Genomic DNA, 113,572 nt, shown 5'->3' with positions numbered 1-113,572 from the left:
AGGGTCCGGGTGCACCTGCTGGAGGGCACCGAGGTCGGCGGCGAGGTCTCCGGGAGCGGCAAGGGCATCGACTTCAGCGTGGGCGGTGTCACCGGGTACGAGAAGGGACAGACCTACGAGTTCCACGACATGGCGAAGGCCCAGGAGTGGCTCGACTGGTACCAGCAGTACCGGACCATCGACGCGAACGTCCAGGGTCTGATGCAGACCAGCACCATCTGTCCCCGACCCGGGCAGTGCCCACCGAACCCGTACCACGTGCAGCAGGCGCAGAAGCTCATGGAGCGCAAGAAGGAGCTGCAGGAGACCGAGCCGGAGCACCACGACCTCGCGACGTCGTCGGTGCGGTCGTCCAAGGTGAAGGTCTCCGGCGGTGTCAGCTTCCCGATCTCGAAGTCCAAGGGCAAGGGCTCGGGAGGCATCACGCCCGGCATCTCCGGTGACTACACCGGCGAGGTCCAGGTCGAGCAGCGCGACTGGGCCGACGGCAGCTTCACGGCGTCGTACAAGTCCACCGACCTCGGCGGCTTCCTCATCGGGGTGAAGGCCGGCGGCAAGGCGACGAAGGACAAGAAGGGCGGCAAGGACGGCGAGCAGGAGGACCGCGGCGGGGCGAAGGGCGGCGACGCCCTCGGGGCCGAGTGGGCGGGCAGCTCCTCGACGTCGGTCACCTGGGGGCCGGACGGGAAGCTCGGCAAGCTCATCGTCACCCTCGACGACCAGGCCCTCGACAGCATCAACCGCGCCGGCATCGACCTGTCCGTCGCCCTGCCCTACGGGTTCGGGCTCAGCGGCGCCTACGAGACGAAGAGCAAGGAGGGCAAGGCCACCGTCACCGAGATGATCCTCGACTTCGACCAGCACCCCGAGCTGCGTGACGAGCTGGGCCCCCGGATCGACGAGATGTTCCCCCGCGACAAGGACGGGAACCTCAAGAAGGGCGACGTCGACGTCGAGTTCGACGACGAGGTCGAGCAGACCGACGGCGGCGACCCCGTGCAGGACGTGCTCGACGAGAAGGCGAACGTGCGGGACCTGGAGTACGACGTGGCCGAGACCGAGGAGACCGGTTCCGTCGGGGTCGACTTCGTGGGCATCGACCTGTTCAAGGCCTCGTGGAGCCACGTCGAGTCCCAGAAGGACCTCACGGGGTCGTCGTTCGAGATCACCGACGTCACGGGCACGCGGCAGACGGTCAGCCCGGCCCCCAAGTGCAAGGCACTGCCGTTCACCCAGCCCGACGACTACTACACCGGCGAGTTCTCCGACCCGCCCGTCGCCCGGATCTGAGCGCTCCCGCCCCGGTCCTCGGGGCGGGAACGCCAGTGGATGGCACCGATCGACAGCATCCGCAGCTGCGTGGTCGTCATCCGGGCGACCTCGCGGTCGAAGGCGGCGGTCCGTGGACCCTGCAGGAGCCGTTCGGCCGCCGCGACCATCGCCGTGACGATGAGGTCCGCCGAGGTGCGCAGGTCGTCGTTAGACCAGTGCACGGCACCCGGCAACCTGGCGAAGTCGGTGGCGATCTCGGCCTCGAACAGGTCGAGCTCGTGCCGGATGGCGGCGCGCACCCCGGGCACGCCCCCCACCCGTTCACGGCTGATGAAGCCGAAGTGCGCAGGGTCGGACCGGACACGCTCGACGAGGACGTCGACGGACTGGCCGATCACGCCCCCGACCGACGGCGCCGCGCTGCGGACGTCGCGGATCATGCGCCGCAACGACGAGAACGACTCGTCGACGAGGGCCAGGCCGAGGTCCTCGGCCGAGACGAAGTGCCGGTAGAACGCCGTGGGGGCGATGCCCACCTCGCGGGCCACGTGCCGCAACGACAGGGCCGACAACGAGCTCTGCTCGGTGAGCACGAGGGCCGCGTCGAGGATGGCGCGACGGGTGCGCTCCTTGCGCTCGGTGCGCGTGGGCAGGGCGTCGGACTGGTCCTCCATGCAGCCGAGCGTACCTGTGTCGGTGGACACGTGACCACCGTTGCCCCCGCCTGACCTGCGCAAACACGCGACGTGCCTGCCGTCACAGGAGCAACACGTTGACATTCGGAGTGTCACATACCGACAGTTGGTGGACAGGTGTCCACTAAAGCACCTCGCCCCGACCCCGAACTGCGAAGGACCGACCATGACGGCGACCGCCACGACCGGCCTCCCTCCGCTCGCCCAGCGCGTGCTCGGCTCGCGCCTGCTCGCGTCCCTGACGTCTCCGCACGGCGTCGACCACTACCTGCGCCAGGTCAACCCCATGTGGGCCGCGACCGACGTGCGCGCCCAGGTCGTGGACGTGAAGCGCGAGACGGACGGCGAGCACCCGGTCGCCACGCTCACGCTCGAGCCGACGAGCACGTGGCGCGGTCACCGCTCCGGCCAGTACGTGCAGGTCGGACTCGAGATCGACGGCCGCCGCACCACCCGCTGCTTCTCCATCTCCTCGGCCGCGTCGCTCCCCGGCGAGCAGTTCACGATCACCGTGCGGGCCCACGAGGAGGGCGTCGTCTCCAAGCACCTCGTGCGCGAGGCCCAGCCCGGCCTGATCCTCCACCTCAGCCAGGCCGAGGGCGACTTCACGATGCACGAGAGCGCCGCGACGCCGACCAACAACCACCTCGTGATGATCTCGGGCGGCTCCGGCATCACGCCGGTCATGTCGCACGTGCGGACGCTCCTGCGCGACGGGTACGACCACCACGCGCAGCGCAAGGTCACGTTCGTGCACTACGCCCGCTCCCCCGAGGACCAGATCTTCGCCGAGGAGCTCGCCGAGATCGCCGCCGCCGACAACGGCGTCACCGTGCACCTGCGCTACGGGCCCCACCTGTTCGACCCCGAGGAGCTGCGGCTCATGGTCGGCGACTTCACCGACCTCGACACGTGGGTCTGCGGCCCGGCCGGGCTGGTCGAGCTCGTCCAGGAGGCCTACGGCGACTCGCCGCGCCTGCGGCTGGAGTTCTTCAAGCCGCCGGCGTTCGCCCGCGAGGAGGACGCCGAGGGCACCGTGGCGTTCAACGTCGCCGGCTCCACCGCCGCGAACGACGGCTCGAGCCTGCTCGAGCAGGCGGAGGCCGCCGGCCTGACGCCGGAGTTCGGCTGCCGCATGGGCATCTGCTTCTCGTGCGTCTCTCGCAAGACCGAGGGCACCGTCCGCAACATCCTCACCGGCGAGACGTCGTCGCTGCCCGACGAGGACGTCCGCATCTGCGTGTCCGCGCCCGTCGGCAGCTGCGCCGTCGACCTCTGACCTCACGACCCGCCTCCACGACCTCGTCGAAAGGAACCGCCATGACCACGATCCCGTTCGTCCCCCGTCTGAAGAAGTCCAGCACCCGCGCCTCCGCCCCCAAGGTCCCGAACCTCACCCCCGAGCAGCTCGAGGACTTCGGCAACGAGATGGACGCCCTGCGCCAGCGCATCCTCGCCGACCTCGGCGAGGAGGACGCGACCTACATCCGCAACGTCGTCAAGCGCCAGCAGCAGCTGGAGGTCGCCGGTCGCGCCCTGTTCTACGTGCCCCCGGCCTGGCCGCTCGCCGTCGCCGCGCTGAGCCTCTCCAAGATCCTCGAGAACATGGAGATCGGCCACAACGTCATGCACGGCCAGTACGACTGGATGGGCGACCCGAACCTCAGCTCGCGCATCTACGACTGGGACAACGTGTGCCCCGGCGAGCAGTGGAAGTACAGCCACAACTACATCCACCACACGTTCACCAACATCCTCGGCAAGGACCGTGACATCGGCTACGGCATCCTGCGCATGGACGAGGACCAGCCGTGGCACCCGTACTACCTCGGCAACCCGGTCTACGCCGTGCTGCTCATGCTGTTCTTCGAGTGGGGCGTGGCGATGCACGACCTCGAGGTCGAGAACATCGTGAAGGGCAAGCGCACGTTCGAGGAGAACGCGCCCCTGCACGCCGGCATCATGAAGAAGGTCAAGAGGCAGGCCCTGAAGGACTACCTGGTCTTCCCCGCGCTCACCGGTCCGCTGTTCCCGCTGACCTTCGCCGGCAACGTCACCGCCAACCTCATCCGCAACGTGTGGGCCTTCAACATCATCTTCTGCGGTCACTTCCCGGCCGGCGTCGCCACCTTCACCGAGGAGGAGTGCGAGGACGAGTCGCGCGGGCACTGGTACTACCGTCAGCTGCTCGGCTCGGCCAACATCAGCGGCGGCGACCTGCTCCACATGCTGTCGGGCAACCTGTCGCACCAGATCGAGCACCACCTCTTCCCCGACATCCCGGCGCGCCGCTACCGCGCCATCTCGGTCGAGGTCCAGGAGATCTGCGAGCGCTACGGCATCGAGTACAACACCGGGCCGCTGCACAAGCAGCTGTTCAGCGTCGCGAAGAAGATCTGCCACTTCGCCCTGCCGGACCGCAAGCCGAAGGCGACCGAGCCCGAGCGTGTGGACGTGCCCGCGGCCGCCTGACCGTTCCCCGACACGACGCCGTCGCCCCACGTGGGCGGCGGCGTCGTCGGGTCGGCCCGCCCGTCCCCACCGCGGTCTACCCTGCGGGCATGGCACACAAGATCGCGTCGATGCCGTTCGCGTCGGTGTACCCGCACTACGTGACGAAGGTGGAGAAGAAGGGCCGCACCGTGGCCGAGCTACACGAGGTCGTCACGTGGCTCACCGGGTTCGACGACGACGCGATCGATCGGCACCTCGAGGCCGGGACGACCTTCGAGGACTTCTTCGCGGCAGCGTCGCTGCACCCGAACGCCTCGCTGATCACGGGCTCGATCTGCGGTGTGAAGATTGCCGAGATCGAGGACCCGCTCATGCTGCGGGTGCGCTACCTCGACAAGCTCGTGGACGAGCTGGCGAAGGGCCGCCCGATGGAGAAGGTGCTGCGCACACCCTGACCTGCCGCCGTCCCTCAGCCGGCTCGGGCGATGCGGATGTGCCTGCCGGTGCGGTGGGTGCGGAGGGTCCGGCCGATCTCGTGGGTGGTGGGGTCGATGGTGAAGTAGCCCTGGTGCACGAGGGCATGGCACTTGGGGCAGAGTCCGATGAGGTTGGCCAGGTCGGTGGTGCCGCCGTGGGACCAGTACTCGACGTGATGCACGTGCACGATGGGTCCCCAGCATCCGAGCCCGCCGCAGCGTCCGCCTTGGCGGGCCACGACGGCCTTGCGTTGGGCGGGGGTGGCGAGCCGTGCGGTGCGGCCGACATCGAGCACGGAGTGCTTGCCGGCGGTCAGGATCGGGGTGAGCGCGCTGTCGCAGAGCATCTGCTGGAGCTGGGCCGGTCCGATGGTCCCGAACCCGGCGAGGTCAGCGGTGGTGGTGTCGACGTCGTCGGCCAGGTCAGCCAGGTCGAGCGTCATGGAGACGTGGGGGCGGACGCCCTTGTCCTGGGGCAGCCCTGTCTCGAGGACCGACGTGAGGAGCTGGTCGAGTGCGGTGACGCGGCGTTCGTTGACGGGTCGGTCGTCCTCGGCGCAGGAGGGTGCGGAGAGCGACTGCAGGACGGTCTTGAGCTTGGTGCCGGTGTCGAACGGCAGGAACCCGGTGACATGAAATCCCTCGCCGACGGCGGAGATCTTGATGTCGTGCTTGGCCATGCCCTTGATCCAGGCCTCGTCGAGGTCGTCGGGGTGGGCAGCGTCGCGGAGCTTCTTGACCGCCTGGCGCATCTTCTTGGGCTCGGCCTTCGCCGCGAGGTCCAGCATCCAGTCCATCGAGACCTCCACGACGGCAGGGTCGATGTGGCGGGCGGCGTAGGTGAACGCGTCAACGTGGTCCAGCGAGACGGCCCCCGCAGTGGCGAGGTCGGCGAGCTCGGGCATGTCGTTCAGCGTCCGCGCGGAGCGAGTGAGCTGGGATGCGTCCTTGGTGTCGAGGTGCAGCTGGTCGCGCAGCCAGTTCTTCACGCTCGAGCAGCCCTCGGCCTCGTGGTCGCCGTGCTCGGCCATCTCGGCGACCAGCTCGACCTTCGCCGCATCGATCGCGTTCTGCACCACCTGCAGAAGCCGCAGCGCACCGGTGGTCGTGGGGTACTCACGCAACGCACGCGCAGCGATGGTGAGCTGCTCGGCGACGTGCTGCGTGATCATGAGGTCATAGTAACGAACACATGAGCGATACCACAGGGTCGAAAGTCCCGAAAACTACTGCAGTTCCAGGATTCTTCGTTTCTGTGTGATCCCGCCACCGCGTGCCGATCGCCGAACCGTCGCTACCGCCGCTACCGCAGGGCGGCCGCCAGGTCCGACTCCGGCACGGTCGGGAGCATGAGTCGAGATCCCGACCCCTTGCCGATCGTGACGGTGTTGAGGGCGGGGACCGACGGGAGCGACAGCGCCGACTGCCCCACGAGGGAGACCTGGATGCGGTGCCCTGCCTTGAAGCGGTTGGCGATCGGCCACAGCTCCACGTGGTAGTCGCGAGCGACGCCGGGGAGCGCGAGCCTCGGGTTGCTGTAGTCGCCGTAGGGCTGCACCAGGTTCCCGTCGGAGTAGAGCGACTTCTCCTCGACGACGCCCGGGAACGCCGAGTTGAGCCGTCCGACGGTCATGGGGTGGGTCGTGCCGTCGGGCCAGACGTCGGAGACCACGGCCCAGATCGGCGTGGAGACGCCGGTGGTGGAGAGTCGGACGTCGAGCGTGCCCGGACCGATGGCGGTCACCGACTGCTTCAGCGGGGCCGACGTGTAGGTGAGCCCGGTCAGGTTCGTCAGCTTCATGTCGGTCAGGAACGGGATCCACGTGGTGAGCTGGTTGAGCGGTGAGCCCAGCGTGGAGATGGTGTGCGGATCGACCTGCGTCGGGAGCGACGTGAAGGCGGCGTACGACTGCCGACTCGTCGTCGCGTCCGGCTCGATCGTCAGGCTGCCGTCCTTCGGCGAGGCGCTCGTCCCGGCCCGCTTCGCGGACAGGGACAGTGGCGTCCACGACGTTCCGGGCAGCGGCCACGACGACCCGTCGTAGCGCAGGAACTGTCCGTCCAGGAACTGCTCACGACCGCCGTCGGCCACGAGCATCTGCACCGCCGGCTCGTCCTCCACGCCGTTCTGGACGCCGAGCACCCAGCGGTCGAGCCACTTGTCGATCTGCGCGGCACCGTGGTCGGTCCCGCGTGGGGCGCCGTCATGGGCACCGACCACGAGCAGCTGCGCCGGTGTGCCCTGCGCCTGCAGCTGCTGGAACGCCTGGTAGTCGCCGCGCGGCTCGACGTCGAAGACGCCGTCGATGAGGAGCGTGGGCACCTCGTTCGCGTCGCCGCGGAACCCGCGCTCCTTCCAGTAGGTGTTCAGCGTGGGGTTGAGCAGTCCCGCACTGAGCCCGGAGCCGAGCAGCCCGAGCACGGTCTCGGTGCCGGACAGCGGGTCGCGGGAGAGACGCTGGTCGGCCTGCACGAGCGCGAGGCCGCCGATGGCCGAGAGCACGGCGAGCCCTGGGACCGAGTTGGGGACGCCGCCGGGGACCAGCAGGTCGCGGTACAGCTCGAACGTGCCCGACCGCATGACGGCGGCCTTCACGCACGGCAGCTCCTGGTGCTGGGAGTTGAAGTAGGTGATCGCGCTGGCCGAGAACCCGACCACGGCGAGACGGCCGTCGCTCCAGGGCTGGGAGCACGCCCACGCGAGGGTGTCGCGCACGTCGCGCTGCGTCTTCGGCCCGAGGACGTCGAACTCACCATCACTGTCACCCGTGCCGCGGATCTGGACGGTGAGGAAGTTGTACTCCTCCCCCACGGTGAAGCTGGCCCCGCGCTCGCCGTAGGGCGTGAACTCGACGACGGTCGGTCGCGCCTGCAGGGGCGCCGCGCCGCTGACCGCCGCTGCGAGCGAGGCCCCGGTGCTCGTGCTCACGCGCACCTTCGTGGTCTCGCGCTCCCCGTCCGCGGCGTGCGCTGGTGAGCCGAGCGCTCCCAGCACGAGCACGGTGGAGGCGGCGACGAGCAGCGACCGGGAACGAGTGACCATGGAGACCTCCGGATAACTGGTGCGTCCGTACCAGTAAGGGACTAGTACGTGTGTACCACTTCTCCGTGGTCCTGCCAAGACCTTCGCTCAGACCAGGTCCCCTGCCGCGCGACGTCGCACGGTGGCCAGGACCTCGGCCTTCGCACGGAACACGATGCCGTGGACCCGACCGTCCGCGATCGTGAAGTCGAAGGCGACCTTCGCCTCGCCGCGATGGATCCATGCAGCGCCGGGACGGTCTCCGACGAAGACCGGGAAGGCGGCGTGCGCCCCACCCCGGAAGAAGCCCGCGACGTCGCCGGCACCGTCGAGCCGACTGGGCGTCCCCAGGGCCACGGCCGCGGCGTCGCCCTCCACGACCACGCCCGGGGCGAGCAGCTCGAGCAGCCGCTCGAGGTCTCCCTCCTTCGCCGCCGCCATGAACGCGTCGACCACCTCCCAGGAGGCGAGCCGATCCTCCGGCACGGGCGCGCTCACCTTCGCCCGTGCTCGCGAGGCGAGCTTGCGCGCCGCGGCCGGGGTCGTGCCGAGCATGGCGGCGATCGTCGCGAAGTCGAAGGCGAAGCTGTCGTGCAGCACGAACGAGACCCGTTCGGCCGGGGTGAGCCGGTCGAGCACCACCTGCAGCGCGACCCCGACGGTGTCGGCGAGCACCACCTCGTCGACCGGGTCGGCCACCGTGCCACCCGGGCCGACGTCCTCGACGGGGATCGGCGTGCGTGCTCGGAGCCGGTCGAGGCAGAGTCGTGACGTGACGGTGGTCAGCCAGCCCGGCAGGTTGTCGATCGACTCCTCCGTGCCGTGCAGACGCAGCCACGCGTGCTGGACCACGTCCTGCGCGGCGTCGTGGTCGGAGAGGATGCGCGCGGCGAGCCGCTGCAGCCGCGGGCGTTCGGCCTCGAAGGCAGCGGTGAGGATGTCGTCGGAGGGCACGTCGTCACACTTTCGTCGTCCGGATCGTCACCACCATGACGCACGCCGGACCGCGCGTGTGACACGACGAGCCACTTCCCGGGCGGGAGGTGCTGCGAAAGGATGGACCCATGAAGAGCATGACGTGCCAGGACCTCGGCGGACCGTGCGACCTCGTGCACTCCGGTGAGACCGCCGACGAGGTGATCGTCGCTCAGGATGCGCACCTGAAGGAGCGCGAGAAGGCGGGGGACGTCGCCCACCAGCCCGCCCGTGACGACATGAAGGGCCGCTGGCGCCGGCCCCGCAAGTCGCTCGGGTGGTACAACGACGTGAAGAAGCGGTACGCCGAGCTGCCCGACGACCCGGCCTGAACCGACCCGCTCGTCAGGTGCGGGCGGCCACGACCTCGCGACCGCGGGTGGACTCCGCGAAGCGAGCGACCATCGTCCGCAGCTCCTCGGCTCCGACGTTCGCCCCGAACGGCTCGGTGCCCGGCTCCAGCCGGACTCCGTCGGCCAGTCCGCCGATGACGACGGGGTCGAAGCCCAGGTCGTCGACCAGTGCGGCCACGCGGGAGACGGCGTCGGCGGCGTCCCCGGCGACCGCGATGGCGCGACGTCCGGGCAAACCTGCGGGCAGGGCACCGTCCTCGAGGTCGTGGTAGCCCATGTGGTTGAACGCCTTGACGACGTCGGCCTCGGGGAGGAACGCCTGAACGATCTCGCTCGTGGAGGTGCGCGGGTCGGTCAGGTCGTCGCGCACGCCGTCGACCTCCCACCAGTAGTTCATGGCGTCGACCACGACCTTGCCGTCGAGCGCGGCCACCGGGATGGACCGGTACTTGCCGAGCGGCAGGGCGAGGACGACGAGGTCGGCCCTGGCCACGGCGTCGGCGGCGGTCGTGGCCACGGCGCCGGGCGCGAGCACGTCCACCGTCAGTTCGATGTCCTCCGCCGGACCCGATCCCGCGACGAGGACGTCGTGACCGGCCGAGACGGCGAGCCTCGCCAGGACCGTGCCGACCTTGCCGGCGCCCAGGATGCCGACGGTGGTCACGCCTGCGCTCCTGTCGGGACCGCGGCGTCGGCGGCGAGCAGCTCGCGGACACGCGGGATGACCTCGGTGCCGTAGAGCTCGACCGAGCGCAGCCGATCGGCCGCCGGCGTGGAGCCGGTCGTGTAGATCATGTCGAAGCGACCGACGCCGAGCGTCCTGATCGCGGCGGCCATCTTGGTCGCGACCGTCTCCGGCGAGCCCAGGTAGAGGGAGCCGTGCTCGATCTCGCGCTCGTAGTCGCGCGGTGTGACCGGCGGCCAGCCGCGGTCGCGGCCGATGCGGTCGCGCGACGCCTTGAAGTGCGGCCAGGCGATCTTCGCGGCGGCCGCGTCCGTGTCGGCCACGAAGCCCGGCGAGTGCATCCCGACCGGGTGCGCCGTGGTTCCGAACTTCTCGGCAGCCCGGCGGTACAGGTCCAGGTAGGGGGCGAAGCGGTCGGCCGGTCCGTCGATGATCGCGATCATGAGCGGCAGGCCGTACTTCGCGGTGCGAACCACGGACTGCGGCGACCCACCGACCCCGACCCAGGTGTCAAGACGTCCGGAGTCGGTCTTGGGGTAGACGTCGGCGTCCGCGAGGGCGGCGCGCGTGCTGCCGCTCCAGGTGACGGGCTCCTCCTTGAGCAGCTCGGCGAAGAGCTCGATCTTCTCCTCGAAGAGCGTGTCGTAGTCGGCGAGGTCGTAGCCGAACAGCGGGAACGACTCGGTGAACGACCCGCGACCCAGGATCACCTGGGCGCGGCCGTTCGACAGTGCGTCGAGGGTGGCGAACCGCTGGAACACCCGAACCGGGTCGTCCGACGACAGCACCGTGACGCCCGAGGCGAGCTTGATGCGCTCCGTCCGGGTGGCGATGCCGGCCAGCACGGTCTCCGGGCTGGAGATCGCGAAGTCGGACCGGTGGTGCTCACCGAGGGCGATCACGTCGACGCCCACCTGGTCGGCCAGCACCGCCTCGTCGACCACCTGACGGATCGCGTCGGCGTGCGAGAGCAGCTCACCGTCCGCACCCTGGGGGATGTCGCCGAAGGTGTCGAGCCCGAAGACGACGTCCTGGGTCGCCCCGGTGCTCGAGGAGGTGCTCGACGCCGTGCTCGCGTCGTGGGAATGGGTCGTCATGGCGGCCGCCTTCCGGTTCGAGGCCAATGTAGTTCAACGTTCATCTACTTCAAGGTCCGGCCCTCCCCCACTATTCCCGGTCGCATCGTGCGAACGCCTGCGGCCCGACCGCGACCCGTCGTACCGTGCTCGTCCATGCCGAGCGATGGGAGTGGCTCATGGCATCAGGTGACATCGTCGCGGGCAGGCACCGTGCGTCGACCAGCAGCGACACCGACAAGCGCATGCGCCTGCGCTACGCAGGGACCTGCAGACTGTGCGACGCACACCTGCCGGCGCACGAACCAGCGATCTACGAACGGTCCAGCAGGACCGTGCGCTGCATCGACTGCTCGGCGTCCGGACCGGCGCAGCCGCCGGCCGTGGCGGCGGCTGCGGCCCCACCGGCTGCTCAGGACGTCGGACCGTCCGACGTCGCACCCGGATCGGCCGGTGCGTCCGCACGCCGTGAGCACGAACGCCGCCGGTCCAACGACGAGAAGCGACTGCGCGAGCGGTGGGGCCGGCTCGGTGGCCTGGCGGTCGCACTGTCGAGCGAGCCCCAGAGCACCGCGGCCTGGTCCAAGGGAGCCATGGGCGAGGAGCGGGTGGGCAGGATGCTCGACGACCTCGTCGACCGCGGCGTGCTCGCGCTCCACGATCGCCAGGTCCCCGGGTCCCGCGCGAACATCGACCACCTCGCCGTCACCGCAGCGGGGGTCTGGGTGATCGACGCGAAGCGCTACACCGGGCGACCCCGGCTCACCGTGGAAGGGGGCGTGATCCGTCCTCGCGTCGAGAAGCTGTACATGGGGAGCCGCCACTGCACCCGTCTGGTCGACAGCGTGCTGAAGCAGGCCGGCCTCGTCCGAGGTGTCGTCGGCGACCAGGTTCCCGTCCACGCAGCCCTGTGCTTCGTCGACGCCGACTGGCCCCTGATCGGGGGCGACTTCGTCACGCGCGACGTACGGGTGGCGTGGCCGAGGCGGCTCTCCACGGCGCTGACGAGCGACGCCGGTGCCCCGATCGACCAGCACGACGTGCGGCGCCGGCTCGCGGAGGTCCTCCTCCCGGCCTGACCTCCAGGACTCAGGCGTCAGCGGGCCGTCGAGCGACCAGGGCGGCCGTCACGACGACGATCACTGCGGCCGCGACCAACGCGGCCACGAGCACTCCCGTGGTGCCGTCGGCGTTGCCGGTGACGGCGATCCCGACCATGGCCCAGGTACCGGCCGCGGCGTAGGCCACGATGCCACCGGTCCGCACGAGCACGGCGAGCAGCACCACGGCGGCGACGGCCAGCACGACCAGCTGCCAGGGCAGCTCGTCCGCCTCGACGAGCCCGGCGTCGACCATCGCCGTCGAGACGTTGAGGAAGAACGCGGCGGTGACCCAGCCGGCGTAGAGACCGACGGCCGCACGCGTGAGCACGGAGAACCACCCCGGCTCGAACGTCGAGCGCGCCGTGGTGAGCACGGCATCGATCGCGGCCACGAACATCACGAGCAGCGCACCGGCGGTCGCCAGGCTGCTGTCGAGTCCCGCCAGCACGATCCACACCGCTCCGCCGAGGTACAGCACCGTGAGATCGACCTGCAGACGTCGTGGAACCGCGTGCGCACCTCTCACCAGCACGGCGACGGACTGTGCGATCGCGAGGGTGTAGATCACGCCCCAGATCGAGAACGCCCAGCCGACCGGGGTGATCAGCAGCTCCGGGCCCGACCCGGCTCCGGGCGAGCTGCCCGGTCCGTTGATCGTGACCACGGGTGCCACCACCTCGAGGATCGCCGCCGCCAGGACCGTGAACGCCAGCCAGCGCTCCCCGCCGTGAGTCGTCACCGACCTCGTGTCATTCGTCGTCACCATGTCTCGACAGTACGGACGAATCGAGGGTTCAGCGCGTCGTGCGCACGCTCAGGACCGACCTACCGATACCGGTCCGGACGGGCTTGGAACGCTGGCATCGGCGTGGATCGGCCCGTCCATCTGGCCGAGTCGTCGACCGCTGCCGCCCCGACGCACGGCCACCAGCTCCGCTGCGATGCTGAGCGCCGTCTCCTCAGGCGTCTGGGCACCGAGGTCGAGTCCGAGGGGCGAGCGCAGTCGCGCCAGCTCCGTCTCCGTGACGCCTTCTTCGCGCAGCCGCCCCATCCGCTCGTGGTGCGTGCGTCGCGAGCCCATCGCCCCCACGTACCCGACGCGGGGCAGGCGCAGTGCCTGCTGCAGGACGGGCACGTCGAACCGCGCGTCATGAGTCAGCACGCAGACCGCCGTCCGCGCATCGACGCGACCCGCCGCCGCCTCTTGCTCGAGGTAGCGGTGGGGCCAGTCCACGACCACCCGGTGTGCCTGCGGGAAGCGCTCGGCCGTGGTGAAGACGGGGCGCGCGTCACACACCGTGACGTCGTAGCCCAGGAAGCGGCCGGCGCCCGCGAGGGCACCGGCGAAGTCGACGGCGCCGAAGATCAGCAGCCGGGGCGCGGGAGCCCACACCTGCACGAACGCTCGGACACCAGTCCCGAGCAACGAGCCGTCCGCACCGCAGTGCACCTGGCCGGTGGTCCCGGCGGACAGCATGGCCCGGGCCCGGCCCGTGAGCGTCCGCTCGAGGTCGGGAGCCAGCGTGGTCCCGTCGGGGACCGCGTCGGGGAGCACCGTGATCCGCGTGCCCACGGCTTCGGGATCCGGATGCTCCAGCACGGTCACCGAGGCCGAGGCGGCCCCGATGGCGGCACGCTCCGCGAGCGTCTCCAGGTCGGCGGCCGCGTCGAGCCGCTGCACGAACACCTCGATCCGCCCGCCGCACGTAAGCCCGACGTCGAACACCTCGTCGGCGGCGAAGCCGAAGGTGCGCAGGCTGGGCGCACCGGTGGCCAGGGTGTTCTCGGCGAGGTCGAACACGGCGGCCTCCACGCAGCCGCTGGAGACCGACCCGGCGACCTCCCCGTCAGCCGAGACCACCATGGCAGCACCGGGGAGTCGGGGAGCCGACCCCGACGTGCCCACGACCGTGGCGAGGGCCACGGGTGACTCGTGCGCCCAGCGAGCCGCGCTCGCGAGGACGTCGTCCGCGACGGCCACGGCTACCGCATCAACTTCTCGCCGGCGCGCACGGCCTCGCGGATGCGCGTGTACGTGCCGCAGCGGCAGACGTTGCGGATCGCGTCGAGGTCGTCGTCGGTGACGGCGCGGCCCTCGCGCTTCACCTTCTCGACCAGGGCGACGGCCGCCATGATCTGACCGGGCTGGCAGTAGCCGCACTGCGCGACGTCCCGCTCGATCCACGCCTGCTGCATCGGGTGCAGGTCGTCACCGGGCGTCGTGTCGGCGAGTCCCTCGATCGTGGTCACCTCGTCCGAGGCCGAGAGCTTGTCGACCGGCACGGCGCAGGGGTTGAACGCCTTGCCGTTGAGGTGCGAGGTGCAGGCCTTGCAGACGTTGATCCCGCAGCCGTACTTCGGTCCCGTGACACCGAGGACGTCGCGCAGCACCCAGAGCAGGCGCACGCCCTTCTCGACCTCGACGGTGACCTTCTCGCCGTTGAGCTGAAAGCTGTAGCTGGGCATGAAGGGCTCCTCAGGAGACGAAGTCGAGGCCGTTGGTCGGCGACGCGGGGACGGGTGGGACGAAGGACTTGGGCTCGAAGTGGAGCGGGTCGCGGAAGTTGATCGGGAACTCGGTGGGCATCTTCCCGGTGGCCCGGGCGTAGGCGCACGCCACCGCAGCCGCGGACGCTGCGACGCCGGCCTCCCCGATGCCGCCGGGCTCCGTGCTGTCGGACTCCATCACCTCGCACACGAACTCGAGCGGGGTGTTCCACTGGCGGGTGTAGGCCGAGTTGTCCCAGCTGGCCTCCAGGAAGTGTCCGTCGACGAGGTGGTTGCCGTAGGTGAGGACCTGCGACATGCCGTCGCTGAAGCCACCCATCATCTGGGCCTCGATGCCGAGCGGGTTGATGGCCAAGCCGCAGTCGACCACGATCGTCGCCTTGGTGACCCGGGGTCCGGTGACCGCGTCGCGCACCTTCCGGTTCACCGTCCCCGGCCGGCAGTCGAGCTCGACCACCACGGCGGTCGCGCCCTTGTACTCCTTGTGGATCGCGACACCCTGGGCCGTTCCGGCCGGCATCGACTTGCCCCACTCCCCCAGCTCGGCGGCACGGTCGAGCACCCGTCGGACGACGCCGCTCTTGGTGTACTGACGTCGGAACGCGACCGGGTCCTTCTTCAGCCGGTTCGCCAGCTGGTCGACGATCAGCTCGTTCGCCACCCGCACGTCGGGCGAGTAGATGTTGCGCACGGAGCTGGTGTTGAACCGGGTGAAGTCGTAGTTGGTCTCGTTCAGCAGCTGCGTGGTGACGCCGAAGTTGTACGGGATCTCCTGCGTGAGCAGGAAGATCGTCTCCGAGAACCCCAGGTTCGCCAGGCCGGTCGGCAGGGCCGCGACCTCCGCGGTGAGGCGTTCACCGAGGCCGTGGGTGAAGTCGCAGGTGACCGACGTGTGGCGCTGCTCGAAGGTGGCGATGCTCTCGCCCAGCACCGTCGCCCGGACGCGCGACGTCGACATCGGGTGCACCCGACCCTGCCGCGGCTCGTCCGCGCGGTGCCACATGAGCTTGACCGGCACGCCGAAGGCCTTGGAGATCTCCGCGGCCTCGATGGCACCGTCGCTGAACAGCTTGCGGCCGAACGAGCCACCGCCGGTGACGACGTTGACCTTCACCTTGCCCTGCGGCAGACCGAGGACCTTGGCGATCTTGGACTGAGCGTCGATGGGCGACTTGAGGCCGCTCCAGATCTCGGCGGAGTCCTTGCGGACGTCGGCGATCGCGCAGTTCGGCTCGAGCGCGGACCCGCTGCGGAAGTGGAACGTGAAGCTGCCCTCGACCGTCGTCGCCCCGAGGGCCGGCACGGCAAGCGGCAGCTCGGCCGCCTTGAGCTCGGCCAGGATGTCGTCGGCCTTCTTGCCCGGCACCGTGCCCTCGCTCCACTCGACGTCGAGGGCGCGGACGGCGTCGATGCACTGGCCGAAGGTCCTGGCGCGCACGGCCACACCCGTCGGCACCACGCCCACGTGGGTGACGCCGGGCATGGCCTTCACCTCCGCGGCGTTGCGCACGCTCTTGGGCTTGCCGTTCAGGTCGGGTGCCCGGCACACCATGGCGGGCAGGGCGTCGGGGACGTCGAGGTCCATAGCGAACTTCTTGCGCCCGGTGACGGCGTCGACGGCGTCGATGCGGCGCTGCGGCGTGCCGACGACGGACCGCTTGGGGGCGTCGTCGAGGTCGACCTCCACCTCCTTGGTGGTCGGCGAGGCGGCCTTCGCCGCGGCCTGGCCGTACGTGACCGACGAGCCGAGCGAGTCGAAGATCGCGCCACCCTTGGTGGTGAGGCTGCTGACCTGGGCACCGAGCAGGATCGCGGCGGCGTCGAGCAGGGACTTGCGGGCCACCGCCGCGGCCACCCGGATGGGCGTGTAGGTCGAGATCGTGGTGTTCGAGCCGCCGGTGAGCTGGTTGAAAAGCAGCTCGGGTCGGGCGGGGGCGAGGGTGACGTTGACCCGCTCGAGCGGCAGGTCGAGCTCCTCGGCGATGATCATGGCCGTCGAGGTGGTGATGCCCTGGCCGACCTCCATGCGCGGCAGCGCGAAGGTGGCGTCGCCCTTCTCGTCGATCTCGATGGCGATGAGGTTCGACGTCGGGAGCGCACAGTGCGTCAGGAAGTCGTTGAGGTCGTAGATCTCGGGGATCTGCGGCACTGACGGCAACGGCAGGGCGGCTGCCGGCGACGCGCCGAGGCCGAGGTCGGCGGCGACCACCAGTCCGGCGCTGCCGACGACGTAGCCGAGGAAACGTCGACGGGTGGTCCGACCGGGCGGCGCCGGTCGTGCCGCTGCATCCGGTTCCTGAGCGTGCGGTTCCGGGGACTGCGGCGTGCGGTCGTGGGCGGACGGGGACAGCTCGTGCGGGACGGTCACGGGGTTCACACTTTCGTCGGGGCTCTGGGGGGCTTTGAACGAAGGCGGGGGAAGCATCACCGTGACACAGGTCACCGCACCGCGCAGATCAACCTGCGGCCGGATCTCACGAATCGGACCGATCGGACCGGTTCTACGCGTCGAGGCCCGGAGCCGTGTCGACGTCACGACCACCGGCGAGGTCGCCGCACTCCACCTCCGCGGCACCCTGGGACCGCAGGTAATCGCGCGCGCCCGCGTCGCCGCCCGCGGACGCGACGATCCCGGCCCAGTGGTCTCGACCGACGAGCACCGGGTGGCCCGGACGGGACGAGTAGCTCGCCCGCGCGAGGGCCCCTGTCCAGACCCCCGTCGCCGCGAGCCGCCTGACCACGTCGGGTCCGACGTCGGGCAGGTCGACCAGGTGGATCAGGGCCGCCGTCGCCGTCGAGTCCTCCAACGCCCGCAGCCCTGCACACAGCGAGGCGGACATGCCCTCGTCCCAGCGCCGGGCGACGACGACGTCGGCGTCGTCGGGCACCAGAGCTCGCGCCTCCTCGGCCGCGGCCCCGAGGACCACGGTGACCTTGCCGCATCCGCCGTCGCGAAGCACCCTGACCGCACGCTCGACCCACGGCACGCCGTCGTCCCCGCGGACGAGGGCCTTCGGACGTCCCATCCGGCTGCCGGCGCCGGCCGCGAGCACGAGACCGTGAGGTCCGTCCGGCTCGACGTGGTCCACGCGCTCCTCCTGCTGCGTGCGAGCGTGCCCGGTCGTGGCCGCCCTGGTGCGGGCCGACGGTACGGGCGCGCACGGCGATCGGCAAGAGCAACGAGCGGACGCGAGTTCCCGTTCTGCGGTGTCATGTCTCTCACGCCGTCGCACTCGTGCGTGGCGAGCATCCGTCGGTCACGCTGGCGTCATGATCACGTCGCGGCTGCCACGGTCGGTGTCGGCCTGGCGGCCACTCCTCGCCCCCATGGTGGTGCTGCTGGCCTGGGACGTGGGTGTGACCGTCGCGTTCTCGGCGAGGTGGATCGAGTTCCGCGGCATCACGATCCAGTACACGCTCTACGGCACCGCCATCGCGCTGTTCCTGGGCTTCATGGTCAACGCCTCGTACGCGCGCTGGTGGGAGGCGCGGACCCTGTGGGGCAGCATCGTCAACCACTCGCGCAACCTCGCGCGGGAGGCGACCACCCTTCTCGACCCCGCGGGCCGCGACGCCCGTCCCGAGCTGATCGACGAGGTCGTCCGCGCGCAGATCGCCTACGTGCACTCGCTGCGCACCTCCCTGCGGCAGCAGGACGCCCCGCCCGAGATCGACGCCTACCTCGCCCCCGACGTCGCGGCGCGGGTGAAGAGCGCCAGCAGCTCACCCACGGCCACGCTCTCGTACATCGGTCGCCTCGTGGCCGAGGCTCACCGTCGCGGCATGGTCGACGACGTCGCCAGGGTGCAGGTCGAGTCGACCCTGAGCACCCTCACCGACGCCCAGGGCGGCCTCGAGCGGATCAAGAAGACCCCGCTTCCCGTCCAGTACAGGCTCCTGCCGGCCTTCTTCGCGCGCACCTTCTGCGTCATCCTCCCGTTCGCGATCTACAAGGACCTGCAGTGGTGGACCCCGATCGGGTCCGGGCTCGTCGGCATGATGTTCCTGCTCGCGGTGCAGGTGGGACGCGACCTCGCCGACCCCTTCGTCGACCGCGTCCACGACGTGCCGATGACCGCCATCTGCCGTGGCATCGAGATCGACCTGCTCGAGATGATCGGTGAGGACGCGCCCGCCGCCGTCACGCCGGTCGGGCAGGTCCTGTGGTGAGCTGATCGGCACGACGCCGCAGGGATGCGAGCCGGGACGCCGAGTCGTCGGCTGCAACCGCACCTGACCCCGTCGATCGCGCGCCGCCCTGCGGTCAGGTGCTCCGGTCGGCGCGATGCGCGCTGCGAGCTCGCAGCAGCCCGACGAGGTCGCGCCGCGTGCGCCTCCCCTCGGGGATCGCCCGTGTCATCCAGACGTGGAACATGCTGGTCGTCTCGTGGACGCGGACCCGCACGTCGGCCGTCCGCGCGCGGTCGGCCAGTCGCTCGACCGCGGGCCGCAGGATGTCGCGGTCACCGATCAGCACGTCCACCGGCGGGAGGCCGTCCAGCGCGACGTGCTGCGGACTCACCACCGGGTCGGACGGCTCTCGTGGCGCGGCCCACCACCGGCCGGCGGCGCGCAGACCCGACTCGGCCAGCATCGGGTCCGACGCCTCCAGGCCCTGCACCTCGTGCTCGTCCAGCGTCGCGTCGAGCCAGGGCGAGAGGCACACCACGCCCGCCACCGCAGGGCCACCTTCGTCCGCCAGGAGCCGGGCGACCACCAGGGCCATGGCACCCCCGGCCGAGTCCCCCATCAGCACGAGCGGCAGGTCCGCGGTCCCGACCTGGCGGGCGATCGAGCACAGGCGGGGCACCACCTCGTCCACCGTCGCGTCGGGTGCGAGGGGGTAGCAGGGAACCACCACCTCGGCCGGTGCCCGGACAAGGGCTCGGACGAGGCGCCAGTAGTCGGCCGTCAACGGGTGCACGTACCCGCCGCCGTGCAGGTAGAGGACGCGGACCCGCGGCGTCTCCCGTCGGGGCGCCGCCGTCCACACGGTCATGCCGCGCAGGTCGGCGCGGCGCACGCGCCGACCCAGTCGGGTGAGCCTCGTCGGGGGGACGTCGCCCTCGCGCTGGCGACGACGTGCCGTACGAAGGGTCCGCTCAGCGCCTTCGAACGCCTCCTTGTCCCGCCGCCACCACATGCCACGCACGTAGAGCCGCGAGAAGGGATGCAGGGGTCGGTCGTCGACGTCCCACGTGATCATGGCTGCTCAGTCTTGCGCGCCGGGTCGGGACCCGCCAGTCCGCCCGGTGACGCCTCGGAGACGGGCCGAACCTCTGGCCGTGCCGTCGGGTCCTGCAGACTGCGGGCATGACCTCCGAGGACGACGCTGCCCCCGGTCCCGACCGCGACCCGGACGTCGGCCAGGACCCCGACCAGGACGAGGAGTCCGACAACAACATCGCGATCGGGCTCGCCCTCGGCGCGCCGCTGGGCGTCGCCATCGCTCTCGTCACCGACAACTGGGGCCTGCTCGGCATCGGCATCGCCCTGGGCCTGCTGTTCGGCGTCGCGATGGGTCGCTCGGGCGACGACGACGAGGACGAGGGCTCCGCGGACCGGTAGACTGACGGCCGAGCATCGCCTCAGTGGGCGTCGATGAACTCCCGCAGCACGCGCGCGAAGCGGTCCGGGTCCTCCAGGTGCGGGAAGTGGCCCGCTCCCTCGAACATCTCGACCCGGCAGTCCGGCAGCTGCGCCTCCACGCTCCGTGCGTGCGACGCGGGAATCATCCGGTCCTTCGACCCCCACACGACCATCGTCGGCACGGGCAGCGCGCCGTCGAGGTGGTCGTGGGCGCTGATGCTCTGCCCCCCGATGTCGATGACGGCGCGCGTGGTGGACAGGAACGCGCGTCGGCTCTCCGCGTCCTGCAGCGAGCTGAACCCGCGCCAGACGGCGCTGACGTCGGCGCCGGGCTTCCACCCGACCTTCGACGCTCCCCGGCCCAGCGCCTCGACCCGGGACAGCACCGGCGCGGACGCGACCACGCTCAGCACCTGCGCGGCGCCCGGCAGGGTCGCGGAGCGCAGCAGCACGTTCACCTCACGCCCCAGTCCGCCACTGGAGACCAGGACGAGACGCTCGACCCGCTCGGGGAAGAGGTAGAAGAACTGCATGGCGATTCCGCCGCCGAGCGAGTGACCCACGAGCGTGACCCGGTCGATGTCGAGATGGTCGAGCAGGTCGCGCAACGCCGCAGCGTGCGCGCTGATCGAGTAGTCGCCGAACGGCTTCGCCGAGTCGCCGTGGCCGAACAGGTCGGGGAGCACCACACGGTGGTCGTCGTCCATGCGGTCGACCAGGTGCTCCCACTGTCGCTGCGATCCCAGGATCCCGTGGATGAACAGGACCACCGGGCCGGAGCCGGTGTCGACGTAGGAGAGGTCGTGGCCGTGCAGCCGGACGGTCTGCGGCTTCATGCGAGCCATGGGTCCTCCACGATCGGGTCGTCGGACGGGACGACCCCACGGTAGGCGCACCCCGACCCCGGTGCGCACCGAACCTCGGGCACGGTGCCCGACTCGTACTTTCGGTCAGGTCAGGACTGGCCGTCGAACCGATACGCGCAGGGCGGGGGACGGCGAGTGTTGACGCCATGATCACCGTTGAGTCCCTGACCCGGAGGTACGCCGGCTTCACCGCCGTCGACGACGTCTCCTTCACCGCCCGGCCCGGCCGCGTGACCGGCTTCCTCGGTCCGAACGGCGCGGGCAAGTCCACGACCATGCGCGTCATGGTCGGTCTCACCGCCCCCACGTCCGGCTCCGCCACCATCCACGGGGTCCGGTTCGCCGACCTGCCCAACCCCGGCCTGGAGGTGGGCGTCCTCCTCGACGCCTCCGCCCAGCACGCCGGCCGCACCGGTCGCGACATCCTCACGATCGCCGCAGCGACCATGGGCCTGCCCCGCACCCGCGTCGACGAGATGCTCGACCTGGTGAGCCTGACCTCCGTCGAGGCCGAGCGCCGGGTGCGCCACTACTCGCTCGGCATGCGCCAGCGGCTCGGCATCGCCACGGCCCTGCTCGGCGACCCCTCGGTGCTGATCCTCGACGAGCCCGCCAACGGGCTCGACCCCGCCGGGATCCGCTGGATGCGCGACCTGCTGACGGACTTCGCCGGTCGCGGCGGCACCGTGCTGCTGTCCTCGCACCTGCTCCACGAGATCGAGGTCGTCGCCGACGACCTCGTCGTGATCGGCCACGGCAGGATCGTCGCTGCCGGCCCCAAGGAGGAGCTGCTGGCCGCGGCCGGGACGCTCGTGCGGTCGCCGTCGCCACGCGATCTCGTCCGCGCGCTCGAGCAGGCCGGGATCCCCAGCAGCCTCGCCGGTGACGGCTCGGTGCGCACCGATGCCGACGCCGCCCGCGTCGGGGCCGTGGCCGCGGCCGCCGGCGTCGCCCTCACCGAGCTCCGGTCCGCCGAGGGCGCCGGGCTCGAGGACATGTTCCTCTCACTCACGGCCGACACCCAGCGCGAAGGAGCTGCAGCATGACCGCCACGATCGTCCCCCCGGCCGCCACCCCGGCCCGCCGGAGCGCCCGACCCATCCCCGCACACCGACTCGTCACGGTCGAGCTGCGCAAGATGTTCACGACGCGCTCGGGATTCTGGTTGCTCGTCAGCATCGGCGTCCTGTCGGTGGTCTCGGCCGGGTCGGTCGTCGTCGTGGCGCCGGACAGCGACGTCACCTACGAGAGCTTCACTCGGGCGAGTGGATTCCCGATGTCGGTGATCCTGCCGATGATCGCGATCCTGGCCGTCACGAGCGAGTGGAGCCAGCGCAGCGGGCTCACCACGTTCACGCTGGTGCCGCACCGCGGTCGCGTGATCGGCGCCAAGGCGGTCGCGACCCTCCTGGTGGGCGTCGGTTCCGTGGCCATCGCCTTCGCGGTGGGAGCACTCGCCAACGTGGGCGGCTCGGCCCTCGCCGGGGTCGACACCGCGTGGAACGTCTCGTGGGTCATGGCCTCCCAGATGCTGCTCTTCAACCTGATCGGCATGGCCGTCGGCTTCACCCTGGGTGTCGTGCTGCGCAGCTCCGCTGCCGCGATCGTGGGCTACTTCGTGGTCTCGTTCGTCCTGCCGGGCGTCCTGCTGCTCCTCGCCCAGGTGCGGCCGTGGTTCGCGGACCTGCAGCCGTGGGTCGACTGGAACGACACGCAGGTGGCGCTCCTGGAGGGCGCCATGGACACCGGCGAGGAGTGGGCCATGCTCGCCTCGACCACGACGATCTGGATCATCCTCCCGCTCCTGGTCGGACTGCTCACCTTGCGCCGCTCCGAGGTCAAGTAGGCCCTGGCCCGAACGCGTGAGAACGCCCCCGCCGGAACCGGCGGGGGCGTTCGCCGTGCCCGGCCCTCGTGGCCGAGGGCGGCGGTGCGCTAGTCCCGGACCCGGCCGGTCTCGTACGCCCACATCGCGACCTCCACCCGGTTCCGGGCACCGAGCTTGGCCATGAGGCTGCCGATGTGGGTCTTCACCGTGCTGAGGCTGATGTGCAGCTCGCCCGCGATCTCAGCGTTGGTGCGACCTCGCGCGATGGTGAGCAGCACCTGCTCCTCACGTTCGGTGAGCGGGTCGATGGGCTGGGCGGGAGGGACGGCCCGACCGGTGCCCGCGAACGTCGACAGCAGCCGGCGGGTGATGCTGGGCGAGATTAGGGAGTCACCGCGGGTGGCTGCACGGATCGCCTCGCCGAGCAGCTCGGGGCCGGCGTCCTTCAGCAGGAAGCCGGTGGCGCCGGCCGCCAGCGCCCCGTGCACGTACTCGTCGAGGTCGAAGGTGGTGATCACGACGACGGCGACCGGGTGCTGGACGCCCGGCCCGGCCAGCAGACGGGTCGCCTCGACGCCGTCGAGGACGGGCATCCGGATGTCCATCAAGCACACGTCGGGACGGAGCTCGCGCGCCAGTCGCACCGCCTCCTGGCCGTCGCGCGCCTCCCCCACGACCTCGATGCCCTCCAGCGTGCCGAGGATGAGGCACAGTCCGGTCCGCACGAGGTCCTGGTCGTCGGCGACCAGCACCCTGATGCTCATGCCGACCCCTGCCGCGGCAGCGTGGCGCTGACGGCCCACCCGCGATCAGGGCAGGGGCCCGCCTCGCACGTGCCGCCCAGGAGCAGGGCGCGCTCCTTCATCCCGGTGAGCCCGAAACCCGTCTCGGGACCGAGGTCGGCCGCGACCGGGTCGCCGTCGTCGCGGACGACGAGACTGACCGCCGACCGGTCGCCGGCGACGCGCACGTCGACGACGGTGGCGTTCCGGGCATGCCGGAGGGCGTTGGTGACCGCCTCCTGCGCGATGCGGAAGACGGCGGCGTCGATGGCCGCCGGCAGGGCCGCGACGTCACCGGACACCCCGACCTCGACCCTCGGTCCCGCGGGCGAGGCCCCGGAGAGCCGGTGGAGGTCGGCGACGCCGGGCTGCGGGGCGTAGTCGACCGGAGCCTCGTTGCGCAGCACGCGGACCATCGTCCGCATCTCCGCGAGCGTGCGCGAGGCCTCCGCCTCGATGACCTCCAACGCCTCGAGCGGCGCCGACGGGCTGGTCGCCGCGAGAGCACGCCCTGCCTGGGCCTGGACGGCGATGGCCGAGACGTGGTGGGCCACCGTGTCGTGCAGCTCGCGCGCCAGCAGGACGCGCTCCTGCGACTTCACCTGCTCCACCCTTCGCTCCCGCGCGCCGTGCTGGGTGCGGACGGCCCATCCCAGGGCGAAGGAGGCGACGAGGACACCGATCCCGCCGACCGCGTCGGCCATCCCCGTCCAGCTGGTCAGGACCGCCGTCGTGGCCGCGACCAGGATGACCGCCAGCCCCGCGACCGCCTCCCGCCCCGAGCCCCACCGGAAGAGCGAGTAGGGCAGCAGCAGGACGTAGAGCATCGTGTAGACGTCGAGCGTCGGTGCGTCGGTGACGAACAGCCCGACCTGGAGCACCGCGACCACCCCGAAGACCGTCCCGACCACGGCCAGCGGGTGAGTACGACGCCACAGCAGCAGCGGGGCCAGTCCGAGCGTCACCACCATCGACAGCACGGGCAGCGTCAGGTCCTCGCGCAGCAGGCCCTCCAGCACCCCGAAGAACACGATGGAGCCCAGCAGCGCCCAGTCGCGCCACACCCGCGCCGGGGGCGCCGACGGTCGGGACTCGGCCAGGACGGACTGCAGTCGGTGGTTCACAGCCTCAGCGTAGGGATCCGGGGGCGGCAGCGGACCGTCCGAAAGGTTGAGCCGACGTCATCAGGTCTGCGGGATCGGTCCGCTCGTGCTGGGATGGGGAAGGAGTCCCTCAGCAGACCTCGACGACCGGAGATCACGTGTCACCTCGTCCCCGTTCCTCCCGCTCCCACCGCTCCCGCCTCGCGGTGGGCATCGGCGCGATCGCGCTGGCTGCCACGCCCGCGCTCGCCGCTCCCGCTGCGGTGGCCGGCGAGCCGGGCTCGCCCGCGGGCCAGCACGGTGCCCGCCAGACGTTCCCCGACCGCATCGAGCTGCCTGACAACTTCCAGCCCGAGGGCATCACGATCGGTCCCCGAAACCAGGCCTACCTGGGCTCGCGCCTGGACGGCGACATCCTGCGCGCCGACCTGCGCACGGGCCGCACCACGACGATCAGCCAGGGCCCCGGCACCGCGTCGGTCGGCCTGAAGATCGACCAGCGCGGCCGCCTCTTCGTGGCCGGCGGTCCTTCCGGCACCCTGCGGGTGGTCGACTCGCGCTCCGGCGCGCTGCTGCGCACCTACCAGCTGGCCACGGGCGAGTCGTTCGTCAACGACGTGCTGATCTCGGGCGACACGGTGTGGGTGACCGACTCACGCCGCGCGACCCTGTTCCGCCTCGACCTCGGCCGAGGTGGCGCGCTACCCGCTGCAGCCACCCCGCTGCCCCTGACCGGCGACTGGGTCCAGGCGCCGTCCGGCACCAACGCGGCCAACGGCATCAGCGACACCCCTGACGGCTCGGCCCTGCTCGTGGTCAACAGCTCCGACGGCGGCCTCTACCGGGTCGACCCGCGCACCGGTGCGACGACGAGGGTCGACCTCGGCGGCGCGAAACTGACCAACGGCGACGGCCTGCTGCGCGAGGGACGCACCCTCTACGCGGTGCAGAACCGGCTGAACCAGGTCGCCGTGGTGCAGCTGTCACGCGATGGTCGCTCCGGCACCCTCCGGAGCACCATCACGAACGATGACTTCGACGTCCCGACCACCGTCGCACGCGCGGGCCGCTCGCTCTACCTGCCGAACGCGCGGTTCAGCACCCCGCCGACCCCCACCACGGAGTACTGGATCACGCGGGTCGACGCTCCCCGAGGTCGCTGACCGGCAGCACGCGACCGGGTGAGCCAGGGAGCCCTTCGGAGGAGCGGCTCCAACTCCTGGCCAGCTGGGGTACCGACACGTCTGCTCCTTCGCCGACGCGGACGTGAGGTGGCAGGTCGACGACGAGACCGGTCACACGAGAGCCCGCGGACCACGGGGCGATGCTGCTCGACGCTGTCCACGGCCCGGCTCCGACGCCCCTCACCGGCGCGGGTCCAGATCATGACGAAGGCCCCCTCACCGTCTCCGGTGAAGGGGCCTTCTCGTGGTAGCGGGGAGAGAGCGCAGAAGCGCCCTCCCGCCACGAAGCGAGAGCCTTCTCAGCGTGGGTGGGGACGATGGGATGACAGGTGTCACCCCCGTGGATCCTGCACGCTACCGCGACCGCGAAGGCCCGTGTGCAAGTCACCCGAACGTCGGCTGACGACCGAGACGCCGGCACGACCGAGCGCCCGCCAGAGAGGCGGTGACAGAAGCTTTGGGCACGTGTCGCCGAGGCGTCGCTGAGACCGCGGGCCGGTCGTGCCCTCGGTGAATCAACGTCGATGCCCTCACCCAGGGTGAGGGCATCGAGATCGGGGGTCTGGCTCAGAGGGCTGCGTAGAGCGCATCCTCGAAGTCCCCGTACATCTTCCACGCGTCGTCGTGCCCGATGAACGGCAGCGAGTTCGTGTAGATCGAGGCGGCGATGCCGGTGGTGCGGTCGATGAAGAAGTGGGTGTTGAACAGCCCCGCCCAGGCGCCGGTGCCGGCTCGGCGACGTCCGGGGACGTCCTCGGTGTTGAGCAGCAGACCGAAACCCCACTTGTGCCCCGGACCCGCGTACATCGTGTCCGTGATGGCCGGGTCGGCGGTCGGGATCTCGGCCGGGAAGTCGAGGTCGCCGATCTGGTTGGTGAACGCGGCGTCGACCGTCTCCTGCTGCAGGATGCGCTCGCCGTCGAGCTCGCCGCCGCGCAGCAGGGCTCGCTCGAAGCGGATGTAGTCGCGCGGCGTGGAGTACAGGCCGTGTCCGCCGGCGTACCACTCGGGCTGCTGGTTCAGGATCTCACCGGCCGAGACCCATCCGCCGTCCTCGCCGCGCACGTGGACGGTGACGGCGTTGGCGTAGCGCGCCTCGTCGAGGATGAAGGCGGTGTCGGTCATGCCGAGGGGGTCGGTGATGTTCTCGCGGATGACGGCATCGAGCTTCTTTCCGGCGACGGACTCGACGACACGACCGAGCCAGTCGGTGTTGATGCCGTAGACGTACTCGGTGCCGGGGTCGGCGACGAGCGGGGCCCTGAACGCCTCCATCGTGCCGGGCACGACGTTGGGGACACCGGTCGCGGCCTCGTACTTGACGAGCTGGTCGTTCCAGAACCAGTAGCCCAGGCCCGACGTGTGGGTCACGAGCTGGTGCACGGTCGCCTTGCTGGCGGGTTCGCGCAGGATCGGCTCGTCGCCGTCGAAGCCGTCGAGGACCTTCACGTCGGCGAAGTCAGGGCAGTACTGCTCGACCGGAGCTTCGAGGTCGAGCTCACCGCGCTCCACCTGCTGCAAGGCCGCGGTCGTCGCGACCATCTTGGTCATCGACATGATGCGGAACTGCGTCGCCGTCGTCACCGGGTCGTCGGACTCGCCGACGATTCGGGCGCCCGCTCCGCCCTCGTAGAAGATGCCGTCGGCGTCCGCAGCGATGGCCGCCACGTGCGGCACGGCACCTCCTTGCACGGCGTTCTGGAGCACCCGGTCGATGCCGCTGCCGTCGATGGTTCTGCTCATGATGACCTCTGAAGGTTCGGGTCCACGATGGTTTCGTGAACGGTGTCCCACGTCACACTCGCTGGTGAGCGGCGCGGCAGGAACCGACGGCGCGACGCAGATCGGCACCCTGGGCCCGCCACGTGGCGGGCCGAACCCCCATCGCCCGCCGAATCATGGTCAGCGGCGTCGCCCCGGGGTAGCCTCCGTGCATCACCACCTGGAAGGAGACGTGATGCCGACCTCTGGCCCGGCACGACCGGCCTTCGATCCCGAGCTGAGGGCGGGGCTCTCGGTGGTGGGCGGCATGTTCCCCCCGACGATTACCCCGGACCTGATCGACTTCATGCGCACGTCCTACGCGTCCCCGCCGCTGGAGGACCTTCTGCACGACCGCGGCATCGAGCGCCGAGACCACACGTTCCGCGGCCACGAGGGAAGCCCGCTGGAGCTCTCGGTCCTGCGACACCGTGACGCGACCGGCCGAGTGCCCGTCGTGCTATACGCGCATTCGGGGGGCCTGATGTTCGGCGACCGCTTCAGCGGCATCGACCTTGTGCTGGACTGGGTCGACGAGTTGGGCGCAGCGCTCGTGACCGTGGAGTACCGCCTCGCGCCGGAATTCCCGGACCCCTACAGCCGGGAGGACATGTACGGCGCTCTGTCTTGGCTCGCTGACAACGCTGAGCGGCTCCGGATGCGCACCGACCGCATCATGGTGGCCGGCGCGAGTGCCGGTGGCGGCCTGGCTGCGGGTCTGGCCCTGGCCGCTCGCGACCGCAGCGGACCCAGCCTCTGCGGGCAGGTGCTCGACTACCCGATGCTGGATGACCGGTGCACCACGGCATCGACCTCACAGTTCGACGGGGTCGGCGTGTGGGACCGGATCAGCAACATCACCGGCTGGGAAGCCCTGCTCGGAGACGCCCGTGGATCCAGCTCGGTCTCTGCCTACGCCGCCCCGTCCCGCGCCACGAACCTCGCCGACCTCCCGCCGGCCTTCATCGACGTGGGCGCAGCAGAGATCTTCCGCGACGAGGCCATTGACTACGCCAACGGCATCTGGCGCGCGGGAGGCGACGCCGAGCTGCACGTCTGGTCCGGCGCCTTCCACGCCTGCGACATCTTCGCCCCCCACACGACCGTGGGTCGGAGCATGATCGCGGCCCGCAACTCCTGGGTGGAGAAGATCCTTGCCGACTGACGACACCAATTCACCGGAGGTGAGCTAGATGCAGGAGCTCCTCGGCCGCATCGCACGGCTCGATCCCAGCGCGAGCCTCGGCCTGCGCGTTATCGCCTGCTTCGACGAGCTCGTCGTGGGCAACGTCAACACCCGCGCCCTGCTGGCCTCCGCCGCGTCCCTCGCGGCCTGCCCGGCAGGCTTCCGCCAGCGCTCCCCCGCCCGGACCATCCGCATCACCCCCGACGGACACCACGTGCCCCCGGAGACGCCCACCCCTACGCCTCGCCCCGAGATGATCGCCACACCGGCTGGCGACCTCCAGGTCTGGCTCGAGCGGGAGGGCCCGGCGCAGCCCAACGACGCCATCATCCTGGAACGTTTGGCCCTGGCCGTGCGCATCCGTCACGGGCACGGGCGCCGAGAGTTCGACAACCGCAGACACTTCGGGCTTCTGGTCGACGAGACGGTGGCAGAGGACCAGCGCCTCGTCTCTGCGACGGCACTCGGGCTGGATGTCGACCGCGTCTACCGCGTCGCCGCGGCTCCCCTGTTCGCCGTCTGGGAGTCCCATCCCTCCGGACCCGAGGACGTCGTCCCGACGCGCTTCGGGCCCATCCATGCCGTGGTCGTCCCGGCCGATACCGACCACCCGGAGGCCAGTCCTTGTGGAGTCGGGATCGCCACCCGACCCGTCGACCTGCACCGCTCGTTCCGCACCGCCCTCGTGGCCCTTCGGCTGTGCGAGCCCCCGACCACCCCCCTGGTCCGCGCAGACGACCTCGGCGGGCTCGTGGGCCTGCTCGCCGACACGAGTGAAACCACGACCAGCCCCGACGTCGAGCGGCTGGCCGGCATCATGACCCACCCTTGGGGCCTCTCCACGGTCAAGGCCGTCATCAGCACTGCCACCGTCCGCCAGGCCGCACGCGTAGCCGGCGTCCACCACAGCACCATGCAGGACCGCATCGACACCATGGAGCAGACGCTCGGCTTCGACCCGCTCGACGGGTTCGGGCGCACGCGGCTGGGCACCGCACACCTCATGTGGCGCCTGCGCACCTCTCACGTGCTCGAGCTGCCGCCTCCGAAGCTGACCACAGCTCCATGACCACGGATGGCTCCGCAGCCCCTCGCCGAGGAGGACGGGCCGGGCGGTGCTGACCCGAGGACGAAGGAGGGGCTCGTGCTGCCATGCCTGGCGAACACCGCCCCCTAGTGTCGTCGATCGTCAGGGCCGTGCCTCAGGAGCCGCTCACCCGGCGGGAGAACGGTTGCACATGACAAAGGCCCCCTCACCGTCTCCGGTGAGGGGGCCTTCTCGTGGTAGCGGGGAGAGAGCGCGAAAGCGTCTTTCCGCCGCAGACCGAAGTGCTTCCGAGCGTGGTAGAGGACGATGGGATGACAGTTGTCACTCCGTGAATCCTGCACACTACAGCGGCCGTCCCCGGACCGCGCACTTCCGAGTTCACCCCTCCGTCGCTCACTGGCGGGCCCGGGTCGCGCCCAGGGGGCGAGAACCGATGCTTGGCGGGGATCGCCGCTGGAGACAGACCGCGTGGCCTACCAACCCAGTTGGAGCAGCCGGACCGACGTGGACGGATCGACTACCTGTCCCGGCCGGCGAAGGCGCACCCCGGGGACAGGCCCGCTCGGCGCAGGATCATCGCCGCGGGGCAGAACCCGGTCAGGCTCGCCTGCAGCAGGTTGAGCCCGACGAAGGCTGGGAGGGCGAGCCAGCACGCCGACGCCGTGAGCGCAAGGACCGTTCCGGTCAGGACGAGTATGCCGGCCATGGCCATGACCGCCTGGTCGATGTTCACGTCGTCTCCTTCGGTTGCGTGAGGGGGTGGTTGGGGCCGGCCCGGTCCAGGGGGTGTCGCGGGCCGGCCCGGCCTGGGGGTCAGCCGTGGGCGAACGTGATGTTCGGCAGCACGCGGCGCAACCAGCCGGGGACGTGCCAGGCGGCGTGACCGGTGAGCCGCAGCAGCACCGGCAGCAGGACGAGGCGGACGAGGAAGGCGTCCAGGAGCACGGCGACGCCGAGGACGATGCCCATCTCCTTGGGGGGCAGGGGCCCCGACAGGGCGAAGGTGAAGAAGACCGCGACCATGACTGCGCCGGCGGCGAAGATCACCCGGCCGGAGTGGGCCAGGGAGCCGACCATGGCCTCCTTGGGGTCACCGGTGCGCTCGTAGTGCTCCTTGGCTGAGGCGAGCAGGAAGACGGTGTAGTCCATGGCGATGGCGAAGATCATCGCGAAGAAGAACACCGGCGCCCAGGCGTCGAGGAAGCCTTGGCTCTCGAAGCCGAGCAGGCTCGCGCCGTAGCCCTCTTGGAAGACCAGTCGGGCGACGCCGAACGCCGCCGCGGTGGACAGCAGACTCACCAGCGTGCCGAGCAGCGCGATCAGCGGCGCCTGCAGGGCGATGAGCAGGAGCAGGAAGCCCAGCACGAGGATGACGCCGAGGACCAGCGGTGTGGAGGCGTCGAGCTGGTCCTTGAGGTCGAGGTTCTCTACTGCTGCGCCGCCCACGAAGGCGGAGTCGGGCAGATCGGCGCGCAGCCGGTCGACGGTCTCGGCGAGGGCCGGGTCGGAGGGGTCGACGGTGGGGACCGCCTGCACCATCGCGAGGTCGGTGTCGTCCTGGGCGGGCTGGGCGGGCATGGCCGCGGCGATGCCCGCGTCCTCGGTCAGCACGGTTGTGGCCTGCTCGGCGTCGGCCCGGTCGACGACGATCTGGAGCGTGCCGGGGGCGCCGTCGCCGAAGGACTCCTGCACGCGGTCGTAGCCGACACGGGCAGAGGCTTCCTCGGGCAGCACCTTGATCGAGGGCATGGCGGTGTTGAGCCCGAGCACGGGGGCGGCGAGGGCGACCAGGAGCACCACCGATGCACCGCCCCACAGGACGGGCCGACGCCAGAGACGCTCGCCCCAGGCGGCGAAGCGGGCGGAGCGGTGCTCCCCGGCGCGCACCCAAGGCAGCGACAGCTTGTTGATGCGGTGGTCAAGGGAGTACAGGACCAGCGGCAGCAGTGTGAGGGTCGCGGCCAGCACGAAGGCGACGGACAGCATGATGCCGCCGGCCATGGAGCGGAACGAGGGAGAGGGAACGAGCATCACGGCCGAGAGGGAGATGAGCACCGTGATCCCGGACAGCAGGACGGCCTTGCCCGCGGTGTCCATCGTCTCGGCGACCGCCCGACGGGGCGAGTGTCCTGATCCCCAGCGGGCCGCGCGGTAGCGGGCGACGATCAGCAGCGCGTAGTCGATGCCCAGGGCGAGGGAGAACATCATCGCGAAGTTCATCGCCCAGATGGAGACCGGGACCAGCTCGTTGATCAGCACCAGCGATCCCGCGGAGGCGATGAGGCCTGCCAGGGTCAGCATCAGGGGCAGCCCGGCAGCCACGAGGGCGCCGAAGGCCAGGACCAGGATGGTCAGCGTCACCGGGAGGGAGATCATCTCCGAGGTGAGCATGGCCTCGAGGTTGGCCTCGTTGAAGTCGGACCACAGCAGCGACGACCCCGTGGGGTTGACCTGGATCCCGTTGCCCGAGAGCGCTTGGAGCGGGTCCTTGAGGTCGGTCGCGGCGCGCACCATCTCGTTCGTGTCGGCACCGGCACCCGCCAGCACGATGGCGGTGCTGCCGTCCTGGGACAGCGTCGCGCCCGGCATCGGGTCGACGATGTTCGCGATTCGGGGGTCGTCGGCCAGCTGGGCCTTGACCTGTGCCAGGACCTCGGCGCCGCGGCCCTCGGTCACCGACCCGTTCTCGTCGTGCACCACGACCTGGATGGCGGAGGAGGCGTTGCCGCCGAAGTGCTCGACCGCGAGCTCGCGCGCGGCGACGGAGTCCGAGCCGTCGGCCTGCCAGCCGGCGCCGGAGAGGTTGTGCTCAACCTTGGGCGCGAACACGCCGAGGCCGACGACGACCAGCAGCCAGACGACCATGACCAACCGGCCGTGGTGGGTGACCCATGTGCCGAGCCGACCGAGCGGACCGACGGCGTCGCCGGTCTTCTCGGGGGGCGTGCTGCTGCGCCGGTGGCTGGTGATGGTCATGGCTGCTCCAGGCTCGATAAGCGGATTCTTTGAACCCCCCGGGGGGATACAACTCGGAACCGTAACACATCCCCCCCGGGGGTTGTAGGATAATGGTGGGCGCCTGCCCGACCGAGCCCGAGGAGAACCCATGACCGACTTCACCATGAAGGTGACCAGCCGCCACGACTACGACGACACCGTGACGCTGGTGCGCGACCAGCTGGCCGAGGCCGGCTTCGGCGTGCTCACCGAGATCGACATCAAGGCCACGCTCAAGACCAAGCTGGACGTCGACGTGGAACCGCAGATCATCCTCGGTGCCTGCCGACCGCAGCTCGCTCATGCGGCGATGGAGGCCGACCCCTCGATCGCGGCCATGCTGCCCTGCAACGTCGTGGTGCGACGCGACGGTGACGTCACCGTCGTGGAGGCCTTCGACCCACAGGCCATGATCACGATGGCCAGCGACGCCCCCGACGCGCTCCGCGACGTGGCGACCGACGCTCGCGCCCGCCTCGCCGGCGCCCTCCAGGCCGTGGAGAAGGCCTGATGCCCACCCCCGACGCCATGGGCCTGGAGCCGGCGGAGATCAAGGCCATCATCACCCGCATGAAGCGGGCCCACGGCCACCTCGGCAGCGTCATCCGCATGATGGAGGAGGGATCGGACTGCGAGTCGGTCCTGACCCAGCTGGCCGCCGTGAACAAGGCCCTCTCCCGCGCCGGCTACGCCATCGTCGCCACGGGCATGCAGCACTGCCTGACCGAGGGAGACGGACCGGACGGCGTCGACGCCAAGAAGATGGAGAAGCTCTTCCTCGCCCTCGCCTGACGATCGCAGCCGCTCGTTGGTCCCCCCGGCAATGACGGCATGTCACGCCCACCTGACGGAGAACGGTTGCGCATGACGAAGGCCCCCTCACCGTCTCCGGTGAGGGGGCCTTCTCGTGGTAGCGGGGAGTCCGCAAGCATGCGGCTCCCCCACGCACCGAAGGACTCTCAGGCGTGCATAGATGGTGTGGGATGACAGGTGTCACCCTGTGCACTGCACCGTAGCTCGGGTCGCCGACACAGTCATCGGCGAGGAGGGTTCACTGCAACCCTTCTCGACGGGCAGGTGCTGGGCGGCGATCCGGCCGGCACGGCACGTCACGGCCAAGGGTTTGGTGTGCAGCCTTGGAGACCGAGGGTCTGCTGGAGCATGACCGGCGCGGGTCGACCTGGCGCAGGGCAGACCTCGTGCCCGAACCCGAGACTGTGTCCGACTTCGTGGTTGATGACGTAGTCCCGGTAGTCCTCTATGTCCTCGTAGTAGGGGACGCCCTTGGTCCACCGGCGGGCGTTGATGACGACGTCAGCACCGTTGCGACACGAGACCTCCCCGCGCGTCTGGAGCGGCGCACAGAGCCGGTCCGTCATCTTGGGGCTGGCCAGCACCACCCGCAGCGGTGCGGTCGCTGTGCGCTGAAAGGTGTACGCGCCACCGTTGGTCCAGCCCCGCCCATCGGCGAGGGTCGATTCCACCGCGCGGGCGAAGTCCTCGACCTCGATGCCGAGCCCTCCCTCGACCTCGACGCGGTATTCCACCAAACGCCCTGCGGTCCCGGCCCGTTCACTGTCACCTCTCGCGGTGGTGAACGTCCCTGATCCGCTCGCAGGAACGTCGTTCGGTGTCGTGGCGGTGCCTTTCGGGCGCACCGGGCGAAGGTCGTAGGAACGTGTGCCGTCCACGCTCACCGGCTCTGTGGGGGCGGCGCCGACCGAGCGACCAGGAGCATCCCCTTGCGACTTCAACGTGCCGGCCGCAGCCGCGAACACTGTGACCGCCACGGCGGTAGCCGCGACCCAGCGACGACCGCGCGCCCGTGGTGGGGACCGGTGACGGCCGCCGTTCGTCACAGCAGCTTCTTCCACGACGCGCCCTGGTCGCTGCTGGTGTAGATTCCGGTCGATGTTGCCGCATGCCAACGCGGGCCGCCGGTCTCGAGGGCCGCCGGGACGCCGTCGAGCTGACCCCGCCCCGACCACGACCTCGCATCGCCTGAGACCCACACCTGACCGTCAGGTCCGAGGGCAGCGAGGCCCTGCCTGGCGCGGTCGACGAAGGCGAGCCCGGGTGTGCCCTCCAGTCGTTCGATGCCCTCGTCGTCGACGAGGCTCAGGACGCCATCGGTGCCGGCCACGAGGACCGTGTCGGCATCCAGCAGGGCCGTGTCGATGGCCTCGACCTCGGCGAGCGTGTCGAAGGAGCGGCCCGCGTCCCTGGAGATCAGGACCCGGCTATTGGTCGAGTCGTAGGCGCCGATGGTGTCGTCCTCGACGTCGAGGCTGTGCAGGTCCGACTCACCGACGAGGCTGACCGGTTCCCAGCTGAGGCCGTAGTCGTCGCTGCGGACGAGACCCATGGGGTCAGGCAGGTCGCCAGAGACAGGGTGACCGCTGGCCAAGAACGTGTCCGGTCCGACGACGGCGAATCCCATCAGGTCGTGCTCGAGGTGCCCGACACGTTGAGCCTCTCCGTCGTCCACGACGAACAGGCCGTTGTGCGTGGCGACGTACAGCCGTCCGTCCTGGGGGTTGAGGCCGAGACCGTGGACATGGCCGAACGCTGACACGCCAGTGGGCTCGGCTTGGGGGTCGGCGCAGGCGCCGAGCAGCAGGATCATCAGGGCAGCGAGGATGGTGCTACGCCTGGCAGGGGTGAAGGTGCGCATGATGGCAGCCGGTTGCCCAAACCGGCCGCCGGGAAGACGACCGGTTTGGGCGTGCTCGGCTCAGGAGCCGAGCAGCTCGCGCATCGTGGAGATCTCCTCGGTCTGGGCGACCTCGATCTCTTCGGCCAGCTCGACAGCGTCGGCGCTCTTGCCGTCCTTCTGCTCAGCCCTAGCCATCTCGACCGCGCCTTCGTGGTGCTCGACCATCATGGTCAGGAACATCTCGTCGAACGTCGCGTCCTGCGCGTCCTCGAGCTCTGCCATGTCGTCGGCGGACATCATTCCGGGCATCGAGTCCATTCCTGAGTGGTCCATGCCGGACATCGATCCCATGTCCTCGGGGACGTCCTCTCCCCAGGACTCCAGCCACCCGGTCATGGTCTCGATCTCCGGGCCCTGGGCAGCCGAGATCTCCTCTGCGAGCTTGAGAACGTCGGCGTTCTCGGTCCTCGAGGCAGCCATCTCGGCCATCTCGGTCGCCTGACGGTGGTGCGGGATCATCTCCTGGGCGAAGGTGACGTCGGCCTTGTTGAAGTCCGCCGACGGGTCGGCGTCCCCGGTGTTCGAGCAGGCGGCCAAGGCGGCCGCGGCAGCGACGAGGGTCGCTGCAAGCATGCGTGTACGCATCGTTGTTCTCCTGTGGGTGCAATGAGGTGGTTGTGTGCGCTCGCCCCGAGAGGTCCGGGGCTCGGCCGCTCCTCAGCAGCGCAGAACGGTGGTGCGTTCCAGTGGGGTCAGGTGCTCGAGGCGGTCTCTGATGTGACCGGTGCTGAAGCGAGTCGGACGGGCGCGAAGCCACAGCACCCGCCAGGAGCGGTCGTGGCGCCACCGCAGCAGGCCGGCGACGGTCAGGAGCAACGCGAGGCATGCCGCGAGCAGCCCACCACAGTGCTGCGCCATGGACGAGTGCTCATCGCCCTCGCCGTGGGTCGACGTGCCCGACGTCGCCAGGTGGTCGGCGGGCTCTGTGCCGTGGCCCGCCGACGCCACAGCCACAGACGGTGCGGACGGGGTGGTCGAAGCGGCGGTGGAGAGCAGTTGGTGCATCGCGATGATGCCGACGACGAGGGCAGGCGCCAGCAACACCAGCAGGACGCGAAAGCGTGCTGGCGACGACCACAGTCCCCGGACGGCACCCATGAGTCCTGATGGTAGCGAGCGGGCCCCACAGAGTGCGTTAGCGCCGGGCTCCGCACAGATCAAGACCTCGACATGGGAACGGAAGAGCGCCGCCCTGGAGTCCTGCTGTTTGCCCGTTCGGTCTTCGCAGAGTGCGGCGAGAGCGACAATGCGGCGCAATGGGGAACTCCTGACGTGGGCCGGCTCGTTGATCCGGCGGGACGAGGAAGTACTACGAACGGTAGTTGAACAGGTGTCCCGAAGCGTTGGACGAGGCAGGTGACGTGAGATGAGCGGTGCATCGCGGCGCCCTCTCGTGCTCGCTCTCCTCGCCTCGCTCGTCTTCCTGCTCGGGGTCGCCGCGGTGCAGCTGAACTCAGACGACAGCGCCAGCTCAGGTGCAAAGGACGAAGCGTTCGTCGTGGCGGCAGCGTCCGTCCATGACCTGGACCCCGCCGGCGATCCGACGACTCCGGACAGCTCGCTGGGGCACTGCGGGGCTCTCGCCATCTGCCTCGCCTTCCTGCTCGTGCTCGGCTTCACGCTGGCTCGCACTCGCTCGTCGTGGCGCCGACTACCTCGCATGCGCCACACGTTCGATGCCAGCATCGCCTACCTACGCACGGCGTGGTCCGCGCCGCTGCTGGTTCATCCCACGGGCCTGCTGACCTGCTGATCGGGGCCCGTTGCCGCGCCCGAAGTCCGATCTAGCACGAAGGCACCCATGAGAACCGCCCTCTTCCTGGCGAGCGCCGCCGCACTGTCAGCGTGCAGCGGCACCGCGCCGTACAGCAGCACCTACAACTCCGCCGACTACGACTACGCCGCCGAGGCGGCGTCCCACCTACGGGGAACCATCGCGTTCGCCGACCGGGCAACAGCCGCCGAGAAGGACCCGGCCGTGCGGCGAGCAGCAGCGGCTTGGGCGCGACGAGCGCACATCGAGATCCGCGCGATCGACGGTCTCATCGGCGCCGTCCGGGACCCACTCTCACCTGCCCAGTCCGCAGAGCACCGCCGCGAGCATCCGCTGGCGGCGTTCCCGACAGCGACCGACGACGCACGAGGCGAGAAGGTGCTGGAGCGCCTCATCAGCGCCAACGAGGCAGCGATCGAGCAGGCCGAGGCCTACCAGAAGCGCGGCCGCCAGCCCTCGCTGAAGTCGATCTCGAGCTGGCTCGTCGAGGACCGGACGGCAGAGTCCGCCGCGCTGCGGAACCTCTTGGAGGACCGATGAACATCGTCCGCGCAAGCCTGGCCGCAGTGCTCATCGCAGCACTCACGGCTTGCGGCGTGGTCGGCGGCACGACCAAGACCGGGGACGACTCCGCGAATCCGGTCGGCATCACCCGCCTGGCACCCGAAGACCGCGTCCCGGGCCCGGAGATCGCCGGAGCGGACCTCGAGGGCCAGCCCGTCTCGACCGCGCAGTGGCACGGCCAAGTCGCCGTCATCAACGTCTGGGGATCATGGTGTCCACCCTGTCGTGCCGAGACACCCGTCCTGAACCGCCTCGCCAACGAGCTCGAGGGCGACGTCCCGTTCCTCGGCGTCGCCGTGCGCGAGAGCGCGACCACCTCCCTGGCATTCGCCAGGAAGCAGGACGTGCCCTACCCGAGTATCAGCGACTCGTCCGGGTCGCTGCTGGCGCGGTTCGCTGAACCGTTGCCGGCAGCCGCGGTGCCCACCACCTACGTCCTGGACCGTCAGGGCCGCGTAGCGGTCAGAGTCCTGGACCGCGTCACCTACCCGACGCTGAAGGGACTCATCGAGGACGTGTCGGCAGAGGCGGCCCCCTGATGGAGACCGTCGCCAGTGGCCCCCTGCTCATCGCCTCGCTCATCGCGGTCGCAGCAGGACTCGTGTCGTTCTTCTCGCCCTGCCTGGTCCCGCTGCTGCCCGGCTACCTGTCGTACGTGAGCGGGTTGAGTGCAGCCGACCTCTCAGGGCACCGGGCTCGGGTCACCACCGGAGCCGCCCTGTTCGTCCTGGGGTTCAGCGCCGTCTTCATCTCCTACGGCGCCGTCTTCGGTGCCATCGGCTTCCGCCTGCTCGAGCACCAGCGGGTCATCAACGTCGTCCTAGGCATCGTCACCATCGTGCTGGGTCTCGGCTTCATCGGTCTGACCCGGTTCGGGCAGCAGGAGGTGGGGCGGACGGTCATCAACCGTGTCGGCCTGGGCGCGGCGCCCGCCATCGGGGCGATGTTCGGCGTCGGCTGGACCCCGTGCATCGGCCCGACCCTGGCGACCGTGCTGTCAATGTCGACGACGACGGCAGACGCAGGCCGGGGCGCGTTCCTCACGGCCATGTACTGCATCGGTCTGGGCGTCCCGTTCGTCCTGGCTGCGGTCGCCTACCGGCGGATGCTCGGCGCCATCGGCTGGGTCCGGCGCCACCATCGGGCCCTTCAGGTGACCGGCGGCGTGATGATGATCGCCGTGGGCGTCCTGCTGCTGACGGGGGCTTGGCTCGATCTCATCAGCGCGCTGCAGCGGTGGTCACTGTCCTACGTCGCGCCCTTGTGACGCAGAACCTTCGGGCTGCTGTACGCGGTCGAGGGGTACTGCCGCTCGCGACCGAGCGCGTTGCGCGTTCTCGCCCGCACAGGTGACGATGCGCCGGCCGCACCGTCACCTGGAGGGGCGCCCCTAAGGACCCTTGAGAGATACCCCAGGGGGGTATACGATCAAGGTAGTACAGACCTCCCTTCCATCCAGTCCTGAGAATCCGACCCAGGCAAGAGGCATCATGAGCGCGCCGCACAGCGAACACGACAACCCGCAGACTGACTCCCACCACGACCACGGCGGCCCAGAACAGCCGGTCTCCCATGGCGGACACCACGGGCACGCTGGGCACGGCAACCACGGGGGTCATGGAGGGCACGGTGACCATGCCGCGCAGTTCCGGTCTCTCTTCTGGGTGATGCTCGCGCTGGCCGTGCCGGTCGTCGTGTTCTCGGAGATGTTCGCGAGCATCATCGGCTACGAGCTGCCGGACGTCCCGGGCCTCTCCTGGGTCTCCCCCGCACTGGGGACGGTCATGTACGTCTGGGGCGGGCGTCCATTCCTGACCGGCGCCGTCGGCGAGATCCGGGCAAGGGCGCCCGGGATGATGCTGCTCATCGCGCTGGCCATCACGGTCGCGTTCGTTGCTTCCTGGGGCGCGAGCCTGGGTCTGCTCCACCACGAGCTGGACTTCTGGTGGGAGCTCGCGCTGCTGGTCGTCATCATGCTCCTGGGGCACTGGATCGAGATGCGCTCCCTGGCCCAGACGAGCTCGGCGCTGGACTCCTTGGCTGCGCTGCTGCCCGACGAGGCCGAACGGGTCGAGGGCGACCAGGTCGTGACGGTGGCACCGGCCGACCTGCGCGTCGGCGACATCGTCGTCGTCCGACCCGGCGGCAGCGTCCCGGCCGATGGCCGGATCGTCGACGGCCGCGCGGAGATGGACGAGTCGATGGTCACCGGGGAGTCACGCACCGTCGCGCGCACCGTCGACGAGGTCGTCACCGCCGGCACCGTGGCGACCGACTCCGGCATCCGGATCGAGGTCACCGCCACCGGCGACGACACCGCACTGGCCGGCATCCAACGCCTCGTCGCAGCGGCCCAGAGCTCGAGCTCCAAGGCCCAGCGCCTCGCCGACACCGCCGCCGGGTGGTTGTTCTGGTTCGCACTCGCGTCGGCGGCCGTCACGGCTCTGGTGTGGGCTGTGGTCGGGACGCCTGAGCAGGGGGTGATGCGGACCATCACCGTGCTGGTCATCGCCTGTCCGCACGCGCTCGGACTGGCCATCCCGCTGGTGGTGTCCATCGCGACCGAGCGGGCAGCGCGAGGCGGCGTCCTCGTCAAGGACCGCCTGGCCCTGGAGAGCATGCGGACGGTCGACACTGTCCTGTTCGACAAGACCGGGACCCTCACCAAGGGCGAGCCCACTGTCACGGCCGTGGCACCGGCTGCCGGCTTCCTCGAGGACGAGGTCCTGGGCCTGGCGGCAGCGGCCGAGGCTGACAGCGAGCACCCGTTGGCCCAAGCCATCGTCCGAGCTGCAACCGAGCGCCACCTCGACGTTCCCGCCGCCACGGGGTTCGCGTCCTCCCCCGCCGTGGGGGTCACCGCGACGGTCGAGGGTCGCCAGGTACGCGTCGGCGGTCCTCGCCTCCTGGCCGAGCTGGGGCTGGGCGAGGTCGAGACTGCTGGGGCGTGGCGAGCCGACGGGCGCATCATCCTGCACGTCGTCGTCGACGAGGTCCTCGCTGGCGGTCTGGCCTTGGCGGACGAGATCCGCCCGGAGTCCCAGGCGGCCATCGCCGCGCTGGCCGCTCGGGGCGTCGAGGTGGCCATGCTCACCGGGGACGCCGAGGCGGTGTCCGCGAGCGTCGCGGCCGAGCTCGGGATCGAGCGGTACTTCGCCGAGGTGCGGCCCGAGGACAAGGCCGAGAAGGTCGAGGAGCTGCAGCGCGAGGGCCGGAAGGTCGCGATGATCGGAGACGGCGTCAACGACGCGCCCGCACTCGCGCAGGCCGATGTCGGCATCGCCATCGGGGCCGGCACGGACGTCGCCATCGCCTCGGCAGGCGTCATCCTGGCCAGCGACGACCCTCGCTCGGTCGTCTCGGTGATCGACCTGTCGAACGCCGCGTACCGCAAGATGAAGCAGAACCTGTGGTGGGCGGGCGGGTACAACCTGATCTCGGTCCCCCTCGCCGCCGGCATCCTCGCCCCCGTCGGCTTTGTCCTGCCGATGTCGGTCGGGGCCGTGCTCATGTCGTTGTCGACGGTCGTCGTGGCGCTGAACGCCCAGCTGCTGCGACGTCTGGACCTGCGCCCCGAGACAGCCAGCGGGGGCACGGTCGACGCGCCGAGTCCCGCGAAGGCCTCCCAGCACTGACGCCGGATCGTCGACGTGGACGCCTGTCCTCAGATGTGGGGGTCCTCGCCGCTGATGACGTGGTCGGCGGAGAGGCGCTGATGATTGCCACCCGCGACTCGACGGGGGCACTGCCGGTGGAAGCGGCGCATGCACCTGCGGCGCTCGGGCTGGAGGGCGAGTCCTTGAAGCCGACGTGACCACGATCGAGCCGCTCTGCCTCCAGAGACGTCCCGCCAGGAGCCCAGCTGACCTACACAGCGGTGCCGCAGTGCCGGGACCGGTCACATGCGAGAGGCAGGGTGCGCCACCGACCAGCAGCCGGTCTTGCACCAATTGCAGGAAGAGCAGGGCTGCGCCCGTGACGCCCTTCACCAGCCGTGCATCTCAACGCTGAGGAGCAGGGACGCCTGACGAAACACGTCTTCAGGCCCGGGTCGCGTGCCAGGCGATCGCGAAGGCTCGCCGTCTGACCGACCGCAGCGAAGGAGGTCGCCGGCGAGGTGATCGCAGCTCGCACCACCGACCCGCCTACGACGAGCTTGGGACGGGATGACCTGGCACGAGCAGGCGCGGTCGGGGGCGTCCGAGCCCAGCCACCGCGCGCCTTCACCCACGGGGGCGCCCATCCCGGCGGGCGCCTGAACCCAACCCCCTATCCGTCTACCTGATGGACGAACCATTCGTACGGGGCCGGCCGGTGCCGGAGTGCGCCCAACGTCTGTACCGCGATGACGGCAGTGTTCAGTGCGCGCTGTACTATTCAGTACATGCTGACCATTGCCAACCGTCTTGACGTGATGAACAGGTTGGGCCGAGCGATGGCTGACCCCACGCGCTCACGCCTACTCATGGCTCTGCTGGAGAGCCCCGCCTACCCCGGCGACCTCGCCCGCGATCTAGACCTGACGCGGCCGAACGTGTCGAACCACCTAGCGTGCCTGCGCGACTGCGGGATCGTCGTAGCCGAACCCGAAGGCCGACACACGCGCTACGCCGTCGCTGACCCGCACCTCACTCAGGCTCTCACTGCGCTCATCGACGTCACCCTCGCGGTTGACGAGAGCGCACCCTGCATCGACCAGGAATGCGTCCTGCCCGATTGCGGCGACCAAGGAGCTAGAGCCTGATGCTCACCTCCTCTGCGCAGGCCATCGGCCTGTTCATCGCCACCAACATCGACGACATCATCGTGCTGTCACTGTTCTTCGCCCGAGGAGCGGGACAGCCCGGAACCACGTTGCGCATCCTGGCCGGGCAGTACCTGGGGTTCGCCGGCATCCTTGCCGCGGCAGTGCTTGTGTCGCTCGGTGCCGGAGCCTTCCTGCCCGAGACCGCGATCCCCTACTTCGGCCTCATCCCGCTCATCCTCGGCCTCTGGGCCGCATGGCAGGCGTGGCGCGATGATGATGATGATGACGACGACGCGAAGGTCGCCGGCAAGGCCATCGCAGTGTGGACCGTCGCCGCCGTCACCTTCGCCAACGGCGGCGACAACATCGGCGTCTACGTCCCCGTCTTCTTGAACGTGGGGCCCGCCGCGACAGCCGCCTACTGCGTCGTCTTCCTCGTCCTCGTTGCCGCCTTGGTGCTCGCAGCCAGGTTCGTTGCCACCCGACCCGGGATCGACGAAGTGCTTGAACGCTGGGAGCACATCCTGTTCCCGGCCGTCCTGATCGGCCTGGGTTTGGTCATCCTCTACAGCGGCGGAGCGTTCGGACTCTGACCCTCCGCCTGGACAGCGGTCGAGCACATGCTGGCGCAGGGCCAAGCCGCCGTCACCCGGAACAGGCAAACGCCCTGACCCGAACCGATGTGCCTACGCAGGGCGAGTCGAGCAGGGCCTCGGGTGCCGATTGGTCGAGTGGCGCAGCGCACGCTCGAGTAGCGCTCGCCGACACGCAGCCCGACCCCTCACTGCGTCGGGCTCAACCCACCGCGGGCAGGCCGGAGCCACAGTTCGGTGACGCACACGCGGAGACGCCCCTCAGTCAGCGGACTAGGGGCGCCTCCGCGCCGTGAGCGCGGCGTGAACCCTCACCGACAGCCGAGCAGGCGGTCTCCCAAGGGCCTTCGCGGCAAGGTCAGCCGTCAACGACTCGCGCCTTGATGCGTTCCCTGGTGTAGGTGAGTGAGATCGACGTCCCGTCGCGATGCCAGAAGCCCGCCGGTCTCGGTTCGCCACCCCCGGGCGGGTCCGTGATCGGAAAACGCAACCCAACCTGGTGTCCGCCTTGATCCGGCCGTAGGGCGTCCTGGTCGGCCAAGCCGGGATGGGCCGCAACGGACAGCCCTCGAGGCACGGAACGTCCCTCGAAGTGGCGGCAGGCAGCTACGTGGAACAGGGCACCGTGGACGAACGCCATCATCGCCGACTCCGCCAGGAGATGCCGGTAGTCCAGCTGCAGCTGAGTCACCTCGAGCCCTTGAGGCCCGCGCCCGGGGACTCTAGGTCGGGACATGAACTCCAGCACGGGGCGCTCGAAGATGTTGAAGGACACATCCGGTCCGAATGCCGAGAGTGGGATGTTGCCGTCAGCGTCCGGACCAACCGACGAGAACTCCACCCTCAAGTCCGCGCGACCACGGACCGCGAGCCCGTGCTTGACCTTGTTGTGGGCCGTGTTGAGGTCGAGGTCGGCCGGGGCGAGCAGGACAGCCGCCCGCTCGAGCCATGCGGCGCATAGCCGCACGAAGTGCACAAGATGTGCCCGGTCTGCCTCGCTCTCCGCGGTCGCGCTGGGAGGGAGGACCAGGCGCCCGAACCCGAACTCCCCGAGGTCCGACGCAGCCTGGCTCACCGCACCGAGGAGCTCATGGACGCGGATGTTCCTGTCATCGGTCATGCGCGACCACAAGCTCGCTGTAGGGGCACCGGACCCGCGAGATCGTTCGGTGGCGGTGACGAAGAGTCTGAGAACCGCCTCGGCCACGTGGTGACGCAGCGCGAAGGCGTCCACAGCAACCTGCGCCGAGGTGATCATGTCTGTGGGGCGAGCGGACCTGTGCTCATCTCGCATGACTGCACCGATGACCGGGAAGAGGTCGGGGCGACCAATCTCTGCGGTGACGCCGTCCTCATCGGCACCATCTGCGTCGCCAAGGAGGTCTGTCTCAGGAGCACCCTCGATGAGGGTGTCACCGGCACCGGTGCCGGCCCACGCGTGCAACATGCCGATGCGCGACACGAAGTACCCGAACGGATCGGATGTCAGGAACGTGTCGTCCAGATCTCGGATCTGCTCAGGGGATTCGAGGGGACCCTCTGGCGGTGGGTACATGTGGTCCTCTCGACGTCACGGCTGCGCTGCCCCAACGCTAGACGGTGGATCGGACGCAGGCACCGAGCTGGAGCTCTACCTGCTTCGGCCCAGTACCAGTGGACCTCTGAGGCGGCGACCACCTCGGTGCGCCTTCTTGGCGACAGACACCGACGGCGTTCACGACGGGCCGGGTTCGACGACTCTCAAGGTTGCATCCGGGTTGGAAAAGCCTCCACCCACTTCAGCGGGTGCGAACTTCTCCATCGGTGACCATTGCGCGAAGAGTCGCCCCCCGCACGGTGCCTGGCATCACCCCGCCAGGAGGCACCCGTGATCCAGTACACCGACCGCAAGGTCCACCGTCCGCTCGCCGACAAGCTCGGCGACCGCACCCCTAGGAGTGCCGACATCGCGCGGTTCTCGCTGCTCGCCAGCGCAGGAGGGATCGCTGCCCAGCGCGCAGCCCACTTCAGCACCTACGGCTCAGATCCGGACATCGCGAAGATCAGCCAGATTCCTGAGGAGGCGTGGGACCACACGCGGCCGGCCGTCGGCGCCCAGCACGGGATCGCGTGGAGGTGATGGTGACGTCCTCGAGCCGGATGCGACCTGACTCGACCAGGTCCCCGAGCCGGTAGGTGACCTGCTTGGTCTGCGGGTCGTCCTGACGCAGGAGTCCGCGGTCCCTCTCGTCGCGCAGGAGTGTCTTCTCTGTGGTGCGGGCAAGGACCGCCGCGTGCTTGCGGGTGATCCGCTGGTCCGGGTCGTAGCTCATCGTGCTGCCTTCTCGAGGACGGCCGTAGGTCGCCGTGTTCGAGAAGGACTGGTGCGCCGAACGCGCGCCGCTGCCAATCGCGCACACCCTGTCACCACAGTGTCTTCGAGATCTCCCGTTGCGCAGTGGGTGACCTGGGGGTGACGAGGTGACAGGCGTCATGACAGTCGGGACCCCCGGGAGCTGGTCGCGAGGGGTCAAGAACGTCGACAGAAACACCGAAGGCCTTCCAGTTCTCGCCTGGAAGGCCTTCGGTGAAGATCGCGATCGCAATCTTGTCTGGTAGCGGGGACAGGATTTGAACCTGTGACCTCTGGGTTATGAGCCCAGCGAGCTACCGAACTGCTCCACCCCGCGTCGCACTCACTACTTTACGGCACGGTGAACGCCGATCCAAATCGGGGGGTGCGGTCTCAGGTCGCCGGTCTCATGAACGCCTCGTACCGTGGGTGCGGAAGGAGGCGACGTGATCGCAGATCGTTACGAGCTCGACCGGGAGATCGGTCGGGGCGGTGCCACGAGCGTGTGGGTCGCGCACGACACCGTGCTCGGTCGCACCGTCGCGCTCAAGCGGCTCGGCCACGCGCCCGGGTCCTCCGAGATCGACGCCGCCCGCGCCGAGCGCGAGGCGCACCTCGCCGCGCGCGTGCACCACCCCAACATCGTGGCCGTCTACGACATCGCTGACGACGACGAGCACACCTGGCTCGTCATGGAGTACGTCGACGGACCCACCCTCGCCGACCTGTGCGACGGCATGCCACTGAAGGCCGACCGCGCAGCCCGCCTCCTCGCCCAGGTGGCCGGGGCCCTGGCCGCCGCGCACGACGCCGGCATGATCCACCGCGACGTCAAGCCCTCCAACGTCTTCGTCGCCGACGGCGACGTGGCCAAGCTGGGCGACTTCGGCATCGCGCGCCGCGAGATCGACGAGGCGCTCACCCGCACCGGCCTGATCACCGGCTCCCCCGCCTTCCTCTCCCCCGAGATCGCCCGCGGTCGCACCGCCACCACCGCGAGCGACGTCTGGGCGTTCGGGATCACCGCGTTCCACGCCGCCACCGGCTCCCCGCCGTTCGACGTCGCCGACGACGACCCGATCACCGCCGTGCAGAAGATCCTCGACTCGGCCACGCCGATCCTGCCGGCCGACCATCCGCTGGCACCGGTCGTCGCAGCCACCATGCAGCAGGAGCCCGACGAGCGGGCCTCGATGCGCGAGGTGGCCGGCCTGCTGCACGACATCGTCCACCCCGGCGCACCGCGCCGGTCGGCGCTGGCCGACCTTTTGATCGACCACGTCTCCCGCGACGACTTCGCCGACGACCAGCCGCCACGCCCCGCGCCCGCGAGCGTCGCGCCGGTTCGGTTCACGGATGCCACGGAGCTCACCGCGCCGCCCGAGTCGACCGTCCGGCGCGACCCCCACGCCACCCGGGTCACGCCGCTCCCGCCGCCCGAGCAGCCGAGCCGGGGCTCGCACGCCGCTCCCCCGCCGATGTGGCGCGACCGCCGCTTCGCCCTCGCGGCAGCAGCCGCCGTCGCGGTCCTGGCCTCGGCGGTCACCGGCGTGGCCCTCACCTCCGGCGGTGACGACGGCTCCAGCACCGTCGCCTCGGCCGATGGAGGCGAGGGCTCCGGCGGGGAGTCGACGTCGCTGGCCGAGCGGCTCGAGAAGTTCGCCAACACCTACGTCACGACCGCCGCCGGCGACCCGCGCAAGGGCTTCGAGCTCCTCACCACCGAGTACCAGCAGGCCAGCGGTGGGCTCTCCGGCTACGAGAGCTTCTGGAGCAAGGTCGAGGACGTGCGCGTCGAGCGCGTCTCGCCCGATCCCGAGGCCATGCGCGTCACCTACATCTACTCCTACCTCTACGAGGGCAGCCGGCGCACCGAGACCGTGACGCTCCAGCTCACCAAGGACGGCTCCAGCTACCTCATCGACGGCGCCGAGTCGATCTGAGGCCGGCCGGGCGCCCTCAGGACTCGAGCGTCTCGCGCGCCAGGACCGAGTTGGGCCGGAACGACACCGGCTCCCCCCGCCGCGCAGGCCTCACCAGGTCGAATCCCGCCGTGGTCACGAGCACCCAGCGTCGCGGACGCTCCGCGCGGCCGAGTCGCTGACGGACCTCGCCCGCCACCTCCCGGGCACACGCCTCGTGGCAGGGAGGGAACGCGAACTCGCCGTCGAGCGCCTCGTCGGACGAGCCGACGAACGCGATCGGTCGAGCCAGCGTCGACCCGCACACCCCACAGACGCGGCTCAGGGCGCACCTGATGGCCCGCTTCTTGATCACCCGGTCGTGCGAGCCGACCCCCTCGTCGTCGACGCAGGCGAACGGCAGTGCCGCGCCGTCGACCACGGGGCCTCTCACGACGACGGTCGGACCGCTCACTGGGCAGCGGCGGTGCTCGTCCACCGCCCCAGCTCGTGGCGACGGCCCGGACGCTCGTCGTCGCGGCGACGGCCACGCGGGACCGGAGGCGGCGTGGCGTCGTCCTTCGTGCGGCGGTTCGGCAGCGACAGCTTCATGATCGTGCGCAGCGTCTGCCCGTACTGCTTGTACAGCGGCCCGGTCGTGTACGGGATGCCGTAGCGCTTGCAGATGTCCTTGACCTTGACCGAGATCTCGGCGTACCGGTTGCTGGGCAGGTCGGGGAACAGGTGGTGCTCGATCTGGTAGCCCAGCTGCCCGCTCATGACGTGCAGGAGCTTGCCGCCCTGGAAGTTCGCCGAGCCGAGCATCTGGCGCAGGTACCACTCCGCGCGCGTCTCGTCCTCGAGCTCCTCCTCCGTGAAGTGCACGGCACCGTCGGGGAAGTGCCCGCAGAAGATGATCATGTACGCCCACACGTTGCGGATGATGTTGGACGTGAAGTTGGCCGTGAGGGTGCTCATGAACGCCGGGCCGGTCAGAGCCGGGTACACGACGTAGTCCTTGAGCGCCTGCTTGCCGACCTTGTCGCCGATCTGCTTGAGCTGGCGCTTGAGCAGCTTCGGGTCCTTCTCGCCCTTGCGGATCGCCTCGATGTCCAGGTCGTGCAGGGCCACGCCCCACTCGAAGAACATCGCCAGGAGCGCGTTGTAGATCGGCTGCCCCAGGTTGTAGGGCGTCCACTTCTGGTCGCGGCTCATGCGCAGGATCCCGTAGCCCACGTCGTTGTCGTGGCCGAGCACGTTCGTGAACTGGTGGTGGATGTAGTTGTGCGAGTGCTTCCACTGCTCCGCGGGCTGCGTGGTGTCCCACTCCCAGCTGCTGGAGTGCACCTCCGGGTCGTTCATCCAGTCCCACTGGCCGTGCATCGTGTTGTGGCCGATCTCCATGTTCTCCAGGATCTTGGCCGACGACAGCAGTGCCGTGCCGAGCAGCCAGGCCGGCGGGAACATGCTGGCGAACAGGGTGATGCGCCCGGCCGCGGCGAGGCGACGCTGCAGCGTGATGATGCGCATGACGTAGTCGCGGTCGGCCTGACCGCGATCGGCCTCGACCTGGGCGCGGATCTCGTCGAGCTCGCGCCCGATCGCCTCCACCTCCTCGTCGGTCAGGTGGGTGTACTCGCGGACGTCGGCGTAGGCCATGTCTCTCTCCTCAGATCTTGAGCGTGCAGTCGGTGGCGGCGACGCTGATGCAGGTCTGCACGTACTCGCCCTCGGTGTGCTCGTCGCCGCTGCGCAGGTCCTTCACGCGACCGGACAGCAGCGGGACGTCGCAGGTGTGGCAGATGCCCATGCGGCAGCCGAACAGCATGTTGACGCCGGCCTTCTCACCCGCCTCGAGCAACGTGGTGGCCCCGTCGGCCTCGATGCTCTTGCCGGTGTCGCCGAAGGTGATCGTGCCGCCCTCGGCGTCGGTCTCGGTGGCGCCGAGCGTGAAGCGCTCGACGTGCAGCTCGTCCTCGCGGCCGAGCTTCTCGTAGTGCTCCACGAGCGCGTCCAGCATGGGCTGCGGACCGCAGGCCCAGGTCTCGCGGTCGGTCCAGTCGTGGCACACGTCGTCGAGCTGGTCGGGGGTCAGGAAGCCGTCGGTGTCGGTGAACCGCTCGTAGAACGTGAACGACTCCCGCTTCTGGGCCAGCTCGCGCAGCTCGTCGAGGAACATCATGTCGTCCTCGTCGACCGCGGAGTAGGCGAGGAAGACGTCGGGCATGGAGTCGCGGCGGTCGAGGGTGCGCAGGATCGACATCACCGGGGTGATGCCGCTGCCACCCACCACGAACAGCACGCGCTCCGGCGGCGGGTCCGGGAGGACGAAGTCCCCCTGCGGCGACTCGAGCCGCACGATGGTGCCCGGCTCGAGCCCGCTCACGAGGTGCTCGGACAAGAAGCCCTCGGGCATCGCCTTGACCGTGATGGCCACCGTGCCCTCGGAGCGGACCGGGGCCGACGACAGCGAGTACGAGCGCCAGTGGAAGCGGCCGTCGATCTCGACGCCGATGCCGATGTACTGGCCGGGGTGGAAGTCGAAGGACCAGCCCCACCCGGGCTTGATGACCAGGGTCGCCGATCGCTCGGTCACCTGCTCCACCCGCTCCACCCGGCCGCGGAGCTGGCGTGCGGACCACAACGGGTTGATGAGCTTGAGGTAGTCGTCGGGGTGCAGGGGCGTCGTGAGCGCCTTGCCGACGCTGCGCACCCGCCGCAGCACCGGCGACTTCTCGATCAGTGAGTCAGCCACGTCGAACCTGCCTCCCCCGCACCTCGCGGACGCCTGTCGATCGACGCACTGTGGTGTGCGTCACGGCGAGCGTACGTCCGTTGTCGGCGCCGTGCGAGGCGACGGCGCGGACTCGTCCACGGACTGAGAACGGCAGTTACCACGTGCACGATGAGAATGTGCACGTTCGAGTTGCGCGTCAGCGTCCGACGACCAGAATCGAAGGAGTCAGAGCGTACGTTTCCGACAGCAACGGAGGCACTCCCATGGCCACGCTCGAGTCCAACGGCATCCAGATCCAGTACACCGACAGTGGAGGTGACGGACGGGCCGTGGTGCTCATCCACGGCTGGCCGCTCAGTGGAGCGTCGTGGTCGGAGCAGGTACCCGTCCTGACCGCCTCCGGCTACCGCGTCATCACCTACGACCGTCGTGGGTTCGGCGCCAGCGACGAGCCCGAGACCGGCTACGACTACGACACCTTCGCCGAGGACCTGGCCGGGCTGCTGGAGCAGCTCGAGGTCACGGACGCCACGCTCGTCGGCTTCTCGATGGGCGGTGGCGAGGTCGCCCGCTACCTCGGCGCCCGCGGCTCGGAGCGCATCCGTTCGGCCGTCTTCGCCGGGGCCGTCCCGCCGTTCCTGCTCAAGACCGACGACAACCCCGACGGGGGCCTCGCCCAGGAGGACGTCGACGGCATGAAGCAGGGCGTCGAGTCAGGCCGCGAGGCGTTCCTCGACGGGTTCACGACCGACTTCTTCAGCGCGAACGGTGAGCTCAAGGTCACCGAGGAGCAGCGCCAGGAGGCGATCGCCCTCGTCGAGCCCGCCAGCACCACGGCGATGCTCGGCTGCATCGACGCCTTCGGCACCACCGACTTCCGGGCCGACCTGGAGAAGATCGACGTCCCGGTCCTGGTGGTCCACGGCGATGCCGACGGCATCGTTCCCTTCGAGGTCTCCGGCAAGCGCACCGGCGAGACGGTCAAGGACGCCACCGTCCACGTCGTGGCCGACGGCCCGCACGGGTTCAACGTCAGCCACGCCGACGAGCTCAACCGCGTGCTCCTGGAGTTCCTCCAGCGCTGAGACCCGCAGGACCCCGCACCCGAAGCCCCTCCCGCCCACGCGGGAGGGGCTTCGTGCCGCCTGCGGACCATGGTGACGATCCGGTGAAGTGGCGTTGCGAGCGCCGAGTGCCTCTGGCGCACCCGGCCGTCCGGGGTGAGACTGGGCAGGCACGTCACGCCCCACGGGCGGACGTGCCTCGTCCCACGGGGGGACGCCGGGCCTCGGCCCGGATGTAGAGAGGACGCACCACCTTGCGCACACGTCGCACACCTCTGCTCCGAGCAGGAGCAGCATCCACCATCGCCCTCGCCCTCGCCGTCACCTCGGCGAGCACGGCGGGCGCCGCCACCGACGATCCACGGGCCAAGCTCGACAAGGCTCCCGAGCGGACCGTCCAGACCGACGAGGTGAAGGACGCTCCCGCGTCCGACAAGCTCGGCCAGGCCGACCGCGAGCTCCTCGCCGATGCCCGCAGCGACGGCGCGAAGCGCGTGACCGTCATGATCGCCACCGAGCGCAAGGCCACGGAGGCCGTGGTCGACTCGCTGGAGTCCGCCGGCGCCTGGGTCGGCCGGGTCGACGACAAGCTCGGCTACGTCCGGGCCAGCGTCCCCACCTCCCGCGTCGAGAAGGTCGCCGCGCTCTCCAAGGTCGACGCCGTCGACCTCGACGAGACCATCCCGATCGACGACCCGCAGCCCGGCAAGACCTCCACCGCCGGCTCCGCGCCGTCGAAGGCGCCCGACAAGGGCACCCCCGACGCCAACCCCTACATGCCCACCCGCGAGACCGGCACCGTCGACTTCAAGAAGAAGAACCCGAGGTACGACGGCCGCGGCGTCACGATCGGCATCATCGACTCCGGCGTGGACCTCGACCACCCGGCCCTGCAGAAGACGACCACCGGCGACCGCAAGATCGTCGACTGGGTCACCGGCACCGACCCGGTGCTCGACAGCGACGGCACCTGGCGCCCCATGGTCACCGAGGTCAGCGCCGCTCCGACGTTCTCCTACGCGTCGGCCACCTGGACCGCGCCGCGCTCCGGCGACTTCCGCGTCAGCCGGTTCAGCGAGAGCATCACCGCCGGCAGCGAGCCGGGCGGCGACGTGAACCGTGACGGCGACACGACCGACCAGTTCGGCGTGCTCTACGACACCGCGACCAACGACATCTGGGTCGACGCGAACCAGGACCGCACCTTCAGCAACGCCGAGAAGATGCGCCCCTACGAGGAGGCGTTCCAGGTCGGTCACTTCGGCACGGACACGAAGGGCACCGACGTCGTCGAGTCCATGCCGTTCGTCGTCGAGTTCCGCGAGGACGTGAGCCTCGCGCCGTACGGCCTGCCCGGCACGGCCGACTTCGTCAACATCGGCATCGTCGAGGACGCCCACGGCAGCCACGTGGCCGGCATCGCCGCCGCGAACTCGATGTTCGGCGGCGACATGGACGGTCAGGCCCCCGGCGCGAAGATCGTGTCGTCCCGTGCCTGCACGTGGGGTGGCGGCTGCACGTCCGCAGCCCTGCTCGACGGCATGGTCGACCTCGTCACCAACCGCGGCGTCGACGTCGTCAACATGTCCATCGGCGGCCTGCCGGCGCTGAACGACGCCAACAACGCCCGCGCGACCGTCTACGACCGACTCATCGACGACTACGGCGTGCAGCTGTTCATCTCGGCCGGCAACAGCGGCCCGGGCCTCAACACGATCGGTGACCCGTCGGTCGCCGGCAAGGTCGTGAGCGTCGCCTCCTCGATCTCCAAGGAGACCTGGAAGTCCAACTACGGCTCGGTCGTCTCGGCGCCGCTGGCCCTGCACCCGTTCTCGTCGCGGGGACCGACGGAGTCCGGCGGCTTCAAGCCGAACATCTCCGCACCCGGCTCGGCGATCTCGACGGTGCCGCAGTGGCTCAAGCAGCCCGACCTCGCCGAGGCCGGCTACACGCTGCCCGTCGGGTACGCGATGTTCAACGGCACCTCGATGGCGTCGCCCCAGGCCGCCGGCGCCGCAGCCGTGCTCCTGTCGGGGACCTTCGCCAAGGAGATCCCCGTGACCCCGAAGCGTCTGCGCGACGCCCTGTACAGCGCGGCCAAGCCCTTCAAGGGTGAGTCCGTCGCCGGTCAGGGCACCGGCCAGCTCGACGTCGCGGGTGCCTGGAAGCTGCTGCAGAAGAAGGCGACCACGGCCGACTACACGACCGACGCACCGGTCTGCACGCCGCTGTCGGACTTCCTGGCCGAGCCGGGACGTGGCACGGGCGTCTACAACCGCTGCGCCGCGGGTGAAGGCGGACAGGTGCTGAAGAAGGCCAAGGCCTACAACGTGAAGGTCACCCGCACGTCGGGCACGGCGAAGTCGGTCAAGCACCGGGTGAGGATCGTCGGCAACGACGGCACCTTCAGGGCGCCCAGGACGATCTCGCTCGCCAAGGGCAAGGCCGCCACGCTCAAGGTCACGGCCACCACGAAGAAGCAGGGTGCCCACGCGGCCATCGTCGAGATCGACGACCCGGCCACCCCGGTGGTCGACCACCGCGTGATGGTCACGGTCGTCCAGTCGTCGGCCCTGGCCAAGCCTGCGTTCTCCCAGGAGAGCCGCGGCACGGTCGAGCGGAACCGTTCCACGTCGTACTTCGTGACGGTCCCCGAGGGCTCGAAGGCCCTGCAGGTGAACCTGTCGGGCATCGCGACCCGCAGCCAGACGCGGTTCATCGCGATCAACCCGTACGGCGTGCCGGTCGACTCGACGGCGTCCACCGCCTGCTACACCAACTTCAGCGACGCCAAGGCCTGCAAGCCGACGTCGCGGAGCTACGCCGACCCGCTGCCGGGCGTGTGGGAGATCGAGGTGGAGTCGCGCCGCACGTCGCCGCTGCTCGAGAACCCGTTCACCCTCACGGCCGCGGCGCAGGGCATCACGGTCGAGCCGGCCACCCAGGACGTCGCTCCGGCGGCCGACGGTGGCCCGATCGACCTGGCCTGGACGCTGAAGAACGAGTTCGGCGCCGTGGCGGTCACCCCGCGCGGCGGCGACCTGGGCAGCGCCCTCTCGGAGCGCAAGAGCATCGACGACGGTGACCAGCAGTCGTACGAGGTCGAGGTGCCCGAGGGTGCCTCGAGCCTGACGGCGACCATCGGCAGCACGTCCGACGCCGGTGCCGACCTCGACCTGACGGTCCTCGGACCCGACGGCTCGCAGGCCGGTCAGTCCGCCGACGGCGACTCCGAGGAGTCGGTGACCCTCGAGGCGCCCGACGCCGGCACCTACACCGTCGTGGTCGACGGCTACGCGGTGCCGACCGGCACCACGGAGTACGACTACCTCGACGTGTTCTACTCCGGCGGCCTCGGCACGCTCGACGTCGACGGTGGCGAGCTCCAGCTGGCTCGCGGTGCCACCGCGGAGGTGACGGGGTCGCTGACCGCGACCGCGGAGCCCACGGACGGGCGTGTGCTGTTCGGCGAGATGCAGGTCGTCTCGTCCGAGGGCGCGGTGCTCGGCAGCGGGTCGGTGCGGGTCACCGGCTCGGAGCCCGAGCCGACTCCGTCACCGACGCCGTCGGCCACCGGCTCGACCGCTCCGGCGGCACCGGCGACGGCGCAGCCGCTGAAGCCCAGCCCGGGCACGGCCGAGCAGGAGTAGCGCTCAGCCCCGCTCGACCTCGACGACGACGAGCACCGGTCCCTGCTGGCAGGTGGTGGTCGCGTCGGGGTCGGGCCGGCCCTTCACGGTGACGCGGTCGCCGGTCTCCAGGCCGGCGACCGCACCCGTGAGCACCCAGGTCCGTCCGGGAGCGGCCAGCGTGAGGCACCGGTCCTCGGTGGACCGCTCGACGACGCCGGTGACGCGCTGGGTTCCGCCCGGCGGCTTCGCCGTGAGCGTCGGGTCCTCGGGGATCGGCGTCTCCACGGGAACCGTCTCCTCGGGGACCGGGTCGTCGGGGTCGGGGTCGGAATCGGACAGGGAGCACGCCGCCGGCACGAGGACGATCCCGAGCACGCCGAACGCCAGCCCGGCGCGCGCGAGCCGCCCGTCGATCGTCACGGTCTCGCTCTCGGCACCAGCGCGAAGACTCGGGCCGGGAAGCCCGAGCCGCCCTGCGGCTTGGGCCACGTCGCCACGACGAGCGCACCGGCCGGCGGCACCTGGTCGAGGTGCGCCATGAGCTCGATCTGCCAGCGGTCCTGCTGCAGCAGGTACAGCTCGAGCCCGTAGTCACCGGCCGACGTGGAGCTGCCCGGGTCGGTGTCGGTGGTCTCGTGGCCGATGGCGGCCACCCCCACTCGCTCGACCAGGTGCTCGAGCACCTCGCGCGACCATCCCGGGTAGTGCGCCACGCCGTCCTCGTCGCGGTTGGCCATCGCGTCGTCGTCGGGCCACCGCCGGTGCCAGTCGGTCCGCAGGGCCACGAACGAGCCCTCCGGGACCGGGCCGTGCGCGGCCTCCCAGGCCTCGACGTCCTCGAGCGTCACGACGGTGTCGGGGTCGTCCACGACCCGCTCGGAGACGTCGATGACGACGAGCGGCAGGATCATCTGATCGACGCCGATGAGGTCCAGCGTCCGCGCACCGTCGACGAAGTGCGAGGGCGGGTCCACGTGGGTGCCCCACTGCCCCACCAGCTCGTAGCGGTGCACGGCGAACCCGTCCCGCTCGACCTCGAAGACCTGGCTCCGCTGCTCGTCGGGGAAGACCGGGAAGTGCGGCTGGCCAGGATGGAAGGCGTGCGTCAGGTCGACGGACGCGCACTCCTCGCGCAGCCGGGCGTGCAGGTCCCACCACGGATAGCGACTCATCGGTCCAGCCTCGCACGACGGGTCCGTCGGTGCCAGGCGCGAGTGCGGTCGGCTCGGGCTGCCGTCGCCCGCACCGATGCACACCCCAGGCGCGGGACGACCCCGGGTCCCGCACGGCGGGCCCGGGGTCGTCTCGTCGTCACTCCTGGTTGCCGAGCGCGTCCTGCGCGTCCTGCACCGCAGCGTTCATCTGGTCGATGCGGCGCTGGTACTCGGCGAGGTCGCCCTCCTCGAGCGCCGTCTGGGCGGCCGAGTAGGCGGCCGAGGCGTCCTCGAGGTACTCCTGCGTGGTCTTGCCCTCGGTGGCCGGGGCGTCGCCGCCACCGCCGCCGGCGCCACCGCCGGCCTCCTCCTCGTCCGGGTCGGGCACCGAGCCCGCCTCGAGACCGAGGGCCACCCTGAGCGCCTCGTCGAGATTCTGGCCGAAGCCGACCTCCTCGCCGAAGGACGCCGCCACGAACTGCAGCACCGGGTAGGTGCCCTCGCTCGCCTGGCGCCGGATGTAGACCGGCTGGACGTAGAGCATCGCGTCGCCGACCGGCAGCGTGAGCAGGTTGCCGTTCAGGACCGTCGCGTCGGACTGGCGGAACTGCAGCAGCGCCTGCGTCACACCACGGTCGGAGCTGAACTGGTTGGCGATCTGGCTCGGGCCCGGCACCTGCGTCTCGGACGGCAGCTGCAGGATCTGCATCGTGCCGTAGTCGTCGCTGGTCGCCTCGGAGTTGACCGACATGAACGCCGCCAGGTTCTGCCTGCTGTTGGGCAGGTAGACGCTCGTCAGCGAGAACGCGGGGTCCTCCGTGCCGGGGCGGGTCGTGGTGAGGAAGTACGGCGGCTGCTGCGCGCGCGTCTGGCCCGACGGCGTGGCCGGGTCCTCCGGCACGCGCCAGCGCTCGCCGTCCTCGTAGAAGGTCTGCGCGTCGGTCACGTGGTAGCGCTCGAGCACGTTGCGCTGGACCTTGAACAGGTCCACCGGGTAGCGCAGGTGCTCCAGCAGGCCCTCGCTGATCTCGGCCTTCGGCTCGACGACACCGGGGAAGACCTTCATCCAGGTCTTGAGCACCGGGTCCTGCGCGTCCCACTGGTACAGCTTCACCGAGCCGTCGTAGGCGTCGACGACGGCCTTCACGGAGTTGCGCATGTAGTTCACGTTGTCCGTCGGCAGCGCCGCCTGCGCCGACCCCTGCGTGAGGGTGTCGTCGGTGGCCGTCCGCAGCGAGCGCCGCTCGCTGTAGGGGTAGCTGTTGCTCGTCGTGTAGGCGTCGACGATCCACACCACGCGGCCGTCGACGACGGCCGGGTAGGTGTCGCCGTCGACCGTCAGCCACGGCGCGACCTTCTCGACCCGGTCACGCGGGTGACGGTCGTAGAGGATCTTGGAGTTCTCGTTGACGCGGTTCGACAGCACGATGTTCGGCTCGGCGAACTTGAACGCGTACAGCGCCTTGCGGAACAGGTTGCCGACCGGCACGCCACCCTCGCCGTCGTACGTGTTCTGCGTGGCGTTCTCGGCTCCGTCGTCGTCGCCGGCCCCACCGCCGCGCGGGATGTCGACCTCGATCGGGTCGGCACCGTCAGGTCGTCCGACGATGGAGTACGACGGCGAGTTCTCGCCGAAGTAGATGCGCGGCGGCACCTCGGTCTCGATCTCGCCGACCGGCGGGATGTCCTTCTGCACCCACACGGGCTCGCCCTGTGCGCCACGCTGGTTGCCGCGCGCGGCGATGATGCCGTAGCCGTGGGTGTAGACCGTGTGGTCGTTGGCCCAGTTGCGCTGGGAGTCCTGCAGACCGTTCAGGAACAGCTCGCGGGCCGCGATGATGACGTCCTGCGGCGTCTCGTCGTCACCGAGCTTGTAGCGGTCGACGTCGAGCGTCTCGGGGACGGTGTAGTAGCCGCGCACCTGCTGCAGCTGCTCGAACGCCGGCGAGATGAGCGTCGGGTCGAGCAGTCGCGTGCTCACCCGCGACTCGGCCGAGGCGTTCAGCTCCTGCGGGGTGAGCGTCGTGGTGGCCGTGTAGTCCTCGGTCTCCACGTCGGCGATGTCGTAGGCCTCGCGGGTCGCCTCGATGTTGCGGGCGATGTACGGGCCCTCCTTGTCCGGCTCGGACGGGCGGACCTGGAAGGACTGCATGACGTAGGGCCACACGCCGCCGATGAGCACCGACGTGAGCAGCAGCAGACCGAGACCGACGCCCGGCAGCACCCAGGACTTGACGAAGGCCGCGGCGAAGAACAGCAGCGCGCACACGATCGCGACGCCGATGAGGATGTTGGCGGCCGGGATCCGCGCGTTCGCGTCGGTGAAGCCGATGCCGCTGAACAACCCGGAGTCGCCGACCGCGAGGTTGTAGCGGCCGAGCCAGTAGCCGAACGCGCGCAGCAGCACGCCGAAGCCGACGAGCACCGCCACGTGGACCTGCGCGGCGCGGCTGAACTTCGGGCCACGACCGGCGAACCGGATCCCGCCGAAGACGTAGTGCACGAACACCGTGACGAGCACGGCCACGACCACGAGCGCGAACAGGAAGGAGGACAGGAAGTTGAACCACGGCAGGTCGAAGACGAAGAAGCCGATGTCCTTGCCGAAGTGCGCGTCCTTCTCGCCGAAGGCCGTCCCGTGGCGCCACATCTGGAACGTCTCCCACCGCGACGAGGCCACCGACCCGGCGAACACGGTGAGCACGAGGGCCAGCACCACGAGAGCCGCGCGCTTCACCGGGTTGAGGGTCTGCTGGTACCGGAAGGCCGGGTCGTCACGGCGCATCGGGACCGAGTCCGGGCGAAGCCGGTACGCCAGCCAGGCGTTGGCCGCGACGACGAGCCCGAAGAACAGGCCGAACACCGCGAAGAGGCCGACGCGGTTGAGGATGATCGTGGTGAACACCCGCGAGTAGTCGACGGACGCGAACCAGAGCCGGTCGGTCCAGACCGTGGTGAAGATCGAGCCGAGGAAGAGCAGCGCGGCCAGGGTGACCAGGGTCGGCACCAGGACCTTGCGGCGTCGGTCCACGCCGCCGGGCGTCGGCTCGGGTCTCGGGCGGGGTGTTCCGAAGATGTCGCTCACGGGGCTCCAGGTCTGGGGTCCGGGGGTGGGGAAGGCGGTTCGGGGGTGGGCTCAGAGCCTACGTCAGGCACTCGCATCCAGGGTCCGGCGCAGTGCGTGCACCAGGCCCGGCACGAGGTCGGGCCCCTCGAGCAGCGGGGCGTCGTCGGGGGTGCGAGCACGCACGGCGCTGTGCCCACCTCCCTCACGGTCGACGGCCGCCACCAGCCGGACGTCCTTGCGCTCGGGATGCTGCGCCACCGCCTCGACCAGGGCGTCGGGGTCGTCGGGCAGGTCGGCCTCGGCCTCCGGCGGCAGCATGATCCGTTCGACGACGACGGCACAGCCGTCGACGGCGTCGGGCCACTCGATGCCCTCGAGCACGTCCTCGAGGGGACGACCGTCCTGCGGGAGCTCCTGCTCGATGGTCGTGAAGCCGTCGGGCGCGTCGCGCAGTGACACGGCGAGCTGCTCGGCCAGACCCGGCTCGGCCTCGACGAGGGCCGCCGTGCGCACGAGGGCGTACATGCGCGCCGGCTGGTCCCAGCCGTCGACGGCCACGTGGGCCTCGACCTCGAGGGCCACGAGCCGCAGCGGGGTCGAGGGCAGGGGCTCGCCGGTCGACGCCGGCGGTGGGGTCATCGACATGAGGCCACCTTCGCATCGGGATCCTCGGCGAGGGCCTCCAGGTCGGCGACGGCCTCCTTGAACGACGAGACCGAGACCAGGCGCAGGCCGTGGTCGGAACCGCGGGTCGCCTCCTCGCAGTTGCTCCTCGGCACCAGGAAGATCGTGGCGCCGGCCGCGGCCGCTCCGGCGATCTTCTGCTGCACTCCCCCGATCGGCCCGACCGTGCCGTCCGGGCTGAGGGTCCCGGTCCCGGCGATCGTGCGCCCGCCGGTGAGGGAGCCGGGGGTGAGCTGGTCGTAGATGGCGAGCGCGAACATCGTGCCCGCGCTCGGGCCGCCCACCTCGTCGCCGACGTTGTTCGAGACGTCGATCGGGAAGTCGTAGCGCGTGCCGAGGCTGACGCCGATGCGCGGGATCGCGGGATCCTTCGGGTCGGGGCGCGTGGCGAGGTCGACGGTCCGCTCCTTGCCGTCCCTGACCACGTCCAGACGCACCGTCTCGCCGGGCTCGACCCGACCGACGGCCTCGACGACGGCCGTGGACGTCGGCGTCGCGCGGCCGTCGACGGCCGTGATCTCGTCCTCGCTCTCGAGGACACCGGCGGCCGCGCCGTCGTCGGCGACGTCGACGACCGCAGGCTCCTCGCCCACGGTGTAGCCGGCGGCGCGCAGGGCGACCACGAGCGAGCTGTCCTTCGAGCTCGTCAGCTGGGCCTGGCCCTCGCTGCGGGAGGCCTCGTCCGACTCGCCGTCGGGGTAGACCACGTCGCGCGGGACGACCGCGATGTCGGGCTTGACGTACGCGCTGACGACGTCGCCGAGCGTGAGCCGGCTGTCGGCGCGGGTGACCGAGACGGTGGTGAAGTCGAGGGACCCGTCGACGGGATAGGTCTTGACGCCCTTGCCGAACGTGAACATCTTCTCCCCGCCGATCTCGCCGAACGTGTCGAAGGCGGGACCGGGACGCAGCGTCACGTAGGGGGCCGGCAGCAGGAAGGCCACGCAGGTGAGCGCCACCAGGCTGACGCCGGCGACCAGCATCGTCGCGTAGCGACGGCCGAGGCGGTGCGCGGCATCCTGCTCGGGGTCGGCGCCGGGCGCCGCGTCGTCGGGTCTCACGTCCTCGGCCACGGCCCCACCCTAGGGTTCAGCGGCAAGCGCAGCAGATCGAGACGGGCCGCGACGATCAACAGGCCCCGACCCACGTGGCGTCGCCCGCGCCGAAGGTCTGGTGCTTCCACACCGGGACCTCGGCCTTGAGCTCGTCGATGAGTCGGCGCCCGGCGGCGAAGGCCTCTGCCCGGTGCGCGGCCGAGACCGCCACCACGACGGCCAGGTCCCCGATGGCGAGGTCGCCCACCCGGTGCACGGCGGCCACCGCGACGACGTCCTCCTCGTGCGCGACGCGCTCCGCCACCTCGCGCAGCTGCTGCACGGCGCTCGGGTGCGCGGAGTACTGAAGGGCTGCCACGTCGCGACCGTCGTCGTGGTCGCGGACCGTGCCCACGAACAGCGCCACCCCGCCCGCGGCGGGGTCGCGCACCGCCTCGAACACCTCGTCGAGGCTCAGGGCGGTGTCGCGGACGTCGACGAGGCGGACCGAGCTCATGGGCCCACGGTAGTGCGGTCCGCCCGAGCACGCCGACGGCCCCGGACCTCGAGACCACACCGCCGCGCGAGACGTCGAGGACGTGGGCCCTCTCGATACCCTGGCGTCATGGCCGACCATCCTGACGACCGCGACGACGCCGACGAGGACCCGCGGGACCCCCAACCCGACAGCACGCCCGACGGGGCGTCCGGGCAGCCCCGCTTCGGCCCGGAGCCCACCGGCCCCAGCTCTCCTGATCCCGGTCCTGCCGGCCAGAACCCCTTCGCCGGGACCCCGCTCGAGCAGATCTTCGGTGCCCTCGGCGGGTCGATGGGCGGTGCTCCGGGTGCGGGCGGCCCGGCGGCCGGCTTCGGCGGCCAGACCCCCGACCTGAGCGCGCTCTTCGGCCAGATGCAGCAGATGTTCAGCGGGGCGGGATCGGACGGGTCCGTCGACTTCGGCACCGCCCGCGACGTGGCACGCAAGGCCGTGGCCGCCGCCGGCCCCGACCCGGCCCCGCACGGGGGCCAGGTGGGCGCCGTCGCCGACGCGGTGCGCCTGGCCGAGTCCTGGCTCGACCGCGTCACCGACGTCCCCGCGGCCGCCACCTCGTCCGCCGCCTGGAGCCGCGCGGAGTGGATCGAGGCCACCGGCACGTCGTGGCGTCGTCTCGTCGAGCCGATCGCCGACAACGTCGTCGGCGCGATCGGCCAGGCCATCCCCGAGGAGGCCCGCGCGATGGCCGGACCCCTCATCGGCATCCTCAACCAGGCCGGCAGCGCCATGTTCGCCCAGCAGATCGGCCAGGGGCTCGCCGGACTCGCCACCGAGGTCCTGTCGTCCACCGACATCGGTCTGCCGATGGGCCCCCGCGGCGTGGCGGCCGTGCTGCCGCACAACGTGGCGGCCTTCGGCGAGGGCCTGGAGCACTCCCCGGCCGACGTGCTGCTCCACGTCACCCTCCGTGAGTGCGCGCACCACCGTCTGTTCGCCCACGCACCGTGGCTCGAGCAGGCCCTGGTCGGCGCGATCGACGAGTTCGGCAGCGGCACCCGGATCGACGTCGAGGCCATCGAGGCTCAGGTGCGCGAGATCGATCCCACCCGGCCCGAGGCGATCGCCGAGGCCATGCAGGGTGGGCTCTTCGAGCCCAAGCGCACACCCGGCCAGCAGCACGCCGTCGATCGGCTCGAGACCTTGCTGGCCTTCGTCGAGGGCTGGGTCGACGAGGTCGTCGCGCAGGCCGCCGCCGACATGCCGTCGGCCCCGGCCCTCGCCGAGGCCGTCCGACGTCGTCGCGCCACCGGCGGGCCGGCCGAGCAGACCTTCGCCTCCCTGGTGGGGCTCGAGCTCCGCCCCCGGCGACTGCGCGACGCGGCCAACCTGTGGGCCGCCGTCCGCGACCGTCAGGGACCGGCGGCTCGCGACGCGGCCTGGACCCACCCCGACCTCATGCCCACGGCGGCCGACCTCGACGACCCGCTGGGCTTCGCCAGCGGCGAGACGGCCGACGACGGCTTCGACGCGGCGCTCGACGAGCTGCTGTCGCAGGAGCCCGACTCCTCGCCCGACGACGAGCGGTGAGCCTGCACACCAGTGCCGTCCGCACCCTCGAGGCGTGGACGGCGCCCGACGGCGACCAGGAGGCGCTCCGCCTGCGGTACCTGGAGCACCTGGCGACAGCACCCGACGGCATGCTGCGCTCGTGCCGCCCCGACCACCTGACCGTGAGCGCCCTGGTGATCACGGCCGACGCCGAGCGCGTGCTGCTCGTGCGGCACGCCAAGGCCGGGTTGTGGCTGCAGACCGGCGGTCACTGCGAGCCGGAGGACGTCGACGTCGTCGGTGCAGGCGCTCGTGAGGCACTCGAGGAGACCGGCATCGAGGGGCTGCGGCTGGATCCCGTCCCGCTCAGGCTGTCGCGCCACGCCGTGCCGTTCTGCTCCCCCGGCGGACACCACCTCGACGTGCAGCTGCTCGCCGTGGCGCCGGCCGGGGCCGAGCCCGTGGTGGCCGAGGGCGAGGACCCGGTGCGCTGGTTCGGCGTGGACGAGGCCGTGGAGCCGACCGACGCCGACACGCTCGCCCTCATCGCTGCTGCCAGGACACGCCTTCGAGGAACCCCTCGGCCTTGACCGCGTGGGGGTAGCCCTCGAGGAGCGCCCAGAACCGCCGTGAGTGGTTGGCCTCCACGAGGTGGGCGAGCTCGTGCAGGACCACGTGGTCGACGACGTAGTCGGGCATGTCCCGAACCCGGTGGGAGATGCGGATGGCCCCGGTGGACGCGGTGCACGAGCCCCAGCGCGTGCTCTGGTTCGTGACCCACCGCACCGACGTGGGTCGGGCACGGCCGTCCAGGTACCGCTCGGAGAGCTCGAGCGCCCGCGCCATGAGGGCGGCGTCGCTGCGCGGTGACCGCTCGGCTCGGGCGTCGAGGCGTGCAACGAGACGGGCCACCTCCTCGCGCTCCTGCTCGGGGGTCAGGTGCGCCGGCACGAGCACGATCGTCCGGTCGCCGTCGCGATACGCCTGGATCGTCCGCCGACGTCGCGCACTGCGCCTGATCTCCACCTCGCCCACGTCGAGCACGGTAGGGCACGACCCCACGGGCGAGGATCTTTCCGTCCACAGGACCCCGGCCGGAGGCGTCGGAGTCCGTGCAGGTCAGAGGAGTGCACCGGCGCCTCGTCACCGCCCCGTGCACCGTCCGACGGCGGTCTGTCCACCGGCCGTCCACACCCCTGTCCGGCGATCCCCACACGTTCCCCACAACGTTGTCCACAGGAGTGGACAACCAGTTCCGCAGATCGGTTGACGCCGACTCCCCCGACCCCTACGTTGTCCCTCAGCCGGGCTCCCGAACACGGTCCGCAGGGGAAGGCAGACCCCCTCGGGAGCCCGGCTGCTCCATGTCCGCCTCCGCCCCCGGCGAGCCCGGTTCGAAACCCGCCCCGGCGCCACCGTCCGGGCCCGCCGGAGACTCGCCCCGGCTGCGACCCGAGGCTCCCGAACCGGGTGGCCGCTAGAGTGCGTGTGACGAGCACCACACCCACGGGAGGCAGCCATGTCGGAGACCTGGAGCGGCGAGTTCTACTGCGTCAAGTGCAAGGACAAGCGCGAGGCCACGGGCGACGTCGTCGTCAGCGAGAAGGGCACCCGGATGGCGAAGGGCACCTGTCCGGAGTGCGGCACCAAGCTCAACCGCATCCTCGGCAAGGCCTGAGCCGACCCCGCACCGGCTCGGCCGCGTCCGCTGTGGACGTCGGCCTCGTCAGGTCCGGGCACGCTCGGCAGGCTGGGGCCATGCAGCTGCGGCCCGTCCTGCCTCCCGGTGGCGACGTCGTCCGTCGGGACGCCCGCACCCTCGTGGTCGGTGGGCGGCCGGGTGTCCTGGTTCCCGACCGACCCGGACTCGTGCGGCTGCTGCGCCTGCTCGACGGGCGCGGGCTCGACGCGCTCGCCCGCCTGGCGGCGGAACGGGTGCCCGAGCTCGTCGACGACGTGACGGCCGTGGTCCACGAGCTCGTGGCGCGAGGAGCACTCGACCCGCACCCGCCCACTGCTCCCCCGGCACTCACGCTGCGCGTGCAGGCCTGGGGCGGCAGCCAGAGGGCGACGGCTCTCGTCCGGACCGCCCTCGACGACCTCGGACTGCGCCCCGACCCGTCCGACGAGTCGGCGCTCCTCGTGCTGGTGGCGGCGGGCGAGCCGCCGCGCAGCTGGGTGGCGCGCGCCGTCGAGACCGGCGTGCCGGTCCTCCCGCTCGTGCTCGGTGACGACTGGGGGCGCCTGGGTCCGCTCACGCTCGCCGGTCGCACACCGTGCCTCGGCTGCCACGACGCGGCGCGTGCCGCGTGGGACCCGGCGTGGCGTGCCACGCTCCCCCAGCTCGGCCGGCCTCTCGTCCCGGCCCCACCACCCCGTCCGGCCACGAGCCTGGTGCTCCGGGCCGCCGCACTCGCGGCCGAGCAGACTCTCGCGTGGGCCGAGCGCCGCCGGCCCGAGACGGTGGGAGCGGTGCTGCACCTCGGTGGCAGGCGGCTCGAGCACGAAGCCGTCCTCGTCCACGAGGGCTGCACGAGCCTCCTGCACCGGGCCGAGTGAGGACGATCGACCTATCCTGAGGTCGTGACCCATGACGAGGACGAGGTCGAGCCCACCGACGGTGGTTCGAGCCGACGCTCGCGCTCGTCGCTGCCCGTCGGCGCCTTCACGCGTGGGGCCAGGCTCGCGGCCCTCCCCGTGGGCTTCGCAGGGCGGACGGCCCTCGGCGTCGGACGTCGCATCGGTGGTGCTCCCGCCGACGCCGTGGTCACCGAGGTGCAGCGCCGCACCGCCGAGCAGGTCTTCACCGTGCTCGGTCAGCTCAAGGGCGGGGCCATGAAGGTCGGCCAGGCCATGAGCATCTTCGAGGCCGCCCTGCCCGAGGAGATCGCCGCGCCCTACCGCGAGACCCTCACCAAGCTCCAGGACGCCGCGCCGCCGATGCCCGCGGGCGTCGTGCACCGCCAGCTCGCTGCCGAGATGGGCGAGGACTGGCGGGAGCGGCTCGTGGAGATCGGCGACCAGCCGGCCGCGGCCGCGTCCATCGGCCAGGTGCACCGCGGGCGCTGGCACGACGGCCGCGAGGTCGCCGTCAAGATCCAGTACCCCGGTGCGGCGAAGGCCCTGCGGTCGGACCTGCGCCAGCTCTCGAGGATCTCGCGACTCCTCGGCGTCCTCGCACCGGGCATCGACGTCAAGGCCCTCCTCGCGGAGCTGGAGGAGCGGGTGGTCGAGGAGCTCGACTACCGACTCGAGGCCACGGCGCAGCAGCGCTTCCACGAGGAGTACCGCGACGACCCGGACCTCATGGTCCCGGCCGTCGTCGACGGCACCGAGCGCGTGCTCGTGAGCGAGTGGATGGAGAGCACGAGCTCGCTCGCCGAGCTGATCCGCTCCGGCAGCCAGGCCGACCGCGACCTCTACGGTTCGCGGTACGTGCGGTTCCTGCTCGCGAGCCCCGATCGCGTGGGCATGCTGCACGCCGATCCACACCCCGGCAACTTCCGGATCCTGCCCGACGGGCGCCTGGGGATCGTCGACTTCGGTGCGGTCGCCCACCTTCCCGACGGGCTCCCCCGCGCCCTGGGACCGCTGCTCACGGCCGCCGTCTCCGGTGATGCCGAGGCCGTGACCGACGGTCTGCGCGGCGAGGGATTCCTGCGGCCCGGCACGAAGATCGACCCCGAGGTGATGGCCGCCTACGTCGCGCCGTTCGTCGAGCCCGCCGTGGCCGAGGAGTTCACCTTCTCCCGGGCCTGGCTGCGCGACCAGGCCACCCGGGTGGGTCTCGGCGGCGAGGGCATGTCGACGTCGCTGAAGATCAACCTGCCGCCGGAGTACCTGCTGATCCACCGGGTGTGGATCGGCGGCGTCGGCGTGCTCTGCCAGCTCGGTGCCACCGCCCCGTTCCGCTCGATCCTGGAGGAGTCCGTCCCGGGGTTCGTCCCCTCCTCGTGGGCACCGCCCGAGTGACCGGGCCCGGTCGACCCGGCTCGACCGCACCGCCCTGAGGGATCCGTCCGACCCCTCAGCCTCCGACGACCAGCGTGACGGCCAGCACGAGCATCAGGCAGGCGATGGCGCCGTCGAGGATCCGCCAGGCCCTCGCGTCCCGCAGCCATCGGCCGAGGTGGCGCGCCCCGTACCCGAGGCCACCGAACCAGAGCACGCTCGCCGCCATCGCGCCGACCGCGAACCAGAGGCGGCTCCCCCCGTGCGAGGCGGCCACCGAGCCGAGGAGCACCACCGTGTCGAGGTAGACGTGCGGGTTCAGCCACGTCAGCGCGAGGGCGGTCGCCGCCACGCGGGTGGCGGAGGAGCGGACCTTCAGCACCCCGGTGGCCCGGTCGGCGTCCGAGGACGCCGCCTCCGCGCCGACCTCGAGCGCCTCGCCGCTCGAGGACAGGGCCCGCCGTGCCGCGAGGACCGCGTACCCCGCCAGGAAGGCCGCGCCACCCCACCGCGCTGCGTCGACGAACCACGGCACGGCGTCGACCACGCGACCGAGGCCGGTCACGCCGACGCCGATGAGCACGAGGTCGGAGACCGCGCACACGGCCACCACGAGGCCAACGTGCTCGCGGCGAAGTCCCTGGCGCAGCACGAACGCGTTCTGTGCGCCGATGGCCACGATGAGCGCGAGCCCGGTGCCGAGTCCCGCGAGAAGGCTGGTCATGACGTCCACGCTAGGGAGGATCGATCCTCAGGTACAGCGAAGAATCCTGCAGTGTCATTAGACTTGCTTCATGTGGACCGACCCTGTAGCCGCCCGGACCGTGGCGGCGGTCGTCGACGCCGGGACCTTCGACGCCGCGGCACGTCAGCTGCACGTGACCCCGTCGGCGGTGAGCCAGCGGGTCAAGGCGCTCGAGCAGGCGCTCGGGCAGAGGCTGCTCGTCCGTAGCACTCCCGTCAGGGCGACCGATGCCGGCGAGGCCGTCCTGCGGTACGCACGCCGTGTCGCCCTGCTGGACCAGGACGTCGCCACCGAGCTCGGTCTCACCGGGCCACGTCGACCGCACCTGGCGGTGGCCGTCAACGCCGACTCGTTGGCCACCTGGTTCCTCGACGCCCTGGCCGCGTTCACCGCCTCGCACGACGTGGAGGTCGAGCTGCACCGCGAGGACCAGAGCCGGACCGCCGGCATGCTCGAGGACGGCACGGTCGTCGCGGCGATCACCGCGCAGAGCGACCCCGTTCCCGGATGCCGCGTCGAACCGCTCGGTGCGATCGAGTACCGCGCCATGGCCGCGCCGTCGTGGGTCCGACGCTGGGCGCCGGACGGCGTCGACGCCGTGGCCCTCCGGCAGGCCCCGCGCGTCGACTACGACCGCACCGACACGCTCCAGCGGGACTGGCTCGCCACGCGCGACGTCGATGCCGACGCCACGCCGCGCCACCTGGTCCCCTCGTCGCACGACTTCACCCGCGCGGTCGCGCTCGGCCTCGGCTGGGGCCTGGTGCCGCGACAGCACTCCCGGGAGCACCCGCACCTGGTGGACCTGGGCGGTCCGACGATGCGCACCGTCCTGTGGTGGCAGCGGTGGCGCACTTCCTCGGCACTGCTCGACGGGCTCACCGACGCCGTGGTGGGGACCGCCCGCTCGACCCTCGCGCGCGGCTAGTCCGACGCGCTGAGCACCGCCAGCACACCCTCGCCGTAGCGCTCGCGCTTGGTCTGGCCGATGCCGGGGATGCCCACGAGTCCGCGCTCGTCGCGCGGGCGCAGCTCCACCAGCGCGAGCAGCGTGGCGTCGGTGAACACGACGTAGGCGGGCACCTTGGCCTCGGCCGCCTGCTCGCTCCGCCACTGCTTGAGCCGGTCGAACAGGGCGCGGTCGGCCGGGTCGAGCGCCTCGAGCTCGGTGTTGGTGCGCTTCTTGGGGCGCGGGCCCACCGTGCCGCCACGGGACGGGTGGTCCGGTGGCAGCAGAGGATCGAGGAAGCGGGTGGGCTTGCGGCCCTGGCGTCCGCCGGGCTTGCGGGCCCGCGACCAGGAGATCGTCAGGTGGCGGCGTGCGCGGGTGACGCCGACGTAGAACAGGCGGCGCTCCTCGGCCACCCCCTCGGGCGTGTCGGCGTGGACGATCGGGAGCATGCCCTCGTGCATGCCGACGCAGAACACCGCATCCCACTCCAGGCCCTTGGCGGCGTGGAGGGTGGCCAGCGTGACGCCCTCGGCCGTGGGTGCGTGCGACGCCTGGGCACGCCGTTCGAGGTCGGTCAGGAGGTCGGCCAACGTGGCGTCGCCGCGGGCCTCGGCGAGGTCGTCGGCCATGGTGACGAGCGCGTGCAGCGACTCCCACCGGTCGCGGGTGGCGCCGCTGCCCGACGGCGCCGTCTCGGTGTGGCCCATGCTCGCCAGCACCGCGCGCACCTCGTGGCCGAGACGTCCGTGGTCCGGCGACCCGGTATCGGCGGTGGCGTCGGTGCCGTCGTCGCCGGCTCGCGCCGCACCGCGCAGAAGCGTGACCGCCTGGCGGACCTCGGCACGCTGGAAGTACCCCTCGACCCCGCGCAGGGTGACGGGGATGTCGCGCTCGCCGAAGGCCTCCTCGAACGCCTCGGACTGCGCGTTGATGCGGAACAGCACCGCCATCTCGCGGTACGGCACGCCCGAGCGGTGCAGACGCACGATCTCGTCGGCCACCGACGCGGCCTCGCTCGGCTCGTCGTTGTGGCCGAGGTAGCGCACCGGCTCCGCAGGCGCGGCCTGCGACTGCAGCGGTCGGCCGTGCGCCTCGCCCGCGGCCCCCTGGAACACCGCGTTCGCGACGGCCACCACCTGCGGCGTGGAGCGGTAGTTGCGCACCAGCTGGATCCGCTCGGCGTCGGGGTAGCGCTGCGCGAAGTCCCCGAGGATGCGCGGCGAGGCGCCGGCGAACGTGTAGATCGTCTGCCGCGGGTCACCCACGACGCACACGTCGTCGCGGCCGCCGAGCCACAGGTCGAGCAGCGTGGACTGCAGCGGGTTGACGTCCTGGTACTCGTCGACCACGAACCAGCGGTACTGCCGTCGGACCTGGGCGGCGATGCGCTCGTCGTCGGCGAGGATCGCCGCGGTGATGAGCAGGATGTCCTCGAAGTCGATGCGCCCACGCTCGCGCTTGACGTCCTCGTAGGCGCTCATGACGGCCGCGACGCGGGTGGGGTCGAGGTCGGCGACCTCGCGACCCCGGCGCCGTGCGACGTCGGGGTAGTCGGTGCCACGGACGTTGCTGACCTTGGCCCACTCCACCTCGGCGGCGAGGTCGCGGATGACGGCGTTGTCGGGGCGCCGGATGCCTTCGCGGTTGGCGGCCTCGGCGACCAGACCGAACTTGGAGGCGACGATCTCGGGGAGCTCGGTGCCGTAGACCTGCGGCCAGAAGTAGCGCGCCTGGCGCAGCGCGGCCGAGTGGAAGGTGCGCGCCTGCACCCCCGGCGCCTGCAGCTGCGCGAGGCGACCCCGCATCTCGCCGGCGGCGCGGGTCGTGAAGGTCAGGGCCAGCACCTCGGTGGGCACGTACAGGCCCGTGGCCACGCCGTAGGCGATGCGGTGGGTGATGGCCCGGGTCTTGCCCGTGCCGGCACCGGCCACGATGCAGACCGGCCCCCGCAGCGCGGTGGCGGCGGCCCGCTGCTCGGGGTCGAGGTTCTCCAGGAGGTCCTCGGGGGTGGGCAACGCACGCTCCTGCGGGTGGGTCGGTTCGGTGAGGTCGAGCTGGTCACGTCGAGCTGGTCTCTTCAGGGAGCCGGCGACCGCGCCCGCCACACTGGGGAGGTGGAATGTCGCGGGGCGCGAGATCGTTGACTCGACAGGACCACCCTAGACGTCACAGGAGACAACGATGACCGGCGACTTCACCCTCTACTCGACCCCGTGGTGCGGCTACTGCCACCGCCTCAAGTCGCAGCTGCAGCGCGAGGGCATCACCAACTTCGCCGAGGTCGACATCGAGGCCCAGCCCGAGGCCGCAGCGGTGGTCGAGAAGGCCAACAACGGCAACCAGACCGTGCCCACGCTGGTCTTCGCCGACGGCACCGCCCTGACCAACCCCTCCGTCGCCCAGGTCAAGGCCCAGCTCGGCGTCTGAACCGTCAGAGGTAGGTCTCGCACCGAACGAGGCCGTCAGAGGTAGGTCTCGCACCCTTCGCGCGGCAGAAGAGGTGCGACACCTACCTCTCGTCGACTCGTGCGACCGCCCGTCAGAACCAGCCCGCCGGGATGGGTTCGCCGAACCATGACTCGATGAGCCAGCTCGAGATCGAGACGCCGCTCGGAGGCAGCAGCAGCGTGCCGGCCTCACCCTGGGCGCGCAGCTCCTCGCGCGTGACCCACTGCGCCGCGCCGAGCTCCACACCGTCGACCTCGATGTCCGTGGTGACGGCCTTGGCGAAGAACCCGAGCATCAGGCTCGCGGGGAACGGCCACGGCTGGCTCCCGCCGTAGGCGACCTCGCCGACGACCACGCCGGCCTCCTCGTGGACCTCGCGCCGCACGGCGTCCTCGAGGCTCTCCCCCGGCTCCACGAAGCCCGCCAGCGTGGACCATCGACCCTCGGGCCACGTCGCCTGGTGGCCGAGCAGGGCCCGGTCCCGGTCGTCGGTCACCAGCATGATCACGGCGGGATCCGTGCGCGGGAAGTGGTTCGTCCCGCACTGGGTGCAGTGCCGCAGGTGGCCCGCGGCCTGGACCTGCGTGACCCCACCGCAGCGAGGGCAGAAGGGCGTGGCCGCCAGCCACCGGGCCATGCCCACCGCGTGCACGGCCACCGACAGCTCGTCGGCGCCCAGCAGCGGCGCCAGCACCCGGACGCTGACCGGCACCAGGTCGGCGGGGACCCGGTCGACCACGACGGCTGCGCGGCGGACGCCGTCCTGCTCACCCAGGAAGATCCACGTGCCGTCGGGCGCCTCGTCACGCGGGAGCCACCGCAGTGCGGGCCCGTCGACGGTGGCCACGTGCTCGCCGCCGAGCACCAGGACCTCGACGTCGGGGCCGTCCCACGCGTCGTGGGCACGCAGGTGGCCGGCACGGTCGTGGCGGGCGCGGTCGAAGGCGAACGGTGCGGGATCACTCACCCCGACAGCCTAGGTGGGGTCGGCTCGGCGGCTCACGCGCCAGGCGCGAGGAGCCTCTCGAGCGCAGCGCGGTCGAGCAGCTCCTCGGGCGCGAACCGCACGACCTCACCGAGTCGCACGTAGTAGAACGCCCCGGACACGCGCGCCGGATCGACGTCGTGCAGCTCGGCCCACGCCAACCGGTAGAGGCTGAGCTGGAGCGGGTCGGCGTCGGCCCGCCGGTTGGTCTTCCAGTCCACGACCTCGAAGCCGGGTCCCTCAGGGGTCGACGTCGAGAACACCGCGTCGATCCGCCCCACCACCTGCTGACCGCCGAGCAGCAACGAGAAGGGCGCCTCGACCGTGTGCGGCGTGCGCTGGCCGAACGGTCCGGCCTCGAACAGCGCGATGACCTCGTCGAGCTCGGCGTCGTCGCTGATCTCGACGTCGCCCTGTCCGGGCAGGTCGGCGGGGTCGAGCAGCGGCTGCTGGCCGTAGTGGGCCTCGATCCACGCGTGGAACCGGGTGCCGAAGCGTGCGGCGGCCGACGGACGGCGAGGCATGGGCCGTGCGAGCGAGCGCGCGAACGCCGACTCGTCGTCGGCCAGGGCCAGCACGGCGGTGGCCGAGAGCGTGGGCGGCAGTGGCACCGGCCGCTCCGCCGAGGCGGCCGCGTCGGCCTCGGCCAGGAGCAGGTCGATCTCCTGGGACAGCTCGGCCACCCGATCGCCCGGGACGGGAAGCTCTGCCGTCGGCTCGGTGGACGAGGCCAGCACCACCTCCACCTCGCGGGCCAGCGCGCGACGGCCGTCGACCGGTGGCGGTTCCACCGGCCAGGCGATGCCGTCGGACAGCACGAGGTGGGGGTTGGTCTCGTCGTCGGGGGGCGGATCGGCCCAGACCAGCGGCTCGACCCCGAGGCCGGCCAGGTGGTCGCGGGTGCGCACCAGGAAGTCCGACGGTCCGCGCGGCTTCTTCTGCGTGCGCCCCCACCAGTGACCGCTCACGACGACCCGCTGCTTGGCGCGCGTGTACGCCACGTAGCCGAGCCGGAGCTCCTCCCCGAGGGAGTCGGCCTTGCGTCGCGCATCGAACTCCTTGCCCGCGGCCGGGGTCCACTCCGCCAGCGGAGCGAGCGAGCCTGCGTCGCCGCGCAGCGGGTACGGCAGGACCGAGCCGTTGGTCAGCCAGCTGGACCGACCCCGTCCCGAGGGGAACACCCCGTCGCTCACGAGCGGCACGAACACCGCGCCCCACTCCAGGCCCTTCGCCCGGTGGATCGTGAGCAGCTTGACGGAGTCGGACTCCGAGGGGGTCGTGACGTCCATGCCCTCGTTGAACTCGTTCTCTGCCTGGAGGTAGGCCACGAGTCCGGTCAGCGAGGCGTAGCGGTCGCTCGCGGCGTAGTCGGCCACCGCGTCGAGGAAGGTGGCCAGGTTGTCGGAGGCACCCTCGACCTCTCCCGCCTCGAGCTCGATGTCGAGGTCGAGGGCACGCACGGCGCGGCGCGCCAGGTCGAGCAGCGGCTCCCCCACGTGGGACCTGACCCGGTGGACCACGCGCGCGAGGTCGACGAACCGGTGGCGCGCACGCGGGTCGTACGGCAGGTCGCCCGGGTCGTCGAGGGCCTCGGCCAGCGCCACCACCTCGGTGGGGTCGGTGCCCTCGACCGCCCGGGCGAGCTCCTGCGCGAGGGTGCTGTCGTCGTCGCGACCCAGGGTGCGCCCGCTCAGCGAGGCGGCGCGGCGGCCGAGCAGGGCGAGGTCGCGCGGACCGATGTTCCAGCGCGGCCCGGTGAGCAGGCGCAGGAGGGCGGGGTTGGCGGTGACGTCGTCGACGACCTCCAGCAGCGACAGCACGTCGAGCACCTCGGGCTGGGCCAGCAGGCCGGAGAGGCCCACGATCTCGAACGGGACGTGTGCGTCGCGCAACGCCTTGACGATCTCGCCGTTCTCGCGGCCGACGCGGACCAGCACCGCGATGTCGCTCCAGGCCCGGCCACCCTCGTGCTCGGCGACGATCTCGGTGACCATGGCGGCGATCTCGTCGTCGACGGTGCGGTGCAGCGCGACGTCGACCCGACCGGTCGTCGTCGCGGCCGACGTGAGCGGCTGGACGACCGACGACGTGGCGTAGAAGGGGGCGGCGAGGTGGTTCGCCGCGTCGATCACCTCCGGCGGGCAGCGTCGGGTCTCGACGAGGGAGAACTGCCGTCCTCGCGACCCGTCGGCCGCCGGGAAGTCGTCCAGGAACTCCTCGAGGTTGCCGGCCGCAGCACCCCGCCAGCCGTAGATGCCCTGCGCGGGATCGCCCACGGCGGTGACGGGCAGGCCCGCGAAGAGCGCCGTGAGCAGGTCGCGCTGCGCGACCGAGGTGTCCTGGTACTCGTCGAGCAGCACGACGTCGTAGCGCTCGCGCAGCGCCTGGCCCACCTCGGGCAGCGCGGCCAGCTGCGCGCCCCAGGCCATCTGGTCGGAGAAGTCCATGACCCCGTCGTCGGCCTTGGCGGCTCGGTACGCCTCGACCAGGAGGCTCAGCTCGGTGCGCTTCTGCGCCGCCACGGCCGCGTCGCGGAGCAGGGCCGGCTTGCCGACGGCCTCGTACTCGGCGATGACGGCCGCGTCGTGGTCGCGCAGCTCGGCCGGATCCACGAGGTGCTCCGAGAGCTGGGCGTCGAGGGACATGACGTCCTGGACGAGCGTGGGCAGGTGCGTGCTCACCCTCTGGAGCGGTCGGTCGTAGGTGCTGACCACGCGTGCCGCCCGTTGGAAGCGCGAGGCGTCGGTGACGACCCGCAGGTCGGGCTCGACACCCAGGCGGAGGCCGTGCTCGGCGATGAGTGAGCCGGCGAAGGCGTGGTAGGTCGACGCGGTGGCGTCGGCCCAGGGCTGCTGCGGGTCGTGCGGCAGGTGCTCCAGGTCGGCCCGGATGCGCTGCCCCAGCTCTGCGGCCGCCTTGTTGGTGAAGGTGAGCCCGAGGATCCGCTCGGGCGCGATGCCGACGTGACCCACGAGCCACAGCACGCGCGCCGCCATGACGGTGGTCTTGCCCGACCCGGCGCCGGCGATGATCGCGCCCGGACGGTCGAGCCCGGCGGTGATGGCGTCGGCCTGGGGCTGCGAGAACGGGATGCCGGTGAGCTCGCGCAGGTGGTCGATGTCGCGGACGAGCATGGTCACGACGACTCCCCCTCCTCGGCGGCAGCGTGCCGGTGCTCGCGGACCAGGATCGACGCGCCGGCGTCGTGGGCGGGACAGACCCGGGTGAACTGGCAGTACCCGCAGCCACCGGTGGCCTCGGTGGCGGCGACTTCCTCGTGGACGAGCGTGTGGACACTGCGACGCAGCTGCTCCACGGCGAAGAACGGGGCGTCAGCGGGTGGGGGAACCTGCTGCTGGACCTTGGTGGCGCCCCGGCTCTCCTGGCGCAGCTGGACCAGCTCGGCCCCGGCGGGTGGCGCGTCGCCGGCCAGGTCGCGGGTGGCGCCGTGCTGGACGACCAGCTGGTACAGGCCCAGCTGGGGGTGCTCGGCGAGCTCGTCGCGCGACGGCGAGCCCTTGCCGGTCTTGAGGTCGACGACGTGGACCCCGTCGGCGGACCTCTCGACGCGGTCCATCGAGCCCTTGAGCGCCACGGCGCGCCCCTCGACCTCGATCTCGACCTCGAACGGATGCTCCGCCGCCAGCACGTCGCGCGGGTTGTCGCGGTGCCACTGGACGAAGCGGCCTAGCGCCTGCACCGCCTCGCCGCGTTCACGGTCGCTGATCCACGGCGGGAGGTCGAGCTGGGCCCAGACGTCGTCGAGGTGGGTGGCGAGCTCGTCGGCGTCGGGCTCGCGGCCCGAACGCACGACGTCGGCGGCGATGGCGTGCACGATGGAGCCGAAGCCCTGCGCACTCGTGGTGGCCTGCGCGCCGTGGGCCTCGTGGTCGAGGAACCACCGCAACGGGCACTGCATGAGGGCCGAGACCTGGCTGCCCGAGAGCCGCAGGGGTTGGTCGTCGGGACGCCACGGCGCATCGGACTCGGTGCGCTCGGCCAGGCCCCACCAGGCGGACGGGTGCGCCGAGCGACCGGCCGGGTGGGTGGACAGCCGGGCCAGCTGCTCGGCCACGCGTCGACGCTCTTCGGGGTCACGGGTGTGCTCGCCGATGCGGCGCAGCTCGGCCACGGCCGACCGCAGCGACAGTGCTCGGCGCGGCCGGTGCTCGGCCGGCGGAAGGGTCCGCGGGGCCGGGCGAGCGCTCGGGTCGTCGGCTGCCGACAGGTGCGCGTGCAGCTCGCCGACGAAGCGCGAGGGCTGGTCGCCCTCGTCGGAGCCGCTGGCGACCGCCGTGACAACGAGGTGCTCGCGCGCGCGACTGCACGCCACGTAGAACAGGCGGCGCTCCTCGGCCACCGCCTCACGCACCGACGGGTACGGTCCGAGGCCATCGCGGGTCAGGCGGTCGGGCTGCAGCAGGCTGCTGCGCAACCGGGTGTCGGGCCACTCGCCGTCCTGCACCCCGGCGACGACCACGAGGTCCCACTCCAGGCCTTTGGAACGGTGCGCGGTCATGAGCTGGACCCCCGACACGAGGTCGGTCGCCCCGGTGAGCGTCCCGGCGGGGATCTGCTGGGCCTCGAGGGCGCGCACGACCTCGCGGACACCGCGGTGCGCCTGGCGCTCCTCGGCACGGGCCGCCTCGGCGAACAGGGCGCACAGCGCGTCGAGGTCGTGGTGCGCACGCGCCGCACCGTCGCCACCGCCCTCGGCCTCGGCGCGCAGGCGGGCCGGCCACGACGTGCCGTCCCACAGCTCCCACAGCACCTCCTCGGCGGAGGCGCCGCCGCGCACGAGGGCGACGGCAGAGGCCAGCAGCCGGGCCACGCGACGGGCGGCGTCGACGGCCGACGCCGCCGGGCCCTCGACCACCAGCGTGTCGAGCAGGTGGGGGTCGGCCAGCGCCTCGGCGAGCAGCACCCGCGACGCACGGGGCGAGCCGTTGCGGGCGGTGTCGTCGGTGCGCAGCACCCGACCGAGCCGACGCAGCGCGGCAGCGTCGAGACCGCCGAGAGGTCCGGTGAGCAGCGCCGTGGCGGCCTCGGGGTCGAGGGCGTCGTGGTCGATGAGGGCCTGGGCGGCGTGCAGGCCGGCCAGCAGGGCACGGACCGCCGGCTCCACGGCCAGCGGGAGCTCGTCGCCCGCCACGTCGACGGGGACGCCTGCGGCGCTGAGCGCCCGGTGCAGCCGGTCGAGGTGGGGGGCCGACCGCACCAGGACGGCCATGCGCTCCCACGGCACCGGCGGCTCGGCCGCCAGGTGGGCCTCGCGCAGCAGCAGCGCCACGTGCTCGGCCTCGGCCGTGGCCGACGTGAAGGTGCGCACCTGCACCTCACCCGTGCGCGACGGGTCGGTGGCCGGCGACCGCAGGGCCTCGAAGCGGTCGGCGTCGAGCGCTCCGAACACCCCACGGTTCTCGACGACCGACCTGACGGCGTCGGCGATCGCCGCGCCGTAGCGGTTGGTGCGAGCCAAGGTGAGCGCCGGGGCCGGCCCGCGGACGGTGGCGAACCGCTCCCCGAAGTCGAGCGTGCCGCGCACGTCGGCCCCACGGAAGCCGTAGATGGACTGGTACGGGTCGCCGACCACCACGAGGTCGCGACCGTCTCCGGCCAGGCGCCGGAGCAGCTCGACCTGCAGGGGGTCGGTGTCCTGGAACTCGTCGACCACCACGAGCCGGAGCCGACGCCGCCACCGGTCGCGGCACTCCGGGTCGCCCAGCAGGCGGACCGCGTGGTGCACGAGGTCGGTGTGGTCGATGGTGCCCTCGAGAGCGGCCACACCCGTGACCTCGTCGAAGAACAGCGACGCCGCCACCCAGTCGGGTCGGCCCGCCGCACTGCCGATGTCGTGCAGGTCGACCGCGTCGAGTCCCTGGGCCCGCGCCGCGGCGAACAGGCGCTGGAGCTCGGTGCTCATGCCGCGCGTGCGCAGCGCCTGGCGCAGCGGGACCGGCCAGCTCTCGGGGTCGGTGCCGTCGAGCAGCTCGGCCAGCCGGGCGTCGTGCTCGGGCGCGCTGAGCAGGGTGACCGGCCGACGGAACTCCTCGAGGTCCTGCTCGGCCCGCACGAGGGCGTAGCAGAACGCGTGGAAGGTCATGGCCGAGGTGGCGGAGGTGGTGCGGGCCAGCCGGCGCCCGATGCGGGCTCGGATCTCCTGCGCGGCGGCGCGGCTGAACGTGAGGACGAGCACCTCGTCGGCGCGGACCGCCCCGGACTCCACGCGCTGGGCCACGAGCTCGACCAGTGTCGTGGTCTTGCCGCTGCCGGGGCCGGCGAGCACCTGGAGCGGCCCACCGGTCGTGGCGACGTGGTCGAGCACGGCCTGCTGGCTGGGGTCGAGCACCACGGCGGGACCTGCCGATGCCGGACCCCCGGGGCGCTGCAGGCGGTACTCGGTCGTGGTCACACCACCATCTGAGCAGAGACCACCGACACGCTCAGACCGTGCCCTCCGGATCGACGTCGGTCCAGAGCGCCTCGGCCATGTGCACCCGGCCGTTGCGCACGGGCGTCCCCTCGTCGGCCCAGTGCGCCTGCGCCTCGATCATGAGCGGCGGCACCATGGTGCCGTCGGCGCGCGGGACCCGCCACCAGCAGACGGCGTGGCCGTGCGCCGACATGATCCGTCCGACGTAGCGCGGCCCGTAGCCGCCCGCGAGCAGCTCCGCGACGCGCCCGTACGGCAGCACCCGGCCGGGCGGGATCCGCTCCACCAGGCTCAGCACGCGTTCGACGTAGGCCTCGTCCATGGGTCGATCATCGCCGACGTCCGGCCACCGTCGGCCTGGGGCTGCGTCGGTGCGGCTGCGTCGGTGCGGCTGCTTCGGTGCGGCTGGGGCTCGACGTGCGGCTGTGTCGGTGCGGCTGTGTCGGTGCGGCTGGGCCCCGACCTGCGGCTGCGTCGCTCGAGGTGGGCCTTCGGTTGCTGCTGCGTCGCTCCGGGTGGGTCTGGACGTGTGGCTGCGTCGCTGTGGCTGCGAGTCGACCTGCGCTCCGAAAGGGCCTCGACCGGCGGGAGCGTTCGGGGTCGGGTGGGCTCTCGGAGCGTGGCTCGGGTGACGCAAGATTCTGCGTTCGTGCGTCAGGGGCCGAAGGATGCTGCGTTTGCTACGGGATCCCGTAGCAAACGCAGCATCGTTCGGGCTTCTGCGCGCGAAGGCAGAATCTTGCGTGGATCCCGCGCAGATGGAGAATCGTGGCCGCGCCCCGCAGATCCAGCCGAGCCCAGTCCCCCGCTCCGGTCGAGGCCCTTTCGGAGACCGACCCGACGTGGAGCCACAGCGACGCAGCAGCGAGCGAGAACCCAGCCGCGTCCCGCGGACCCACCCGAGCCCAGACCCCCGCCCGGTCAGGCCCTCTCGGAGCCGCCCCGACTCGGAACCACAGCGACGCAGCAGCGAGCGAGAACCCAGCCCCGCCCCGCGGACCCACCCGAGCCCAGTCCCACCGCGCCGGCCGCAGCCCTCTCGGAGACCGACTCCACTCGGAGCCGTGGAAGCGCAGCACCGACGCCACGCGAAGCCCCAGCAGCGCAGCACCGACGCCACGCGAAGCCCCAGCAGCGCAGCACCGGACCCACTCGAAGCCGCCCGCACCTACCCGACGCCGGCGTCGAGCCCCCCGACGCGACGAAGCCGCGAGGCGAGCACCCGAAGGCGCCCACCCCGCGGCTTCGCCACGGGTCCAGCAGATCAGTACGTCGGCTGGCTCGGGTCGATCTGGTTGACCCAGGCCACGACGCCGCCGCCGACGTGCACGGCGTCCTTGTAGCCGGCGCCCTTCAGCACGGCGAGCGCCTCGGCCGACCGCACGCCCGACTTGCAGTGGAGCACGACCTGCTTGTCGTCGGGCAGCTCGGAGAACGCCTTGCCGTTGAGGAAGTCGCCCTTCGGGATGAGGACCGAGCCCGGGATGTGGTTGATGTCGCGCTCGACCGGCTCGCGCACGTCGACGAGCACGAAGTCGCGGCCACCGTCGGCACGCTCCTTCAGCCAGCCGTCGAGCGTGCCCACGGAGATCGTCGAGTCCGCTGCCGCATCGGCCGCCTCGTCACTGATCGCACCGCAGAACGCCTCGTAGTCGCTGAGCAGCTCGGTGGGCAGCACGCCGTTCGGGTCGCGCTGGACCTTGAGCGTCGTGTACCGCATCTCGAGCGCGTCGTAGACCATGAGACGACCGATGAGCGGGTCGCCGATGCCGGTGATCAGCTTGATGGCCTCGGTGACCATGATCGAACCGATCGACGCGCACAGGACTCCGAGCACTCCGCCCTCGGCGCACGACGGGACCATGCCCGGCGGCGGCGGCTCGGGGTAGAGGTCGCGGTACTGCGGACCCTCCTGGGCCCAGAACACCGACACCTGGCCCTCGAAGCGGTAGATCGAGCCCCACACGTAGGGCTTGCCGAGGATGACCGCGGCGTCGTTGACCAGGTAGCGCGTGGCGAAGTTGTCGGTGCCGTCGACGATCAGGTCGTACTGGGCGAAGATGTCGAGCACGTTGTCGGTGTCGAGCCGCTCCTGGTGCACGACGGTCTTCACGTACGGGTTGACCTCCGCCACCGACTCCGCGGCACTCACGGCCTTGGGCCGGTCGATGTCGGACTGGCCGTGGATCACCTGACGCTGCAGGTTCGACTCGTCGACCACGTCGTCGTCGATGATGCCGAGCGTGCCGACGCCGGCAGCGGCCAGGTAGAGCAGGGCAGGGCTGCCGAGGCCGCCGGCGCCGATGACCAGCACCTTGGCGTTCTTGAGCCGCTTCTGCCCGTCCATCCCGACGTCGGGGATGATCAGGTGCCGGCTGTAGCGGCGGACCTCGTCGATGGTGAGTTCGTCGGCGGGTTCCACGATGGGGGCGACCACGGCTGCTCCTCGCAGGGACGGTGATGGGGGTACTCCCGGCTCAACGCCGGGCGTGTCCTCCATTGTTCCCCCGCCGACGTCGACCGCAGGGTGCCGTCCGCCCCCTGGGACGCGCCGTCGTCGCGGCGACGCGCGGAGCGCCCCGACGGGCCCGCGTGGCACGGGGCACTAGGCTGACCGGGTGAGCGAGACCCCCACCCTGCGTCCGCGCGCCGGCCGACTGCCGCGACGCGCCCGACGCGCCCAGCTCCTGGAGGTCGCCCTCGAGGTCTTCGTCGAGCAGGGGTACCACGCCGCGTCGATGGACGAGATCGCCGAGCGTGCCGGAGTGTCCAAGCCGGTCGTGTACCAGCACTTCCCCGGCAAGCTCGACCTCTACCTGGCCCTGCTCGAGAGCTCGTGCGACGAGGTCGTCGACGAGGTCAAGCAGGCGCTCGCCTCCACGCAGGACAACCGTCGTCGCGTCGAGGCCACGATGGAGCTCTGGTACCAGTACGTCGCCGACCAGGGTGCCGCGTTCCGGCTCGTGTTCGAGTCCGACCTCACCAACGACCCCGACGTCCGCGAGCAGGTCGACCGGGTCGTGCGCGAGTCGGCAGTCGCGATCGCCGAGGTCATCCGCGAGGACACCGGCCTGCCGCAGGAGGCCGCGTACCTGCTGGCCGTCAGCCTCGTGGGCATGGGCCACGTCGGCGCCCGCAACTGGCTCTCGGAGTCGTCGGCGCTGTCGCAGGAGGACGCCGTGCGGCTCGTCGCCGGGCTCGCCTGGCGCGGCATCGGCGGCTTCCCCCGCGAGACCAACGACCCCGCCTGACGAGGCACGGCCCGACCGGGCCACAGCTCGTCCGGCACCACCCGCACCACACCAGACATCACGAGAGGACCGACCATGGAGGTCAAGATCGGCGTGCAGAACGCCGCCCGCGAGCTGTCCGTCGAGACCGACGAGGCACCCGAGTCGGTGCTCGCCAAGCTCGACACCGCCCTGAAGGACGAGACGGTCTTCAGCCTCACCGACGAGAAGGACCGCACCGTCGCGGTCCCCGCCGACAAGGTCGCCTACCTGTACTTCACCGCCGACACCGGCCGCAAGGTCGGCTTCGGTGCGGTCACGCAGGAGACCACCTGACGGACCGGGGGCGCGCATGAGCTTCGAAGGCTTCCCCGTCGCGGCGCTCGACTTCTACGACGACCTCGAGGTCGACAACACGAAGGCGTTCTGGGAGGAGCACCGCCACGTCTACGACGCGGCGGTCAAGCAGCCGATGGTCGCGCTCATGGCCCAGCTGGCCGACGAGTTCGTCCCTGACGGCGAGAGCGCGAAGATCTTCCGCCCGTTCCGCGACGTGCGGTTCTCGAACGACAAGACTCCCTACAAGACGCACCAGGGTGCGTTCGTGCCCGTGGCCCCCGCCACGGGCTACTACGTGCAGGTGGGTGCACCGGGCGTGCGCACCGGCGTCGGGTTCTACCACGCCACGCCCGCCCGGCTCGCCTCGTTCCGCGAGGCCGTCGACCACGAGACCTTCGGGACCGGGCTCCAGCACATCGTCGCGCGACTGGAGGGCCGGGGCTGGACGGTCGGCGGCGACGCCGTCAAGACCGCGCCGCGCGGCTGGTCGGCCGACCACCCGCGCATCGACCTGCTGCGCCACCGCACGCTCACGCTCGGGCGCGACCACGGCTTCGAGCCGTACGTGCACACCGCCGAGCTGCTCGAGCGCGTGCGCGAGGACTGGCGCACCGGACGGACGTTCCTGGACTGGGTGCTCACCCACGTCCGCGGCTGAGCAGGTGTCCGCTCAGGCGGCCAGGCCGAGGCGCGCCATGCGTCCCCCGCGCTCGGCCCATCCCCTGCCCCGAACGAGCGCGGACCAGCTCAGGCGGCCAGGCCGAGGCGCGCCATGCGTTCGGTGTGCGCCTCGGTGATCCGGGTGAACATGCGCGAGATCGCGGTGAGGTCCAGCCCGGGCGTCTCGATGCCGCCGACGAGCACGGCACTCAGCGCGTCGCGCTCGGCGACGAGCGTCTGGGCCTGGCGCAGGGCCTCCCCCATGAGCCGACGTCCCCAGAGCGCGAGGCGGCCGCCGACCCGGGGGTCGGCCTCGATCGCGGCGCGCACCTGGTCGACGACGAACTCCGAGTGGCCGGTGCCGCTGAGGGTGTCGACCACGATCTCGCGGGTCACCGGGTCGAGGTAGGCGGCGATCTCGCGGTAGAAGTCGGCTGCGAGCCCGTCGCCGACGTAGGCCTTCACGAGGCCCTCGACGAAGTCGGCCGGACGCGTCTTGCGGTGGAAGTCACCGAAGGTGGCCTCGAAGGGCTCCATGGCGGCGAACGGGTCCTCGCCCATCTCGACGAGGCGGTCGCGCAGGACCTCGAAGTGGTCGAACTCCGCCGCGGCCATCGTGGCCACCTCGACCTTGCTGCTCAGGTCGGGCGCCATCTGGGCGTCGGCGACGAGTCGCTCGCACGCGCTCAGCTCGCCGAAGGCCAGCACGCCGAGCAGCTCCACGACGCCGCGGCGGTACTCCGGATCGTCCAGGGCCGAGGGCGCGGGGGCCTCCGGAGGGGGGCCCGAGCGGCCTGACTTCGCGTTCTTCGCCATGCGCCGCAGCGTAGCGCGCTGGGGACCCGCCGCCGCCTGTGTGCCGCCGCAGGGGCCGAGACGGGTAGACTGGCCGTGCCCTTGGGGCCGTATCTCCGTCGTGAGGTCTCGGACGCACCGTCGTCGCCGACACACGACACGTATCGAGATCCCTCTCTGTTCCCTCACGAAGACGAGTACCTGTGACCACGTTCACCGATCTGGGCGTCATGCCCGAGATCGCCGACGCGCTCGACGCGGTCGGCATCAGCAGCCCGTTCCCCATCCAGGAGATGACCCTCTCCGTGGCCCTCATGGGCACCGACCTCATCGGTCAGGCCCGTACCGGCACCGGCAAGACGTTGGCGTTCGCCATCCCGGTCATCCAGCGCACCGTCGCGCCGCACGACGCCGACTACGACCAGCTGGCCGCCCCCGGCAAGCCCCAGGCCCTGGTCGTGGCCCCGACGCGAGAGCTCGCGCTCCAGGTCGCCAACGACTTCAAGACGGCCTCGGACAAGCGCGGTACCCGCAACATCACCATCTACGGTGGCGTCCCCTACGAGGGCCAGCTCGACGCGCTCGAGAAGGGCGTCGACATCGTCGTCGGCACGCCCGGCCGCATCCTCGACCTCGCCAACCGTGGCGCGCTCGACCTCTCGCACGTCAAGTCGCTCGTGCTCGACGAGGCCGACGAGATGCTCGACCTCGGCTTCCTGCCCGACGTCGAGTCGATCCTGGCCAAGACCCCCGAGACCCGCCAGACGATGCTGTTCTCGGCGACCATGCCGGGCGCCATCGTGTCGCTGGCGCGCAAGCACATGCGCCACCCGATGAACATCCGGGCGGAGTCGCCGGAGGAGAACGACACGGTCCCGGCCACGGCGCAGTTCGTCTGGCAGGCGCACGAGCTCGACAAGGCCGAGGTCATCGCCCGCATCCTGCAGGCCGACGACGTCCAGCGAGTCATCATCTTCACGCGCACCAAGCGCACCGCCCAGCGCGTGGCGGACGACCTGATCGACCGCGGCTTCCCCGCCTCGCCGCTGCACGGCGACATGGCGCAAGGCGCGCGCGAGAAGGCGCTGCAGGGCTTCCGCGACCACAAGGTCGACGTGCTCGTGGCCACCGACGTCGCCGCGCGCGGCATCGACGTGGCCAACATCAGCCACGTCATCAACTACAACTGCCCCGAGGACCACAAGACGTACGTGCACCGCATCGGGCGCACGGGTCGCGCCGGCGCCTCGGGCATCGCCGTCACCTTCGTCGACTGGGCCGACCTGTCGCGCTGGAAGCTGATCAACGCCGAGCTGGACCTGCCGTTCGCCGAGCCCCAGGAGACGTACTCCACGTCGGACCACCTGTTCCACGACCTGGGCATCGACCGGTCGGTCAAGGGCCGGCTCAAGCCGCCGTCGCCCAAGGAGCCCCGCAAGGACGGCGACCGTGGTCGCGGCGGCCAGGGCGGTCGCGGCCAGGGTGGACGCAGCCAGGGCGGGGACCGCAACCGCGGCTCGGACCGCCGCCGCTCCGACGATCGCCAGCAGAACGGTTCCGGCCAGAACCGTCCGGCCCAGGATCGACCGGTGCAGAACGCCCCGGCCTCCGGCGACACCGGCCAGGGTGGCGAGGGCAAGGAGGGCGGCGCGAGCCGCAACCGTCGCCGTCGTCGCACCCGCAGCGGCCAGCGCGTCGAGGGTCAGGGCTCCGGCGCCCAGGGCGGCACCGAGGCGACGGCCTCCGCGCCGCGCTCGTCCGACTGACGCACGACCCGACGCGAAGGGGCCCCACGCACGGCGTGGGGCCCCTTCGGCGTTCTCGAGCGGTCAGAGCAGGCTCTTGGCCACCTCGCGGTAGGCCTCGGCTCCCTTGTGGTTCGTGTGCACGCTGAGGATCGACCGCCCGATGGCCGGGGCCTCGGCGAACCGGATCGACTTCGGGATCGGCGGGCTCAGCACGGGCAGCTCGAACTGCTCCTCGATGGAGGCGAGCACGGCACGGGCGTGGTTGGTGCGGCCGTCGAACATCGTGGGCAGCACGCCGGCGACCTCGAGCTCGGAGTTGATGAACTGCTTGACGTCGTGGACGGTGTCGAGCAGCTGCAGCACGCCGCGGTGCGAGAGGGTCTCGGCCTGCAGCGGGATGACGACCTTCTGCGACGCCGACAGCGCGCCCACCGTGAGCACGCCGAGGGTGGGCGGGCAGTCGATGACGACGAGGTCGTAGTCGTCGGCGACCTTGTCGAGCGCCACCCGCAGCCGCTGCTCGCGGCCGGTCCGGCTCACCAGGGCCTCCTCGGCCTGCGTCACCGTGACGTTGCTGGGAAGCAGGTGCATGCCGTCCTCGGTGACCACGATGGCGTCGGCCGGCTTGGCCTTGCCCAGGAGCACCTCGCCGACGGTCACGTCGAGGTCCTCGGGGTCGATGCCGAGGGAGAACGTGAGTCCGCCCTGCGGGTCGAGGTCGACGAGGAGGACTCGTTTGCCGAGCTCGGCGAACGCCGCGCCCAGCGATGCCACGGTGGTCGTCTTGCCGACGCCACCCTTCTGGTTCACCACGGAGATCGTCGTCGTCACGGGGTCATCATGCCACCCGTCGGGGCCCTGCGACCCCAGCGTCCTGACCCGTGGTCACGTGGCATGCTGACGGTATGACCCGAGCCCTCGTCACCGGTGCCACCGCAGGCATCGGCCTCGCCTTCACCCGTGCCCTCGCCGCTCGCGGCCACGACGTCGTGCTGCTCGCCCGCGACGGCGACCGGCTCGAGCAGGTGGCCGCCGAGGTCCGCACGAAGCACGGGGTCCGGGCCGACGTCGTCGTGGCCGACCTGACCACGCCCGAGGGCCTCTCCGCGGCCGAGGACGCGCTCGCCAGCAGCACCTCGCCCGTGGACCTGCTGGTCAACAACGCCGGTGCCTCGCTGCCCGGCTGGTTCGGCACCACCGACATCGCCGACGAGGACCGTCAGCTCGACCTGCTCGTGCGCGCCCCCATGCACCTCATGGACGTGGCCATCAAGGCCATGGCCGGGCGGGGCCGGGGCAGGATCGTCAACGTCTCGAGCGTGGCCGCGTTCACGCCACGCGGCACCTACTCGGCCCACAAGGTCTGGCTGGTCAACCTGTCGCGCTGGGCCGACTGGCAGTACGCCGACGCCGGGGTCCGCGTCATGGCCCTGTGCCCGGGCTTCGTGCGCACCGAGTTCCACCAGCGGGCGAACATGGACGTCTCGGGCGTCCCGCGGTGGATGTGGCTCAACGCCGACAAGCTCGTGAAGGCGGCGCTGTCGGACCTCGACAAGGGCAAGTCGCTGTCGGTCCCGAGCCTGCGCTACAAGGTGCTCGCCACGATCTCGCGGTACGCCCCCACCTCGATCGTCGCCCGGATCGCCAAGCGCGGTCGATGAGCACGCCCCGCACGCTGGAGCTCCCGCCGGGGGTCGAGGCGTCCGTCGTCCGCACCGCACGCGGGGAGGTCGCCGTGCACCGGGTCCGAGCCGACGGCGGCGGCGCGCGGGGCCACGTGCTGATGGTCCCGGGGTGGACCGGCAGCAAGGAGGACTTCACGCCGATGCTGCCGCTGCTGGCCGACGCCGGGTTCGACGCGACGGCGTACGACCAGCGAGGTCAGTACGAGACCGTGGCCGACGAGGCGGACGACTTCAGCCTCGCGGGCCTGGCCACCGACGCAGCGGCGCTCGCCGCCGAGGTCTCGTCCGGCCCGTCGCACCTGCTGGGCCACTCCTTCGGCGGCCTGGTGGCGCAGACCGCCGCGGTGGACCACGTGGGCGCCTGGACGAGCCTGAGCCTGCTGTGCACCGGACCCGCCGCGCTGGGATCGACGCCCGGACGTCCCCTCGAGCGTCTCGTGGCCGAGCTGGACGGCCCGGCCACGATGGCCGAGGTGTTCCGTGCGCTGAAGGGCCCCGCGCTGGGCGTGAACCCGCCGGCCGTCGAGGCGTTCCTCCTCGACCGCTTCGAGCGGAACTCCCGAACCGGTCTGCGGGCATTCACCCAGCACCTGGTCGACGCCCCGGACCGCGTCGCCGACGTGGCCGCCACCGGTCTGCCGGTGTGGGTGGGTCGTGGTGCGGGCGACGACGCGTGGCCGCATGCTGTGCAGGACGACATGGCAGCCCGGCTCGGCACCACCGTCCACGTGGTGGCCGGTGCCGACCACTCCCCCGCCGTCGAGAACCCCGTCGGCCTGGCGGCCGCGTGGCTGCCCTTCCTGGAGGAGACGTCATGACCGACGAGCCCGTCACGCGTGGATTCGTGGGACGCCGGCGCCCCGCGCAGTCCGACCGCCTCCCTCCCGGGCAGTACGACACCGGGCGGCTGTGGCCGGTGCTCTCGGCCGAGCCGACCCCCGCCGTCGACCGGGACCGCTGGGAGCTCACGGTCGACGGAGCCGTGCTGGAGTCGCACACGTGGGACTGGGCCGCACTACGGGCCCTGCCGCACGCGACGACGACGGTCGACATCCACTGCGTGACGACCTGGTCGCGCTTCGACACCCCGTTCACCGGGGTGAGCGTCGAGACTCTCCTCGACGTGTGCGGGGTCGCCACCGGCGCCACGCACGTGGTGGCGCACTCGCGCACCGGCTACACGACGAACCTCCCGCTCGACGACGTGCGCGCGGACCGCGCCTGGGTGGTCTGGGACGCAGACGGCTCTCCTCTCACCCCGGAGCACGGCGGACCGGTGCGGCTGCTCGTCCCGCACCTGTACTTCTGGAAGTCCGCCAAGTGGCTGACCCGCCTCGAGCTGCTCGACCACGACGAGCCGGGCTTCTGGGAGCGCGGCGGCTACCACGACCGTGGCGACCCGTGGCGCGAGCAGCGCTACCAGGGCGACCCGTGACGGCCGCGACACCCTCGGTGCCGGGCGACGTGACCGGCTGGCAGCTGGCGACCGTGCGCACGGTGGACCATCCGACCCAGGGCTTCGTCCGGCTGCGCCTGGAGCTGCCGGAGCCGGCCTCTCATCGCGCCGGGCAGCACTACGTCGTGCGCCTGCGCGCCGAGGACGGCTACACCGCGCAGCGGAGCTACTCGACGGCCGCGGCGCCGGGTGACCCGCTCGTGGAGCTCATGGTCGAGCGGATGGACGACGGCGAGGTCTCGGGCTTCCTGCACGACGACGTGCGCGTGGGCGACACGTTCGAGGTGCGGGGACCGATCGGCCGCTGGTTCACGTGGGACGGCTCCACGCCGGCCCTGGCGTTCGCGGGCGGCTCCGGGGTGGTGCCGATGGTCTCGATGCTGCGCCACGCGATCGGCACCGGTGCTGCGGAGGCGCTGCGGGTCGTCGTGGTGGCGAAGTCCCTCGCCGTGCTGCCCTACGCCGACGAGCTCCGCGCCTCGGGGGCGTTCGTGGCGCTCACGCGGGAGAACCTGGGGTCGCGCGTCGCAGCTCCCCCGTACCCGGACGAGGTGGCTCCTCTGCTCGACGGCGTCGAGGCGGCGTACGTGTGCGGGTCCGTCGGCTTCGTCGGCTATGCGACCCGTCTGCTGCAGGAGCAGGCCTTCCCCGCCGACGCGATCCGCGTCGAGCAGTTCGGCGAGACGGGCTGAGCAGCTCCTAGCGACCGCGCAGGACGCTGCGGACGGCGCGTCGGGCGATCGGGCCGAGCCCGTCGAGCAGCTCGGCCACGGGACGCAAGCGCGCGAGGGGGTCCTCGACCGTCGAGGCGTCGACCGTCCGCGTCGGCTCCATCAGCTCGATGCCGACGAACGCCGACGACGCGAGATCGGTGAGCACGTCGGCGTCGAAGAGCTCGCCGACGGGCGACGTCTCGAGCAGGCGCTGCAGCGCGGGTCGGACGGCGGCCGACCACATTCCGATGGCCTCGCCGGCCGCTGCCGCGAGCGCCGGGTTGCCGTGCGAGGCGGCGAGCACCTGCGCCAGCACCGCGACGTTGCCCGCCTCGCGCTCGTCGGCCCGGACGCGGTCGGCGACGTCGAGGAGCGCGCCGAAGCTGGTCACCGTGGCCAACGCGTCGCGGTAGCGGTCGACCCGCTCGGCGGTCGTGACCCGGCACGCCTCGGCGACGAGCCCGTCGACGGTGCCGAAGTGGTAGAACACGAGCGCCTGGTTGACCCCGCCGGTCGTCGCGATCGTGCGCGCCGACAGCTTCGCGATCCCCTGCTCACGGATCGTCTGCATCGTGGCGTCGACGAGGCGTCGACGCGTCTGCAGCGTGCGGGGGTCGTCGCTCACGTCACGAGCCTATCGGCGAGCGACGCCCGAGTCGGCGCCGCGCCGCGCGCCCTCGGCGACGGTTCACACCCGGGTCTGCTCGCGGTACGGACGCACGGCAGCCGGGACGGTCGAGGCGTCGACGAACGTGGTCGTGAAGCGGCCGTGGTAGCCGAACACCGGACCGACCACGTCGTGGTGCACCTCCACCCGGATGCGGTAGCACTGCTCGCTCTCGTCCCAGTGCTCACGCACGACCGCGCGTCCGCACACGAGCGGGTGCATCCGCAGGCTCACCGGGCCCTCGTGCAGCCGCATCGCCGAGCTCTCGATGCGCAGACCGCCCCCTCCCGGGACGGTGTCGTCGACCGAGAGGTCGAGGTCGGCCGCGACGTGCTGGTGGGTCCCGAGGTAGTCGACGACGACGTCGCGCCCCGGGCCCCGCGAGGAGTCGAGCACCATCGTGGCGTCGAAGCGGCGACGCCGCCCCGGTGCCACCTCGAACGTGCGGACGAACGTGACCGTCTCGCGACCGTGGTCGTCGAGGTAGGGGTAGTTCTCGATCGTGAAGGGGATGCCGCGGCCGGTCTCGGGGAAGAGCAGGTTCCGACGGGCTCCGAGGCGCAGGAACGGGGCCACGACCGGCCGTCCGCGCCACACCTCGTCCATGACGCCGCGCCCCACGCACGCCCGTCGGTCGGTCGCGTTCACGCCGAACCGCTCCTGCATGCGCGGGTGCAGCCGGTGGAAGTCCGAGCCCATGGCGCGGGCGAAGATCGAGACGTCCGGGCTGGTCGCCGGCGCCGGGGTGTCGGCGACGGGCCGGAGCTGGGTGACGGTCATGCGAGGACCTCCTCGGTCCGGGTCGTGGCCAGGTGCCAGGACCAGGTCGTGCGGCGGGCGGACGGTCGCCACGGCAGCGGCGGAGCGGTCCAGGCGAGCGCACCGCCGACCAGAGTGGCGGCGAGGGCGGGCACGGCTCCGAAGGACAGGCCCAGGAGGCCGACGAGCGTCACCAGGGCGAGGCGGGCGCCGGCGTCGAGCAGCGCGACGGCCACCGAGACCTCGGGTGCGATCCCGCGATCGGCCCAGAGCCGCAGCCTGTCGAAGGACCATGCCGTGCCCCAGGCCATGAGGGGGCGGAAGACGCGGTCGACGCCGCCGCCGCGCGCCCGGTAGTCGTAGCCGGTCTCGAACGACGTGCCGGCGGGTCCGTGGTCCCCGAGCAGCGGGCGGTACCGCCAGTAGCCGGACCCGACCACGATCGGCGACAGCGGGTTCGGGCACGCGAAGGTGAGGGCCGACGTCGCGCCACCGTCGGCGGAGCGTCGCTCCCCCGCGTGCGTCCCGGTGCCGCGGACCCCGAACCGCCGATAGCTGAACTCGCCCGGCACCGTCGGCTCGATGCGGCCGAAGCGCACGTCCCACCGCGAGTGCTGCGCCGGGTCCTGCGTGAGCGCCCACAGGCGGTCGACGGCGGAGCGGGTCACCACGGCCACATGGATGCCGTGGCGTGGAGTGCGGGGTGGGATCATCGTTCCTCCTGGGTCTTGAGCAGTCGCTCAAGAGCACGATGACACATTTTGAGCGGATGCTCAAGTAGTTGTTGATGCTGCGTCTGCCCGTGCGCTGTCCAGGCTCGGCGGCGGGTTCGCGTGCTCGCTGCTGCGTTGCCGCAACCCCGAGAGGAGCCGGCCTCCGAAAGGGCCTCGACCGGAGCGGGCCGCCGGGCTCGGCCGAGCTCGCGGGTCGCAGGTCACGCGGGACGGGCAGAGATTCTCCCTTCTCGTGGAACGGTCCACGAGAAGGGAGAATCCCTGCCCCGACCCCGCCCCAGCCCCGCGCGCCCGGCCGACCCAGGACCCCTCCGCCGGTCGAGGCCCTTTCGGAGCGCAGGCCCAGTCCCACCCGCGCCGACGCACCAGCAGGACGAGACCTAGCCGAACCGACGCACCCACAGGCCGGGAATCAGCCGAGCAGGCGCTCGTACTCCGCGGGATCGGTGAGGTTGGCGCCGAGGTGGAAGGCCGAGCTCTTGCCCGTGCCGTGGTAGTCGCTGGATCCGGTGACCACGAGGTCGAGACCCCTGGCGATGTCGCGCAGACCGCGACGCGACCACTCGTCGTGGTCGACGTGGTCGGCCTCGATGCCGTCCAGGCCCGCCGCGGCGAGCTCCTCGAACGCCGCCGACGTGAGCACCCGGTCACTCCCCCGCGACCACGGGTGCGCCACCACGGCCCTGCCGCCGGCCGCCTTCAGCAGCCCGATCGTCTCGAGCAGCGGCGCGGCGTAGCGCCCGACGTACGCCTTCCCGCGACTGTTCAGCCAACCCTGGAAGGCCTCGTCGCGGTGGCCGATGTAGCCCTTGGCGACCATCGCGTCGGCCACGTGGGGACGCCCCGAGGCCGCAGCCGACCCCGACTGCAGCGCGACGTCGGCCTCGGTGATCTCGATGCCGTGCTCGGCCAGCCTGGCCAGGATCCGCGGGAGCCTCTGGTCGCGGCCGTCGAGCACCCGGTGCAGCTCCTCCACCAGCGGGGGGTGGTCCGGGTCGAAGCCGTAGCCGAGCAGGTGCACGCTCTCGCCCTGGAACGTCGTGGAGATCTCGATGCCGGGGACCACGACGACGTCGAGACCGTCGGCGGCCGCGAGCGCCTCCTGCCATCCGGTGGTCGCGTCGTGGTCGGTCAGCGCGACGACGTCGAGCCCGGCCTGCGCGGCGTTCCGCACCAGCTCCGTGGGCGAGTCCGTGCCGTCCGAGCGGTGGGAGTGGGTGTGGAGATCGATCCTCACGATGGCCAGACTAGGGCGTGGCCGTGACGTTCCAGCGCTGGACCACCGGCTGGCCCCGGTCGTCGCCCAGCACGGAGTAGGTGGCGGTGTCGAGGTCGAAGATCCGGCCGTCCGGCACCGGCAGGCCCAGCCAGCGTGCGGCGAGCACCCGCAGGCTGTGCCCGTGGGCGAAGACCAGCGCACGCCCCTCGGTGGCCCGCACCCGCGCCACCACGCGGTCGAGGCGCCCAGCCACGTCCTCGGCGCTCTCCCCGCCCGGCACGGGGTGGCTCCAGATGGTCCAGCCCGGCACCTGCTCGCGGATCTGCGGCGTCGTCAGCCCCTCGTAGTCGCCGTAGTCCCACTCCGCCAGGTCACCCTCGACCGTTGCCTCGCCGAACCCGGCGAGCGCTGCCGTGCGGCGCGCCCGCAGACGAGGGCTCGTGAGCACGAGGTCGAAGTGCTCGTCCGCCAGGACCGGGGCCAGGGCTCGTGCCGTGGCCTCGCCTGCAGGGGTGAGCGGCAGGTCCGTCGTTCCCGTGTGCTTGCCGACGGCGCTCCACTCGGTCTCGCCGTGCCGGACGAGGAACAGCGTGGCGCCCATCAGCGCGGGACCAGGACCCACAGGTCGAGGTCGAGCAGCACGCCGTCGGCGTACTTCCCGTCCTCGCCGCGCAGGGTGGTGCTCTCGTCGCGGCCCTTCGTGGCCACCAGGCGCAGGCGGAGGGCTCCGACACCCGTCCCCTCCCAGGCGGCGGGCGTGGCCTTGTCGAGCACCTCCGACCACGCGTACACGGTGTCACCGGCGAACGCCGGGGCCACGTGGGAGCCGGCGTTGATCGCCGCCACCAGCTGCGCGTTGGCGAGCCCGTTGAACGACAGCGCACGGGCCATCGAGATCACGTGTCCGCCGTAGACGAGGCGCTTGCCGTCGGGGCGGGCCTCGGTGTTGAAGTGGACCTTGGCGGTGTTCTGCCACAGGCGCGTGGCCATCATGTGCTCGGACTCGCTCAAGGTCACGCCGTCGACGTGGTCGATCGTCTCGCCCACCGTGTAGTCGTCGAAGCGGTGCGGCTCGCCGGCGGCCGACGTGTCGTAGTGCGTGAGGTCGAGACCGGCCGGGAGCACCAGGTCGTCGGGGGCGACGGCGTCGGCCACGGCGGGGACCACCGTCTCGGGGGCCGGCGCGTCCGCGTCCCGCTTGTGCACCATGACCCAGCGCACCCAGTCGAGCGCGACCTCTCCCCGCTGGTTGGTGGCCGTGGACCGCACGTAGACGACACCGGTGCGACCGTTGGAGTTCTGCTTGAGGCCGATGACCTCGGAGCTGGTCCGCAGCGTGTCGCCGGTGACCACGGGCCGGTGGAACCGGCACTCGGCGTACCCGAGGTTCGCCACGGCGTTGAGCGAGACGTCGGGAACCGTCTTGCCGAAGGCCACGTGGAAGGCGACGAGGTCCTCGACCGGGTGCGGCGCCAGGCCGACCGAGGCGGCGAACTCCGCCGACGACGGGATCGCGAACCGCGTCGGGTAGATCGCACCGTAGAGGGCGCGGTCGCCGTCGGTGATCGTCCGCGGGGTGGCGTGCTCGATCACCTGCCCGACGCTGAAGTCCTCGAAGAAGTTGCCGGGGTTGGTCTTGGTCATGGCTCTCCTGGTTCGCGTCCCGTCGGCCTCGACGAGACGTGGGACGTCGCGGCGCTCGTGCCGCGGGGGGGTCAGACGAACGGGTTGGGGCGGGCACCCGGGAGGTCGGCGATGAGCTCCTGCGCCTCGGCCCGGTGCTTGTGCTCGACCATCACCTCGTACTTGGTGGCGACGACGCTGCTGACCGAGCTGAAGTCGCGCCGGCCCCGAGTGGCCGCGTAGCCGAGCAGGGCCCACACGACGCCGAAGACGATCCCGATGCCGAGACCGCCGACGACGGTCTGCAGCCACGTGCTCTCCTCGCTGAAGATGCCGAGCAGGAGGCCCACGAGCACACCCAGCCAACCGCCGGAGGCCGCTCCAGCGCCGGCGACGCGGCTGGTCGTCAACCGCCCGGTCACCCGCTCGACCTGCTTGAGGTCGGTGCCGACCACGAGCAGGTTCTGGACCGGGAACTCCTTGTCGGAGAGGTGGTCGACGACCTTCTGGGCGGTGGCGTAGTCGTCGTAGACGCCGAGCGACTGGGGGAACTCGAGCGAGAAGAGTCCCTGGTTCACGGGAGGCATGCGGTCAGTCTAGGCCGCGGCCCACCGCGCGCCCCGTGGTCGCCGTCCGGTGGTCACGACCAGCTCGAGCGCAGCAACGTCACCACGTCGAGCGGCGTGGTGCCGTACGCCGACACCAGGGCGGCCGTGCCGACGTCCGAGCCGGCCGCGACCACGGTCGACGGGCCGAACCACCGCGCCCAGGCCTGCTCGAACGCTCGCCGACGTCCGGCGTTGCGGCCGAGCTCGGCGGGGACCCCGAACCAGGTCCGGGCGACGGGACTGACCCGCCCGAGCAGCACCCGCCAGCCGGCTCCGACGGTCGGCGAGGGTGCCTGGTGCCGCGCAACGAGCCACCGTGGGGCGACGACCGGTCCCAGGAGCTCCTCGACCAGGTCGACGAACAGCGACGACGTCGACGCGTCCGCGTCGAGCTCGAACCGGTAGGTGCCCGTGGCATCGACCACGGCCCGCACCCCGACCGCGCCGGGGCCGCCGAGCCCGGCGGCCGCCATGGCGTCGGCCACCACCCACGCATGGGCGGCCAGCCCGGGGTCACGAGACGCCTCCCGCGCCGCGTCCCACGGCGACCACCGCACCGACCGACCGGTCCCGGCGACGCCTGCCTCGCCCATCCGCGCCCAGGGCGGCGTGGGGGCCTCCACGGTCCGCGGTGGCTCGGCCTCCCTCGACGGACCCTCCTCCCGGACCCGGATGGCTCGCCGCACCTCGTCGCGGTACGCCTCCCCCACCCGCCAGCGTGCGCGGATCACGTCGCGCTCGGCCGTCCGCTGGGCCATGTCGAGCGTGACCACCGGGAAGAGGTCGGTCTCCGGCGGCGCGAACGGCGAGAACCGCGCATCCACGTGGGCGACCCCGGAGACCACCTGGCCGTCGTCGTCCACGCCGAAGTAGCCGTCGTGCTTGCGGACGAAGCGGCGCCAGTCGGAGTCGCCACCGGGGTGGTCGGGTGCCACGCAGACCACGCTCCACGTCGTGGCGACCTTGTCGGGCCACGTCGGGTCGACGCGCAGGGCGCGGCCCCGGGTCTGCGTCACGGCCGACGTGGTCGACGCCGTCGACAGGTCGACGAGGGTCGAGACCCGGGGTGCGTCCCACCCCTCGCCGAGCAACGCTCGGGTGCCCACGAGCACGTCGCAGTGCCCCGCCTGGAAGGCACGGGTCACGAGCGGCACCCACCGTCGGCTCGACCACGCGCCCACCAGCCGGTGGAACCGGCCCTCGAGGCCGGGCAGCGGCTCCGTGGCCAGGTCGAGGCCCGGGTCCAGCCCACGGAGCACCTCGACCAGCCGGCGAGCGTGCTCGGCGCCGGCCGCGACGGTGCGCCCGGTGAGCAGCACCGGCTCGAACCCCGCGTCGAGCAGGGCGTCCATGACCTCCAGCGCCGAACCGTGCTCGGCCGGCGCGTCGCGCAGCACGAGCGACGACGTCGGCGAGGCGCGCTCGTGGTCGCACACCACCACGGCCCGCAGCCGGTCGCCGAGGGCGGACCGCTCGGCCAGCAGCACCTCGGCCGCGGCGCGCATCTTGTTGGCACTGCGCGACAGCACGCGGTCCACCGCGGACCCGGCCCCGCTCACCCCGCGGCGCGTGACCCGGAACCCGATCCCCGGCATCGCCTTGCGCAGGTCCTCGATGACCGAGCGGTCCTGGTCGAGCTCGCTGCGGGCCAGGCAGCCACGCACCCAGTCGTCGACGAGCCGCGCCCAGTCGTCGGCCGTCAGGTCGGCGCGGTGCTGCTCGCGCAGCACCGCGCCCTCGGGAAGGTCGAGCAGCCCGGCGGCGACGAGTCGCAGCACCGAGGTCGCCAGCTCGGGCTCGTCGCGCTCGAACGTGGCCCACGGGACGGGGAGCTCCCCGATCCTCCGGTCGAACCAGACCAGCAGGGGCACGGACCCGTACCCGGGGCTCAGCAGCTCGGTGGTCAGCTCGGCGAACCTCGTCGCCGAGGACGCGAGCCACGCCTCCTCCTCGTCCGAGGGGCGGGTCAACCAGGCCAGCTCCGCGAACGGTGCGAGGACACCCTCGCGAACGGCCGCAGGGATCGACGCCTGGTAGACCACGTCACCGAACAGCTCGTCGACCTGCTCGGCCTGGCGACGGCTCAGGACGCCGGGCGGGGTGGCCGTGAGACCGAGCACGAGCACGTCCTCCAGGGGGTCGAGGACCTCGCGGAGCAGGGCTCCCCACACCTCGAGCAGGTGGTGGCACTCGTCGAGCAGCACCGTGAGCGGCCCGGCGTCCCGCAGCGCGGCGACGAGCGCCCGCCCGTTGTCGTGCAGGCGGTCGACGAGGCTGCCCTCGTCCCCGTCCTCGTCCTTGTCCTCGTCCTCGTCGGGCGAGAACGAGGCGAGCGACTGGTAGGTGAGCACCGTGACGTCGGCCGTCAGGTCCCGCTCGGCACTCGCGGGCCCTCGTCCGTACCGCTCCCAGGTGGCGATCCACTGCGCCTGGATGGCGGTGTTGGGGGCGAGGACGACCGCCCGCCGCCCCTCCGCGGCGAGGCGTGCCGCCACCAGCTCGGTGCCGAGGACCGTCTTGCCGGCCCCGGGCGGGAGCGACACCCAGTACCGACGTCGGCCGGCCACTCGCGCCCGCTCCACCGCGGCCAGGGCCTCGGCCTGGAAGCGCCGCAGGACGAAGGGATCGGGCATGGCGTCCTCTGCGGGTCGGGAAGGTGGTCGCGGTCTGCCAGCGTAGGAGCCGGGCCGCCCCTTCGCCCGACCGCTCAGGCCACGGGCACGTGACGACCCAGGAACGCCAGCTCGTCGCGCACCGTCGTCTCGAACTCCTCGCCCACGTAGATGTCGAAGTGGCCGGTGTCGCGGCGCACCACCTCGCCGCGGGGGGCCTTCGCGACGTGCTTGAGCGTCGCCTTCGCCGGCGCCACGGTGTCGCGCTCGCAGACCACGAACAGGGCCGGACAGGCAAGACGGCGGGCACGGGTCCCGGGGCGCCCGGTGGCGATCGAGAGGGCCACGCGCGCCGCGACCTCGTTGCGGAAGGTCGAGCCGTCCTCGACCAGCGCGAGGTAGCCGGGGACGGCGTCCGGCGCGGTCATGAGCGCGACGGTGCCCGGCTCCCCCGCGAGGGGGATGGTCCGAGGGGGACGACGGAACCACGAGCCGACCAGGTCGCGAAGCGCCCTGACCGTGACCCGCAGGGACGTCAGCGGGCGCACGGCGAGGCTCGACGCCAGGCCGTCGGTGTACGGGCACTGCGACACCACGGCAGCCAGGCGCGGGTCCTGCGCACCCACGGCGATGACGTGCCCACCGGAGAACGAGGACCCCCACAGCACCACCCGTTCGGGGTCGACGCCCGGCAGCGTCCGCGCGAACGCGACCGCCGCCGCCCAGTCCTGGCGCTGGCGCCGGACCGAGAGCAGCTGGCGCGGCTCGCCGCCGCTCGCCCCGAAGTGCCGGTAGTCGAACACCAGGCACACGTAGCCCGCCTCGGCGAAGCGCTCGGCGAACGCGTCGAGCCGCATCTCCCGCACGCCGCCCAGGCCGTGGGCCATGACGACGACCGGGCCGCCGGGGTCGCCGTCGGGTCGGTACACCCAGGCCGCGCAGGACGTCCCGTGCGACGTGAACGTGACGTCCTCGCGCTGCGTCATCGGACCGTCGCCCCGCTCAGAGCTTGTAGTCCTTGAGGAGCGCCCGGCCGATGATCATCTTCTGGATGTCGGACGTGCCCTCGCCGATCAGCATGAACTTGACCTCGCGCATGAGCCGCTCGATCTCGTACTCCTTGGAGTAGCCGTAGCCGCCGTGGATGCGGAAGGAGTCCTCGACGACCTCGTTGGCGTACTCGCTGGCGAGCATCTTGGCCATACCGGCCTCGACGTCCATGCGCTTGCCGGTGTCCTTCAGCCGGGCCGACCGGACCATCATGGCGTGGATCGTCTCGACCTTGGTGGCCATCTCGGCCAGGCGGAACAGCACGGCCTGGTGGTCGGCGATCTGCTTGCCGAAGGTCTTGCGCTGCTGGGCATAGGCGATCGCGAGCTCGAAGCCCCGGATCGCGAGACCGCAGGCGCGGGCGGCGACGTTGACGCGCCCGACCTCGACACCGTCCATCATCTGGAAGAAGCCCTTGCCCGGCTCCCCGCCGAGGATCTGGTCGGCCGAGATCTTGTGGTCCTCCAGGATGAGCTCGGTCGTCTCGACGCCCTTGTAGCCCATCTTCGCGATCTTCCCGGGCACCGTGACGCCCTGGGCCGTCTCGCCGAAGCCCGGCTCCTTCTCGACCAGGAACGTGGTCATGTTCTTGTAGACCGAGTCCGCACCCTCGTCGGTCTTGCACAGCGTCGCCACGAGCGTGGACGTGCCGCCGTTGGTCAGCCACATCTTCTGGCCGGTGATCGAGTAGGAGCCGTCGTCGGCCTTCGTGGCCTTGGTCGAGATGGCCGAGACGTCGGACCCCAGGCCCGGCTCGGACATGCTGAACGCGCCTCGGACCTCGCCGGTGGCCATCTTCGGCAGGTACTTCTTCTTCTGCTCCTCCGTGCCGTGCTGGATCAGCAGGTAGGCGACGATGAAGTGGGTGTTGATGACGCCCGAGACGCTCATCCAGCCGCGGGCGATCTCCTCGACCACGAGCGCGTACGTCAGCAGCGACTCCCCCAGCCCGTCGTACTCCTCGGGGATCGTCAGGCCGAAGACGCCGAGCTCCTTGAGTCCCTCGATGATCTCGGTCGGGTACTCGTCGGCGTGCTCGAGCTCCTGGGCGACGGGGATGATCTTCTCGTCGACGAACTCGCGGATCGTCGAGAGGATCGCGGTCTGCTCCTCGGTGAGGCCCTCGGTGCTGGCAAGACGTCCCATGCGTGCTCCTGAGTCTGGTGGGGTGACGTCCTGACCATACCGATCGGTAACGTCGCGCACCGCCCGACCTCGGGTGACCCACGGCACGTCGCCGCTGCGAGTCCCGCTCAGGCGACCGGTTCGACGGGGGTGCGCCGGGAGCGCACCACGACCACCAGGCCGGCCACGACGAGCCCCAGCCCGAGGTACACCCCGGCCGGAGGCGCCTGCCCGAGGAAGGCTGCGGCGAGGAGCGCCGCCGCGGGGACCTCCAGCAGCAGGAGCAGGGAGATGACGGTCGGGCTCATGACGACGAGCAGGTGGTTCAGCACCGAGTGCCCCAGCAGCTGCGCGCACACGGTGACGGAGGCGAGGAGCACCCACACACGGGCGTCGTAGCCGACGAAGGAGGCGCCGGTGGCGACGCAGCCGACGGCCAGGACGAGCGCGCACACCCCGTAGCAGAGCGTCGTGTAGTGGGTCGTGGTCAGGCGCCGCCGGGCGCCCTCCCCCGCCACCAGGTAGAGCGCGGCACCGAGTCCGCCCACGATCGCGAGCAGGTCGCCCAGCAGGGCTCGCGACGACACGGTGAAGTCGACGCCCGAGACGACGAGCACACCGACCGAGGCCACCGTGCAGCCGACGACGACCCGCCGCCCGGGCCGCACCCCCCGCAGCCGGTCGATGGCCACCACCCACACCAGCTGGGTGCACGTCAGCGCCGTCGCGGCCGCCACCGTCGTGAGCTTGAGCGCACCCACCCAGGCGGCGAAGTGCACCGCGAGCATCAGGCCGGCGAAGACCGTCCCGCGCAGGTCACGCCACCGCAGGCCCGCCAGGTCGGCGCGCCGACGCACCGCGAACGGCGCGAGCACGGCCGTCGCCGCGGCGTTGCGCCAGAACGCGATGACCAGGGCGGGTGCAGCCGTCGCTGCCATCAGCGGCCCGGAGGCGCTGACGCCCAGCAGGGCGACGACCGCGAGGAACCAGGTCACGGGCGGACCCGTGACCGGTCACTCGCCAGGAGGGACCTCGGCGTCGCCCGCGCCGCTGCGGCGACGCAGTGCGGCGAGCAGGGCGAGGGCGACCACGACGAGAGCCGCGACGCCGGCGGCGATGATCCACCACGCGGGTCCGCCGTCGGACGACTCGTCGGCCGCCTTGTCGTTGGCGGTCTCCTTCGGGTCCTCGAGGTAGGTCGGCTCGCCCGACTCCTCACCCACGACGCTCGTCGTGAGGGTCACGCCGATCTCGCCGATCTCCTCGGTCGACGCGGCGGACATCGGCAGCACGGTGATCGAGCAGTAGAAGTCGCCGTCGACCTGCGTCGCCTTGGGAGCCTCGCTCGTCGACTCGCGGTTGCGGTACACGACGGGCGGCGACGCCGCGTGCAGGGCCACGGCCTCGTCGCCGCGCCACTGCTTGCGACCGGTCTGCGACGAGAAGTCGTCCGCGACGGTCTTGAGGGGTCCGTACACCCGCACCTGGGTGTTCACGCCGACACCACGTCCGAAGGCGTCGGCCGCCTGGGTGGAGGTGCCGAGCGTCGCGTCGCACACCGCCGACTGACCCCAGCCCACGTCGGGGACGCGGTAGAACAGCGTCTCCCCGGCCAGGACCGAGTCCTCGTAGGTCCCGGGCGCGGTCGGGGGCGCCGACGAGAAGTTCGGCCCGCCGATCACGGACACCGGGCTGCCGCTCGGGGCGTCACCCTCGATGGCGTCGGAGAATCCGCTCGTCTTGCCGAACGCGGCCGGCAGCGCGTCGGGGTCCTCGACACCGGGCTCGGTGCGCAGCAGGATCTCCAGCCCCTGGACCTCGTCGTTGTTCGAGCCCACCTGGGCGACGTACGGGCCCTCGCTGCAGTCCTCCCGGTCGGCGGCGGACAGCGAGTAGGCGGCCACGATGGGTGCGCCACCGTTGCCCGCTCCCTGCGAGGCCTCGCGCACCCCTCGCCCGCACGCCTGGCCGTCGGCGCCCACGATCTTGAGGTCGACCTGGGAGACACCGGAGAAGCCCTTGGTCGGCAGGGTGGCCGCACTCACGTGGATCGTCCCCTTGCCCGGGTCAGGAAGGGCGTAGTTCTCGACGCCGGAGTCGCCGATCGTGTCGAGCCACTGGCCGTCCTCGATGTCGGCGGCGTCCTCGGGGGACGTGCCGCCCTCGACCGGGAGGCCGGCCGCCTCGTAGCCGCGAGCCGCGCGGATGGACGTGCGGGTCAGCGTCTCCTGGAGCTCGGACAGGTCCTTCACGTCGTAGTAGGTGCCACCACCGGCAGACGCGACGCAGGTGAGCTGCTCGCGCGACTTGGCGTCGACCTGCAGGCCCACGACGTCGACGTAGAAGTCGGCGCCCTTCTTCTTGAGGTCGGCCGCCACCTTGCACGGATCACCCTGGCAGTTCTCCTCGCCGTCCGAGACGAGGACGATGCTGCGCGGGCCCTCCTTCGGCAGGTCGGCGTAGGCCTTCTCGAGCGAGTACGCGATCGGGGTGTTGCCGAGCGGCTTGAGCTTCTCGACGCCTGCGCGCAGGGCGTCCTTGTCGACCGGCTCCACGGGGACCAGCAGCTCGCTGTCCTCGCAGGAGCCGGGTCCGTCGCTGATCTCCGAGCCGTAGACGCGAAGGCCGACGTTCGCGTCGTCGGGAAGGTCGTCGATCACGCCGTTGAGGCCCTTCTTGGCCTCCTCCATGCGGGTGCTTCCGCTGCCGCCGGCCTCCTTCATGGATCCCGAGCCGTCGAGGACGAGGATCAGCGAGCCTCCGCCCTGGCCGAGCACCGACTCGTCGTCGGCCGCCGAGGCCGTGGGTGCGACCCCCAGAAGGAAGGTGGCACCGAGCGTGACGCTCGCACCGATGGACAGTGTCGTGGAGATCCCCCGCAGCATGGCCAGGAGTCTAGAGCAAGGTCCAGGACCGGCCGCACTGTGAGACAGGTGACGATTTCTTGGAAAAGCGTGACACTTGACCCGCTGCACCGTTGGATTTCGCAACGGGGACGTATCCGGATACCGTACGTTCGTCCTTCAGGCCACGTGGCCCGAGGGACGACAAGACCATGGTGGGGGAGCCAATGAGAAGTCGCGTCGTGCTGGTGACCCGGCTGGGTTCGTCCCTGGGTCTGTCGGGTGAGCACGACGGCCTGACCGTCGCCGACATCCGTCACCCCGATGCCGTCGAGACGACCATCGCCGGAGTCCACCGAGGTGGCGAGCTGCCGATCGTCACCTGCGCCGTCGCCGACTACGAGGAGGTGCGGACCCTCGTCTCCTACGCCTCGGTGCGGTACCCGGGGCTGCGGACCTGCATCGAGCCGCTCCCCGGCGGCCCGCTCGCGGTGGGTGTGCTCTCCTCGCTGGTCGACGACATCGACGACGCCGAGGACGGGCTGGCCTGGCAGCTGAACGCCATCGACCTGCTGCGCGCCCAGGCGTGGTCGGCCACCTGGCTGCCGTCGGTGGCCAAGAGCCGCAACCCCAACCCCTCGCTGTGGCACCACGCGATGTCGTGGCTCCCCGGCTCGGGCTTCCTGACCGTGCACCACCCGACGCCCAGGATCGTGCGGGCCCCCAAGGCACCGATCTCCGGGCTGGACCCCCTCCCCGAGACCGCTCTTCTGCACTCCAGAGCCACCCAGGACACCTGGGTCGTGGACGCGGTCCGTCAGGCTCTGCAGCCCCAGAGCACGAGCGAGATGAGCTCGGTCCGCGACCAGGTCGACGCCCACGGCACCGAGCGCGCCGTCGAGCTCGTCGCGATCCCGCTCGCCTACCACTCCGACTCCCGCCCCGTCGACGTCGTCGACTGCCTCGGGTGCGGTCTGCGCCACGCGCGACCGACCTGTCCCGTGTGCGGGATGAGCACCGACGCCCCCGAGCTGAACGACCCGGCTCCCACTCCCCTGCCCGAGTTCGACCCGGAGACCCCCGTCCCGGCCCCGAGCGGATCGTCCGCCCCCGAAGGAGACCGTGAGTGAACCCCCGTCAACGCCGTGGCGTGCTGATCATGCTCGCCGCCGCACTGGCCGCCGTCGCGCTGTTCTTCGTGGCGATCCAGTACATCGGCTCCGTGAACTCGCAGGTCGCGCCGAAGATCACCGTCTACCGGGCGGCGGACGACCTGTCCGCCTACGCCGTGATCGAGGAGGACGACCTCGAGTCCGTCGAGGTGCCGGAGAAGTGGGTCTCCGAGCAGGCCACCCGCAACCCCGAGGACGTCGTCGGTCGCCGGGTCGCGTTCAACCTCGCCCAGGGCACCTACATCGGTGACGACATGATCCTGCCGACGTCGGCGCTCAACGAGAACGAGCGAGAGATCGCCCTCACCGTCGACGCGAAGACCGGCGTCGCCGGTCGCGTCCGGGCCGGCGACTTCGTCGACGTCTACGCCGTGTTCGGCGAGGACGCCGGCACCGGCACCTCGCGCGTGCTCGTGCGCAACGTGCGGGTCGTGTCCGTGCGGGGTGCGGAGACGCGGACCCAGACCACCGACCGTGACGAGCTCACCGAGCAGCAGGTCATCCCGGTCACGCTGGCCCTGGAGCCGACGGCCGCCCTCTCCGTGACGTACGCGGACTCCTTCGCGCAGGTCGTGAGACTGGTGGGTCTGCCACCGGGCACGAACACCAGCAACCGCTCCGACGAGCGCGAGAAGGTCGACGCCGACGATCTCGACATCCCCAAGGGAGAGAACTGATGGCTCGCACCGTCCTCATCGCGGCACCCGACCAGACGGCCGGGTACGAGCTGCGCGCCCAGGTCGAGGAGCTCGACGGGTTCACGATCGTCGACGTGGCCGAGTCGACCGTCCGGCTCCAGGAGCTGGTCACCCAGCGGGACCCCGAGATCGTCCTCATCCACGAGCAGGTCGGTCCCGTCCCGGTCCTCCAGGTGTTCCGCGAGATCGCGGCGCGTCGCCCCGGCACCGCGCTCCTGCTGCTGAGCGAGGAGTTCACGCCCGAGGTGTTCTCGGCCGCGATGGACGCCGGAGCACGCGGCGTGCTGCGCTACCCGGTCTCCCACGAGGAGCTCGAGAGCCGGCTGACGTCGGCGGGCGAGTGGGTGCAGCAGATGCGCCGGCACCTCGTGAGCGACTCCAACGACTCCGACCTCGGCTCCCGCGGCCGGCTCGTGACCGTCCACGGCTCCAAGGGCGGCGTCGGCACCACCACGCTCGCCGTGCACCTCGCCCACGACTCCGTCACCCGGGTCCCCGGCCGCAGCGTCTGCCTGGTCGACCTCAACCTCGACACCGGCGACGTGGGTGACTTCCTCGGCATCGAGCACCGGCTCGACGTCTCCGACCTCGCGAAGGTCGCCGACGACCTCTCGGCGCAGACCATCGGCTCGGCGGTCCACCGCAAGCCGTCGGGTCTGGCCACGGTGCTCGGCCCGGCCCAGATCGAGGACATCGGACTCGTCGGCGACCGCGAGACGGTGCTGATCCTGGCCGCCCTGCGTCGCCAGTTCGACCTCGTCGTCGTCGACTGCGGTGCCGCCGTCAACCCGGCCAGCGCCGCCGCCGTCGAGCTCGCCGACACGGCCCTGCTGGTCACCACCCCGGACCTGCTGGCCCTGCGCGGCGTCCACCGCACGGTCGAGAAGTGGAGCCGGGTCGGCGCCCGCGACGTCGACCGGGTCAAGATCGTCCTCAACCGGACGAGCAAGGACAGCGACATCCAGCCCGAGGCGGCGTCCCGTCTGCTTCCCGCACCCCCGCTGTCCACCACGCTGCCCGAGGCGTTCACCGTCCTCCAGCGCGGCCTCAACCACCAGGACCCGGCGGAGATCCAGTCCAAGGTGTGGTGGAAGCGCATCGAGGACCTCGCCGACGACATCGGCACGGTGCCCTCCTCGACCACCTCCGCCGCCACGACCCAGCGCCGGACGCTGTTCAAGCGCAAGGGCGAGGACGCCGCGCCGGCGCCCACCGCCGAGGCGGGTCAGGCCACCGTCGAGTTCGCCGGCGTGATCTTCATCGTGCTCTTCCTCATGCTGCTCATCTGGCAGATCGGGCTCTGGGGCATCTCCGCGGCGTACACCAGCCACGCCTCGGACGAGGCCGCGCGCGAGGCCGGCATCGGCGCGAGCCTCAGCCAGATCGAGGACAAGGCCCTCGACAACGTCCCGGGTTGGTTCCGCGACAACATGACGGTGCGTCTCCTCGACAGCAGCAGCGCGGTGCAGGTCCGATCGAAGATGCCGCTCCTGCTGCCCGGCGTCACCGTGAACAAGCTGGTCTTCACGTCGGAGACACCCGTGGTCAGGGAGGACAACTGATGTTCGGCCATCGCAACCGCCCCCAGCGACGCTCGGAGCGCGGCACCTCGACCCTCGAGGTCGTGGGCGTCGTGCCCCTCGTCGTCATCGTCATCATGCTGCTGGCCCAGGTGGCGCTCTCGCTCTACGCCATCACCACGGCCCAGACGGCCGTCCGCCAGGCGGCGCGCGCCGAGTCCCAGGGATCCGGCACCGCGACCACGGTCCTCAACGAGTCCCTGCCCGGCTGGCTCGAGGTCGGCCCCGGTGACGTGCAGACCTTCGGCCCCGGCCACGGCGTCCGAGCCCGCTTCGACGTGCCCGACCTCGTGCCCTTCTTCGACCTCTCCTTCACCCGAGAGAGCGTCATGCCGTGAAGCGTCAGACCTTCGGCACCAGCTCCGTGGCGTCGTCCGGCGCGGACGTCGACCGCACCATCACGGCGATGACGGACGAGGCCGACGACGTGCTCGTGGCCGACTTCCGCGAGAAGCTGCTCGACGAGATCGACCTCAACGAGCTCTCCAAGCTCGACCTGCCCCAGCGACGCGCCCGCCTCGAGCGGGTCATGACGCACCTCGTCGCCTCCCGCGGCCCCCTCCTCTCGAGCCGCGAGCGGACCTCGCTCATCCGACGCGTCGTCGCCGAGGCCCTCGGGCTCGGTGTGCTGGAGCCCCTCCTGGCCGACGACGCCGTCACCGAGATCATGGTCAACGGCCCCGACCAGATCTTCATCGAGCGCCTGGGTCGGATCGAGCTCGCGAAGGAACGCTTCGTCAGCAACGAGCAGCTGCTCCAGACGATCGACCGCATCGTGTCCACGGTCAACCGTCGCGTCGACGAGTCGAGCCCGATGGTCGACGCGCGTCTGCGCACCGGCGAGCGCGTCAACGTGATCCTGCCCCCGCTGGCCCTCGACGGTCCCGTGGTCACGATCCGCAAGTTCCCGCGGCCGTTCTCGATGGACCAGCTCGTCTCCATCGGCACGCTCGACGAGCGCACCGCCGACCTCCTGGCCGCGTGCGTGCGGGCCAAGCTCAACGTGCTCGTCTCGGGCGGCACCGGCTCGGGCAAGACGACGCTGCTGAACTCGCTGTCGTCGTTCATCCCCGAGCGGGAGCGCATCGTCACGATCGAGGACGCCGCCGAGCTCTCCCTCCAGCAGACCCACGTCATCCGCCTGGAGTCGCGCCCCGCCAACGTCGAGGGCAAGGGCTCGGTCACGATCCGCGACCTGGTGCGCAACGCCCTGCGCATGCGGCCCGACCGCATCATCGTCGGCGAGGTCCGTGGCGGCGAGACCATGGACATGCTCTCGGCCATGAACACCGGCCACGAGGGCTCGCTCACCACGATCCACTCCAACAGCCCGGACGAGGCCCTGAGCCGCGCCGAGACGCTCGCCAGCATGAGCGACCTGGACCTGCCGTTCCAGGCCGTCCAGGAGCAGGTCAACAACGCGCTCGACCTCATCATCCAGCTCGACCGCGCCGCCGACGGCACCCGTCGCATCACCCGCGTCGCCCTGCTCTCCTCGAAGGGTCGCGAGCCGTACAAGCTCCACACCCTGAGCGAGTACGTGCCCGAGCCGATCGAGGCCGGCAAGGTCTCCCGCGGCGAGCACGTGTTCCGTCCCCTCCCGCTGGCGTTCGTGCGTCGGCTCCAGCTCGCCGGCGAAGCAGTGCCCGACGGCGCGACGTCACCCGCCCTGGACTGACCATGGCGCTGACGATCCTGCTCGCCTTCGCGACCACCTGCCTCGTCATCGGGGCCCTCTACCAGTTCTGGCTGGACGTCCGGGCCCAGGCGAGCCTGGCCCTCGCCGTCAACCCCCGGGTCGTGGAGGACATGACCCTGGCGCGGCGATCGAGGGTCGACAAGCTCATCCTGCGCACGCGGATCGGGCCCTGGACGCAGGAGGCCATCAACCTGCTGGGCTGGAACGTCAAGCCTCGGCACCTGCTGCTCATCATCGCCGCACTCTGCGCCACGATCGTCGTGGCCCTCGGCGTCACGCTGTCCTGGCTGCTCGCCCCCGTCGGGGTGGTCGTCGGGGCGCTCCTGGTGCGCGGACGCGTGCGCAAGCTGCGCGAGAAGCACACCGAGGACTTCATCGCCCAGATGCCCGAGCTGGCCCGCACCCTCTCCAACGCCGCCTCGGCCGGGCTCTCCATCCGGACCGCCGTGGCCCTCGCCGCCGACGAGCTCGCCGAGCCGGCGCACTCCGAGCTCAAGACGGTCTCCGACGAGATCCAGCTCGGCGTCCCGCTCGACACCGCCCTGTCGAACCTGGAGGGCCGCCTGCCCTCCCGTGAGCTGGGGATCCTCGTGAGCTCGCTCGTCGTCGGCGCCCGCTCCGGTGGTGGTCTGGTGACCGCCCTGCGCGACATCGCCGAGACGCTGGACACCCGCAAGGAGGTCCGGCGCGAGATCAAGACGCTCTACACCCAGACGATCGCCACGGCCTACGCCGTCCTCGGCGTGAGCGGGCTCGCCGTCTTCCTGCTCGAGGGCATCAACCCCGGCACCGTCGACGAGATGATCACCAACCCGCTCGGGCAGGGCGCGATCATCTTCGCCGTGGCCGTGTACTCCGGCTGCATCTGGGCGGTCCGCAAGATGACGAGGGTGGATCTCTGATGTCGCCGCTGCTGTTCGGACTGCTGATCACCGGCTGCTTCGTCGTCTTCGCGCTCGGGTGGCGCATGGCGCGCGCCGACGCCCTCGAGGCGTGGGACGTCGCGGACATCGCCCTGCTGCGCGACGCCAACCGTCGCAAGCGCCAGGTGAGCCCCCTCGACCGGTTCGCCCGACGGCTCGCGCCCCAGCTGGCCCTGCTGCTCGGACCTCGCACCGTGGCCTCCATCCGCCGTCGCATCGACCTGGCGGGGCGACCGGACGGCATGACCGTCGACACGTTCCTCCAGCTGCTCACCAAGTACGCGATGTTCCTCGGCGCGGTCTCGCTCGTCTTCGTGATGCTGGGCAGCTTCGTCCAGGCGATCATCGCGCTCTTCGCGATCCCGCTGCTCCCCTTCGGACGGCTGTCGCGCCACCAGCGGCAACGACGAGAGGCGATCGACGACGGTCTCCCCGACTTCCTCGACGTCCTCGCGGTCACCGTCGGCGCCGGCATCGCCTTCCGCTCGGCGCTCGATCGGGTCAGTGCCCGGTTCACCGGTCCCCTGCGCGACGAGATGGCCTTCACGCTCCACCAGCTCGACGTCGGCGTGCCGCGCCGGCAGGCGTTCTCCAACCTGCGCGACCGCTGCGACTCCGAGTCGATGTCGTCGTTCGTGTCGGCGTTCCTGCAGGCCGAGGAGCTCGGTGCGCCCCTGGCCGAGTCGCTCAACGGCATCGCGCGCGACAGCCGCCGCGACGCCGCCCAGCGGTCCCGCCAGAAGGCCGCCAAGACGGTTCCGCGGGTGACGCTGCTCGTCTCCATGGCGATGGTGCCGCCGACGATCGTCATCATCGCGGTCGGCATGTACCTGGGTGCCGACGTCGACCTCGGCGGTGTGCTCGGTGGGTGACGGCCCCCGACGCCCTCGTGCGTCGGTGCCCGAGGCGCACCTCGTCGCCAAGGTCGTGCAGTTCGCCTTCCTCCTCCGCCTGACGTCGCTGCTCATCGTGGTGATCACCCCGGGTGACGCGGTGACGAGCACCGTCGGCCTGACGGCCATCGGCTTCATCACCCTCAGCAGCACCGCGGGCCTGTACGCGACCGACCTGCTCACGCGCAAGGTCATGGCCCACCCGATCCTGCTGGTGCTCGACGTCCTCGTGGCCACCGCGCTCGCCCTGCTGCTGGGCGCGCAGAGTCCTCTGCTGGTCTACACGTTCTCCACGTCGGTGCTCATCGGCATCCTGCTCCCCCGGCGCATGGCCACGCTCGTGCTCGCCATCCAGGTGAGCTCCATCGTGCTGATCGCGATCGAGCAGGACACCCAGACCGAGTTCATCGGCATCCTGATCGTCCCGATCTGCTCGGCCACCCTGGGCGCGATGGGCATCCTGACCCGCTTCCTGCTGCAGTCGGCCGAGCGCGAGCAGGTGAACGCTCGCCGCCTGTCGGCCGACGCCGCGATCGAGCGGGAGCGCGCCCGCCTGGCCCGCGACATGCACGACTCGGTGGCCAAGGCCCTGCACGGGATCGCCCTCGCCGCCGCCGCCCTGCCGGCGTGGGCCGCCAAGGGTCCGGACCAGCTCACGGAGAAGGCCACCCAGCTGCAGCAGGCCGCGGAGTCGGCCGCCCAGGACGCGCGCTCGATCCTCGTGGACCTGCGCACCGAGACCGACGACCGCACCCTCGCCCAGCAGCTGCGGACCATGGCCGACAGCCTCACCCAGGGCGGCGTGCAGACCATCCTCACCGTGGGTGGCGTCGCCGACTGCGACCACAGCGTCAAGCGCGAGCTCGTGGCGATCGCCGGCGAGTCGGTCGAGAACATCCACCGTCACTCGGGAGCCGAGAACGCCGCGATCACCTGCTCGGGCGACCCGGACTCCATCGTCATCTCCATCCGCGACGACGGCCGCGGCTTCGACCCCGGCCTCACGCCGACCGGCCACTACGGCCTCGTCGGCATGCGGGAGCGCGCCGAGCACGTCGGCGGCACCCTCGAGCTCGTCACGGCACCAGGGCGAGGCACCACGGTCACCGTGCGCACGCCCCGTGCCGCGAAGGGATCGGGATGAACGACCGTCAGCGAGCGAACACCGAGCACGCAGGGGCGCTTCTGCCCTACCGTGCTCCTACAAGGGGGGTGGCTCCATGAGCACCGACATCAAGGTCCTCATCGTCGACGACAACGCGGTCGTCCGCATGGGATTGCGCAACGTCCTGGACGCGCAGGACGGCATCGCTGTCGTGGGTGAGGCGGCTGACGGCAACGAGGGCGTCACGCTCAACGAACGACTCGACCCCGACGTCGTGCTGTGCGACGTCCGGATGCCCGGCCTCGACGGCGTGGGCGCCACCGCCGCGATGTCGTCGACGAGCCACGTCGTGATGCTCACGTACGCCGACGACCTCGACGTCATCCGCAGTGCGATGGCCGCCGGGGCCCGCGGCTACCTCGTCCACGGCGCCCACCAGCCCGACGAGATCGTGGCCGCCGTGGTCAGCGCCTCCCGTGGCTCGTCCGTCCTCGGGCCCGCCGCCACCGAGGCGCTGCTGAGCGCCGCCGGCCAGGCGCCGCCCCCGCGCGACACGAGCCAGTGGCACCTGACCGGCCGCGAGACCGAGATCATGGAGCACGTGGCACGCGGCCTGTCGAACCGCGAGATCGCGCGGGCCTGCTTCCTCGCCGAGAAGACGGTGAAGAACCACCTCAACAACATCTTCCCCAAGCTCGGGGTGACGACCCGGGCCGAGGCGATCAGCCTCTGGCTCGGCGCCTCGGACGGACCGGGCGGCGCGGTGTGAGCCCGGAGCCGAAGGGACCGGCACCGGTGGGTCCAGGATGGGTCCGGGGACCCATGTCCGACGCCGTTGCCGCACCTATGCTGGACGAGTCGCTGCGCCCCCGCGCCGACAGCTCCCCCCTCCGTCCTGACGACCCTGCAGGAGTCACCGTGCTCGACCACGCCCGCCGACGTCCGGCCCGTGCTCGCGACGAGCGTGGTGCGGCCGCGCTGTCCCTGCTCGTGGTGGCGATGCTGCTCGGTCTGGCGATCTTCACCGCGATGGCGCTTCCCCTCACCAACGCCTCCGACGCGAAGGCCAAGAGCCGCAGCGCCGCCGATGCCGCTGCCCTGGCCGGGGTCGAGGCCTTCAAGGAGGACCTCGTCGAGGCGCTCAGGAACCTGCAGGCCTTCCCGGCCGGTGGTCTCCTCGCGGTCGTGCAGAGCGTCGACCTCGGAGGTGGCCAGAGCGCCGCCATCGAGTACGCCCAGCGCAACGACGGCACCCTGGTCACCTACATCCCGCGGCCGGCGGTCTCGGGCCTGCTCTCCTTCGAGACCTTCGCCAAGGTCCGAGGACGCTCCATCGACGGTGAGCAGAACTACAGCGAGGCCCGCGCCAAGCTCGACCTTCCGGGCTGCGACCTCACCGAGTCCGTGCCCGAGATCGAGCTCTCGTCCTACGAGGTGGCCCCCTCGGTCGCCCGCGCCGACGACGGCGACGACGAGGAAGAGGAAGAAGAGGAGGAGGAGCCGAAGCCGAGCTTCTCCCTCGAGTGCGACGGCGTCACGATCTTCAAGGACGTCACCGACCTCGGCGACCTCGGCTCCGGTGGCCTCAACCCGCTGATCGACCTCATCGACCGGTCGAACGCCCGACTCATCGAGTGATCCCGATGGCCTTGCTCGCGACGCACCGACGGTCCGAACGAGGGCAGGGCTCCCTGGAGACGGTCGGCGTCGTCGTCCTGGCCTCCATCCTCGTCGCCGCCACGACCGGTGTCGTCGTCCAGTCCAGCCCCGCGCTCCGGTCCGAGGTCGGCTACCGCGTCTGCCAGATCACCTCCCTGGGCGGCGGCTGCGAGGACCCGGGCGACAAGGTCCCCGGCGACGACGGCGCCGACCCCGACTCCCCCTGGGGCAACGAGAACGCCCGCCCGGACGGCAAGCCGGTCGTGGACGAGTCGCGGTTGCCCGACGAGCCGTGCGTCGTCTCCTCCACGAGTGGGTCGATCTCGGCGACCGGGTCCTTCGTCGTCTCGGCCACCGGTGAGCAGGGCATGACCATCGAGACCCTCTCCGACGGCACGTACCGGGTGTCGGTGCACGACGCCGGCGCCCTGGGCTACGGCGTCGGCATCGGCGTCGACGGGAACGTCGTGATCGACGGGGTGCAGCAGGGCTCGACCGCCTTTGCCGGCGCAGACATCGCGCTCGCCGGCCTCGCCAGCCAGACCTACTACGCCGGCAGCGAGCAGGAGCTGCAGGACCTCCTCGTGCGCGTCGCGGGCGAGCAGGCTCTCGACCAGGTCGCTCCCCGCGTCCCCGGGCCGGCCGACATCCCCTTCGTCCAGGACATCCCGGTGATCGGCGATGTCGAGGGACCGCCCAACCCCGTGCGCTGGGCGGTCGACCAGTTGGCTGGTGCACCGCCCGAGCCGGACGAGCAGTACGTGCAGATGGGCCTCGAGGGTGAAGCGGGTCTGGCACTCGCCGGCATCGTGTACAGCGCGGGGGCGGAGCTCGACATGGGCCTCTACGCGGGCGCCCGCACGACGCCGGAGGGGTACGTGCTGACCTCCATCGCGCAGGCCGACGGTTCGGCGTGGGCCTCGGCCTTCGGCGGCGAGGCCCAGGGCATGGCCGGCGGCACCCTCGTGCGGGAGATCCACCTCGGCCCCGACGGCACGCCCCTCGGCATCACCATGACCCTCACCGCCGGCGCCAACGCGCAGTCCGGTGACGTCGGACCCGCGACCGACACGCAGGACAGCTACGTGGCCACGGCCTACGTCCCCTTCACCGGCGACGTCGCGACCGACGCGGGGATCTACCTCTCGGCAGCCGACATGTACCAGGCCGGGCAGTTCGTCCAGACGGCGATGGACACCGGCACCGTGAGCCTCGATCAGTACGAGGTGGATCCCAACACCTACGGCGCCGGCCTCGACGTCGACATCCCCGCCCTGGGCGAAGGATTCGGGGCGGGTATCGAGGGCGACCTCACGAACTCGACGATGGTGTCCTCCAGCTACTGGGACGGCAGCGGGTTCGTCGACCGCGGTTGCTGACGCACCTGTCACCACCTGGCTGACGGGTCGGGCGGATCTGGGTCCGGTCCGGGTCTTCGGGCCCATGAACCGGGGCCA

General features: G+C 71.3%; 106 protein-coding genes and 1 tRNA gene (1 of these 107 cut by a window edge). 52 read left to right on the top strand and 55 right to left on the bottom strand.

Annotated features, from left to right (window positions below; genetic code table 11):
- Positions 1–1,290, top strand: partial view of a hypothetical protein gene (locus tag RQG84_RS09235; protein ID WP_311209803.1) — the 3' portion only. Its footprint begins 678 nt before the window's first position; 1,290 of the gene's 1,968 nt are visible here — the last part of the coding sequence; its start codon lies beyond the left edge, outside the window; the stop codon is at positions 1,288–1,290.
- On the opposite strand, the gene RQG84_RS09230 is transcribed toward RQG84_RS09235, so the two are convergent.
- A complete protein-coding gene (locus RQG84_RS09230; protein WP_311209802.1) occupies positions 1,248–1,946 on the bottom strand; it encodes a TetR family transcriptional regulator in 699 nt (232 codons plus the stop codon). The genes RQG84_RS09235 and RQG84_RS09230 overlap by 43 nt on opposite strands.
- A 187-nt stretch (positions 1,947–2,133) precedes the next feature.
- Between RQG84_RS09230 and RQG84_RS09225 the strand changes: the two genes are divergently transcribed.
- The 3 genes from RQG84_RS09225 to RQG84_RS09215 all read left to right on the top strand — a co-directional run bounded on the left by RQG84_RS09225 (position 2,134) and on the right by RQG84_RS09215 (position 4,876).
- Entirely contained in the window at positions 2,134–3,246 is a 1,113-nt protein-coding gene (locus RQG84_RS09225) for an iron-sulfur cluster-binding domain-containing protein (RefSeq protein ID WP_311209801.1), read from the top strand.
- Between the two features lie 41 nt (positions 3,247–3,287).
- Positions 3,288–4,439 carry an acyl-CoA desaturase gene (locus RQG84_RS09220; RefSeq protein ID WP_311209800.1) on the top strand — a complete coding sequence of 384 codons (1,152 nt, stop codon included), beginning with the start codon at positions 3,288–3,290 and terminating at the stop codon, positions 4,437–4,439.
- 89 nt (positions 4,440–4,528) lie between these two features.
- Positions 4,529–4,876: a DUF2200 domain-containing protein gene (locus RQG84_RS09215; protein ID WP_311209799.1), complete on the top strand. Its 348-nt coding sequence runs from the start codon at positions 4,529–4,531 to the stop codon at positions 4,874–4,876.
- A gap of 14 nt (positions 4,877–4,890) precedes the next feature.
- Here RQG84_RS09215 and RQG84_RS09210 read toward each other — a convergent pair whose 3' ends face one another.
- From RQG84_RS09210 to RQG84_RS09200, 3 genes are all read right to left on the bottom strand, one after another.
- The gene (locus RQG84_RS09210; protein WP_311209798.1) at positions 4,891–6,069 is read right to left on the bottom strand and encodes a DUF222 domain-containing protein; all 1,179 of its coding nucleotides are present in this window, start codon (positions 6,067–6,069) and stop codon (positions 4,891–4,893) included.
- A 131-nt stretch (positions 6,070–6,200) separates the two neighbouring features.
- Positions 6,201–7,940, bottom strand: coding sequence for a CocE/NonD family hydrolase (locus tag RQG84_RS09205; RefSeq protein ID WP_311209797.1), 1,740 nt, complete (start codon positions 7,938–7,940; stop codon positions 6,201–6,203).
- Between the two features lie 87 nt (positions 7,941–8,027).
- Entirely contained in the window at positions 8,028–8,873 is an 846-nt protein-coding gene (locus RQG84_RS09200) for a sigma factor (protein WP_311209796.1), read from the bottom strand.
- Between the two features lie 110 nt (positions 8,874–8,983).
- On the opposite strand from RQG84_RS09200, the gene RQG84_RS09195 reads away from it, so the two are divergent.
- The gene (locus tag RQG84_RS09195) at positions 8,984–9,226 is read left to right on the top strand and encodes a hypothetical protein (RefSeq protein ID WP_311209795.1); all 243 of its coding nucleotides are present in this window, start codon (positions 8,984–8,986) and stop codon (positions 9,224–9,226) included.
- 13 nt (positions 9,227–9,239) lie between these two features.
- Here the strand turns inward: RQG84_RS09195 and RQG84_RS09190 are convergent, their stop codons facing one another.
- Together RQG84_RS09190 and RQG84_RS09185 are read right to left on the bottom strand one after the other, a co-directional pair.
- Positions 9,240–9,911 (bottom strand): NAD(P)-binding domain-containing protein, encoded by a 672-nt coding sequence (locus tag RQG84_RS09190; RefSeq protein WP_311209794.1) that lies wholly within the window; start codon positions 9,909–9,911, stop codon positions 9,240–9,242.
- Positions 9,908–11,029, bottom strand: a complete 1,122-nt coding sequence (locus RQG84_RS09185) for an LLM class flavin-dependent oxidoreductase (RefSeq protein WP_311209793.1) — start codon at positions 11,027–11,029, stop codon at positions 9,908–9,910. The genes RQG84_RS09190 and RQG84_RS09185 overlap by 4 nt, the downstream gene beginning before the upstream one ends.
- Positions 11,030–11,343: 314 nt before the next feature.
- Between RQG84_RS09185 and RQG84_RS09180 the strand changes: the two genes are divergently transcribed.
- Positions 11,344–12,087 (top strand): nuclease-related domain-containing protein, encoded by a 744-nt coding sequence (locus tag RQG84_RS09180; protein ID WP_311209792.1) that lies wholly within the window; start codon positions 11,344–11,346, stop codon positions 12,085–12,087.
- 10 nt (positions 12,088–12,097) lie between these two features.
- Here the strand turns inward: RQG84_RS09180 and RQG84_RS09175 are convergent, their stop codons facing one another.
- The 5 genes from RQG84_RS09175 to RQG84_RS09155 form a co-directional block, all read right to left on the bottom strand.
- Positions 12,098–12,877: a hypothetical protein gene (locus RQG84_RS09175; protein ID WP_311209791.1), complete on the bottom strand. Its 780-nt coding sequence runs from the start codon at positions 12,875–12,877 to the stop codon at positions 12,098–12,100.
- A 48-nt stretch (positions 12,878–12,925) separates the two neighbouring features.
- A complete protein-coding gene (locus RQG84_RS09170) occupies positions 12,926–14,092 on the bottom strand; it encodes an XdhC/CoxI family protein (RefSeq protein ID WP_311209790.1) in 1,167 nt (388 codons plus the stop codon).
- Between the two features lie 2 nt (positions 14,093–14,094).
- Positions 14,095–14,577, bottom strand: coding sequence for a (2Fe-2S)-binding protein (locus RQG84_RS09165; RefSeq protein ID WP_257727993.1), 483 nt, complete (start codon positions 14,575–14,577; stop codon positions 14,095–14,097).
- 10 nt (positions 14,578–14,587) lie between these two features.
- Complete coding sequence (locus RQG84_RS09160; protein WP_311209789.1) at positions 14,588–16,987, bottom strand: molybdopterin cofactor-binding domain-containing protein; 2,400 nt, start codon at positions 16,985–16,987, stop codon at positions 14,588–14,590.
- 133 nt (positions 16,988–17,120) lie between these two features.
- A complete protein-coding gene (locus tag RQG84_RS09155) occupies positions 17,121–17,708 on the bottom strand; it encodes a nucleotidyltransferase family protein (RefSeq protein ID WP_311209788.1) in 588 nt (195 codons plus the stop codon).
- A gap of 181 nt (positions 17,709–17,889) precedes the next feature.
- Between RQG84_RS09155 and RQG84_RS09150 the strand changes: the two genes are divergently transcribed.
- A complete protein-coding gene (locus tag RQG84_RS09150) occupies positions 17,890–18,789 on the top strand; it encodes a bestrophin family ion channel (protein WP_311209787.1) in 900 nt (299 codons plus the stop codon).
- 94 nt (positions 18,790–18,883) lie between these two features.
- Here the strand turns inward: RQG84_RS09150 and RQG84_RS09145 are convergent, their stop codons facing one another.
- Positions 18,884–19,825: an alpha/beta hydrolase fold domain-containing protein gene (locus tag RQG84_RS09145; RefSeq protein WP_311209786.1), complete on the bottom strand. Its 942-nt coding sequence runs from the start codon at positions 19,823–19,825 to the stop codon at positions 18,884–18,886.
- Between the two features lie 107 nt (positions 19,826–19,932).
- Here RQG84_RS09145 and RQG84_RS09140 point away from each other — a divergent pair, with 107 nt between their 5' ends.
- Complete coding sequence (locus tag RQG84_RS09140) at positions 19,933–20,187, top strand: hypothetical protein (protein WP_055966723.1); 255 nt, start codon at positions 19,933–19,935, stop codon at positions 20,185–20,187.
- 20 nt (positions 20,188–20,207) lie between these two features.
- Here the strand turns inward: RQG84_RS09140 and RQG84_RS09135 are convergent, their stop codons facing one another.
- Positions 20,208–21,053: an alpha/beta fold hydrolase gene (locus tag RQG84_RS09135; protein ID WP_311209785.1), complete on the bottom strand. Its 846-nt coding sequence runs from the start codon at positions 21,051–21,053 to the stop codon at positions 20,208–20,210.
- Between the two features lie 167 nt (positions 21,054–21,220).
- On the opposite strand from RQG84_RS09135, the gene RQG84_RS09130 reads away from it, so the two are divergent.
- Entirely contained in the window at positions 21,221–22,120 is a 900-nt protein-coding gene (locus tag RQG84_RS09130) for an ATP-binding cassette domain-containing protein (RefSeq protein WP_311209784.1), read from the top strand.
- Positions 22,117–22,920: an ABC transporter permease subunit gene (locus RQG84_RS09125; protein WP_311209783.1), complete on the top strand. Its 804-nt coding sequence runs from the start codon at positions 22,117–22,119 to the stop codon at positions 22,918–22,920. The genes RQG84_RS09130 and RQG84_RS09125 overlap by 4 nt, the downstream gene beginning before the upstream one ends.
- An 89-nt stretch (positions 22,921–23,009) precedes the next feature.
- Here the strand turns inward: RQG84_RS09125 and RQG84_RS09120 are convergent, their stop codons facing one another.
- Positions 23,010–23,666, bottom strand: a complete 657-nt coding sequence (locus RQG84_RS09120) for a response regulator transcription factor (protein WP_311209782.1) — start codon at positions 23,664–23,666, stop codon at positions 23,010–23,012.
- Positions 23,663–24,808, bottom strand: coding sequence for a histidine kinase (locus tag RQG84_RS09115; protein WP_311209781.1), 1,146 nt, complete (start codon positions 24,806–24,808; stop codon positions 23,663–23,665). The genes RQG84_RS09120 and RQG84_RS09115 overlap by 4 nt, the downstream gene beginning before the upstream one ends.
- Positions 24,809–24,945: 137 nt before the next feature.
- Here RQG84_RS09115 and RQG84_RS09110 point away from each other — a divergent pair, with 137 nt between their 5' ends.
- Positions 24,946–25,950, top strand: a complete 1,005-nt coding sequence (locus RQG84_RS09110; protein ID WP_311209780.1) for a superoxide dismutase — start codon at positions 24,946–24,948, stop codon at positions 25,948–25,950.
- 588 nt (positions 25,951–26,538) lie between these two features.
- Here the strand turns inward: RQG84_RS09110 and RQG84_RS09105 are convergent.
- Entirely contained in the window at positions 26,539–27,714 is a 1,176-nt protein-coding gene (locus RQG84_RS09105; RefSeq protein ID WP_311209779.1) for a serine hydrolase domain-containing protein, read from the bottom strand.
- Between the two features lie 64 nt (positions 27,715–27,778).
- Between RQG84_RS09105 and RQG84_RS09100 the strand changes: the two genes are divergently transcribed.
- Positions 27,779–28,897 (top strand): alpha/beta hydrolase fold domain-containing protein, encoded by a 1,119-nt coding sequence (locus RQG84_RS09100; RefSeq protein WP_311209778.1) that lies wholly within the window; start codon positions 27,779–27,781, stop codon positions 28,895–28,897.
- 28 nt (positions 28,898–28,925) lie between these two features.
- Positions 28,926–29,987: a hypothetical protein gene (locus tag RQG84_RS09095; RefSeq protein ID WP_311209777.1), complete on the top strand. Its 1,062-nt coding sequence runs from the start codon at positions 28,926–28,928 to the stop codon at positions 29,985–29,987.
- A gap of 496 nt (positions 29,988–30,483) precedes the next feature.
- Here RQG84_RS09095 and RQG84_RS09090 read toward each other — a convergent pair whose 3' ends face one another.
- Complete coding sequence (locus RQG84_RS09090) at positions 30,484–30,699, bottom strand: DUF2892 domain-containing protein (protein ID WP_311209776.1); 216 nt, start codon at positions 30,697–30,699, stop codon at positions 30,484–30,486.
- Between the two features lie 80 nt (positions 30,700–30,779).
- Positions 30,780–32,942 (bottom strand): MMPL family transporter, encoded by a 2,163-nt coding sequence (locus RQG84_RS09085; protein ID WP_311209775.1) that lies wholly within the window; start codon positions 32,940–32,942, stop codon positions 30,780–30,782.
- Between the two features lie 130 nt (positions 32,943–33,072).
- On the opposite strand from RQG84_RS09085, the gene RQG84_RS09080 reads away from it, so the two are divergent.
- Both RQG84_RS09080 and RQG84_RS09075 read left to right on the top strand, forming a co-directional pair.
- On the top strand, positions 33,073–33,474 hold the full coding sequence (locus RQG84_RS09080; protein ID WP_311209774.1) for a DUF302 domain-containing protein: 402 nt from the start codon (positions 33,073–33,075) through the stop codon (positions 33,472–33,474).
- A gap of 17 nt (positions 33,475–33,491) precedes the next feature.
- Positions 33,492–33,755, top strand: a complete 264-nt coding sequence (locus tag RQG84_RS09075; protein ID WP_311209944.1) for a metal-sensitive transcriptional regulator — start codon at positions 33,492–33,494, stop codon at positions 33,753–33,755.
- Between the two features lie 317 nt (positions 33,756–34,072).
- Here RQG84_RS09075 and RQG84_RS09070 read toward each other — a convergent pair whose 3' ends face one another.
- The 4 genes from RQG84_RS09070 to RQG84_RS09055 all read right to left on the bottom strand — a co-directional run bounded on the left by RQG84_RS09070 (position 34,073) and on the right by RQG84_RS09055 (position 36,777).
- Positions 34,073–34,753: a DUF3152 domain-containing protein gene (locus RQG84_RS09070; protein ID WP_311209773.1), complete on the bottom strand. Its 681-nt coding sequence runs from the start codon at positions 34,751–34,753 to the stop codon at positions 34,073–34,075.
- Positions 34,754–34,818: 65 nt separating this feature from the next.
- The gene (locus tag RQG84_RS09065; RefSeq protein WP_311209772.1) at positions 34,819–35,589 is read right to left on the bottom strand and encodes a hypothetical protein; all 771 of its coding nucleotides are present in this window, start codon (positions 35,587–35,589) and stop codon (positions 34,819–34,821) included.
- Between the two features lie 108 nt (positions 35,590–35,697).
- A complete protein-coding gene (locus tag RQG84_RS09060; protein ID WP_311209771.1) occupies positions 35,698–36,252 on the bottom strand; it encodes a DUF305 domain-containing protein in 555 nt (184 codons plus the stop codon).
- 84 nt (positions 36,253–36,336) lie between these two features.
- Complete coding sequence (locus RQG84_RS09055; RefSeq protein ID WP_311209770.1) at positions 36,337–36,777, bottom strand: hypothetical protein; 441 nt, start codon at positions 36,775–36,777, stop codon at positions 36,337–36,339.
- 268 nt (positions 36,778–37,045) lie between these two features.
- Between RQG84_RS09055 and RQG84_RS09050 the strand changes: the two genes are divergently transcribed.
- From RQG84_RS09050 to RQG84_RS09020, 7 genes are all read left to right on the top strand, one after another.
- A complete protein-coding gene (locus RQG84_RS09050; protein ID WP_311209769.1) occupies positions 37,046–37,432 on the top strand; it encodes a hypothetical protein in 387 nt (128 codons plus the stop codon).
- Positions 37,433–37,480: 48 nt separating this feature from the next.
- Positions 37,481–37,993 carry a DUF305 domain-containing protein gene (locus RQG84_RS09045; protein WP_257729918.1) on the top strand — a complete coding sequence of 171 codons (513 nt, stop codon included), beginning with the start codon at positions 37,481–37,483 and terminating at the stop codon, positions 37,991–37,993.
- Positions 37,990–38,556 carry a TlpA disulfide reductase family protein gene (locus RQG84_RS09040; protein ID WP_311209768.1) on the top strand — a complete coding sequence of 189 codons (567 nt, stop codon included), beginning with the start codon at positions 37,990–37,992 and terminating at the stop codon, positions 38,554–38,556. The genes RQG84_RS09045 and RQG84_RS09040 overlap by 4 nt, the downstream gene beginning before the upstream one ends.
- A complete protein-coding gene (locus RQG84_RS09035) occupies positions 38,556–39,284 on the top strand; it encodes a cytochrome c biogenesis CcdA family protein (protein ID WP_257729916.1) in 729 nt (242 codons plus the stop codon). The genes RQG84_RS09040 and RQG84_RS09035 overlap by 1 nt, the downstream gene beginning before the upstream one ends.
- A 400-nt stretch (positions 39,285–39,684) precedes the next feature.
- A complete protein-coding gene (locus tag RQG84_RS09030) occupies positions 39,685–41,652 on the top strand; it encodes a heavy metal translocating P-type ATPase (RefSeq protein WP_311209767.1) in 1,968 nt (655 codons plus the stop codon).
- A 749-nt stretch (positions 41,653–42,401) separates the two neighbouring features.
- Positions 42,402–42,761: a metalloregulator ArsR/SmtB family transcription factor gene (locus RQG84_RS09025; RefSeq protein ID WP_311209766.1), complete on the top strand. Its 360-nt coding sequence runs from the start codon at positions 42,402–42,404 to the stop codon at positions 42,759–42,761.
- On the top strand, positions 42,758–43,357 hold the full coding sequence (locus RQG84_RS09020; RefSeq protein WP_311209943.1) for a cadmium resistance transporter: 600 nt from the start codon (positions 42,758–42,760) through the stop codon (positions 43,355–43,357). The genes RQG84_RS09025 and RQG84_RS09020 overlap by 4 nt, the downstream gene beginning before the upstream one ends.
- Positions 43,358–43,715: 358 nt before the next feature.
- Here the strand turns inward: RQG84_RS09020 and RQG84_RS09015 are convergent, their stop codons facing one another.
- On the bottom strand, positions 43,716–44,912 hold the full coding sequence (locus RQG84_RS09015; RefSeq protein ID WP_311209765.1) for a hypothetical protein: 1,197 nt from the start codon (positions 44,910–44,912) through the stop codon (positions 43,716–43,718).
- Between the two features lie 312 nt (positions 44,913–45,224).
- Between RQG84_RS09015 and RQG84_RS09010 the strand changes: the two genes are divergently transcribed.
- Positions 45,225–45,476 (top strand): hypothetical protein, encoded by a 252-nt coding sequence (locus RQG84_RS09010; RefSeq protein WP_311209764.1) that lies wholly within the window; start codon positions 45,225–45,227, stop codon positions 45,474–45,476.
- Between the two features lie 473 nt (positions 45,477–45,949).
- Here RQG84_RS09010 and RQG84_RS09005 read toward each other — a convergent pair.
- Positions 45,950–46,026: transfer RNA gene (locus RQG84_RS09005), tRNA-Met, on the bottom strand.
- A gap of 109 nt (positions 46,027–46,135) precedes the next feature.
- Between RQG84_RS09005 and RQG84_RS09000 the strand changes: the two genes are divergently transcribed.
- Positions 46,136–47,632, top strand: a complete 1,497-nt coding sequence (locus RQG84_RS09000) for a serine/threonine-protein kinase (RefSeq protein WP_311209763.1) — start codon at positions 46,136–46,138, stop codon at positions 47,630–47,632.
- Between the two features lie 16 nt (positions 47,633–47,648).
- Here the strand turns inward: RQG84_RS09000 and RQG84_RS08995 are convergent, their stop codons facing one another.
- Genes RQG84_RS08995 through RQG84_RS08985 form a run of 3 tightly spaced genes read right to left on the bottom strand, consistent with a single transcriptional unit; the run spans position 47,649 to position 50,345 of the window.
- A complete protein-coding gene (locus RQG84_RS08995) occupies positions 47,649–48,044 on the bottom strand; it encodes a hypothetical protein (protein ID WP_311209762.1) in 396 nt (131 codons plus the stop codon).
- A gap of 17 nt (positions 48,045–48,061) precedes the next feature.
- Positions 48,062–49,249: a fatty acid desaturase gene (locus RQG84_RS08990; RefSeq protein ID WP_311209761.1), complete on the bottom strand. Its 1,188-nt coding sequence runs from the start codon at positions 49,247–49,249 to the stop codon at positions 48,062–48,064.
- Positions 49,250–49,259: 10 nt separating this feature from the next.
- On the bottom strand, positions 49,260–50,345 hold the full coding sequence (locus RQG84_RS08985; RefSeq protein WP_311209760.1) for a ferredoxin reductase: 1,086 nt from the start codon (positions 50,343–50,345) through the stop codon (positions 49,260–49,262).
- 245 nt (positions 50,346–50,590) lie between these two features.
- Here RQG84_RS08985 and RQG84_RS08980 point away from each other — a divergent pair, with 245 nt between their 5' ends.
- Entirely contained in the window at positions 50,591–51,412 is an 822-nt protein-coding gene (locus RQG84_RS08980; protein ID WP_311209759.1) for an alpha/beta hydrolase, read from the top strand.
- A gap of 233 nt (positions 51,413–51,645) precedes the next feature.
- A complete protein-coding gene (locus RQG84_RS08975) occupies positions 51,646–55,041 on the top strand; it encodes a S8 family serine peptidase (protein ID WP_311209758.1) in 3,396 nt (1,131 codons plus the stop codon).
- Between the two features lie 3 nt (positions 55,042–55,044).
- On the opposite strand, the gene RQG84_RS08970 is transcribed toward RQG84_RS08975, so the two are convergent.
- From RQG84_RS08970 to RQG84_RS08945, 6 genes are all read right to left on the bottom strand, one after another.
- Positions 55,045–55,443 (bottom strand): hypothetical protein, encoded by a 399-nt coding sequence (locus tag RQG84_RS08970; RefSeq protein ID WP_311209757.1) that lies wholly within the window; start codon positions 55,441–55,443, stop codon positions 55,045–55,047.
- Positions 55,440–56,195, bottom strand: a complete 756-nt coding sequence (locus tag RQG84_RS08965) for a cyclase family protein (RefSeq protein ID WP_311209756.1) — start codon at positions 56,193–56,195, stop codon at positions 55,440–55,442. The genes RQG84_RS08970 and RQG84_RS08965 overlap by 4 nt, the downstream gene beginning before the upstream one ends.
- A 139-nt stretch (positions 56,196–56,334) precedes the next feature.
- Positions 56,335–59,262 carry a UPF0182 family protein gene (locus RQG84_RS08960; protein WP_311209755.1) on the bottom strand — a complete coding sequence of 976 codons (2,928 nt, stop codon included), beginning with the start codon at positions 59,260–59,262 and terminating at the stop codon, positions 56,335–56,337.
- 63 nt (positions 59,263–59,325) lie between these two features.
- Positions 59,326–59,889, bottom strand: coding sequence for a PPA1309 family protein (locus RQG84_RS08955; protein ID WP_311209754.1), 564 nt, complete (start codon positions 59,887–59,889; stop codon positions 59,326–59,328).
- Positions 59,880–61,001: a PDZ domain-containing protein gene (locus tag RQG84_RS08950; protein WP_311209753.1), complete on the bottom strand. Its 1,122-nt coding sequence runs from the start codon at positions 60,999–61,001 to the stop codon at positions 59,880–59,882. Before RQG84_RS08950 ends, RQG84_RS08955 begins: the two co-directional genes overlap by 10 nt.
- 55 nt (positions 61,002–61,056) lie before the next feature.
- Positions 61,057–61,479: a molybdenum cofactor biosynthesis protein MoaE gene (locus RQG84_RS08945; protein ID WP_311209752.1), complete on the bottom strand. Its 423-nt coding sequence runs from the start codon at positions 61,477–61,479 to the stop codon at positions 61,057–61,059.
- A 108-nt stretch (positions 61,480–61,587) separates the two neighbouring features.
- On the opposite strand from RQG84_RS08945, the gene RQG84_RS08940 reads away from it, so the two are divergent.
- Together RQG84_RS08940 and RQG84_RS08935 are read left to right on the top strand one after the other, a co-directional pair.
- Positions 61,588–63,045 carry a zinc-dependent metalloprotease gene (locus RQG84_RS08940; RefSeq protein ID WP_311209751.1) on the top strand — a complete coding sequence of 486 codons (1,458 nt, stop codon included), beginning with the start codon at positions 61,588–61,590 and terminating at the stop codon, positions 63,043–63,045.
- Positions 63,042–63,596: an NUDIX domain-containing protein gene (locus RQG84_RS08935; protein ID WP_311209750.1), complete on the top strand. Its 555-nt coding sequence runs from the start codon at positions 63,042–63,044 to the stop codon at positions 63,594–63,596. Before RQG84_RS08940 ends, RQG84_RS08935 begins: the two co-directional genes overlap by 4 nt.
- Here the strand turns inward: RQG84_RS08935 and RQG84_RS08930 are convergent.
- Positions 63,550–64,041, bottom strand: coding sequence for a YgjP-like metallopeptidase domain-containing protein (locus RQG84_RS08930; protein ID WP_235499138.1), 492 nt, complete (start codon positions 64,039–64,041; stop codon positions 63,550–63,552). The two genes, RQG84_RS08935 and RQG84_RS08930, sit on opposite strands and share 47 nt — an antisense overlap.
- A 484-nt stretch (positions 64,042–64,525) precedes the next feature.
- On the opposite strand from RQG84_RS08930, the gene RQG84_RS08925 reads away from it, so the two are divergent.
- The 3 genes from RQG84_RS08925 to RQG84_RS08915 all read left to right on the top strand — a co-directional run bounded on the left by RQG84_RS08925 (position 64,526) and on the right by RQG84_RS08915 (position 66,978).
- Complete coding sequence (locus RQG84_RS08925) at positions 64,526–64,684, top strand: DUF5679 domain-containing protein (protein WP_164468777.1); 159 nt, start codon at positions 64,526–64,528, stop codon at positions 64,682–64,684.
- A gap of 80 nt (positions 64,685–64,764) precedes the next feature.
- Positions 64,765–65,565: a hypothetical protein gene (locus RQG84_RS08920; RefSeq protein WP_311209749.1), complete on the top strand. Its 801-nt coding sequence runs from the start codon at positions 64,765–64,767 to the stop codon at positions 65,563–65,565.
- Positions 65,566–65,589: 24 nt separating this feature from the next.
- Positions 65,590–66,978, top strand: a complete 1,389-nt coding sequence (locus RQG84_RS08915; protein ID WP_311209748.1) for an AarF/ABC1/UbiB kinase family protein — start codon at positions 65,590–65,592, stop codon at positions 66,976–66,978.
- A gap of 55 nt (positions 66,979–67,033) precedes the next feature.
- On the opposite strand, the gene RQG84_RS08910 is transcribed toward RQG84_RS08915, so the two are convergent.
- The gene (locus tag RQG84_RS08910; protein WP_311209747.1) at positions 67,034–67,681 is read right to left on the bottom strand and encodes a LysE/ArgO family amino acid transporter; all 648 of its coding nucleotides are present in this window, start codon (positions 67,679–67,681) and stop codon (positions 67,034–67,036) included.
- A 70-nt stretch (positions 67,682–67,751) separates the two neighbouring features.
- On the opposite strand from RQG84_RS08910, the gene RQG84_RS08905 reads away from it, so the two are divergent.
- The gene (locus RQG84_RS08905) at positions 67,752–68,630 is read left to right on the top strand and encodes a LysR family transcriptional regulator ArgP (protein WP_311209746.1); all 879 of its coding nucleotides are present in this window, start codon (positions 67,752–67,754) and stop codon (positions 68,628–68,630) included.
- Here the strand turns inward: RQG84_RS08905 and RQG84_RS08900 are convergent.
- The gene (locus RQG84_RS08900; protein WP_311209745.1) at positions 68,627–70,669 is read right to left on the bottom strand and encodes an ATP-dependent DNA helicase UvrD2; all 2,043 of its coding nucleotides are present in this window, start codon (positions 70,667–70,669) and stop codon (positions 68,627–68,629) included. The genes RQG84_RS08905 and RQG84_RS08900 overlap by 4 nt on opposite strands.
- Positions 70,670–70,835: 166 nt before the next feature.
- Here RQG84_RS08900 and RQG84_RS08895 point away from each other — a divergent pair, with 166 nt between their 5' ends.
- Entirely contained in the window at positions 70,836–71,081 is a 246-nt protein-coding gene (locus RQG84_RS08895; protein ID WP_055966639.1) for a mycoredoxin, read from the top strand.
- A 112-nt stretch (positions 71,082–71,193) separates the two neighbouring features.
- On the opposite strand, the gene nudC is transcribed toward RQG84_RS08895, so the two are convergent.
- The 5 genes from nudC to moeZ form a co-directional block, all read right to left on the bottom strand.
- Positions 71,194–72,069, bottom strand: coding sequence for an NAD(+) diphosphatase (gene nudC / locus RQG84_RS08890; protein WP_311209744.1), 876 nt, complete (start codon positions 72,067–72,069; stop codon positions 71,194–71,196).
- Between the two features lie 32 nt (positions 72,070–72,101).
- Positions 72,102–75,221, bottom strand: a complete 3,120-nt coding sequence (locus tag RQG84_RS08885) for an ATP-dependent DNA helicase (protein WP_311209942.1) — start codon at positions 75,219–75,221, stop codon at positions 72,102–72,104.
- Positions 75,222–75,223: 2 nt separating this feature from the next.
- A complete protein-coding gene (locus RQG84_RS08880; protein WP_311209743.1) occupies positions 75,224–78,499 on the bottom strand; it encodes an ATP-dependent DNA helicase in 3,276 nt (1,091 codons plus the stop codon).
- Positions 78,500–78,530: 31 nt separating this feature from the next.
- On the bottom strand, positions 78,531–78,842 hold the full coding sequence (locus RQG84_RS08875; protein ID WP_311209742.1) for an MGMT family protein: 312 nt from the start codon (positions 78,840–78,842) through the stop codon (positions 78,531–78,533).
- A 942-nt stretch (positions 78,843–79,784) separates the two neighbouring features.
- Positions 79,785–80,957, bottom strand: coding sequence for an adenylyltransferase/sulfurtransferase MoeZ (moeZ, locus tag RQG84_RS08870; RefSeq protein WP_055966622.1), 1,173 nt, complete (start codon positions 80,955–80,957; stop codon positions 79,785–79,787).
- 181 nt (positions 80,958–81,138) lie between these two features.
- Here moeZ and RQG84_RS08865 point away from each other — a divergent pair, with 181 nt between their 5' ends.
- The 3 genes from RQG84_RS08865 to RQG84_RS08855 all read left to right on the top strand — a co-directional run bounded on the left by RQG84_RS08865 (position 81,139) and on the right by RQG84_RS08855 (position 82,747).
- Positions 81,139–81,771, top strand: coding sequence for a TetR/AcrR family transcriptional regulator (locus RQG84_RS08865; RefSeq protein WP_055966618.1), 633 nt, complete (start codon positions 81,139–81,141; stop codon positions 81,769–81,771).
- A gap of 75 nt (positions 81,772–81,846) precedes the next feature.
- Complete coding sequence (locus RQG84_RS08860; RefSeq protein WP_055966615.1) at positions 81,847–82,086, top strand: DUF3107 domain-containing protein; 240 nt, start codon at positions 81,847–81,849, stop codon at positions 82,084–82,086.
- Between the two features lie 16 nt (positions 82,087–82,102).
- Complete coding sequence (locus tag RQG84_RS08855; protein ID WP_311209741.1) at positions 82,103–82,747, top strand: DUF2461 domain-containing protein; 645 nt, start codon at positions 82,103–82,105, stop codon at positions 82,745–82,747.
- 89 nt (positions 82,748–82,836) lie between these two features.
- On the opposite strand, the gene RQG84_RS08850 is transcribed toward RQG84_RS08855, so the two are convergent.
- The gene (locus RQG84_RS08850) at positions 82,837–83,565 is read right to left on the bottom strand and encodes a ferritin-like fold-containing protein (RefSeq protein WP_311209740.1); all 729 of its coding nucleotides are present in this window, start codon (positions 83,563–83,565) and stop codon (positions 82,837–82,839) included.
- 182 nt (positions 83,566–83,747) lie between these two features.
- On the opposite strand from RQG84_RS08850, the gene RQG84_RS08845 reads away from it, so the two are divergent.
- Entirely contained in the window at positions 83,748–85,310 is a 1,563-nt protein-coding gene (locus tag RQG84_RS08845) for a DEAD/DEAH box helicase (RefSeq protein ID WP_396135264.1), read from the top strand.
- A 63-nt stretch (positions 85,311–85,373) separates the two neighbouring features.
- Here the strand turns inward: RQG84_RS08845 and RQG84_RS08840 are convergent, their stop codons facing one another.
- On the bottom strand, positions 85,374–86,123 hold the full coding sequence (locus RQG84_RS08840) for a ParA family protein (RefSeq protein WP_055966605.1): 750 nt from the start codon (positions 86,121–86,123) through the stop codon (positions 85,374–85,376).
- A gap of 74 nt (positions 86,124–86,197) precedes the next feature.
- Here RQG84_RS08840 and RQG84_RS08835 point away from each other — a divergent pair, with 74 nt between their 5' ends.
- Genes RQG84_RS08835 through RQG84_RS08820 form a run of 4 tightly spaced genes read left to right on the top strand, consistent with a single transcriptional unit; the run spans position 86,198 to position 89,125 of the window.
- Positions 86,198–86,953, top strand: coding sequence for an SDR family oxidoreductase (locus RQG84_RS08835; RefSeq protein ID WP_311209739.1), 756 nt, complete (start codon positions 86,198–86,200; stop codon positions 86,951–86,953).
- Positions 86,950–87,795, top strand: coding sequence for an alpha/beta hydrolase (locus RQG84_RS08830; protein WP_311209738.1), 846 nt, complete (start codon positions 86,950–86,952; stop codon positions 87,793–87,795). The genes RQG84_RS08835 and RQG84_RS08830 overlap by 4 nt, the downstream gene beginning before the upstream one ends.
- The gene (locus RQG84_RS08825) at positions 87,792–88,412 is read left to right on the top strand and encodes a sulfite oxidase-like oxidoreductase (protein ID WP_055966596.1); all 621 of its coding nucleotides are present in this window, start codon (positions 87,792–87,794) and stop codon (positions 88,410–88,412) included. Before RQG84_RS08830 ends, RQG84_RS08825 begins: the two co-directional genes overlap by 4 nt.
- Positions 88,409–89,125 carry an FAD-binding oxidoreductase gene (locus RQG84_RS08820; protein WP_311209737.1) on the top strand — a complete coding sequence of 239 codons (717 nt, stop codon included), beginning with the start codon at positions 88,409–88,411 and terminating at the stop codon, positions 89,123–89,125. Before RQG84_RS08825 ends, RQG84_RS08820 begins: the two co-directional genes overlap by 4 nt.
- 7 nt (positions 89,126–89,132) lie before the next feature.
- Here RQG84_RS08820 and RQG84_RS08815 read toward each other — a convergent pair whose 3' ends face one another.
- From RQG84_RS08815 to RQG84_RS08760, 12 genes are all read right to left on the bottom strand, one after another.
- Positions 89,133–89,771 carry a TetR/AcrR family transcriptional regulator gene (locus RQG84_RS08815; RefSeq protein ID WP_311209736.1) on the bottom strand — a complete coding sequence of 213 codons (639 nt, stop codon included), beginning with the start codon at positions 89,769–89,771 and terminating at the stop codon, positions 89,133–89,135.
- A gap of 63 nt (positions 89,772–89,834) precedes the next feature.
- Positions 89,835–90,593: a DUF4166 domain-containing protein gene (locus RQG84_RS08810; RefSeq protein ID WP_311209735.1), complete on the bottom strand. Its 759-nt coding sequence runs from the start codon at positions 90,591–90,593 to the stop codon at positions 89,835–89,837.
- Positions 90,590–91,285, bottom strand: a complete 696-nt coding sequence (locus RQG84_RS08805) for a hypothetical protein (protein WP_311209734.1) — start codon at positions 91,283–91,285, stop codon at positions 90,590–90,592. The genes RQG84_RS08810 and RQG84_RS08805 overlap by 4 nt, the downstream gene beginning before the upstream one ends.
- Positions 91,286–91,718: 433 nt before the next feature.
- Positions 91,719–92,543: a PHP domain-containing protein gene (locus tag RQG84_RS08800; RefSeq protein ID WP_311209733.1), complete on the bottom strand. Its 825-nt coding sequence runs from the start codon at positions 92,541–92,543 to the stop codon at positions 91,719–91,721.
- A gap of 10 nt (positions 92,544–92,553) precedes the next feature.
- Positions 92,554–93,126: a histidine phosphatase family protein gene (locus RQG84_RS08795; protein WP_311209940.1), complete on the bottom strand. Its 573-nt coding sequence runs from the start codon at positions 93,124–93,126 to the stop codon at positions 92,554–92,556.
- Positions 93,126–94,169, bottom strand: coding sequence for a MaoC family dehydratase (locus tag RQG84_RS08790; RefSeq protein ID WP_311209732.1), 1,044 nt, complete (start codon positions 94,167–94,169; stop codon positions 93,126–93,128). The genes RQG84_RS08795 and RQG84_RS08790 overlap by 1 nt, the downstream gene beginning before the upstream one ends.
- Before the next feature lie 71 nt (positions 94,170–94,240).
- The gene (locus RQG84_RS08785) at positions 94,241–94,735 is read right to left on the bottom strand and encodes a general stress protein (protein ID WP_311209731.1); all 495 of its coding nucleotides are present in this window, start codon (positions 94,733–94,735) and stop codon (positions 94,241–94,243) included.
- A gap of 53 nt (positions 94,736–94,788) precedes the next feature.
- Entirely contained in the window at positions 94,789–97,389 is a 2,601-nt protein-coding gene (locus RQG84_RS08780; RefSeq protein WP_311209730.1) for a DEAD/DEAH box helicase family protein, read from the bottom strand.
- A 74-nt stretch (positions 97,390–97,463) separates the two neighbouring features.
- Positions 97,464–98,354, bottom strand: a complete 891-nt coding sequence (locus RQG84_RS08775; RefSeq protein ID WP_311209729.1) for an alpha/beta fold hydrolase — start codon at positions 98,352–98,354, stop codon at positions 97,464–97,466.
- 16 nt (positions 98,355–98,370) lie between these two features.
- Positions 98,371–99,564, bottom strand: a complete 1,194-nt coding sequence (locus RQG84_RS08770) for an acyl-CoA dehydrogenase family protein (protein WP_055966574.1) — start codon at positions 99,562–99,564, stop codon at positions 98,371–98,373.
- Positions 99,565–99,671: 107 nt separating this feature from the next.
- Positions 99,672–100,538, bottom strand: a complete 867-nt coding sequence (locus RQG84_RS08765; protein ID WP_311209728.1) for a DMT family transporter — start codon at positions 100,536–100,538, stop codon at positions 99,672–99,674.
- Positions 100,539–100,556: 18 nt separating this feature from the next.
- Positions 100,557–102,428, bottom strand: a complete 1,872-nt coding sequence (locus RQG84_RS08760) for a VWA domain-containing protein (protein ID WP_311209727.1) — start codon at positions 102,426–102,428, stop codon at positions 100,557–100,559.
- Between the two features lie 185 nt (positions 102,429–102,613).
- On the opposite strand from RQG84_RS08760, the gene RQG84_RS08755 reads away from it, so the two are divergent.
- The 11 genes from RQG84_RS08755 (at position 102,614) to RQG84_RS08705 (ending at position 113,494) form a co-directional block, all read left to right on the top strand.
- A complete protein-coding gene (locus RQG84_RS08755) occupies positions 102,614–103,516 on the top strand; it encodes a hypothetical protein (protein ID WP_311209726.1) in 903 nt (300 codons plus the stop codon).
- Positions 103,513–104,235, top strand: coding sequence for a Flp pilus assembly protein CpaB (cpaB, locus tag RQG84_RS08750; RefSeq protein ID WP_055966565.1), 723 nt, complete (start codon positions 103,513–103,515; stop codon positions 104,233–104,235). The genes RQG84_RS08755 and cpaB overlap by 4 nt, the downstream gene beginning before the upstream one ends.
- Positions 104,235–105,818: an AAA family ATPase gene (locus RQG84_RS08745; protein ID WP_056553695.1), complete on the top strand. Its 1,584-nt coding sequence runs from the start codon at positions 104,235–104,237 to the stop codon at positions 105,816–105,818. The genes cpaB and RQG84_RS08745 overlap by 1 nt, the downstream gene beginning before the upstream one ends.
- The gene (locus RQG84_RS08740; protein ID WP_056553692.1) at positions 105,818–106,174 is read left to right on the top strand and encodes a TadE/TadG family type IV pilus assembly protein; all 357 of its coding nucleotides are present in this window, start codon (positions 105,818–105,820) and stop codon (positions 106,172–106,174) included. The genes RQG84_RS08745 and RQG84_RS08740 overlap by 1 nt, the downstream gene beginning before the upstream one ends.
- Positions 106,171–107,514 (top strand): CpaF family protein, encoded by a 1,344-nt coding sequence (locus RQG84_RS08735; protein WP_235492920.1) that lies wholly within the window; start codon positions 106,171–106,173, stop codon positions 107,512–107,514. Before RQG84_RS08740 ends, RQG84_RS08735 begins: the two co-directional genes overlap by 4 nt.
- Before the next feature lie 2 nt (positions 107,515–107,516).
- Positions 107,517–108,437 (top strand): type II secretion system F family protein, encoded by a 921-nt coding sequence (locus RQG84_RS08730; protein ID WP_055966555.1) that lies wholly within the window; start codon positions 107,517–107,519, stop codon positions 108,435–108,437.
- A complete protein-coding gene (locus RQG84_RS08725; RefSeq protein WP_055966552.1) occupies positions 108,437–109,330 on the top strand; it encodes a DUF5936 domain-containing protein in 894 nt (297 codons plus the stop codon). The genes RQG84_RS08730 and RQG84_RS08725 overlap by 1 nt, the downstream gene beginning before the upstream one ends.
- 25 nt (positions 109,331–109,355) lie before the next feature.
- Complete coding sequence (locus RQG84_RS08720) at positions 109,356–110,495, top strand: histidine kinase (RefSeq protein ID WP_311209725.1); 1,140 nt, start codon at positions 109,356–109,358, stop codon at positions 110,493–110,495.
- Positions 110,496–110,571: 76 nt separating this feature from the next.
- Entirely contained in the window at positions 110,572–111,225 is a 654-nt protein-coding gene (locus RQG84_RS08715) for a response regulator transcription factor (RefSeq protein WP_311209724.1), read from the top strand.
- A gap of 53 nt (positions 111,226–111,278) precedes the next feature.
- Complete coding sequence (locus tag RQG84_RS08710; protein ID WP_311209723.1) at positions 111,279–112,094, top strand: hypothetical protein; 816 nt, start codon at positions 111,279–111,281, stop codon at positions 112,092–112,094.
- A gap of 5 nt (positions 112,095–112,099) precedes the next feature.
- Positions 112,100–113,494 carry a hypothetical protein gene (locus RQG84_RS08705; protein WP_311209722.1) on the top strand — a complete coding sequence of 465 codons (1,395 nt, stop codon included), beginning with the start codon at positions 112,100–112,102 and terminating at the stop codon, positions 113,492–113,494.
- Positions 113,495–113,572 lie beyond the last annotated feature (78 nt).

Source organism: Aeromicrobium sp. WCS2018Hpa-31 (assembly GCF_031843905.1).
Taxonomy (GTDB): domain Bacteria; phylum Actinomycetota; class Actinomycetes; order Propionibacteriales; family Nocardioidaceae; genus Aeromicrobium.
Note: the sequence above shows the minus strand (reverse complement) of the source record. Positions and strands in the feature narration are given on the sequence as shown.

What these genes read in the sequence shown, in the direction of transcription:
- RQG84_RS08910 (WP_311209747.1), bottom strand. Translation starts at nt 67,681, where the DNA reads ATGACCAGCCTTCTCGCGGGACTCGGCACCGGGCTCGCGCTCATCGTG.
- RQG84_RS08945 (WP_311209752.1), bottom strand. Translation starts at nt 61,479, where the DNA reads ATGAGCTCGGTCCGCCTCGTCGACGTCCGCGACACCGCCCTGAGCCTC.
- RQG84_RS09225 (WP_311209801.1), top strand. Translation starts at nt 2,134, where the DNA reads ATGACGGCGACCGCCACGACCGGCCTCCCTCCGCTCGCCCAGCGCGTG.
- RQG84_RS08825 (WP_055966596.1), top strand. Translation starts at nt 87,792, where the DNA reads ATGACCGACGAGCCCGTCACGCGTGGATTCGTGGGACGCCGGCGCCCC.
- RQG84_RS09040 (WP_311209768.1), top strand. Translation starts at nt 37,990, where the DNA reads ATGAACATCGTCCGCGCAAGCCTGGCCGCAGTGCTCATCGCAGCACTC.
- RQG84_RS08710 (WP_311209723.1), top strand. Translation starts at nt 111,279, where the DNA reads ATGTCCGACGCCGTTGCCGCACCTATGCTGGACGAGTCGCTGCGCCCC.
- RQG84_RS08850 (WP_311209740.1), bottom strand. Translation starts at nt 83,565, where the DNA reads ATGGCGAAGAACGCGAAGTCAGGCCGCTCGGGCCCCCCTCCGGAGGCC.
- RQG84_RS09025 (WP_311209766.1), top strand. Translation starts at nt 42,402, where the DNA reads ATGCTGACCATTGCCAACCGTCTTGACGTGATGAACAGGTTGGGCCGA.
- RQG84_RS09135 (WP_311209785.1), bottom strand. Translation starts at nt 21,053, where the DNA reads ATGGCTCGCATGAAGCCGCAGACCGTCCGGCTGCACGGCCACGACCTC.
- RQG84_RS08810 (WP_311209735.1), bottom strand. Translation starts at nt 90,593, where the DNA reads ATGACCGTCACCCAGCTCCGGCCCGTCGCCGACACCCCGGCGCCGGCG.
- RQG84_RS08885 (WP_311209942.1), bottom strand. Translation starts at nt 75,221, where the DNA reads ATGCTCGTCCGCGACATCGACCACCTGCGCGAGCTCACCGGCATCCCG.
- RQG84_RS08830 (WP_311209738.1), top strand. Translation starts at nt 86,950, where the DNA reads ATGAGCACGCCCCGCACGCTGGAGCTCCCGCCGGGGGTCGAGGCGTCC.
- RQG84_RS09030 (WP_311209767.1), top strand. Translation starts at nt 39,685, where the DNA reads ATGCTCGCGCTGGCCGTGCCGGTCGTCGTGTTCTCGGAGATGTTCGCG.
- RQG84_RS08855 (WP_311209741.1), top strand. Translation starts at nt 82,103, where the DNA reads ATGAGCTTCGAAGGCTTCCCCGTCGCGGCGCTCGACTTCTACGACGAC.
- RQG84_RS08725 (WP_055966552.1), top strand. Translation starts at nt 108,437, where the DNA reads ATGTCGCCGCTGCTGTTCGGACTGCTGATCACCGGCTGCTTCGTCGTC.
- RQG84_RS08730 (WP_055966555.1), top strand. Translation starts at nt 107,517, where the DNA reads ATGGCGCTGACGATCCTGCTCGCCTTCGCGACCACCTGCCTCGTCATC.
- RQG84_RS09195 (WP_311209795.1), top strand. Translation starts at nt 8,984, where the DNA reads ATGAAGAGCATGACGTGCCAGGACCTCGGCGGACCGTGCGACCTCGTG.
- RQG84_RS09085 (WP_311209775.1), bottom strand. Translation starts at nt 32,942, where the DNA reads ATGACCATCACCAGCCACCGGCGCAGCAGCACGCCCCCCGAGAAGACC.
- RQG84_RS08795 (WP_311209940.1), bottom strand. Translation starts at nt 93,126, where the DNA reads ATGGGCGCCACGCTGTTCCTCGTCCGGCACGGCGAGACCGAGTGGAGC.
- RQG84_RS09175 (WP_311209791.1), bottom strand. Translation starts at nt 12,877, where the DNA reads ATGGTGACGACGAATGACACGAGGTCGGTGACGACTCACGGCGGGGAG.
- RQG84_RS08920 (WP_311209749.1), top strand. Translation starts at nt 64,765, where the DNA reads ATGCAGCTGCGGCCCGTCCTGCCTCCCGGTGGCGACGTCGTCCGTCGG.
- RQG84_RS09145 (WP_311209786.1), bottom strand. Translation starts at nt 19,825, where the DNA reads ATGATCACGTGGGACGTCGACGACCGACCCCTGCATCCCTTCTCGCGG.
- RQG84_RS08980 (WP_311209759.1), top strand. Translation starts at nt 50,591, where the DNA reads ATGGCCACGCTCGAGTCCAACGGCATCCAGATCCAGTACACCGACAGT.
- RQG84_RS09125 (WP_311209783.1), top strand. Translation starts at nt 22,117, where the DNA reads ATGACCGCCACGATCGTCCCCCCGGCCGCCACCCCGGCCCGCCGGAGC.
- RQG84_RS09230 (WP_311209802.1), bottom strand. Translation starts at nt 1,946, where the DNA reads ATGGAGGACCAGTCCGACGCCCTGCCCACGCGCACCGAGCGCAAGGAG.
- RQG84_RS09045 (WP_257729918.1), top strand. Translation starts at nt 37,481, where the DNA reads ATGAGAACCGCCCTCTTCCTGGCGAGCGCCGCCGCACTGTCAGCGTGC.
- RQG84_RS08775 (WP_311209729.1), bottom strand. Translation starts at nt 98,354, where the DNA reads ATGACGCAGCGCGAGGACGTCACGTTCACGTCGCACGGGACGTCCTGC.
- RQG84_RS09205 (WP_311209797.1), bottom strand. Translation starts at nt 7,940, where the DNA reads ATGGTCACTCGTTCCCGGTCGCTGCTCGTCGCCGCCTCCACCGTGCTC.
- RQG84_RS08940 (WP_311209751.1), top strand. Translation starts at nt 61,588, where the DNA reads ATGGCCGACCATCCTGACGACCGCGACGACGCCGACGAGGACCCGCGG.
- RQG84_RS09220 (WP_311209800.1), top strand. Translation starts at nt 3,288, where the DNA reads ATGACCACGATCCCGTTCGTCCCCCGTCTGAAGAAGTCCAGCACCCGC.
- RQG84_RS09185 (WP_311209793.1), bottom strand. Translation starts at nt 11,029, where the DNA reads ATGACGACCCATTCCCACGACGCGAGCACGGCGTCGAGCACCTCCTCG.
- RQG84_RS09150 (WP_311209787.1), top strand. Translation starts at nt 17,890, where the DNA reads ATGATCACGTCGCGGCTGCCACGGTCGGTGTCGGCCTGGCGGCCACTC.
- RQG84_RS09165 (WP_257727993.1), bottom strand. Translation starts at nt 14,577, where the DNA reads ATGCCCAGCTACAGCTTTCAGCTCAACGGCGAGAAGGTCACCGTCGAG.
- RQG84_RS09055 (WP_311209770.1), bottom strand. Translation starts at nt 36,777, where the DNA reads ATGGGTGCCGTCCGGGGACTGTGGTCGTCGCCAGCACGCTTTCGCGTC.
- RQG84_RS08780 (WP_311209730.1), bottom strand. Translation starts at nt 97,389, where the DNA reads ATGCCCGATCCCTTCGTCCTGCGGCGCTTCCAGGCCGAGGCCCTGGCC.
- RQG84_RS08755 (WP_311209726.1), top strand. Translation starts at nt 102,614, where the DNA reads ATGAGAAGTCGCGTCGTGCTGGTGACCCGGCTGGGTTCGTCCCTGGGT.
- RQG84_RS08740 (WP_056553692.1), top strand. Translation starts at nt 105,818, where the DNA reads ATGTTCGGCCATCGCAACCGCCCCCAGCGACGCTCGGAGCGCGGCACC.
- RQG84_RS08905 (WP_311209746.1), top strand. Translation starts at nt 67,752, where the DNA reads ATGTGGACCGACCCTGTAGCCGCCCGGACCGTGGCGGCGGTCGTCGAC.
- RQG84_RS09060 (WP_311209771.1), bottom strand. Translation starts at nt 36,252, where the DNA reads ATGCTTGCAGCGACCCTCGTCGCTGCCGCGGCCGCCTTGGCCGCCTGC.
- RQG84_RS09210 (WP_311209798.1), bottom strand. Translation starts at nt 6,069, where the DNA reads ATGATCACGCAGCACGTCGCCGAGCAGCTCACCATCGCTGCGCGTGCG.
- RQG84_RS09105 (WP_311209779.1), bottom strand. Translation starts at nt 27,714, where the DNA reads ATGAGCAGAACCATCGACGGCAGCGGCATCGACCGGGTGCTCCAGAAC.
- RQG84_RS09140 (WP_055966723.1), top strand. Translation starts at nt 19,933, where the DNA reads ATGACCTCCGAGGACGACGCTGCCCCCGGTCCCGACCGCGACCCGGAC.
- RQG84_RS09120 (WP_311209782.1), bottom strand. Translation starts at nt 23,666, where the DNA reads ATGAGCATCAGGGTGCTGGTCGCCGACGACCAGGACCTCGTGCGGACC.
- RQG84_RS08925 (WP_164468777.1), top strand. Translation starts at nt 64,526, where the DNA reads ATGTCGGAGACCTGGAGCGGCGAGTTCTACTGCGTCAAGTGCAAGGAC.
- RQG84_RS09215 (WP_311209799.1), top strand. Translation starts at nt 4,529, where the DNA reads ATGGCACACAAGATCGCGTCGATGCCGTTCGCGTCGGTGTACCCGCAC.
- RQG84_RS08805 (WP_311209734.1), bottom strand. Translation starts at nt 91,285, where the DNA reads ATGATCCCACCCCGCACTCCACGCCACGGCATCCATGTGGCCGTGGTG.
- RQG84_RS08715 (WP_311209724.1), top strand. Translation starts at nt 110,572, where the DNA reads ATGAGCACCGACATCAAGGTCCTCATCGTCGACGACAACGCGGTCGTC.
- RQG84_RS09080 (WP_311209774.1), top strand. Translation starts at nt 33,073, where the DNA reads ATGACCGACTTCACCATGAAGGTGACCAGCCGCCACGACTACGACGAC.
- RQG84_RS08705 (WP_311209722.1), top strand. Translation starts at nt 112,100, where the DNA reads ATGGCCTTGCTCGCGACGCACCGACGGTCCGAACGAGGGCAGGGCTCC.
- RQG84_RS08745 (WP_056553695.1), top strand. Translation starts at nt 104,235, where the DNA reads ATGGCTCGCACCGTCCTCATCGCGGCACCCGACCAGACGGCCGGGTAC.
- RQG84_RS08760 (WP_311209727.1), bottom strand. Translation starts at nt 102,428, where the DNA reads ATGCTGCGGGGGATCTCCACGACACTGTCCATCGGTGCGAGCGTCACG.
- RQG84_RS08860 (WP_055966615.1), top strand. Translation starts at nt 81,847, where the DNA reads ATGGAGGTCAAGATCGGCGTGCAGAACGCCGCCCGCGAGCTGTCCGTC.
- RQG84_RS09095 (WP_311209777.1), top strand. Translation starts at nt 28,926, where the DNA reads ATGCAGGAGCTCCTCGGCCGCATCGCACGGCTCGATCCCAGCGCGAGC.
- RQG84_RS08895 (WP_055966639.1), top strand. Translation starts at nt 70,836, where the DNA reads ATGACCGGCGACTTCACCCTCTACTCGACCCCGTGGTGCGGCTACTGC.
- RQG84_RS09065 (WP_311209772.1), bottom strand. Translation starts at nt 35,589, where the DNA reads ATGATCCTGCTGCTCGGCGCCTGCGCCGACCCCCAAGCCGAGCCCACT.
- RQG84_RS08835 (WP_311209739.1), top strand. Translation starts at nt 86,198, where the DNA reads ATGACCCGAGCCCTCGTCACCGGTGCCACCGCAGGCATCGGCCTCGCC.
- RQG84_RS08790 (WP_311209732.1), bottom strand. Translation starts at nt 94,169, where the DNA reads ATGACCAAGACCAACCCCGGCAACTTCTTCGAGGACTTCAGCGTCGGG.
- RQG84_RS09130 (WP_311209784.1), top strand. Translation starts at nt 21,221, where the DNA reads ATGATCACCGTTGAGTCCCTGACCCGGAGGTACGCCGGCTTCACCGCC.
- RQG84_RS08965 (WP_311209756.1), bottom strand. Translation starts at nt 56,195, where the DNA reads ATGAGTCGCTATCCGTGGTGGGACCTGCACGCCCGGCTGCGCGAGGAG.
- RQG84_RS08785 (WP_311209731.1), bottom strand. Translation starts at nt 94,735, where the DNA reads ATGCCTCCCGTGAACCAGGGACTCTTCTCGCTCGAGTTCCCCCAGTCG.
- RQG84_RS08955 (WP_311209754.1), bottom strand. Translation starts at nt 59,889, where the DNA reads ATGTCGATGACCCCACCGCCGGCGTCGACCGGCGAGCCCCTGCCCTCG.
- RQG84_RS09035 (WP_257729916.1), top strand. Translation starts at nt 38,556, where the DNA reads ATGGAGACCGTCGCCAGTGGCCCCCTGCTCATCGCCTCGCTCATCGCG.
- RQG84_RS08990 (WP_311209761.1), bottom strand. Translation starts at nt 49,249, where the DNA reads ATGGCCTACGCCGACGTCCGCGAGTACACCCACCTGACCGACGAGGAG.
- RQG84_RS08875 (WP_311209742.1), bottom strand. Translation starts at nt 78,842, where the DNA reads ATGGACGAGGCCTACGTCGAACGCGTGCTGAGCCTGGTGGAGCGGATC.
- RQG84_RS09015 (WP_311209765.1), bottom strand. Translation starts at nt 44,912, where the DNA reads ATGTACCCACCGCCAGAGGGTCCCCTCGAATCCCCTGAGCAGATCCGA.
- RQG84_RS08770 (WP_055966574.1), bottom strand. Translation starts at nt 99,564, where the DNA reads ATGGGACGTCTTGCCAGCACCGAGGGCCTCACCGAGGAGCAGACCGCG.
- RQG84_RS09050 (WP_311209769.1), top strand. Translation starts at nt 37,046, where the DNA reads ATGAGCGGTGCATCGCGGCGCCCTCTCGTGCTCGCTCTCCTCGCCTCG.
- RQG84_RS09075 (WP_311209944.1), top strand. Translation starts at nt 33,492, where the DNA reads ATGGGCCTGGAGCCGGCGGAGATCAAGGCCATCATCACCCGCATGAAG.